General features: G+C 71.1%; 95 protein-coding genes, 2 tRNA genes and 1 pseudogene (2 of these 98 running past the window's edge). 43 read left to right on the top strand and 55 right to left on the bottom strand.

Annotated features, from left to right (window positions below; genetic code table 11):
- Positions 1-464, bottom strand: partial view of a LacI family DNA-binding transcriptional regulator gene (locus B7K23_RS00290; RefSeq protein ID WP_084124095.1) — the 5' end (the start) only. 541 nt of this gene lie to the left of the window's left edge; only the first 464 of its 1,005 coding nucleotides appear in the window; its start codon is at positions 462-464; its stop codon lies beyond the left edge, outside the window.
- Between the two features lie 194 nt (positions 465-658).
- Between B7K23_RS00290 and rhaI the strand changes: the two genes are divergently transcribed.
- The 6 genes from rhaI to B7K23_RS00320 all read left to right on the top strand — a co-directional run bounded on the left by rhaI (position 659) and on the right by B7K23_RS00320 (position 7,609).
- Positions 659-1,825, top strand: a complete 1,167-nt coding sequence (gene rhaI / locus B7K23_RS00295) for an L-rhamnose isomerase (protein WP_084124097.1) — start codon at positions 659-661, stop codon at positions 1,823-1,825.
- A gap of 5 nt (positions 1,826-1,830) precedes the next feature.
- Positions 1,831-2,706 carry an alpha/beta hydrolase gene (locus B7K23_RS00300; RefSeq protein ID WP_084124099.1) on the top strand — a complete coding sequence of 292 codons (876 nt, stop codon included), beginning with the start codon at positions 1,831-1,833 and terminating at the stop codon, positions 2,704-2,706.
- Positions 2,707-2,754: 48 nt separating this feature from the next.
- Positions 2,755-4,794: a bifunctional rhamnulose-1-phosphate aldolase/short-chain dehydrogenase gene (locus tag B7K23_RS00305; protein ID WP_084124101.1), complete on the top strand. Its 2,040-nt coding sequence runs from the start codon at positions 2,755-2,757 to the stop codon at positions 4,792-4,794.
- A complete protein-coding gene (locus B7K23_RS00310) occupies positions 4,791-6,245 on the top strand; it encodes a rhamnulokinase family protein (RefSeq protein ID WP_084124103.1) in 1,455 nt (484 codons plus the stop codon). Before B7K23_RS00305 ends, B7K23_RS00310 begins: the two co-directional genes overlap by 4 nt.
- 19 nt (positions 6,246-6,264) lie before the next feature.
- On the top strand, positions 6,265-7,506 hold the full coding sequence (locus B7K23_RS00315; RefSeq protein WP_084126045.1) for an alpha-hydroxy acid oxidase: 1,242 nt from the start codon (positions 6,265-6,267) through the stop codon (positions 7,504-7,506).
- Positions 7,507-7,536: 30 nt separating this feature from the next.
- Positions 7,537-7,609 (top strand) — tRNA-Arg (locus B7K23_RS00320).
- 198 nt (positions 7,610-7,807) lie between these two features.
- On the opposite strand, the gene B7K23_RS00325 is transcribed toward B7K23_RS00320, so the two are convergent.
- The 11 genes from B7K23_RS00325 to pgmB all read right to left on the bottom strand — a co-directional run bounded on the left by B7K23_RS00325 (position 7,808) and on the right by pgmB (position 25,221).
- Positions 7,808-8,227, bottom strand: coding sequence for a DoxX family protein (locus tag B7K23_RS00325; protein WP_084124105.1), 420 nt, complete (start codon positions 8,225-8,227; stop codon positions 7,808-7,810).
- 199 nt (positions 8,228-8,426) lie between these two features.
- Entirely contained in the window at positions 8,427-12,476 is a 4,050-nt protein-coding gene (locus tag B7K23_RS00330; RefSeq protein ID WP_084124107.1) for a discoidin domain-containing protein, read from the bottom strand.
- A gap of 134 nt (positions 12,477-12,610) precedes the next feature.
- Positions 12,611-14,896 carry a glycoside hydrolase family 3 protein gene (locus tag B7K23_RS00335; protein ID WP_200809747.1) on the bottom strand — a complete coding sequence of 762 codons (2,286 nt, stop codon included), beginning with the start codon at positions 14,894-14,896 and terminating at the stop codon, positions 12,611-12,613.
- A gap of 133 nt (positions 14,897-15,029) precedes the next feature.
- Positions 15,030-16,055: a LacI family DNA-binding transcriptional regulator gene (locus B7K23_RS00340; RefSeq protein WP_084124111.1), complete on the bottom strand. Its 1,026-nt coding sequence runs from the start codon at positions 16,053-16,055 to the stop codon at positions 15,030-15,032.
- A 28-nt stretch (positions 16,056-16,083) separates the two neighbouring features.
- Positions 16,084-17,124 (bottom strand): LacI family DNA-binding transcriptional regulator, encoded by a 1,041-nt coding sequence (locus B7K23_RS00345; RefSeq protein ID WP_084124113.1) that lies wholly within the window; start codon positions 17,122-17,124, stop codon positions 16,084-16,086.
- A gap of 50 nt (positions 17,125-17,174) precedes the next feature.
- Positions 17,175-18,227 carry a family 43 glycosylhydrolase gene (locus B7K23_RS00350; protein ID WP_084124115.1) on the bottom strand — a complete coding sequence of 351 codons (1,053 nt, stop codon included), beginning with the start codon at positions 18,225-18,227 and terminating at the stop codon, positions 17,175-17,177.
- Complete coding sequence (locus tag B7K23_RS00355) at positions 18,224-20,815, bottom strand: family 78 glycoside hydrolase catalytic domain (RefSeq protein ID WP_084124117.1); 2,592 nt, start codon at positions 20,813-20,815, stop codon at positions 18,224-18,226. Before B7K23_RS00355 ends, B7K23_RS00350 begins: the two co-directional genes overlap by 4 nt.
- The gene (locus B7K23_RS00360; protein ID WP_234996346.1) at positions 20,812-21,693 is read right to left on the bottom strand and encodes a carbohydrate ABC transporter permease; all 882 of its coding nucleotides are present in this window, start codon (positions 21,691-21,693) and stop codon (positions 20,812-20,814) included. The genes B7K23_RS00355 and B7K23_RS00360 overlap by 4 nt, the downstream gene beginning before the upstream one ends.
- Positions 21,690-22,571: a carbohydrate ABC transporter permease gene (locus B7K23_RS00365; RefSeq protein ID WP_084124119.1), complete on the bottom strand. Its 882-nt coding sequence runs from the start codon at positions 22,569-22,571 to the stop codon at positions 21,690-21,692. The genes B7K23_RS00360 and B7K23_RS00365 overlap by 4 nt, the downstream gene beginning before the upstream one ends.
- Positions 22,572-22,665: 94 nt before the next feature.
- Positions 22,666-24,012, bottom strand: coding sequence for an ABC transporter substrate-binding protein (locus tag B7K23_RS00370; RefSeq protein WP_084126047.1), 1,347 nt, complete (start codon positions 24,010-24,012; stop codon positions 22,666-22,668).
- Between the two features lie 537 nt (positions 24,013-24,549).
- Complete coding sequence (gene pgmB, locus B7K23_RS00375; RefSeq protein ID WP_084124121.1) at positions 24,550-25,221, bottom strand: beta-phosphoglucomutase; 672 nt, start codon at positions 25,219-25,221, stop codon at positions 24,550-24,552.
- 211 nt (positions 25,222-25,432) lie between these two features.
- On the opposite strand from pgmB, the gene B7K23_RS00380 reads away from it, so the two are divergent.
- Positions 25,433-26,260: a class II aldolase/adducin family protein gene (locus B7K23_RS00380; protein ID WP_084124123.1), complete on the top strand. Its 828-nt coding sequence runs from the start codon at positions 25,433-25,435 to the stop codon at positions 26,258-26,260.
- 154 nt (positions 26,261-26,414) lie between these two features.
- Positions 26,415-27,389, top strand: coding sequence for a patatin-like phospholipase family protein (locus tag B7K23_RS00385; protein WP_159451246.1), 975 nt, complete (start codon positions 26,415-26,417; stop codon positions 27,387-27,389).
- 19 nt (positions 27,390-27,408) lie between these two features.
- Here B7K23_RS00385 and B7K23_RS00390 read toward each other — a convergent pair whose 3' ends face one another.
- The 3 genes from B7K23_RS00390 to B7K23_RS00400 form a co-directional block, all read right to left on the bottom strand.
- Entirely contained in the window at positions 27,409-28,263 is an 855-nt protein-coding gene (locus B7K23_RS00390) for a M15 family metallopeptidase (RefSeq protein WP_084124127.1), read from the bottom strand.
- A 168-nt stretch (positions 28,264-28,431) separates the two neighbouring features.
- Complete coding sequence (locus tag B7K23_RS00395) at positions 28,432-29,466, bottom strand: hemolysin family protein (protein WP_084124129.1); 1,035 nt, start codon at positions 29,464-29,466, stop codon at positions 28,432-28,434.
- Positions 29,463-30,773 (bottom strand): hemolysin family protein, encoded by a 1,311-nt coding sequence (locus B7K23_RS00400; RefSeq protein ID WP_084124131.1) that lies wholly within the window; start codon positions 30,771-30,773, stop codon positions 29,463-29,465. The genes B7K23_RS00395 and B7K23_RS00400 overlap by 4 nt, the downstream gene beginning before the upstream one ends.
- Positions 30,774-30,885: 112 nt before the next feature.
- Here B7K23_RS00400 and B7K23_RS00405 point away from each other — a divergent pair, with 112 nt between their 5' ends.
- From B7K23_RS00405 to B7K23_RS00420, 4 genes are all read left to right on the top strand, one after another.
- Positions 30,886-31,809 carry an ATP-binding cassette domain-containing protein gene (locus B7K23_RS00405; RefSeq protein ID WP_084124132.1) on the top strand — a complete coding sequence of 308 codons (924 nt, stop codon included), beginning with the start codon at positions 30,886-30,888 and terminating at the stop codon, positions 31,807-31,809.
- A complete protein-coding gene (locus B7K23_RS00410) occupies positions 31,806-32,609 on the top strand; it encodes an ABC transporter permease (RefSeq protein WP_084124133.1) in 804 nt (267 codons plus the stop codon). Before B7K23_RS00405 ends, B7K23_RS00410 begins: the two co-directional genes overlap by 4 nt.
- A 217-nt stretch (positions 32,610-32,826) precedes the next feature.
- Complete coding sequence (locus B7K23_RS00415; protein ID WP_375730879.1) at positions 32,827-36,567, top strand: multifunctional oxoglutarate decarboxylase/oxoglutarate dehydrogenase thiamine pyrophosphate-binding subunit/dihydrolipoyllysine-residue succinyltransferase subunit; 3,741 nt, start codon at positions 32,827-32,829, stop codon at positions 36,565-36,567.
- A complete protein-coding gene (locus B7K23_RS00420; protein ID WP_084124137.1) occupies positions 36,564-37,166 on the top strand; it encodes a GDSL-type esterase/lipase family protein in 603 nt (200 codons plus the stop codon). Before B7K23_RS00415 ends, B7K23_RS00420 begins: the two co-directional genes overlap by 4 nt.
- Positions 37,167-37,358: 192 nt before the next feature.
- On the opposite strand, the gene B7K23_RS00425 is transcribed toward B7K23_RS00420, so the two are convergent.
- On the bottom strand, positions 37,359-38,447 hold the full coding sequence (locus tag B7K23_RS00425; protein ID WP_084124140.1) for a type IV pilus twitching motility protein PilT: 1,089 nt from the start codon (positions 38,445-38,447) through the stop codon (positions 37,359-37,361).
- 229 nt (positions 38,448-38,676) lie between these two features.
- Between B7K23_RS00425 and B7K23_RS16100 the strand changes: the two genes are divergently transcribed.
- Positions 38,677-38,751: a 50S ribosomal protein bL37 gene (locus B7K23_RS16100; RefSeq protein ID WP_375730880.1), complete on the top strand. Its 75-nt coding sequence runs from the start codon at positions 38,677-38,679 to the stop codon at positions 38,749-38,751.
- A 116-nt stretch (positions 38,752-38,867) separates the two neighbouring features.
- Here B7K23_RS16100 and rsrA read toward each other — a convergent pair whose 3' ends face one another.
- Together rsrA and B7K23_RS00435 are read right to left on the bottom strand one after the other, a co-directional pair.
- Positions 38,868-39,119 (bottom strand): mycothiol system anti-sigma-R factor, encoded by a 252-nt coding sequence (gene rsrA / locus B7K23_RS00430; RefSeq protein WP_084124142.1) that lies wholly within the window; start codon positions 39,117-39,119, stop codon positions 38,868-38,870.
- Positions 39,109-39,813 (bottom strand): sigma-70 family RNA polymerase sigma factor, encoded by a 705-nt coding sequence (locus B7K23_RS00435; RefSeq protein ID WP_084124144.1) that lies wholly within the window; start codon positions 39,811-39,813, stop codon positions 39,109-39,111. Before B7K23_RS00435 ends, rsrA begins: the two co-directional genes overlap by 11 nt.
- 111 nt (positions 39,814-39,924) lie before the next feature.
- On the opposite strand from B7K23_RS00435, the gene B7K23_RS00440 reads away from it, so the two are divergent.
- The 4 genes from B7K23_RS00440 (at position 39,925) to B7K23_RS00455 (ending at position 43,732) form a co-directional block, all read left to right on the top strand.
- Entirely contained in the window at positions 39,925-40,458 is a 534-nt protein-coding gene (locus B7K23_RS00440; protein WP_084124146.1) for a DoxX family membrane protein, read from the top strand.
- The gene (gene aroA / locus B7K23_RS00445; protein WP_084124148.1) at positions 40,455-41,795 is read left to right on the top strand and encodes a 3-phosphoshikimate 1-carboxyvinyltransferase; all 1,341 of its coding nucleotides are present in this window, start codon (positions 40,455-40,457) and stop codon (positions 41,793-41,795) included. Before B7K23_RS00440 ends, aroA begins: the two co-directional genes overlap by 4 nt.
- 6 nt (positions 41,796-41,801) lie before the next feature.
- Positions 41,802-42,839 (top strand): ribosome small subunit-dependent GTPase A, encoded by a 1,038-nt coding sequence (rsgA, locus tag B7K23_RS00450; protein ID WP_084124150.1) that lies wholly within the window; start codon positions 41,802-41,804, stop codon positions 42,837-42,839.
- A 101-nt stretch (positions 42,840-42,940) separates the two neighbouring features.
- Positions 42,941-43,732, top strand: coding sequence for an inositol monophosphatase family protein (locus tag B7K23_RS00455; RefSeq protein WP_084124152.1), 792 nt, complete (start codon positions 42,941-42,943; stop codon positions 43,730-43,732).
- A gap of 68 nt (positions 43,733-43,800) precedes the next feature.
- Here the strand turns inward: B7K23_RS00455 and B7K23_RS00460 are convergent, their stop codons facing one another.
- The 3 genes from B7K23_RS00460 to B7K23_RS00470 are packed head-to-tail and all read right to left on the bottom strand — an operon-like array spanning position 43,801 to position 46,137.
- Positions 43,801-44,241: a DUF6912 family protein gene (locus B7K23_RS00460; RefSeq protein WP_084124154.1), complete on the bottom strand. Its 441-nt coding sequence runs from the start codon at positions 44,239-44,241 to the stop codon at positions 43,801-43,803.
- Positions 44,242-44,245: 4 nt separating this feature from the next.
- Positions 44,246-45,517: a hypothetical protein gene (locus B7K23_RS00465; protein ID WP_084124155.1), complete on the bottom strand. Its 1,272-nt coding sequence runs from the start codon at positions 45,515-45,517 to the stop codon at positions 44,246-44,248.
- Positions 45,517-46,137: a hypothetical protein gene (locus B7K23_RS00470; RefSeq protein WP_143338014.1), complete on the bottom strand. Its 621-nt coding sequence runs from the start codon at positions 46,135-46,137 to the stop codon at positions 45,517-45,519. The genes B7K23_RS00465 and B7K23_RS00470 overlap by 1 nt, the downstream gene beginning before the upstream one ends.
- 110 nt (positions 46,138-46,247) lie before the next feature.
- On the opposite strand from B7K23_RS00470, the gene B7K23_RS00475 reads away from it, so the two are divergent.
- Positions 46,248-46,457, top strand: a complete 210-nt coding sequence (locus tag B7K23_RS00475) for a helix-turn-helix domain-containing protein (protein WP_084124160.1) — start codon at positions 46,248-46,250, stop codon at positions 46,455-46,457.
- 53 nt (positions 46,458-46,510) lie between these two features.
- On the opposite strand, the gene B7K23_RS00480 is transcribed toward B7K23_RS00475, so the two are convergent.
- Entirely contained in the window at positions 46,511-47,029 is a 519-nt protein-coding gene (locus B7K23_RS00480; protein WP_143338015.1) for a hypothetical protein, read from the bottom strand.
- Positions 47,030-47,324: 295 nt separating this feature from the next.
- Between B7K23_RS00480 and B7K23_RS00485 the strand changes: the two genes are divergently transcribed.
- Together B7K23_RS00485 and B7K23_RS00490 are read left to right on the top strand one after the other, a co-directional pair.
- Positions 47,325-48,041: a LysM peptidoglycan-binding domain-containing protein gene (locus B7K23_RS00485; RefSeq protein ID WP_143338016.1), complete on the top strand. Its 717-nt coding sequence runs from the start codon at positions 47,325-47,327 to the stop codon at positions 48,039-48,041.
- A complete protein-coding gene (locus tag B7K23_RS00490; protein ID WP_084124167.1) occupies positions 48,038-48,475 on the top strand; it encodes an Rv3235 family protein in 438 nt (145 codons plus the stop codon). The genes B7K23_RS00485 and B7K23_RS00490 overlap by 4 nt, the downstream gene beginning before the upstream one ends.
- A gap of 137 nt (positions 48,476-48,612) precedes the next feature.
- On the opposite strand, the gene secA is transcribed toward B7K23_RS00490, so the two are convergent.
- The 6 genes from secA to mtrA all read right to left on the bottom strand — a co-directional run bounded on the left by secA (position 48,613) and on the right by mtrA (position 57,481).
- Positions 48,613-51,489 carry a preprotein translocase subunit SecA gene (gene secA, locus B7K23_RS00495; RefSeq protein WP_084124169.1) on the bottom strand — a complete coding sequence of 959 codons (2,877 nt, stop codon included), beginning with the start codon at positions 51,487-51,489 and terminating at the stop codon, positions 48,613-48,615.
- Between the two features lie 199 nt (positions 51,490-51,688).
- The gene (gene hpf, locus B7K23_RS00500; RefSeq protein ID WP_084124171.1) at positions 51,689-52,354 is read right to left on the bottom strand and encodes a ribosome hibernation-promoting factor, HPF/YfiA family; all 666 of its coding nucleotides are present in this window, start codon (positions 52,352-52,354) and stop codon (positions 51,689-51,691) included.
- Positions 52,355-52,486: 132 nt separating this feature from the next.
- Positions 52,487-53,200: a ComF family protein gene (locus B7K23_RS00505; protein ID WP_143338017.1), complete on the bottom strand. Its 714-nt coding sequence runs from the start codon at positions 53,198-53,200 to the stop codon at positions 52,487-52,489.
- Positions 53,201-53,418: 218 nt separating this feature from the next.
- The gene (locus tag B7K23_RS00510) at positions 53,419-55,143 is read right to left on the bottom strand and encodes an LpqB family beta-propeller domain-containing protein (protein ID WP_084124175.1); all 1,725 of its coding nucleotides are present in this window, start codon (positions 55,141-55,143) and stop codon (positions 53,419-53,421) included.
- Positions 55,140-56,798, bottom strand: a complete 1,659-nt coding sequence (gene mtrB, locus B7K23_RS00515) for an MtrAB system histidine kinase MtrB (protein ID WP_143338018.1) — start codon at positions 56,796-56,798, stop codon at positions 55,140-55,142. Before mtrB ends, B7K23_RS00510 begins: the two co-directional genes overlap by 4 nt.
- Complete coding sequence (mtrA, locus tag B7K23_RS00520; protein WP_084126048.1) at positions 56,798-57,481, bottom strand: MtrAB system response regulator MtrA; 684 nt, start codon at positions 57,479-57,481, stop codon at positions 56,798-56,800. Before mtrA ends, mtrB begins: the two co-directional genes overlap by 1 nt.
- A gap of 128 nt (positions 57,482-57,609) precedes the next feature.
- Between mtrA and B7K23_RS00525 the strand changes: the two genes are divergently transcribed.
- From B7K23_RS00525 to B7K23_RS00545, 5 genes are read left to right on the top strand one after another with little or no spacing between them, the layout of a single operon-like run.
- A complete protein-coding gene (locus B7K23_RS00525) occupies positions 57,610-58,839 on the top strand; it encodes a glycerophosphoryl diester phosphodiesterase membrane domain-containing protein (RefSeq protein WP_159451248.1) in 1,230 nt (409 codons plus the stop codon).
- Complete coding sequence (locus B7K23_RS00530; RefSeq protein WP_084124181.1) at positions 58,836-59,492, top strand: DUF4129 domain-containing protein; 657 nt, start codon at positions 58,836-58,838, stop codon at positions 59,490-59,492. The genes B7K23_RS00525 and B7K23_RS00530 overlap by 4 nt, the downstream gene beginning before the upstream one ends.
- Positions 59,489-60,691 (top strand): DUF4350 domain-containing protein, encoded by a 1,203-nt coding sequence (locus tag B7K23_RS00535; RefSeq protein ID WP_084124183.1) that lies wholly within the window; start codon positions 59,489-59,491, stop codon positions 60,689-60,691. Before B7K23_RS00530 ends, B7K23_RS00535 begins: the two co-directional genes overlap by 4 nt.
- A complete protein-coding gene (locus B7K23_RS00540) occupies positions 60,688-61,674 on the top strand; it encodes a MoxR family ATPase (protein ID WP_307174915.1) in 987 nt (328 codons plus the stop codon). Before B7K23_RS00535 ends, B7K23_RS00540 begins: the two co-directional genes overlap by 4 nt.
- Positions 61,674-62,966: a DUF58 domain-containing protein gene (locus tag B7K23_RS00545; RefSeq protein ID WP_084124187.1), complete on the top strand. Its 1,293-nt coding sequence runs from the start codon at positions 61,674-61,676 to the stop codon at positions 62,964-62,966. Before B7K23_RS00540 ends, B7K23_RS00545 begins: the two co-directional genes overlap by 1 nt.
- On the opposite strand, the gene B7K23_RS00550 is transcribed toward B7K23_RS00545, so the two are convergent.
- Positions 62,967-63,962: a stage II sporulation protein M gene (locus B7K23_RS00550; RefSeq protein WP_084124189.1), complete on the bottom strand. Its 996-nt coding sequence runs from the start codon at positions 63,960-63,962 to the stop codon at positions 62,967-62,969.
- Between the two features lie 55 nt (positions 63,963-64,017).
- On the opposite strand from B7K23_RS00550, the gene B7K23_RS00555 reads away from it, so the two are divergent.
- Positions 64,018-64,839, top strand: a complete 822-nt coding sequence (locus tag B7K23_RS00555) for an RDD family protein (protein ID WP_084124191.1) — start codon at positions 64,018-64,020, stop codon at positions 64,837-64,839.
- A gap of 5 nt (positions 64,840-64,844) precedes the next feature.
- Here the strand turns inward: B7K23_RS00555 and B7K23_RS00560 are convergent, their stop codons facing one another.
- Positions 64,845-65,027: a hypothetical protein gene (locus B7K23_RS00560; RefSeq protein ID WP_084124193.1), complete on the bottom strand. Its 183-nt coding sequence runs from the start codon at positions 65,025-65,027 to the stop codon at positions 64,845-64,847.
- A gap of 91 nt (positions 65,028-65,118) precedes the next feature.
- Positions 65,119-67,125 (bottom strand): ATP-binding protein, encoded by a 2,007-nt coding sequence (locus tag B7K23_RS00565; protein WP_084124195.1) that lies wholly within the window; start codon positions 67,123-67,125, stop codon positions 65,119-65,121.
- Between the two features lie 99 nt (positions 67,126-67,224).
- Between B7K23_RS00565 and B7K23_RS00570 the strand changes: the two genes are divergently transcribed.
- Complete coding sequence (locus tag B7K23_RS00570) at positions 67,225-67,590, top strand: response regulator transcription factor (RefSeq protein ID WP_084124198.1); 366 nt, start codon at positions 67,225-67,227, stop codon at positions 67,588-67,590.
- An 82-nt stretch (positions 67,591-67,672) separates the two neighbouring features.
- Here B7K23_RS00570 and B7K23_RS00575 read toward each other — a convergent pair whose 3' ends face one another.
- From B7K23_RS00575 to B7K23_RS00585, 3 genes are read right to left on the bottom strand one after another with little or no spacing between them, the layout of a single operon-like run.
- Positions 67,673-68,596, bottom strand: coding sequence for a cation diffusion facilitator family transporter (locus tag B7K23_RS00575; protein ID WP_084124200.1), 924 nt, complete (start codon positions 68,594-68,596; stop codon positions 67,673-67,675).
- Positions 68,596-70,008 (bottom strand): phosphomannomutase/phosphoglucomutase, encoded by a 1,413-nt coding sequence (locus B7K23_RS00580; RefSeq protein WP_084124202.1) that lies wholly within the window; start codon positions 70,006-70,008, stop codon positions 68,596-68,598. Before B7K23_RS00580 ends, B7K23_RS00575 begins: the two co-directional genes overlap by 1 nt.
- Before the next feature lie 48 nt (positions 70,009-70,056).
- Positions 70,057-70,413 carry a DUF3499 domain-containing protein gene (locus tag B7K23_RS00585; protein WP_084124204.1) on the bottom strand — a complete coding sequence of 119 codons (357 nt, stop codon included), beginning with the start codon at positions 70,411-70,413 and terminating at the stop codon, positions 70,057-70,059.
- Positions 70,414-70,524: 111 nt separating this feature from the next.
- Between B7K23_RS00585 and B7K23_RS00590 the strand changes: the two genes are divergently transcribed.
- A complete protein-coding gene (locus B7K23_RS00590) occupies positions 70,525-70,923 on the top strand; it encodes a metallopeptidase family protein (RefSeq protein ID WP_084124206.1) in 399 nt (132 codons plus the stop codon).
- A gap of 5 nt (positions 70,924-70,928) precedes the next feature.
- Here B7K23_RS00590 and B7K23_RS00595 read toward each other — a convergent pair whose 3' ends face one another.
- The 3 genes and pseudogenes from B7K23_RS00595 to B7K23_RS00605 form a co-directional block, all read right to left on the bottom strand.
- Positions 70,929-72,263, bottom strand: coding sequence for a DUF5719 family protein (locus B7K23_RS00595; protein ID WP_084124208.1), 1,335 nt, complete (start codon positions 72,261-72,263; stop codon positions 70,929-70,931).
- 2,492 nt (positions 72,264-74,755) lie between these two features.
- A pseudogene (locus B7K23_RS16105) lies at positions 74,756-75,391 on the bottom strand (glycosyltransferase family 2 protein); the annotation flags it as partial.
- A 24-nt stretch (positions 75,392-75,415) separates the two neighbouring features.
- Complete coding sequence (locus B7K23_RS00605) at positions 75,416-75,736, bottom strand: WhiB family transcriptional regulator (RefSeq protein WP_084124211.1); 321 nt, start codon at positions 75,734-75,736, stop codon at positions 75,416-75,418.
- Between the two features lie 172 nt (positions 75,737-75,908).
- On the opposite strand from B7K23_RS00605, the gene B7K23_RS00610 reads away from it, so the two are divergent.
- Together B7K23_RS00610 and B7K23_RS00615 are read left to right on the top strand one after the other, a co-directional pair.
- Positions 75,909-77,141 carry an LCP family protein gene (locus B7K23_RS00610; RefSeq protein ID WP_143338020.1) on the top strand — a complete coding sequence of 411 codons (1,233 nt, stop codon included), beginning with the start codon at positions 75,909-75,911 and terminating at the stop codon, positions 77,139-77,141.
- Between the two features lie 101 nt (positions 77,142-77,242).
- A complete protein-coding gene (locus B7K23_RS00615; protein WP_159451249.1) occupies positions 77,243-78,541 on the top strand; it encodes an LCP family protein in 1,299 nt (432 codons plus the stop codon).
- A gap of 45 nt (positions 78,542-78,586) precedes the next feature.
- Here the strand turns inward: B7K23_RS00615 and purE are convergent, their stop codons facing one another.
- Complete coding sequence (purE, locus tag B7K23_RS00620; RefSeq protein ID WP_084124217.1) at positions 78,587-79,093, bottom strand: 5-(carboxyamino)imidazole ribonucleotide mutase; 507 nt, start codon at positions 79,091-79,093, stop codon at positions 78,587-78,589.
- Positions 79,090-80,235, bottom strand: coding sequence for a 5-(carboxyamino)imidazole ribonucleotide synthase (locus B7K23_RS00625; protein ID WP_084124219.1), 1,146 nt, complete (start codon positions 80,233-80,235; stop codon positions 79,090-79,092). The genes purE and B7K23_RS00625 overlap by 4 nt, the downstream gene beginning before the upstream one ends.
- 32 nt (positions 80,236-80,267) lie before the next feature.
- Between B7K23_RS00625 and B7K23_RS00630 the strand changes: the two genes are divergently transcribed.
- Positions 80,268-80,816, top strand: a complete 549-nt coding sequence (locus B7K23_RS00630; protein WP_084124221.1) for a GtrA family protein — start codon at positions 80,268-80,270, stop codon at positions 80,814-80,816.
- 95 nt (positions 80,817-80,911) lie between these two features.
- Here the strand turns inward: B7K23_RS00630 and B7K23_RS00635 are convergent, their stop codons facing one another.
- A complete protein-coding gene (locus B7K23_RS00635; RefSeq protein WP_084124224.1) occupies positions 80,912-82,234 on the bottom strand; it encodes a HAMP domain-containing sensor histidine kinase in 1,323 nt (440 codons plus the stop codon).
- A 9-nt stretch (positions 82,235-82,243) separates the two neighbouring features.
- Complete coding sequence (locus B7K23_RS00640; RefSeq protein ID WP_084124226.1) at positions 82,244-82,921, bottom strand: response regulator transcription factor; 678 nt, start codon at positions 82,919-82,921, stop codon at positions 82,244-82,246.
- A gap of 103 nt (positions 82,922-83,024) precedes the next feature.
- Here B7K23_RS00640 and B7K23_RS00645 point away from each other — a divergent pair, with 103 nt between their 5' ends.
- Complete coding sequence (locus B7K23_RS00645) at positions 83,025-85,160, top strand: hypothetical protein (RefSeq protein WP_084124228.1); 2,136 nt, start codon at positions 83,025-83,027, stop codon at positions 85,158-85,160.
- A 4-nt stretch (positions 85,161-85,164) separates the two neighbouring features.
- On the opposite strand, the gene B7K23_RS00650 is transcribed toward B7K23_RS00645, so the two are convergent.
- Complete coding sequence (locus B7K23_RS00650; RefSeq protein ID WP_084124230.1) at positions 85,165-85,608, bottom strand: hypothetical protein; 444 nt, start codon at positions 85,606-85,608, stop codon at positions 85,165-85,167.
- A 177-nt stretch (positions 85,609-85,785) separates the two neighbouring features.
- Between B7K23_RS00650 and B7K23_RS00655 the strand changes: the two genes are divergently transcribed.
- Positions 85,786-86,040 carry a WhiB family transcriptional regulator gene (locus tag B7K23_RS00655; RefSeq protein WP_084124233.1) on the top strand — a complete coding sequence of 85 codons (255 nt, stop codon included), beginning with the start codon at positions 85,786-85,788 and terminating at the stop codon, positions 86,038-86,040.
- Between the two features lie 92 nt (positions 86,041-86,132).
- Here the strand turns inward: B7K23_RS00655 and B7K23_RS00660 are convergent, their stop codons facing one another.
- Complete coding sequence (locus B7K23_RS00660) at positions 86,133-87,608, bottom strand: sensor histidine kinase (RefSeq protein WP_084124235.1); 1,476 nt, start codon at positions 87,606-87,608, stop codon at positions 86,133-86,135.
- A 136-nt stretch (positions 87,609-87,744) separates the two neighbouring features.
- Here B7K23_RS00660 and B7K23_RS00665 point away from each other — a divergent pair, with 136 nt between their 5' ends.
- Genes B7K23_RS00665 through B7K23_RS00675 form a run of 3 tightly spaced genes read left to right on the top strand, consistent with a single transcriptional unit; the run spans position 87,745 to position 89,011 of the window.
- Complete coding sequence (locus B7K23_RS00665; RefSeq protein ID WP_084124237.1) at positions 87,745-88,242, top strand: DUF2505 domain-containing protein; 498 nt, start codon at positions 87,745-87,747, stop codon at positions 88,240-88,242.
- A 2-nt stretch (positions 88,243-88,244) separates the two neighbouring features.
- Positions 88,245-88,649 (top strand): CrcB family protein, encoded by a 405-nt coding sequence (locus B7K23_RS15600; RefSeq protein WP_159451250.1) that lies wholly within the window; start codon positions 88,245-88,247, stop codon positions 88,647-88,649.
- Positions 88,646-89,011, top strand: a complete 366-nt coding sequence (locus B7K23_RS00675; protein ID WP_084124241.1) for a CrcB family protein — start codon at positions 88,646-88,648, stop codon at positions 89,009-89,011. The genes B7K23_RS15600 and B7K23_RS00675 overlap by 4 nt, the downstream gene beginning before the upstream one ends.
- Before the next feature lie 216 nt (positions 89,012-89,227).
- Here B7K23_RS00675 and B7K23_RS00680 read toward each other — a convergent pair whose 3' ends face one another.
- The 6 genes from B7K23_RS00680 to B7K23_RS00705 form a co-directional block, all read right to left on the bottom strand.
- On the bottom strand, positions 89,228-90,583 hold the full coding sequence (locus B7K23_RS00680) for an APC family permease (protein ID WP_143338021.1): 1,356 nt from the start codon (positions 90,581-90,583) through the stop codon (positions 89,228-89,230).
- 147 nt (positions 90,584-90,730) lie between these two features.
- Positions 90,731-92,251: an amino acid permease gene (locus B7K23_RS00685; protein ID WP_084124245.1), complete on the bottom strand. Its 1,521-nt coding sequence runs from the start codon at positions 92,249-92,251 to the stop codon at positions 90,731-90,733.
- Between the two features lie 111 nt (positions 92,252-92,362).
- The gene (locus B7K23_RS00690) at positions 92,363-93,286 is read right to left on the bottom strand and encodes a fructose bisphosphate aldolase (protein ID WP_084124247.1); all 924 of its coding nucleotides are present in this window, start codon (positions 93,284-93,286) and stop codon (positions 92,363-92,365) included.
- 175 nt (positions 93,287-93,461) lie between these two features.
- Positions 93,462-93,538, bottom strand: a tRNA-Met gene (locus B7K23_RS00695).
- 132 nt (positions 93,539-93,670) lie between these two features.
- The gene (locus B7K23_RS00700) at positions 93,671-96,661 is read right to left on the bottom strand and encodes a UPF0182 family protein (protein ID WP_084124249.1); all 2,991 of its coding nucleotides are present in this window, start codon (positions 96,659-96,661) and stop codon (positions 93,671-93,673) included.
- Positions 96,662-96,723: 62 nt separating this feature from the next.
- Positions 96,724-97,851, bottom strand: a complete 1,128-nt coding sequence (locus B7K23_RS00705; RefSeq protein WP_234996348.1) for a PDZ domain-containing protein — start codon at positions 97,849-97,851, stop codon at positions 96,724-96,726.
- Positions 97,852-97,960: 109 nt separating this feature from the next.
- Here B7K23_RS00705 and B7K23_RS00710 point away from each other — a divergent pair, with 109 nt between their 5' ends.
- From B7K23_RS00710 to B7K23_RS00715, 3 genes are all read left to right on the top strand, one after another.
- Positions 97,961-99,349: a zinc-dependent metalloprotease gene (locus B7K23_RS00710; RefSeq protein WP_234996349.1), complete on the top strand. Its 1,389-nt coding sequence runs from the start codon at positions 97,961-97,963 to the stop codon at positions 99,347-99,349.
- 177 nt (positions 99,350-99,526) lie between these two features.
- Entirely contained in the window at positions 99,527-99,685 is a 159-nt protein-coding gene (locus B7K23_RS15795; protein ID WP_143338022.1) for a DUF5679 domain-containing protein, read from the top strand.
- Between the two features lie 133 nt (positions 99,686-99,818).
- Complete coding sequence (locus tag B7K23_RS00715; RefSeq protein WP_143338023.1) at positions 99,819-100,697, top strand: hypothetical protein; 879 nt, start codon at positions 99,819-99,821, stop codon at positions 100,695-100,697.
- 41 nt (positions 100,698-100,738) lie between these two features.
- On the opposite strand, the gene B7K23_RS00720 is transcribed toward B7K23_RS00715, so the two are convergent.
- A complete protein-coding gene (locus B7K23_RS00720) occupies positions 100,739-102,721 on the bottom strand; it encodes an ATP-dependent helicase (protein WP_143338024.1) in 1,983 nt (660 codons plus the stop codon).
- A gap of 166 nt (positions 102,722-102,887) precedes the next feature.
- Entirely contained in the window at positions 102,888-103,811 is a 924-nt protein-coding gene (nudC, locus tag B7K23_RS00725) for an NAD(+) diphosphatase (protein ID WP_234996350.1), read from the bottom strand.
- A gap of 115 nt (positions 103,812-103,926) precedes the next feature.
- On the opposite strand from nudC, the gene B7K23_RS00730 reads away from it, so the two are divergent.
- Positions 103,927-104,883 (top strand): phosphotransferase, encoded by a 957-nt coding sequence (locus tag B7K23_RS00730; protein ID WP_084124258.1) that lies wholly within the window; start codon positions 103,927-103,929, stop codon positions 104,881-104,883.
- Here B7K23_RS00730 and B7K23_RS00735 read toward each other — a convergent pair.
- Genes B7K23_RS00735 through B7K23_RS00745 form a run of 3 tightly spaced genes read right to left on the bottom strand, consistent with a single transcriptional unit; the run spans position 104,880 to position 112,316 of the window.
- A complete protein-coding gene (locus B7K23_RS00735; protein WP_143338025.1) occupies positions 104,880-108,134 on the bottom strand; it encodes an ATP-dependent DNA helicase in 3,255 nt (1,084 codons plus the stop codon). The two genes, B7K23_RS00730 and B7K23_RS00735, sit on opposite strands and share 4 nt — an antisense overlap.
- A complete protein-coding gene (locus tag B7K23_RS16055; RefSeq protein ID WP_084124260.1) occupies positions 108,131-111,331 on the bottom strand; it encodes an ATP-dependent DNA helicase in 3,201 nt (1,066 codons plus the stop codon). Before B7K23_RS16055 ends, B7K23_RS00735 begins: the two co-directional genes overlap by 4 nt.
- A gap of 46 nt (positions 111,332-111,377) precedes the next feature.
- On the bottom strand, positions 111,378-112,316 hold the full coding sequence (locus B7K23_RS00745) for a DUF3152 domain-containing protein (protein WP_084124262.1): 939 nt from the start codon (positions 112,314-112,316) through the stop codon (positions 111,378-111,380).
- A gap of 50 nt (positions 112,317-112,366) precedes the next feature.
- On the opposite strand from B7K23_RS00745, the gene B7K23_RS00750 reads away from it, so the two are divergent.
- The gene (locus B7K23_RS00750; RefSeq protein WP_062200939.1) at positions 112,367-112,585 is read left to right on the top strand and encodes a DUF3107 domain-containing protein; all 219 of its coding nucleotides are present in this window, start codon (positions 112,367-112,369) and stop codon (positions 112,583-112,585) included.
- 37 nt (positions 112,586-112,622) lie between these two features.
- Here B7K23_RS00750 and B7K23_RS00755 read toward each other — a convergent pair whose 3' ends face one another.
- Positions 112,623-113,132, bottom strand: coding sequence for a gluconokinase (locus tag B7K23_RS00755; protein ID WP_234996351.1), 510 nt, complete (start codon positions 113,130-113,132; stop codon positions 112,623-112,625).
- Positions 113,133-113,304: 172 nt separating this feature from the next.
- On the opposite strand from B7K23_RS00755, the gene B7K23_RS00760 reads away from it, so the two are divergent.
- Positions 113,305-114,924, top strand: coding sequence for a DEAD/DEAH box helicase (locus tag B7K23_RS00760; RefSeq protein ID WP_234996352.1), 1,620 nt, complete (start codon positions 113,305-113,307; stop codon positions 114,922-114,924).
- 154 nt (positions 114,925-115,078) lie between these two features.
- A protein-coding gene (locus tag B7K23_RS00765; RefSeq protein WP_084124266.1) for a helix-turn-helix domain-containing protein crosses the window boundary here: on the top strand, positions 115,079-115,343 show its 5' portion. Its footprint extends 359 nt past the window's final position; the window shows 265 of its 624 coding nt (coding positions 1-265); its start codon is at positions 115,079-115,081; its stop codon lies off the right edge, out of view.

Genomic DNA, 115,343 nt, shown 5'->3' on the forward strand with positions numbered 1-115,343 from the left:
GCGAACGACGTGTCCTCGGTGCCCCTGTCCACGAGGACGACGGGGATCCCGCGGCGACGGACGTCGCGCAGCCGGCCCAGGTCCTCGGCGAGCGGGGACACGAGCAGGCCGCGCACGCGACCACGCTCGAACAGCTCGATATGGGACTGCTCGCGCTCGGCGTTCTCATCGGAGTTGGCGAGCAGCACGCTCAGCCCCTTGCGAGCGGCCTCACGCTCGGCCCCTCGGGCGACATCGGTGAAGAACGGGTTGGTCACGTCGAGCGCGACGAAGCCGATGCTCCGGCTCTGACCCTCGCGAAGAGCCTGCGCCGCGGCGTTCGGCACGTAGCCGAGCTCGTCGATCGCGGCATGCACCTTCTCGACGGTCTCCGCCTTGACCATGTCGGGGCGGTTGAGGACGTTCGAGACCGTGCCGACGGACACGCCCGCGCGCGCCGCGACCTCCTTGACGCTCACCGCCATGGCCGACCTCCTTCTCCCCATCGTCGCCCGCCGGGTCTTGACCTGCAGGCTAGCGCAGGTCCGATCGGCACGATCGGCCCTGCGCTTGACTCCGGCCTCCATCCTGGCCTAGTGTTTGAAACGATTCAACTACCGGTCGGCGTGGATCGGGCCCCAGGGTCCGCGAAGCGCCGCGATCTCGAAGGAGAGACAAGATGGCCTTCGCGCCCGACATCGCCTCCCGCCTCGAGGAGCAGGCCATCGAGCTGCCCTCGTGGGCGTTTGGAAACTCCGGCACTCGCTTCAAGGTGTTCGGCACCCCCGGCACCCCCCGCGACCCGTTCGAGAAGATCTCCGACGCCGCCCAGGTGAACAAGTACACGGCCCTGTCGCCGTCCGTCGCGCTCCACATCCCGTGGGACAAGGTCGACGACTACTCGGTGCTGCGCAAGCACGCCGAGGACAACGGCGTCGCGCTCGGGACGATCAACTCGAATACGTTCCAGGACGACGACTACAAGCTCGGCTCGCTCGCGCACCGGGACGACCGCATCCGCCGCAAGGCGATCGACCACCACCTCGAGTGCATCGACATCATGGACCAGACCGGGTCGCGCGACCTCAAGATCTGGCTCGCCGACGGCACCAACTACGCGGGTCAGGACGACATGCGCGGGCGTCAGGACCGCATGCACGAGTCGCTTCAGGAGATCTACGCGCGGATCAGCGAGAACCAGCGCCTGGTCCTCGAGTACAAGATCTTCGAGCCGGCGTTCTATCACATGGACGTTCCGGACTGGGGCACGAGCTACGCCCAGGTCGCGGCGCTCGGCGAGCGCGCGACGGTGTGCCTCGACACCGGACACCACGCCCCCAGCACCAACATCGAGTTCATCGTGATGCAGCTGCTGCGCCTCGGGAAGCTCGGCTCGTTCGACTTCAACTCGCGCAACTATGCGGACGACGACCTCATCGTGGGCGCGGCGGACCCGTTCCAGCTGTTCCGCATCATCAACGAGGTGATCGTGGGCGGCGGCTACGGAAACGACGGCGACACCGCGTTCATGCTCGACCAGTGCCACAACATCGAGGACAAGATCCCCGGCCAGATCCGCTCGGTGCTGAACGTCCAGGAGATGACGGCCCGCGCGCTGCTCATCGACCGCGAGGCGCTCACCGCCGCGCAGATCGAGGGCGATGTCCTGAAGGCCAACGGCATCATGATGGACGCCTTCTACACGGACGTCCGCGCGGACCTCGCCGAGTGGCGCGAGTCGCGCGGCCTGCCCGCCGACCCGATGAAGGCCTTCGCCGAGTCGGGCTACCTCGCGAAGATCGCCGAGGAGCGCGTGGGCGGCGTCCAGGCCGGCTGGGGCGCCTGAGCATCATGCCCCTCAGCGTGACCCGCTACGGGGTCAACGTGCTCAGCGTGGAGGCACCCGGACAGGACGCGCCTGTGAGGGCGCGCCTGTACCGGGCCTCCGCGTCGTGCGAGCGCGCCCTCGTCTGGGTCCACGGTGGTGCCTTCGCCTTCGGCGACCTCGACATGCCCGAGGCCGATGCGACCGCCACATGGCTCGCCGCCCACCACTGGGCGGTGCTGTCCGTCGACTACCGGCTCGCCCCGGAGCCCGACTTCGAGACCGGCCGCATCGGCACGGGCGGCCACCCCTTCCCGGCCGCGCACGACGACGTGATCGCCGCGTTCGACTGGATGGTCGACCACGCGGAGGACCTCGGCGCGGCGCCCGACGCGGTGCTGCTCGGCGGCGCGAGCGCGGGCGGCAATCTTGCGGCGGGCGCAGCGGTGGAGCTTCGCGAGCGCGCACGCGGAGGCGACGACCGCATCGTCCCGGCCGGGCTCTTCCTGGCCTATCCGGTGCTGCACGCGACCATGCCCGAGCCGACCCCGGAGACCGCGGCCGCGATCGCGACCGCGCCGCAGGACGCGCGCTTCCCCGCGGACGTGATCCGCACCATGAACCTCAACTACGTCGCCGGCGACGAGTCGCTGCTCACGGACCCCCGCGCGTTCGCCGGGGAGGGAGACCCTGCCGGGCTGCCGGCCACGCTCGTGATCGATTCCGAGGCGGACGACCTGCGCCCGTCCGGCGAGCGCTTCGCCGCACAGCTGGCCCAGGCGGGTGTCGACGTACGCCACCACGTCGAGCCAGGCACCCTGCACGGCCATCTCAACCGGCCCGAACTTCCCGCGTTCGCGCGCACGCTCGAACGCCTCCTGGAGTGGTCGGCAACCCGCTGACGCCTCCACGCACGACCCCGACCTCAACTCCCCAGAGAGGAAACGCACATGACAGTCCCCACCGTCGCAGACGCGCTCATCGATCGATCGAACCGCCTCGGCTCCGACCCCAAGAACACGAACTTCGCGGGCGGCAACACGTCCGCCAAGGGCACCGCGACCGACCCGGCCACCGGCGAGGACGTCGAGCTCATGTGGGTGAAGGGCTCGGGAGGCGACCTCGGCACGCTCGGCACGAACGGCCTCGCGATCCTCCGGCTCGACCGCCTTCGTGGACTCGTCGACACCTATCCGGGCGTCGAGCGCGAGGACGAGATGGTCGCCGCTTTCGACTACTGCCTCTACGGTCGCGGTGGCGCCGCCCCCTCGATCGACACCGCGATGCACGGCCTGGTCGACGCGACCCACATCGACCACCTCCACCCCGACGCGGGCATCGCGATCGCGACCGCCGTCGACGGCGAGGAGCTCACCCGGAAGATCTTCGGCGACTCCGTCGTGTGGGTGCCGTGGCGCCGCCCGGGCTTCCAGCTCGGGCTCGATATCGCGGCGATCAAGGAGGCCAACCCGCAGGCGATCGGCTGCATCCTTGGCGGCCACGGCATCTCCGCCTGGGGCGACACCTCCGAGGAGTGCGAGTCCCGCTCGCTGCAGATCATCGACACCGCCGCGGCGTACATCGCGGAGCACGGCAAGCCGGAGCCCTTCGGCCCCGCGCTGGACGGCTACGGTGCGCTGCCCGAGGCCGAGCGGCGCGCCAAGGCCGCCGCGCTCGCGCCCGTGATCCGCGGGCTCGCCTCGATGGATGCGCCGCAGATCGGCCACTTCACCGACGCCGACGTGGTGCTCGACTTCCTGGCCCACGCGGAGCACCCGCGTCTCTCCGAGCTCGGAACCTCGTGCCCGGACCACTTCCTGCGCACCAAGGTCAAGCCGATGGTGCTCGACCTTCCGGCCGATGCGTCGATCGAGGACAGCATCGTCCGCCTCAAGGAGCTGCACGACGAGTACCGGGCCGACTACCAGGCCTACTACGACGCGCACGCGACCGAGGACTCCCCCGCGATCCGCGGAGCCGACCCGGCCATCGTGCTCGTGCCGGGCGTCGGCATGTTCTCCTTCGGCCGCAACAAGCAGACCGCCCGGGTTGCCGGCGAGTTCTACATCAACGCTCTCCACGTGATGCGCGGCGCCGAGGCGCTGTCCACCTACGCGCCGATCTCCGACGCCGAGAAGTTCAACATCGAGTACTGGGCGCTCGAGGAGGCCAAGCTCCAGCGGATGCCCAAGCCGAAGAGCCACGCGACGCGCGTCGCGCTCGTCACGGGCGCCGCCTCGGGCATCGGGAAGGCGATCGCCACCCGCCTCGCGGCCGACGGCGCGTGCGTCGTCATCGCGGACCTCGACCTCGAGAAGGCGCAGGCCGCCGCGGCCGAGCTCGGCGGACCCGACGTGGCCGTGGGCGTCGCGGCGAACGTGGCCGACCCTGAGGCCGTGACCGCTGCCATGAACGAGGCGGTGCTCGCGTTCGGAGGCGTCGACCTCGTCGTGAACAACGCCGGGCTGTCCCTGTCGAAGTCTCTGCTCGAGACGACCGACAAGGACTGGGACCTGCAGCACAACGTCATGGCGAAGGGCTCGTTCCTGGTCTCCCAGGCCGCCGCCCGCGTGATGATCGCCCAGGAGATGGGTGGCGACATCGTCTACATCGCGTCCAAGAACTCCGTGTTCGCGGGCCCGAACAACATCGCCTACTCCGCGACCAAGGCGGATCAGGCGCACCAGGTGAGGCTGCTCGCCGTCGAGCTCGGAGAGTTCGGCATCAAGGTGAACGGCATCAATCCCGACGGCGTGGTCCGCGGCTCCGGCATCTTCGCCGGCGGCTGGGGAGCCAACCGCGCCAAGACCTACGGAATCGAGGAGGACGAGTTGGGCAAGTTCTACGCTCAGCGCACCATTCTGAAGCGCGAGGTGCTTCCCGAGCACGTCGCCAACGCGGCCGCGATGATCACCGGCCCTGACATGACGCACACCACCGGCCTGCACATCCCCGTGGATGCAGGTGTGGCTGCGGCCTTCCTCCGATGAGCGCGGTCTCGGTCGCCGCCGTCGACCTCGGCGCGACCTCGGGTCGCGTCATGGTCGGCCGCGTGGGACCCGACACGCTTGAGCTCGAGCAGGCGGGCCGCTTCCCGAACGGCCCGCTCGCCACCCCGGACGGGCTCCATTGGAACGTCCAGCAGCTCTATGCGCACGTCGTCGAGGGCCTGCGGTCCGCGGCGGCGACCGAGACCATCGCCTCGATCGGCATCGACTCCTGGGCCGTGGACTACGCGCTGATGCGCGGCGACCGCGTGCTCGGCGAGCCGTTCCACTACCGCGACGAGCGCACCGCGCACGGCGTGGAGCTCGTGCACGCCGACGAGCCGTTCAGCCTGCTCTACGCCCGCAACGGCCTCCAGTTCCTGCCGTTCAACACGCTCTACCAGCTCGCGGTCGAGCGCGAGGCGGGCATGCTCGACGTCGCGGACCGCATGCTCCTGGTCCCCGACCTGATCGCCTGGTACCTCACGGGCGCGACCGTCGCGGAGTCCACCAACGCGTCGACGACCGGACTGCTCGACGTGATCACCAAGGACTGGGACGGGGAGCTCATGGACAGGCTCCGCCTGCCGCGCGCGATCTTCCCTCGCCTCGTCCAGCCCGGGGAGACGATCGCCACCGTGCTTCCCCACGTCGTCGCCGCGACGGGGCTGGCAGAGACGACGCCCGTGGTCGCCGTCGGATCCCACGACACGGCCTCGGCTGTGGTGGCCACCCCGATGACCGAGCCCGGAGGCGCGTACATCTCGTGCGGCACGTGGGGGCTCGTGGGCGTCGAGACCGAGACCCCGGTGCTCAGCACCGCGGCCCGCGAGGCGAACTTCACGAACGAGGGCGGCGTCGACGGCCGCACCCGCTTCCTGCACAACGTCATGGGACTGTGGCTCCTCAACGAGACGGTGGCCGCATGGAGCCGCGAGGATGGCGCCCAGGTCGACCTGGTCGCGCTTCTCGGCGCGGCCGCCGAGGTCACCGGCGAGATCCCCGTGTTCGACGCGAACGACCCGCGCTTCTCCCCTCCCGGTGACATGTCGCCCCGGATCGCGGCCTACTGCGAGGAGCACGGGATGCGCGCGCCGCAGACCCGGGCCGAGATCGCACGGTCGATCGTCGAGAGCCTCGCGACGGCCTTCGCGGAGGCCGTCCGCACCGCCTCGTCGCTCAGCGGCCAGGAGGTGCGCCGGATCCACATGGTCGGCGGCGGGAGCCAGGGCGAGCTGCTGTGCCAGCGCACGGCGGACCTGTCGGGCATGCCCGTCGTCGCCGGCCCGATCGAGGCCACGGCGATCGGCAACGTGCTCGTGCAGGCACGGGCGCTCGGTGCCGTCGGTGGCACGCTTGAGTCCATGAGAGACCTGGTGGCGCGCGCATTCTCGCCGCGCACCTACACCCCCCGCGCTCACGCCATGAGCGCCCCCGCATCCACACGAATCTGAAGGGATCGATGAGATGAAGATGTCCCGCCGCGTACCCCGGCCGGCGGACCTCGCGCCGCTGATGAGGTTCCGACGCTTCGAGCCCGACGCGCGCAAGCGCCGGCTGAGCAAGGCCCACAAGATCGCAGACCTTCGCGACATCGCGAAGCGACGCACCCCGAAGGGGGCGTTCGACTACACCGACGGCGCGGCCGAGCTCGAGCTGTCGCTGGCTCGCGCGAGGCAGGCCTTCGAGGACGTCGAGTTCCACCCGGCGATCCTGCGCGACGTGTCGCAGCTCGACACCTCCGTGGAGATCCTGGGCGGCAACTCGGCCCTGCCGTTCGGTATCGCGCCGACCGGCTTCACCCGGATGATGCATGCCGAGGGCGAGCGCGCGGGGGCCTCCGCCGCGGGGGCGGCGGGCATCCCGTTCTCGCTGTCGACGCTCGGCACCACCTCCCCCGAGGGCGTCGCCGAGGCGAACCCGCGCGGCCGCAACTGGTTCCAGCTGTACATGCAGAAGAACCGCGACGCCTCGATGGGGCTCGTCGAGCGGGCCGAGGCCGCGGGCTTCGACACGCTGCTGATCACGGTCGATGTGCCCGCGGCCGGCGCCCGCCTGCGGGACAGCTACAACGGCTTCTCGATCCCGCCGCAGCTCACGCCCGGCACCGTGCTCAACGCGATCCCGCGGCCCGAGTGGTGGTGGAACTTCCTCACGACCGAGCCGCTGCAGTTCGCCTCTCTCAGCGAGTGGGACGGCACGATCGGCGAGCTCCTGGACTCACTGTTCGACCCGACCATGACGTTCGACGATCTCGAGTGGATCCGCGACCAGTGGAAGGGCAAGGTCGTCGTCAAGGGCATCCAGACGCTCGACGACGCGAAGCGCGTGGTCGACCACGGCGTGGACGGCATCGTCCTGTCGAACCATGGTGGGCGTCAGCTCGACCGCGCCCCCATCCCCTTCCACCTGCTGCCGTCGGTGGCGGCGGAGCTCAAGGGGAAGACGGAGATCGTGCTCGACACGGGCATCATGTCCGGGGCCGACGTCGTGGCGGCGATCGCGGCGGGTGCGGACTTCACTCTCGTGGGCCGCGCGTACCTGTACGGACTCATGGCCGGCGGCCGCGAGGGCGTGGACAGGGCCATCGAGATCCTGCGCACCGAGATCGTGCGGACCATGAAGCTGCTGGGCGTCGCGAGCGTCGCCGAGCTGAACCCCGATCACGTGACGCAGCTGCAGCGTCTCACGCGGATCGCGCCGCCCGTGGACTGATATCCTCTCTTAGCCGCGCGTGCGCGGCGGGCCCCCGTAGCTCAGCGGATAGAGCGCCGGTTTCCGGTACCGAAGGTCGCAGGTTCGATTCCTGTCGGGGGCACTTCGCGATATCTCGCGATGGCTCGCGCCACTGAGGACCCTGCTGAGAGGCGGGGTCCTTGGCGTATCCGGGCTCGGCACGCTTCGACGGTGAAGGACCAGGCCCAGGGACGATGCGGGGTCGGGTCCCCACGGGACCAGGCCCCCACGACGAAGGGCGGCTCTCCCGCAGGAGAGCCGCCCCGAGTCGCCGCTGCGATCAGCCGATCGCGAAGAGCGGACCGGTGATCGTGAGACCCATGTCCGCGCCGGTCGACGCGAAGAGCAGGAACAGCGCGAGCGCGCCGCCGATGAGGCCGATGTTCTTGTTGAACGAGACCTGCTCGGTCTGCTTCGCCTGCGCGTCGGACTCCTTCCAGTGCGCGTGCATGAAGAGGCTGATCGGGATCAGCGTCGCGGCGACGAGGAGCGAGCCCAGGTCGCCGAACACGCCGAGCAGCACCATGAGCGCGCCGATGCCCATCGCGACGCCCGAGAGGATGACGCCGGCCTTGCCGCCCGGGGCACCCTTGTAGGCCGCGTACTGAGCCATCGCGTCGGACTGCGTGAGGTGGCCGACGGCGGACAGCAGGAAGATGAGCGCGAACAGGATGCGCGCGACGAGGAAGACGATGTCCATGAGAGGGTTCCTTCAGTTAGTTGTAAGTACAACCACACTGTAGGGCCATTTACTTGCGTTTGCAACTAAGTTGCGCGGACGACCCCCCGAACGCCACACGAGGGGACCTCCTCGACGAAGTGAGGGCACCGCTCCCCCGCGGGATCGCGGGGGCCCGGAGCGCGGCTCCGGGACCCCCGCGAGCGCAGCTGAGCGTCGACTAGGGCAGCACGAGCTTGCCGTTGCCACAGTGGATCCGCGCCGTCTGCAGCCGCACCTCGACGGCGTCGTGACCGTCGTCGGGCGTCAGGACGACGGAGATCTCGCTCACCGGCCTGTTCTGCAGACCGGAGTCGAGCAGGAGCACCCGCGGCTCGCCAGCCACGATCGCCGCGGTCTCCGCCTCGGGATACAGGCGGTCCGAGGAGACGGAGACCGCATACTCGGGAGCACCCTCGGTCGCTGAGAGCGCGACCTCGATCGCCGCCGTGCCCTCGTCCGAGCACATCGTCGTCACGGCGACGGTCACGCCGTCGAACTCCCGCGTCTCCCGGTACCAGTCGACGCCCGACTCGTTCACGACGTCGCCCACGATCGCCGCCACCACCGTGCCGGACTCGCCCGTGTTGCCGGCCGAGTCGACCGCGCGGAAGTCGACATCGAGCATCCCGACCTCGTCGAGGGCCACCTCCTCTCCCTCGTACGCGGTCCAGGCGCCGCCCTCGACCCGGTACTCGATCTCACCGACACCGGAGCCGACATCGGTCGCGGCAAGCGAGAGCAGCACCGGCGAGGACGGCGTGCCCAGACCCGAGATCGGGTTGAGCACGGCGGTCGCGACGGGATCCTCGGCGTCGACGAGCAGCGCGACGCTCCCCGACGCCGGTGCGTAGACCCCGCCGTAGTGCACCACGCGGTAGTCGACCGTGTGCGCGCCGTGGTCGGAGATGACGAGCGGGGCGTCGTAGTCCGCCCACTCGCCGCCGTCGACCGAGGCCTGGAGAGTTCCCTCCCCGGAGACGAGCTCAAGCGTCACTGTGGCAGGGCCCGCGTACCAGCCGTCATCGGAGGGCTCCGACGCCGCCGTCACGGCCGCCTCGACCACGGGCTCCTCCGCGATGAACGAGTCGATCTTCGCCTGGAAGTTGATCCCGGTCCCGACCGTGTCGCCGACGCCGTTGACGATCGCGTTCTGTCCGCCGAGCGAGCCGAGCGTGACCGTCGTGGCGTGGCGCACCTCGGTTCCTGGCGACACCTCCATGGCGTTCTCGATCTCGACCCACTCGTCGTTGTGGATGAACACGTCGTAGATGCCGACGCCCGTCACGTAGTGGCCGGAAGCCTCGGACGTCACCTTGTACGAGGCATAGCCGTTGACGGTCCCGTCCTCGCTCAGATAGTCCGCCTGGGTCGGCGGGTCGTACGGGATCTCGCTCTGGTAGAAGTACGTGGCCCCGTCGTCACCGTTCCAGAGCGTCTGATACTCCTGGTAGTGCTCCACGAAGAGGCCATAGACGGTGACCCTGTCGCCGTTCACCACGAGGCCGTTGGCGGCCGTATTGATGTCCCACCCGGTCGCATCCTTCTCCTGACCATGATCCGCGCGCCACAGCCAGAAGTGGTCGCCGATCACGTCGGAGCTGTTGATCTCCACCGAGACGTCGGCGCTGCCCGAGACAGCCCCGCCCACCCGGACGAAGACGTCGGCCAGCAGGATCGGGTCATCGGCATGCGTGGCGGATGCACCCTCCTCGCCCACCTGAAGCAGGTGATCCGAGCCGTCCTCGGTCGCATCGAAGAGGAGGCCCGCGATCGTCACGCCGTCGACATCTGCGACGTGCATCGCGTCGACCCCTCCGGTCGGACGGATCGTCGCCATGCCGAGCCCGAGCACGACCGTGTCGGCGCGGTCCACCTGGAGGGTCTCGTCGACCTCGTAGATTCCGGGCGTCAGCAGGAGGTTCTTGCCCGAGGCAAGCGCCGCGTTGAGCGAGTCCGCATCGTCCGCGTCCGCCTGGGCGACGTAGAAGTCATCGATCGAGATCGACTCACCCTCGCCCATGTCGTCCTCGTACCAGGACACCCCGGTCGAGTCCTCGCGCACGCCCGGCACGAAGACCGCATAGTCGCCCGAGTCGTCGAGGTAGAGGAAGGGCTTCTCGCGGATGACGTCCGTCGTGTCCTCGACCGTGTACGGCGTTCCCGTGGTCCAGTCCTCGGGCTCGTCCGGCTCGCCCTCGTTCCCGACGAAGACGATGTTCCACACGCCGTCCGACCACCCGCCCTCGAACTCGTTGTTGCGCAGGAGGTACTGCTGCTGCGGGCCCGACTGCGTCGCGCCGGTCACGACGCTGTCCGCGAGGAAGCCGCCGCTCGCCGCCTTGTACTCGTGGAGCAGAAGAGTGCCGTTGACCCACAGGCGACGCGTAGGCGCGGCCTGCGACACGCCCCAGATCACCTGGTTCGCCTCGCTTCCGGTGTCGATGCCGATGTTCTCGACCGACCGCCAGAAGTTGGTCAGGGAGTTCCACTGGTTCGGGCCGACGTAGATGCTCGGCACGGTCGTCTCCATCGGCGTCTCACCGAGCCCGTACACGCTCGTGTAGTAGCCGACCTCGATGTCCGCGGTGTCGTACTCGCCAGGCTTGAAGGCGAACGCGACGCGCTCCTCGCTGAGCTCCGACTCGAACGGCACGAGCTCGTCCGCGGCCTCGGCGATCACGGCGTCGACCTCCTCGGTCGCGTCGGTCTCGCTGAAGATGTGCATCGTGTCGCCGAAGAGCTCGGACTCGAGCGAGACGGGTTCGGAGGGCTCGAGGCTCTCGTTGGTGTCGCTCACGGCGACCACCTCGTAGTAGAACGAGTAGCGGTCCGCGTCGTCCACGGCGTCGACGTACTCGGTCGCGGCGACCGTCCCGATCAGGGAGTAGTCGCTGTACAGGCCCGTGGAACGGTAGACCTCGTAGGCGGACGCCCCCTCGATGGCCGTCCAGTCCAGCGCGAGCGTCCCGGACGCGTGCTCGAGGGACTCCACCTCGACGACCCCGAGAGGCGCCTGGTCGACCACCTTGAGGTCGACCTCCTCTGACCAGCCCGTCCAGGCACCGCTCACCGCGTAGGTGGTCCAGCCGAGCTGCTCCGCAGCCGGGATGGTCAGCAGCGCGTTGCCGAGGCTGTCCGCGACTCCGTGCACGAGGGTCGCGCCGTCCTCCGACAGCGCCGCGACGGGCTCACCGGCAGCGAGGCCGGACACCGCGAGCGTGGTGCCGTCGCCGATCAGCGCCCAGCGCGGCGACAGCGACGCCGCGGGCTCCGCGTAGGACAGGTCGCCGAGGATGAGGTTCAGCTCGGCGACCGTCCACCAGTTGTCGGCGGTGCTCGTCTGCTCGATCCGCACGTAGCGCGCGGTGATCGGCTCGCACGAGATGAGGTCGTCGCAGAACGAGAGCCTGACGGAGCCGTCCACGACCGTGCCGTAGCTGTCGAAGTGCTCCTCCCAGGTCACCCCGTCGGTCGAGGTGCTGAAGAGGATCCCGTGCGCATAGTCCTCGGTGGCCGAGCCCGTCGCCATGTCGATGGCGTCGAAGGTCACCTGGGCCCCCGCGTCGATCTCGAGCCACTCGTCGCCCACCTGCGCCTTGCCCGTGGACCAGCCGGTGCCGAGGTCGTCATCGACCAGGTTCGCGAGGGGGAGCCACTCGTACGTGTCCGATGCGGCGATCGTCCAGGAGGAGCGGTCGAGCGCCGCCTCGGAGGAGGTGGAGACGAGGTTGAGCTCGTCGATCACCCACCAGTTGTCCGCCGTACCCGTCTGCTCGATGCGGACGTATCGCGCCCAGCACGGGTCGGCGCTGTCGCACACCTCGGCGCGCACCGACCCGTCCGCGACCACGCCGTCGCCCGCCACGGGATCACTCCAGGTCACCCCGTCGAGCGAGTAGGCGATCTCATACGCTCGCGCGTAGTCGCTCACCGCCGCTCCGGTCGCCATGTCGACCGCGTGGAACGGTATCGCCGCCCCCGCGTCGATCTGGATCCACTCCCCTCCTGACTGGGCCTGACCGGTCGACCAGCCCGAGCCGAGCGCGCCGTCGATCATGTTGGCGATCGGCAGCCATTCGAAGGTCTCGGAGGCCGTGACCGTCCAGCCGGACCTGTCGACGAACGTCTCGTGGGTGGCGGTGTCGGCGACCGCGACCGCTGGCACGGACGCGAGCAGGGTGCCCGCGAGGGCGCCTGTGAGCAATGAGGCGACGCTGCCTCGTGTCATGATCTTCTCCCTGTGTCGGCGGGCCGCCGATGGCGACGGCCCGTCAGCTCTGCTTCACACCCGCGCGACGCAGTCCCGCCGCGGGGTGCGCCGAGGGGCCCCGGGACGCTCCCGGGACCCCTCGGTCTCCTTCCCTACTTCTGGCTGAAGGTGTCCTCCAGCACCGTGTCGATCGAGCCGCCGACGGTGACGGTGTAGGTGCCGCTGGGCGTCACCCACTCGTCGTCGTCCGCGCCCCAGTACTGCAGGAGGTGCAGGTCCTCCTGGTCCTCGGCGGTGAACGTCACGGTGACGTTCTCGTGCTCGCCGGGCTCGAGGTCCACCGAGGCCCAGCCGGCGAGCCGCTTCGACGGCTCGTCGGCGGACGCCGGGAGCTCGAGGTAGACCTGGGCGACCTCGGTCGCCGCGACGTCACCGGTGTTGGTCACCCGGAACTTCACGCGGATCTCGTGGGTGCCCTTGTGGCTGGTCGGGGTCACCTGCAGGTGGCTGTACTCGAACTCCGAGTACGTGAGGCCGTAGCCGAACTCGAACAGCGGCTCGACGTCCTGCGCCTCGTACCAGCGGTAGCCGATCTCCATGCCCTCGGAGTAGTCGACCTGGCGGATGTTGGAGGAGTCCATGATCCCCGGGAACTGCGCCTCCGAGGCGCCGGTGGGGGTCTCCTCGAGCGAGGCCGGGAAGGTCATCGGAAGGTGACCCGACGGGGAGACCTCACCGGTGAGGAGCTGCACGAGAGCGGGGCCGAACTGCTCGCCCGGGTACCACATCTCGAGCACGCCGGACACGTCGTCGAGCCACGGCATCTCGACCGCCGAGCCTGTGTTGAGCACCACGACCGTCTGATCGTTGGCGGCCGCCACCGTCGCGACCAGCTCGTCACCGCCGCCCTGGAGCGACAGATCGGCGAGGTCGCTGAACTCCCCGGTGCGCTGGTAGCCGAACACGATAGCGACGTCGACGTCCGCGGCATCAGCCGCGGCCGACTCGAGGTCGCTGCCGTCGTTGACCACGAGGGTCCCGCCGGCCTCGGCGATCGCCTCGGCGAAGGCCTCGTCGGGTGCGACGAGGTCCTCGCACGTCATCGTGCCGCCGCCACCGAACGCCCACTTCATCGAGCACACGGAAGACGCGCTGATCCCATCGGTCGCCGTCGCCGACGCCGTGGCGCCGAACAGCCCGACCGTGAGGTCGTCGCCGAGCGAGATCGGCAGCGTGCCGTCGTTCTGGAGCAGCACAGAGCCCTCGAGCGCGGTCTGGAGAGCGATCTCCTTGTGCTCGTCGGTGGAGGCGTCCTCGACGGCCTCATCCTGGAGCGGGTTGTCGAACAGGCCTCCGCCGATGTACGCCTCGACGACGCGATGAGCGGCATCCAGGATGCGCTCCTGGGTGATCTCACCGGCCGCGAGCGCCGCGTCGAGGTTGTCGGGAGCGAAGTAGTTCGGCGCGTTGAGCTCCTGGTCCAGACCGTTCATGAGCGCATCCGCCGTCGAGTGCACGGCGCCGAAGTCGGACACCACGTAGCCCTCGAACCCGATCTGGTCCTTGAGTAGCGTGTTGAGCACGTCGGCGTTCTCGCACGCGTAGGTCCCGTTGATCTGGTTGTACGAGCACATCACGGACGACGTGCCGCCGCGCGTGATCGCGATCTCGTTGACGAGGCTGTACGACTCGACCAGGGTGCGCTCGTCCACGTTGGACGACGAGCTCGACCGGTTCGTCTCCTGCTCGTTGGCGATGAAGTGCTTGAGGTCGGACAGCACGGCCTTGTCGGGGTCGTTCGAGTCCTCGATGCCGACGATCGTCGACGCAGCCATCAGGCCGGCGAGCACCGCATCCTCGCCGAAGTACTCGGGGGTACGGCCGGACAGCACCGTGCGACCGCTCGCGACGCCCGGTCCGAGGATGACGTTCTTGCCCATGTCGTAGGCCTCATCGGCCTGGGCGGCGCCCTTGAGCTCGGCGAGCTCGAGGCTCCACGAGGAGGCGACCGCGATCGGAGCCGCGAAGGCCGTGACGCCCTCGGTGAAGCGCACACCGTCGGGGCCATCGGTGTAGACGACCGTCGGGGTGCACGCGACCTGCGCCTCGTACTCGGCGGTCACCTCGCCCGTCCGCCGGTTGGTCCACTGGGTCTGCTCGGGGTTGTTGGCGGCCTGCTCGTTGAGCCAGCGGTAGATCTGGCTCTGCGTGCTGGCCTCGAGGAGGGCGTCCGCCCTCTCCGACGCGGTCAGCGACGTGTCCATCCACGCGACGGTCGAGCAGTCGACGACGCCGTCGTCCGCCACCTCGCCGCTCGCCTGAGTCCCGGGGAGCATCATCGCCGCCGCTCCCAGCAATGCCGCCGAGGCGATGAGGCGCCGGCGTGGCCCGAATCGGGCGCGCAGTACTGCTTCCATGAGGTATCCCTTCCTCGCCATTGAGTGTCCATACCGTGGACTTGAACCGGTTCAAGTTCAGTCCACGTGAAACGTATCAAGGGCAGGAACGACCTGCAACATTTGAAGTTTTAGGAGCGATTTCGGCGATTTGCCGGATCTCCGGGCCCCTGCGTCAGGCCGTCGTGCCCCGGATCACCAAGGTGGGGGCGATGTCGACGGCCCGATGCTCGTGCGCGGGGTCGTCGATCTCCTCGAAGAGCAGCCCCGCCCCGACTGCACCGATGGCCCGGCCTCCCTGCCGCACCGTCGTGAGCGGCCTGGGGGTGTCGCGCGCCGCCTGGTTGTCGTCGTAGCCGACCACCGCCACGTCCTCGGGAACCGCGACACCGGCCTCGACCAGCGACTGCACGAGGCCCGCGGCGAGCAGGTCGGACACCGCGAACACCGCGTCGATCTCACCCGAGCGCACCGCCTCGGCGAGCTCGCCCCCGGCAGCCCAGCCCGAGGCACGTCTGAGGTTCGGCACCTCGACCGTGCGAGCGATCGTCAGTCCGTGGGACGCGAGCTCAACCTCGAACCCGCGCACGCGCTCATCGACCGGAGGTAGCATGCGGAGCCCGTACACCAGGGCGAGGCGCGTGCGCCCCGTCTCGAGGAGATGACGCGCGACGAGCCCTCCGCCCCTGACGTTGTCCGCGTGCACCGAGCAGAAGTGCGCGGGATCGGCGCGATGGTTGAGAAGCACGAGCGGACGCTTGCGCGCCGCCTCATGCCTCACGCCCTCGTACTGCTGCTCCGAGTTGAGGCTGAGGAGCGTGCCGAGCGCACGGGCACTCTCGAACATCCCGACGTAGCGGAGCTCGCGGCTCAGGGACTGGCGCGAGTCGGCGGCCAGCACGAAGGCCTCCCGCTCATCCGCGACGGACTCGATCCCGGCGAGGATGTCGGTGAAGAAGGAGTTGCTCAGGTCGCTCAGCACCGCACCGACGATGGGCGCGGTGCCCGTGGCGAGTGAGCGTGCGGTCGCATGCGGGACGAAGCCGAGCTCGGAGATGGCCGCCTCGACCCGCCCCCGCGTGGCGACCGCGACCCGATCGGGGTGGTTCAGGACATGCGAGACGGTCCCCTTCGACACCCCCGCGAGCGCGGCGACATCGTCGATCCGCACCCTGCCGTCGTCGCCCCTCGCGTGACTCACAGGCCCAGCGTACGGCGATCTCCCCTGCTCAGGGGCTCGCGACGGTGCTGCGACGCACTACGAGCGTCGGCGCGAGGTGCACCATCCGGTGCTCGTGATAGGGATCGTGGAGCTCCTCGAACACCAGGTTCGCGCCCGCCGCGCCCATGCCCTCGCCCGGCTGCCTGATCGTGGTGAGCGGAAGGGGGCTGTCCCACGCCGCGCGGTTGTCGTCATAGCCGACGATGGCGACGTCCTCCGGGATCCGCACCCCCGCTCCCGAGAGCGCCTGGGCGACGCCGGCTGCGACGAGGTCCGCGATCGCGAAGATCCCGTCGATCTCTCCGCGCTCGATCCGGCTCAGCAGCGCCCGCCCCGCGCTCCACCCGTACGCGCGGTTGAGCTCGCCGACGTCCTCGCGAACCACCGTCTGCGCGAGGAGCTCGCCCGCCTCATCCTCGAAGCCACGACACCTGTCCGCGACCGGCTGGAGGGACTCGGGCCCGCCCACGAGCGCGAGGCGTCGCCTGCCCGTCTCCACGAGATGCCGCGCCGCGAGCCGACCGCCCTCGTAGTTGTCGGTGTGCACGGCGCAGTGCGTGCCGTCGTCGCCGCGGTAGTTGAGGAAGACCAGCGGCCTGCCCGCGCGGTACCCGTCCGCGAGCGCGCGGTAGTGGCTCGCGTCGTTGATCGTCACGAGCGTGCCCATCGTCTGGGTCGCGGCGAACGCCGCGAGGTATCGCCGCTCGCGCTCCAGATCGGAGTCGGTGTTCGCCATGAGCACGAACGTCCCGTGCTCCGAGGCGATGCGCTCGACTCCTCGCGAGATGTCGACGAACAGGGAGTTGGAGAGGTCGGACAGGATGAGGCCGAGCGCACGCGTCGAGCCGGAGGCGAGCGACCGCGCTGGCCCGTGGGGGCTGAAGTCGAGCTGGGCGATCGCCTGCTCCACCTTGTCCCGCGTGCGCGGCGACACCCTCTCCGGGTGATTGAGGACGTTGGACACGGTGCCCTGTGACACGCCCGCGAGCGCGGCGACGTCCATGATCGAGGCGCGCTTGGCTCCGTTGCCGGCGTCCGACTCCGTCATGCGCTGAATCCTAGGCGGCGGGACCCCATTGTCGCGGCGCCTCTCCGGGTTCATGCCATGTCCTCGATCCGCCATTCGTCGTACCAGTCGATCAGCACTCGGCCGTCGTCCGCGAAGCGGATCGGCAGCCAGACGTAGCGGGCTCGCGAGGGGTCGGGCACGGTGAGCTCACGCATCCCGGTGTCCTCGGCACCGGCCTCGATCTGCGCGAAGTACTCGTCGAACAGGTCGTACGCCTCGGAACCGTGAGCGTCGTAGTCGGGCAGCCAGCGGTCCCCGAGCGCGATGTGGAAGTCCTTGCCCGGGACGTTGAAGACCGAGCTCACCTGCGTGCGGTACGAGGTGCGCGACGCATCGTCCGGATGAGGGTCCCCGACGACGGACCACGGCCCGTGGATCGTGTCCGCCACGGCGACCTCGGAGGCGTTCGGGTAGTAGCCCGTCGTCCCTGAGGTCACGAGGTACTGCCGTCCTCCGTGGCGGAAGAACGACGGCGCCTCGCGCGTGAACGGCGGCCGCCCGTGGTGGAAGTGCGTCGAGTAGTAGCCCGTCACATCCGTGTAGTCGTCGGTGAGGTCGGCCACGATGAGCTCCGAGTGCACGCGCTCGAAGATGTAGTAGCCCTTGCCGTCGTGCGGATCGACCACCAGATCGAAGTCGCCGGCGTACATGCCGAGGGGCCGGAAGTCGGCCTTCGCCATCGTGTAGGGCCCGAGGATCGAGTCGGCGACCAGCGTGGACGAGAGCTGCACCGAGCCCGACATGACCTTGATCCAGCACACGTACTTCTTCGTGTGAGGGTTGTAGAGGATGTGGGGACGGTCCATCCCGCGCCCGGGATGCAGCGGCGAGGTCGAATCGTCCTCGACGGGCGGGATGATGACGCCCTCGTCCTTCCAGTTGTACAGATCCGTCGACGAGTAGCAGCGCACTCCCCAGTGCCAGATGCCCGAGCCCGGGGTCGTGAACTCCTTGTTCTCTCCGTACCAGTAGTAGGTGCCGTCGACCTCCATCACCGAGCCGCCGTGCGCCTGGATGGGCTTGCCGTCGGTGTCCAGCCACTCCTGGCCGGGATGGAAGCTGTCGTAGATCGGCGCGGTCATCGCGCATCCTCCTGGGTCTCCGCGAGGGCGGCTCCGCCCTCGATGGTCGCGGTGTAGTGGTGGGTTCCCGCGTGTGCGCTGTGCGTCGCACCGTCCGGAAGGACGACGGAGGCCGTCACCCCGTCCGGGACGACGACGTCGAGCACGAAGGCGTCGCCGTCGAGCGTCCATGCGACCCCGATCAGCCCGAAGGGGCTGAGGTGTCGCGCGGACGCCGAGGTGAGCCCGCCGCCAGGACGGGGTCGGATCTCCACCTCGCGATAGCCGGGCGCGACCGGGGCGAGCCCCGCGACGACACGGTGCAGGAAGTCGACCACCCCGCCCAGCGCGTAGTGGTTGAACGACGTCATGTCTCCCGGGTTGATGCTGCCGTCAGGCAGCATCGAGTCCCAGCGCTCCCAGATCGTCGTCGCCCCCATGGACACGGGATAGAGCCACGACGGGCACTCCTGCTGGAGCAGCAGACCGTACGCGTCGTCGAGATGCCCCGAGGACGCGAGCGCGTCGCAGATGATCGGCGTGCCGACGAAGCCCGTCTGCACGTGATGGCCGCCCGCGCGGACCGCCTCGCTCAGCAGGTCGCCGAGCCGCTCACGCACCGCGGCGTCCTCGACCAGGCCGAACTCGAGACCGAGCGCGAGCGCGGTCGGGGCGTCGGCGATGCCCGCGAGGTCCGAGAACCACCGAGCGCGGATGGCCGTGACCACGCGGTCGGCGAGCGCGCGGTAGCGAGCCTCGTCCTCCGCCTCGTCGAGCAGCGCCGCCACGTCGGCCACGATGCGCGCCGACTTCACGACGTAGGAGCTCGCGACCAGGTACTTGTCGGTGCGCGCGAGGCCCGGGTCCTCCGGCGGCGCGGCAGGGTCGAGCCAGTCGCCGAGCTCCATCGACCCCTCGACCACGTCGTCGGGGCCGACGCGCAGCTCGAGGTGGTCGACCCAGGCCTTCATGCTCGCGTACTGGGCCGCGAGGACGCCGAGGTCGCCGCGGCGCTCGTACATCGTCCACGGCACGATCGCGGCAGCATCGCCCCACGCGGCCGAGGCGCTGCGCGGGAATCCGCACTCGACCCACGGCACGAAGTTCGGCACCCAGCCGTCCGGCTCCTGCTCGGCCGCGACGTCCTTGAGCCATGAGGTGAGGACGCCGTCGGCGCCGTAGAGGAACTCCGCGGCCGGCGCGAACACCTGGATGTCGCCGGTCCACCCCATCCTCTCGTCTCGCTGCGGGCAGTCCGTCGGGAGATCCACGAAGTTGTCGCGCATGCTCCACACGGTGTTCTCGTGCAGGCGGTTGAGCATCGGATCGCTGCACTCGAACCAGCCACGACGCTCCATGTCGGTGTGGATCGCGACCGCCTCGACGTCGCCGTCGGACAGCTCGCCGGGCCAGCCCTCGAGCTCCGCGTAGCGGAACCCGTGGATGGTGAAGCGCGGCATCCACGTGACCGGACCGTCACCCGCGGAGGTGTACGAGTCGACCGAGATCGCGAGCCTGAGCGGCCTCGTCCCGAGCTCGTCGTTCTCGAGCACCTCGGCATGATGCAGCCGCACGGTATGGCCGACGGGCGCGTCCACCGCGATGCGCAGGAGACCCGAGATGTTCTGGCCGAAGTCGAGGCGGATGCGCCCGTTCGGGCGGCGCTCGACGGTCACGGGCGCGAGAGCCTCGATGGGCCGCACGGGCTCGCCGATCGCCGCCTCGAGGCGCGCGGTCACGGACGATGCGGCACGCGCCTCGGGCCGGGACCACGAGGAGTCGTCGAAGCCGGCGACGTCCCACCCGAACGGGACCAGACGCGCGTCGTAGGTCTCCCCCTCGTACAGCCCCACGCGCACGGCGGGGCCGGGGAGGGAGCGCCATGCGTCGCCCAGCGGGACGATGCGGGTCGCGCCGGACGCGTCCGCCACCTCAAGCTGGAGCAGTGTCCCCACGTGCTCGCCGTAGACGTCCCACAGTCCACCGTCGAAGCCGATGCGGCCGCGGAACCAGCCGTCGGCGAGCTCGACCGCGAGGGCGTTCGGGCCCTCGCGCAGCAGCGCGGTGACGTCGTGGACGCGGTAGCGCAGGCGATGCGTGTAGCTCGTCCAGCCCGGGGCGAGGTGCTCGTCCGAGACGGGGTCGCCGTTGAGCGCAGCGGTGAAGACGCCTTGGGCCGTGGCGTAGAGCCGCGCCCGCACGGGGACCTCGGGCAGGTCGAACTCGGCGCGCAGCAGATGCGAGGGGCGCAGCTCGTGCGGAGCGGCCGCCGACGGGACGACGAGCGGCTCGGTCCAGTCCGTGGCGTCCAGCAGTCCAGCCTCGACGACGAGGGGCGCGCTCCAGTCGGACCACTCCCCGTGCGAGGACACGCGGATCGAGACGTCGACCGCCTCGCGCGAGCCGAGCGGGGCGAAGGGCCAGTCGACGAGGACGCCCGTCGCGCTCGCGAGGTCCGCGACCTGCTCTCCCGCGGCGCCCACGGCCCGGGCCTGGGCGACCTCGGGAGCAGCCGCATCGTCCAGGTGCCACGAGAGCCGGGGCGTGGAGGTGCCGAGCCCGAGGGCGTCCGCGCGAAGCTCCGCGCGGACATGAGTGACGGCGGTCATCCCTTCACCGCTCCCTGCGTCATGCCCGCCATGACCTTCTTGTTGAGGAAGATGTAGAGGGCGAGGGTGCCGAACACCGTGACGGAGATGCCCGCGAAGAGCGGGCCGTAGTCGACGGCGCCGTACTGGCCGGTGAAGTTCAGCAGTCCGACCTGGATGGTCCTGAGGTCGGCCTTGGTGACGAACGTCAGCGCGATGAGCAGGTCGTTCCACAGGAAGAAGAACTGCACGAGCGCGACCGTGAAGATCGCGTTCCTCACGAGCGGCACGGTGACGCTCCAGAAGATCCGGTAGACGTTCGCGCCGTCGAGCGTCGCCGCCTCGAAGACCTCCTGCGGCAGCTGCCGCATGAAGGTCGCGAGCATGAACACCGTCAGCGGCATGCCGATCGCCGTGTACGTGATGATCAGCGGCCAGATCGAGTTCGTGATGCCTGCCTGGTAGTACACGTTGAACAGCGGCAGCAGGATCATCTGCGTGGGGATCATGATGCCCGCGAGGAACATCACGAGGATCACGCTCCTGCCCTTCCAGATGAGGATCTGGAGGGCGTATGCCGCCGCAGTCCCGAACACGAGGATCAGTCCGAGCGAGGGGAAGACCGCGAGCACCGAGTTCTTGATGTACGTGGCGAGTCCGCCCTCGACGAAGGCCGAGATGTAGTTGTCCAGGTTGACCTGCTGCGGCAGCGCCCAGAAGGGCTCCGAGAGGAATTCGGGCTGCGTCTTGAACGAGCCCATGAGGATCCAGAACATCGGGTAGACGACCGTCAGCAGGAGCAGGCCGACCCCGATCCAGCCAGGGAGCCTGCGCACGCGCATCCTGAGGGGCTTCTTGCTGCGACGCGCGGGCGCGTCGCCGAGGGTGGCGGAGCTCACTTCGTCACGTCCTTTCGCATCGAGCGGAACACGAACACCGTCGCGAGGAGGCACAGGATCGTCAGCACGAAGGCGATCGTGCTGCCATATCCGTACTGGCCGTAAGCGAACGAGGTGCGGAACATGTACAGCGTCAGTGGTGTGGTCGCGGAGCCAGGGCCTCCGTTGGTGAGCGCAACGATCGAGTCGAACACCTTCAAGGTGCCGTTGATCGAGAAGATCACCGCGGACAGCAGCACGGGCAGCGACAGCGGGAACACGATGCTGCGAACGAGCCTCCAGCTCGACGCGCCGTCGATCTTCGCGGACTCCATGACGTCGGTCGGGATCTCGACGAGCCCCGCGTACAGCAGCACGGCGTAGAAGCCCATCGAGCGCCAGACGTCCATGAGGATGACGACCCAGAACGCGTACGACGGCGTGCCGAGGAAGTCCGTGAGGTCGCCGCCCATCCACATGAAGATCGTGTTCACGGGGCCGACGGTGGGCGCGGCCTCGAACATGCGGGAGAACATCAGCGCGACGGCCACGGTCGGGAGGATCACCGGGAAGAAGATGGTCGCGCGCACGAGCGACGACTTGTTCTGCAGGAAGAAGATGTACAGAAGCGCGAGCCCGTAGCCCGCGGCGACCTGGAGGGTCGTCATCACGACTGCGTACTTGAGGGTGAACCACAGCGCGTCGTGGGCGGTCGAGTCGCCGAAGAACTCGATCCAGTTGTCGAGGCCGACGAACTCGAAGCCCGAGACCGCGTTGCCCGACTGGAAGGTGTACGTCACCGACCACAGGATCGGGACGATCATGACGATGGTGTAGACCAGCAGCGCGGGCGTGAGCATGAGCGCCGTCGCACGCCGGTTACGGAATACGGATTCCACGGTGGTGTCCTAGTTTGCTGGTGGTGCCGGCTCCGGGGCCCGCGGCGACGCGAACCCCGGAACCGACGTGGAGAGAGAGGGGAAGAGGAGTTCCCTACTCCTGGTTGGCGTCCTGGACGAGCTGCATGAACTCCTCGGCGGACACGGCACCGGTGATCAGGCCACCACCGTTGGTCTGGGACACCGTGGTGCCCTCAGAGGTGAACGCCGCCTCGAACCACAGCACCGAGCCCGTCGCGTTGGCGATCTCGTCCTGGACCAGCGTGGTGAGGTCGGACTGGTCGGCCGGGGTCTCGGTGATGGTGAAGCCGGTGACCTGGCCGGACTCGGCGAGCGCCACGTTGCCGTAGTTCTCGGCGATGCACTTGACCCACTCGCCGATGTCGTCCGAGTAGTTCACGGTGCTGAACATGACCGGGATGCCCGCGTTCGCAGGAACCTCATCGATGCTGCCCGCGCCGCCCGAGACCTCGGGGAACGCGAAGTAGCCGATGTTGTCCGCACCGATCTGGTTCTGCTCCTCGTCGTTGAAGTTGCCGAGCGCCCAGCTGCCCATGTAGAACATCGCGCCGCCACCCGTGAGGAACTGGTTCATCGCGGTGTTGTAGTCGACGGAGCCGGCGGCGGCACCGAAGTAGCCCGCGTCGCCGAGCTCGGCGACTGCCTCGGCGCCCGCGACGTACTCCGCGTCGGTGAGGCTCGCCTCGCCGTCGGCGACCTTCTGGAGCGCGTCGGCACCGAGGTCGCGAAGGATGTAGTTGCCGACGAGGCGGGTGACGGGCCAGCCGTCCGAGCCCGCGGCGATGAAGGGCTGGATGCCCGCGGCGTCAAGCGCGGCGGCCACGTCGACGAGCTCGTCCCACGTGGTCGGCACGTCGACGCCGGCCTCCGCGAAGAGCTCCTCGTTGTACCAGAAGCCCTCGATGTTGTACTCGCTCGGCAGAGCGTAGAGGTCGTCGGTGCCGTAGAGCTGCTCGAGCGTCGCCTCGGCTGCGGGAAGGACCGCGTCCTCGACGCCGAGCTCCTCGAAGGCCTCGGTGAGGTTGAGCACGAGGCCCGCGTCGATGAACTCCTTCATGAGCGACGGGGTGCCCGCCGCCATGGAGAAGTTGGTGAGCGCGTCGCTGCCCGCGTAGACCTGCAGCTGCTGGTCCCACGTGGTGCCGTCGATGGCGTCGGTCACGAGCGGGGTGCCGTCCGCGGCAGCCGAGCATGCGCCGGCCTGCAGGGACTCGAGCGTCGCCGCGATGGTCGTGTTCTGGGTCTGGCCCAGGTAGGTGAACTCGTCGCTGGTGGTGGCGGTCTCCTCGGTGGCTCCCGAGTCCGAGGCCGAGCCCGAGGCCTCCGTATCTCCGCCGGAGCTGCAGGCCGCAAGGGTCAGGGCCCCCACGCCGGTGAGTGCGATCGCCGCGAGCGTGGTGCGACGGGGCGCAAAGGTCATGTTCACGATTCCTCCTTGAATCAGCCATGAGAGACGCTTCCACTTTGAAGCGCTTCATTTCGGAGGCTAGGACTCTGCCGCCGGGCTGTCAACAGTTTCGTCCGGCCGGCCCGGAACGCCGAACGACAGCCCACCGCCCACGCTCGGGCGATACATTCAAGGAACCTGAAGCAAGTCCTAATTCACCTTCTACCAGGTATTTCAATTGCATATCGCCCGAACTCTCGGAGCAGGCAAGCCTCGCATCGCACGCGCTCCGGCCAATTGTTCACGCTCACAACTCGCGCTTGCCGCTCTCGCAGAATCGCAGCCGGCACCCCGCTGTTATTGAATCGATATCATTGAAATTTCAAATCGCCTACGTCCACCGGTGATCCACGATGACAGGCGAGGACTCGCCTCCCATCGGAGAGCCGAAGCGCGACGCTCCGCCCAGGGACACCATGCGGGTAGCGCGCGGAACCACGGGTCCGAGCGCATCGCACCGCTCCCGGGTGACGCCACCAACGCGTGGATGCGGGCAGCCGCAGGCGCGGCTCAGCCCTCGCGGCCGACGAAGACGATGCCCTTGTCTGCGAGCTCGCCCGCGGCGTGCAGCCCCGGGATCACGACGTCGGCCTCGGTGAGCACCGCGGGGTCGCCGATTCCGACCGCCACCATGTCGCCCGCATGCGCCGCATCGATGCCCGCGATCGCATCCTCGAAGACCACACAGTCCTTGGGCTCGACGCCGAGCGCCTCGGCGCCCGCGAGGAACACGCGGGGATTCGGCTTGGCCTCAGTCACCACGGAGCCGTCGATGACCGCGTCGAAGAGGTCCACGATCTCGAGGCACTCGAGGATCATCGGCGCGTTCCGGCTCGCCGACCCGAGCGCCGTGAGCACGCCTCGGCCCCGCAGCCCCTCGAGGTACTCGCGCGCGCCGGGAAGCATGTCGTCGGGAGTGATCGAGCTGATCGCCTCGACGTACCTGGCGTTCTTCTCCGCAGCGAGGCGCACGGCCTCCTCCTCGGACACCGTGACGCCGCCGATGCGCAGCACGACCCGCAGCGCATCCATGCGGCCGACGCCCTTGAGGAGCTCCTCGTCCTCGTCGGCGAGCGTGAAGCCGAGCTCCGCCGCGGTCTGCCTCCACGCGGCGAAGTGGTGCACCGCGGTGTCGACGATCACGCCGTCCAGGTCGAAGAGCGCTGCGCGATAGGTGGTCATGTCGAGTCCTCCCAGGGTGATCGTCCTTCACGTCCGCTTACGATTCTGGGGGATGAGCACGCAAGAGTCACGACGTGGCGCGCGATCGACCCTCGACGACCGCCACGACCGGGACCTTGGGCGCGCCTCAGGCCCCTGAGGTATGATTGAATCGTTTCAAGAGCTTCACCAAAGAACGCGACACCGACGTCGCCCCCCAGGAAGGAACACCATGGCCACCGACCACCCGAAGCCCACCCTCGACGAGCTCATCGAACAGATCGGTGAGTCCGGAGCCCGCATCTGCGAGATCGATGCATCCGAGGCCGGCGCCGGCAACATCTCCGTCTACATGGGTTGGGACGTCGAGGTTCGGCGCCACTTCCCCAACGCCGAGGAGATCGCGCTCCCGGTTCCCGCCCCTGCGCTCGCGGGAGGCACGCTGCTCGTCACCGGGTCCGGCCGCCGCCTTCGTCAGATCCACGAGGAGCCGCTCGCCGCGATCGGCGCGGTGAAGGTCCACGAGGGCGGACTCACCGGCACCCTGTACACCGCGAATGTCCGCAAGTTCGCGAAGCTGACGTCCGAGTTCAACTCGCACCTCGCGGTGCACCAGGACCAGGTCGCGACGCGCGGCGTCGACTTCCAGGCCGTCGTGCACGCCCAGCCGCCGCACCTCACCTATCTCAGCCACGTCCCCGCCTACCAGACCACCGAGGCGATGAACCGCGCGATCCTGCGCTGGGAGCCGGAGACCATCGTGTCCCTGTCGCAGGGCATCGCGGTCCTCCCGTTCTGCATCCCCGGCTCCGAGGAGATGAGCAAAGAGAACGTCGCTGGCCTGCGCGACTTCGAGATCACCCTGTGGTCGAAGCACGGCACCATGTCGCGCTCGGACATCTCGGTCTATCGAGCGGTGGACCGCGTGGAGTACGCCGAGACCGGCGCCAAGTACGAGTTCATGGACCTCCAGGTCGGCGGCAAGGCCGAGGGCCTCAGCGCTGCGGAGATCCGCGGCGTGGCCGAGACCTTCTCGATCGACTCTCCCTGGCTGTCCTAGGAACGCGCCTCACCCTCCTCACGAGGGCCCCGGGATCACTCCCGGGGCCCTCGTCGTTTCCCGGTCGGCCCGATCGCCCCACCCTCGGGCCGACCATCCACAGATGAGCCTCCCGCCCTCGCGGCGGCGATGCCCTTCTCCTTACGATGGCGGCATGGAGGAGCGCGTCGATCTTCGCTACGCGCCGCGACTGGGCCTCGCCCTCGGCGGCGGCGGCGCGCTCGGAGCCGCGCACGTCGGGGTCCTCCAGGTGCTGCACGAGCGAGGCATCCGACCCGAGCTCGTCGTCGGCACCTCCGCGGGCAGCGTCGTCGGTGCCGCCTACGCGGCCGGGATGGACCCCTACGACCTCGAGCGGCTCGTGCTGAACGCCGAGTGGGGCCATTTCGGCACCTTCTCGTTCATGCCCGGCCTGGGCATCCTCGACACCGAGGGGCTCCGCCGCACGATCGACGGGGTCGCGGGAGGCGACCGCCTCATCGAGGACCTGCCGATCCGCTACGCCGCAGTGGCGACCGACGTCGCGACGGGAAGGGCCGTCCTCCTGTCAGAGGGATCCCTCACGGACGCGATGTGCGCGTCGATCGCTGTGCCCGGGCTGTTCAGGCCCAAGCGGCTAGGAGGGCACCTGCTCGTCGACGGAGGCGTGGTGCAGAACCTTCCTCTGCAGGCCGCCTTCGAGATCGGCGCGAGCGACGTCATCGGGGTGCGCCTCTCCGCCGAGTGGGATGCGCTGCCGCGCTACCGCACCGGGACCGCGATCCACGAGCTCGAGATCGACTCGCGAGTGACCATGGTCCGCCCGCAGATCGGCCAGCGGACCCAGTGGTCCACGGATGACATCCCCGGGCTCGTGCAGCTGGGGCGCGAGGCGGCCGAGCGCGAGCTCGCTCAGTACGCCGTCGTGAACCCGCATCCGATCGGCGTGGACGCCCAGGCCCTCGCGGCACGGGCCGCGGACAGGATTCGCGGCGGATCGGCGGGATCGCTCGCGGACGTCGTGAAGGAGTCGATCGTCACGCGCGCGGGCGCGATGCGGGACCGCGCGGAGGAGATCGTGGCGGCAGAGGGGGCCGACGCGGTCGCGCGGCTGCGCAGGCGCGACCGCCGCGATGCGATCGCTCCGTAGCTGAACGACGCCGAGCGGGTCAGTCCGTGACGCCGTTGCCGTACGAGCCCGAGCCGTACAGGTCCATCGCGGTGGTCGCAGGCTCGTACTCCCAGTGCCACGGCTCCCACTTCGTCGTCTTCGCCCAGGTCGGGTTGACCCAGCCCCAGGTCTCGGCGTTCGCATCGAGCCAGGCCTTGGACGAACCCTGGAAGGCGCCCTCGCACAGGTCGATCGCGAGTCCGTAGCCGTGGACAGAGGTACCGGGCGTCGCCGCGAGCCACCCGCGCGAGGCCTTGGTGGCGTACTGCTTGGCGAGCGAGCGGTAGCCCTCACCCACGCACAGGTCGGTTCCGAACTCCGCCGTATAGGCCGCGTTCATCTCCGCGAAGGCGATCGCCGCATCCGCCCACAGCAGGGAGCCACCCGCGATCTCGCACAGGTTGGAGTCCGCGAGCTGGCCGTTGGGGGCGGTCGGGTAGGTGCCCGTCGGCTGACAGTCAGGCAGGTACTCGCTGACCGTGTAGGTGTCGGACACCGCGATCGCGTTCGCGACCTCCTTCTCCGACGGCGCGTCGAGGCTCGCCTCGACCAGCTGAGGACCGCGCCCCAGCAGGGCGTGCGCGGTCGAGGGGGCCTCACCGACGACGACGCCGGGAATCTCCTCGACCGTGTCGGCGTACGGGAGCACGGTGCCCACGATCGGGTAGACGAGCATGGCCATGCCGAAGCTCGCGATCACGCCGCCGCGGGTCAGCGTCTTGCGGCGCCTGTGCGTCGAGCGGATCTTCAGCTCCTGCGTCTCGCGCAGACGACGAAGTCGACGGGAGCCGTGGTGACGCTTCGCGCGGAGGGTCGGATCGCCGGCATCCGACGCATGTGCGCGTACGTTCACGGAAGACCTCGGCCCTTCTCGCTCGACTCGTGATGCCTGACCGGGGGCGGTCGGGCACTCGTAGAAGGATAACGGATTGGTCACGGTGAGAAGGCAGGCAGGTGACAAACGTCTCAATTTGATGCGTGTGGGCGGTCCTAGGCATCTGCGAGGTTGATCCGAGATCGGCTATGCCCTGCCGCGGGCGATCGAGTCGCGGACCTCCCCGACGAGCTCCTCGAGGATGTCCTCGAGGAAGAGCAGCCCCACGGTCTGCTCGTCCTCGGCGACCGCAGCGATGTGCGCACCGGTCGAGCGCATCCTCGCGAGCACCGTCTCGACCTCGTCGTCGTGGGCGACGACCGGGAGGTCGCGCACGCGCCAGCCCTGGATAGGGTCCTCGCGCTCCCCCGGCCGCATGAACAGCGTGTCCTTCATATGCAGGTAGCCCACGCATCGTCCGCCGTCCATGACGGGGAGCCTCGAGAATCCGGTGCGCGTCACCGCGCGCTCGAACTCGTCCACCGTGACCCCGAAGGGCACCCCAAGCACGTCGCCGATCGGGACCATCACGTCGGAGGCGACGTTGTCCGAGAACTCGATCGCTCCGGTCAGCAGCCCGGCGGCGTCGGAGATCGTCCCCTCCTCGCTCGATCGCTCCACGATCTGGTGGACCTCGTCGGCCGTGAACGCGGACGTCACCTCGTCGCGCGGCTCGATCCCGATGCCCTTGAGGATCATGTTCGCGAGCCAGTTGAGGGCCTCGATGATCGGGCGCACCACGCGACCCATCCACACGAGCGGGGGGCCGAGCAGCATCGCCGCGCGGTCGGGGCTCGAGACCGCGGCGTTCTTCGGCACCATCTCGCCGACGACGACGTGGAGACCCACGATGACGAGAAGCGCGATCGCGACCGCGACCGGGTGCGCGGCGTCCTCCGGCAGACCGATCGCCTCGAGGACCGGCTCGAGGGCGTGAGCGAGCGCGGGCTCGGCCACGACACCGAGGCTCACCGAGCAGACCGTGACGCCGAGCTGCGCGGTGGCGAGCATGAGCGACACGTTCTCCATCGCCCACAGCACCGTCGCCGCGGAGCGCGATCCTGCCTCGGCGCGCGGCTCGATCGACGACCGGCGCGCGGAGATGACGGCGAACTCGGCGCCGACGAAGAAGGCGTTCGCGGCGAGCAGCGCCACGATCATCGCGACCATCTCGAGGCTCATCGACGCTGCTCCTGGTCCTCGTCCTCAGGGATCTCCTCGAGTCGCACACGGTCGATGCGACGACCGTCCATGCGCTCGACGCGGATCGCGAGGCCCGCCTCGCGGACCTCGTCGCCCACCTGCGCGACCCTTCCGAGCCGCGACATGAGGAATCCCCCGACCGTCTCGTAGGCGTGGGACTCGGGGATCGACAGCCCGGTCGCCTCGTGCACCTCGTCGGGCCGCAGCAGGCCCTCGAGGATCCAGGCCCCACCGACGATGCGATAGGCCTCGGGGCGCCGGTGGTCGTGCTCGTCCGCAACCTCGCCGACGAGCTCCTCGACGACGTCCTCGAGCGTCACGAGGCCGGCGGTGCCCCCGTACTCGTCCACGACGATCGCGCACTGATGGCCCAGTCCGCGCAGCTCGACCAGGAGCGGGGCGAGGGACATGGTCTCGGGCACGCGCGGCGCATCGACCATGATCGCGTTCGCGGCCGTCGCGGAGCGCTCGTGGGCCGGCACGCCGAACGCCGCGCGGAGGTGCACGAGGCCCAGCACGTCGTCGGGGCCGTCGCCGCACACAGGGAAGCGCGAGTGCCCGGTGGCCCTCGCGAGGGACATGACGTCGTCCACCGTCGCGTCGGCGTCGAGCGTCTGCATCCTGGTGCGGTCGGTCATGACGTCGATCGCGGTGAGATCGTCCATCTCGATCGAGTTCTTGAGCAGCAGCGCGGTCGAGGGGTCGAGCGTGCCCACCTCGGCGGAGCGCCGCACGAGGGCCGCGAGCTCCTGACGCGAGCGGGCTCCCGACAGCTCCTCCTTGGGCTCGAGCCCCACTCCGCGAAGGATGCCGTTGGCCGCGCCGTTGAGCGTCGCGATCACGGGGCGCAGCGCGACCGTGAAGCCTGCGTTGAGCGGCGCCGCGACGCGGGCGGTCCTCCACGGGTCCGCGAGCGCCGCGTTCTTGGGGACCAGCTCGCCGATGATCATCGAGAACGCGTTGACGATCACGAGCGAGAGCGTCCCCGCAAGGCCGGCCACCGCACCGCGCAGGAAGGGCACCGACTCGAGCGGGATGCTGAGCAGCTCGAACAGCGCGGGCTGCGCGGTGTAGCCGAGCAGGATCGTGGTGAGCGTGATGCCGACCTGGGCGCCCGAGAGCTGTGTCGAGAGGTGCTTCAGGGAGCGGCGGATGCGCTTGGCGCCGGGGGCGTCATCGTCGACCTGAGAAGGATCGAGGGCGACGAGGGAGAACTCCGCGGCGACGAAGACCGCGGTACCGAGCGTGAGGAGGACGCCGACTCCTACGAGTATCCACTCGGTCACGGGAGGCTGGAACTGTCAGGGTCCATGATGTCGTAAGGATACAGGCGGGGGCCCTGTGGGCATAGCGTTCCAACTGTGCTAGTTTCTCTATAACAATCGGGAGGGACAAGCCATGGAGGGACCACGCATCGTCGTCGACGGGCTGACGAAGCGCTACGACGACGTCGTCGCGACGCAGGACGTCGGCTTCGTCGCGGAGCCGGGCAGGGTCACGGGCTTCCTCGGCCCCAACGGCGCGGGCAAGACGACGACGATGCGCGCGCTCCTGGGTCTGCTCACCCCCACGGCGGGCACCGCGACGTTCGACGGCCGCCGATACGGACAGCTCTCCCGCCCGGCCACGACAGTCGGTGCGCATCTCGAGCCCGCGTTCCACCCCGGCCGCACCGCCCGCGGACACCTTCGGACCCTCGCGCCGCTCAGCGACGTCCCCGACTCGCGCTGCGACGAGGTGCTCGCCATGGTGGGCCTGACGGAAGCCGCCGACCGACGCGTCGGCGCCTTCTCCCTCGGGATGCGCCAGCGGCTCGGCCTCGCGACGGCCCTGCTCGGCGACCCGAGCGCCCTCGTCCTCGACGAGCCCGCGAACGGGCTGGACCCGGCGGGCATCACGTGGATGCGCGCCTTCGTGAGGTCGTTCGCCGAGCGCGGCGGCACCGTGCTGCTGTCCTCTCACCTGCTGTCGGAGGTCGAGCAGACGGTCGACGACGTCGTGATCATCGCGCGCGGCACGATCCGGCACGCCTCGTCGCTCGCGGAGATGAGCGCGCTGGCCTCGCCCGAGGTGTCCCTTCGCTCCCCCGACGCGGGCGCGCTAGCCGCGCTCGTCTCTCGCTGGGAGGGCGCGTCGATCGCCGCCGACGGCACCGCGACGATCCCCGAGACGACCGCGGCCGAGGTGGGGGCCGCCGCGTTCGCTGCCGGCGTCGAGCTCCACCACCTCGCCGAGCACGGCGAGAACCTCGAGCAGGTGTTCCTGCGCCTGACGGAGGAACCCTCCCTCGCGGGCCTCAAGGGCGCGGAGGCGGCCGCATGACCGCCACGTTCCGCTCCGAGCTGCGCAAGGTCACGACGACCCGCCTGTGGTGGGTGCTCCTGATCCTCATGGCGGCCACGGTCGTCTTCTTCGCGGGCGTCTTCGCGTTCGCCTTCGCTTTCGGCGACACGACTGGCGCGGACGGGCAGGAGCTCGTCATCCCGCCGCGCGACATGGCCATCACCGTCTACACGATGGGCGTCTCGCTCGGCTATGCGTTCCCGCTCGCCTTCGGCGCGCTCATGATGACGAGCGAGTTCCGGCACCGGACGCTCGCCACGACGCTCCTGGCCCAGCCGAGCCGCAGCAGGCTCGTGCTGGGCAAGCTGAGCGCGGCGCTGCCCTTCGCAGTCCTCTACGGAGTCGTGTCGGCCCTCGCGTCCGTCGGGGTGGGAGCCGTCGCCTTCAGCATGTCCGACCAGCCCGTGATGCTCGACGACCCCGACGTCCTGCGATCGATCGGGCTGTCGGTCGTCGCGATGGCCGCGTGGATGCTCGTGGGCGTCGGCTTCGGCTCTGCGGTGACGAACCAGGTCGCGGCGATCGTGATCGTGCTCGGGTGGACGCAGCTCGTGGAGCCGATCCTGCGGCTCGCCCTCGGGTTCGTCGAGCCGCTCGCACCCGTCGCGCGATTCCTTCCCGGCGCTGCCGGCGAGGCTCTCGCCGGCAGCAGCTTCTACTCCGCGGCGGGCATGTCGGACCTGCTTCCCGCGTGGGGCGGGCTGCTCGTGCTGCTCGGGTACGGGGCGGTCGCGGCGGGCGTCGGCTGGCTCACATCGCTGAGGCGCGACCTCGCGTGAGGATGCCTCCGCCGAGCGCGTAACGATTTGCCCAAATGCGCGCGAGATGTTTCATCGAGGGGGGATGAGGCACGATGATGAGACATGCAGTACCGCATCGAAGCGACATCGCGAGAAAGTGAGCGGCCCACACGTGTCCCCCGACACCAGCGCGCCTGACACCGACCGCACCTCGATCGTGCACGCCGCGGGCGCCCCGTCCGTCGCCTCCCTGCTCGTGGGAGCCGGCCAGGAGCCCGCAGTGCACGAGTCGGCAACGAAGCCGACGCCCGAGGTCGAGCCGGCCCAGGAGTCCCCCTCCGGCGCCACGTCACCCAGTCCTGTCCCCGCCGAGCACGCCCCCGCGGCGCCCCCGGCTCTCGAACCCGCGCCGCAGGCGGCGATCTCCGCCGACCCGCCCGCCACGCAGGCAGCGGCGCCTCCCGCCCCGGCGGCGCAGGCCGCCACGCCTCCGGCGCCCTCGGAACCTGTGCAGCCCACGGATCCGGAGCAGACCGTCATGGCCTCGCCTCCGACCCAGCCTGTCGCGACCGCCCAGGCTCCCACGGCGCTGTACCTCCAGAGTCCCGACCACGAGAAGCGCGAGTCGGGTGACCACCACCACGGCCTCGAGAGGCTGCGCGGCCCCGCCGCGCGCGTCGTCGCCAACATGGAGTCCTCGCTCGCCGTCCCCACCGCGACGTCCGTGCGCCCCGTGCCCGCGAAGCTGCTCCAGGACAACCGCGTCGTGATCAACAACCACCTTGCGCGCACCCGCGGCGGCAAGGTGAGCTTCACGCACCTGGTCGCGTTCGCGCTCGTGGAGGCCATCGACGCGCTGCCGTCGATGAACTCGTTCTACGCGACCGACGCGAACGGGCGCCCCGCCGTGAGCGGCCCCGAGCACGTGCACCTGGGCATCGCGATCGACCTCGCGAACGACGACGGCTCGCGCCAGCTGCTCGTGCCGAACGTGAAGAACGCCGACCAGATGGACTTCGACCAGTTCTGGACGGCCTACGACTCGGTGGTCAAGCGCGCGCGGCTCGGCACGCTCCAGCCCGAGGACTTCAAGGGCACGACGATCACGCTCACCAACCCCGGCACCCTCGGCACGGTCCACTCCGTGCCGCGCCTCATGCAGGGCCAGGGCGCGATCATCGCGGTCGGCGCGATGGACTACCCGGCCGAGTATCAGGGCGCGAACCCCGAGACCGTGGCCAGGCTCGGCGTCTCCAAGGTCATGACGCTGACGTCGACGTACGACCACCGCGTGATCCAGGGCGCCCAGTCCGGCGAGTTCCTCGCGATCGTGCACCGCAAGCTGCTCGGCCTCGACGGCTTCTACGACCGCGTCTTCGCGGCCCTGCGCGTGCCCTACGAGCCGGTCCGCTGGATCCAGGACTCGATGACCGATGAGGCGGCCGAGGCGGCCAAGCCCGCGAAGATCGCGGACCTCATCCACGCCTACCGCTCGCGCGGCCACCTCATGGCCGACGTCGATCCGCTGTCGAGCCGCCCGCGCAAGCACACGGACCTCGACATCCAGACGCACGGCCTCACGCTGTGGGACCTGGACCGCACGTATCCGACGGGCGGCTTCGCCGGCCAGGACCGCTGGACGATGCGCGACGTGCTCAACCGCCTGCGGGACGCCTACTGCCGCACGATGGGCCTCGAGTACATGCACATCTCGGATCCCACGCAGCGGCGGTGGTTCCAGGAGCGGCTCGAGCACGGCTTCACCCGTCCCGACAGGGCCGAGCACCTGCGCATCCTCCGCCGCCTCAACGCCGCGGAGGCCTTCGAGGCCTTCCTCCAGACCAAGTACGTGGGCCAGAAGCGGTTCTCGCTCGAGGGCGGCGAGTCGCTGATCCCGCTGCTCGACGCCGTCCTGTCGGAGTCGGCGCGCGCCGGCATCGCCGAGGTCTGCATCGGCATGGCCCACCGCGGCCGCCTCAACGTGCTCGCGAACCTCGCCGGCAAGTCGTACTCGCAGATCTTCTCCGAGTTCGACGGCACGGCCCTGCCCGGATCCGTCCAGGGCTCGGGAGACGTGAAGTACCACCTCGGCACCGAGGGCGTGTTCACGGCGGAGACCGGCCACAAGACGCAGGTCTACCTCGCCGGTAACCCCTCCCACCTCGAGGCGGTCAACCCCGTGCTCGAGGGCATCGTGCGCGCGAAGCTCGACGCCCTCGGCGCCGACCCCGCGACGGACGGCTTCCCCGTCCTGCCCGTGCTGATCCACGGCGACGCGGCCTTCGCCGGCCAGGGCATCGTGCAGGAGACCCTCAACATGGCGCAGCTGCGCGGCTACCGCGTCGGCGGCACCGTGCACGTCGTCATCAACAACCAGGTCGGCTTCACGACCGGGCCCCAGGACTCGCGGTCGACGCGCTACGCGACGGACCTCGCGAAGGGGTACCAGATCCCGATCTTCCACGTGAACGGGGACGACCCGGAGGCGTGCGTGCGTGCCGCGACCCTGGCCTTCGAGTACCGCGAGGCATTCCACAGGGACGTCATCGTGGACATGGTCTGCTACCGCCGCCGCGGCCACAACGAGGGCGACGACCCGTCGATGACGCAGCCGCGCATGTACGACCTCATCGAGGCGAAGCGCTCGGTGCGCCACCTCTACACCGAGTCGCTCATCCGCCGCGGGGACATCACGACCGACGAGGCCGACCAGGTCTCGAAGGACTACCTCGCGCAGCTCGAGCGCGTGTTCCTCGAGACCCGCGAGGGCTTCGAGTCCCGCGCCGAGTCCTTCTCCGGGCTCGAGGTGCCGAGCTCGCAGTCGTCCGACGCTGGCGTCATGGTCGGCTGGCAGACGTCCGTCGCGGCGAGCCAGCTCGAGCGCATCGGCCGCGCCCACACGCGACCGCCGGAGGGCTTCACGATCCACCCCAAGCTCGCGAAGCTCATGGAGCGCCGCGAGGCGATGAGCCGCGACGGCGGCATCGACTGGGGCTTCGGCGAGATCCTCGCGTTCGGCACGCTGCTCCAGGAGGGCGTGCCCGTCCGCATCTCGGGACAGGACACGCGCCGCGGCACCTTCGTCCAGCGCCATGCGGTGCTGCACGACAGGTCGACCGGCGCCGAGTGGACGCCGCTGCTGTACCTCAGCGCGGACCAGGCCCGGCTGCACATCTACGACTCGCCGCTGAGCGAGTACGCGTGCGTGGGCTACGAGTACGGATACTCGGTCGAGCGCCCCGACGCGCTCACGCTGTGGGAGGCGCAGTTCGGCGACTTCGTGAACGGCGCTCAGACGATCATGGACGAGTTCGTGTCCTCCGCCGAGCAGAAGTGGGGCCAGTCGTCGTCCGTCGTGCTGCTGCTCCCCCACGGCTTCGAGGGCCAGGGACCCGACCACTCGTCGGCTCGCGTCGAGCGGTTCCTCCAGCTGTGCGGCGAGAACAACATGATCGCCGCGATGCCGTCCACGCCGGCCAGCTACTTCCACCTCCTGCGCCGCCAGGCGTACGACCGCCCGCGTCGTCCGCTCATCGTCTTCACCCCGAAGTCGATGCTCCGCCTCAGGGCCGCCACGAGCTCGGTCGACGACCTCGCCACCGGCACGTTCCGGGAGGTCATCCCCGACACCCTCGACCCCGAGGACGTGACGCGCGTGCTCGTGTGCGCGGGCAAGGTCTACTACGACCTCGAGGCGCACCGCGACCGCTCGGGCGACCGCTCGACCGCGATCGTCAGGCTCGAGCAGCTGTACCCGCTCGCGCACGATGCCATCCGCGAGGCGCTCGCCCCCTACGATGGGGCCGAGGTGGTCTGGGTCCAGGAGGAGCCCGAGAACCAGGGGGCATGGGCCAAGATCTCCCTCAGCCTGCCGCAGATCATCGACACCACGGTGACGGTCGTCTCGCGGTCGGCAGCCGCCTCGCCGGCCTCTGGGCTGGCGTCACGTCACAAGCAGGAGCAGGAGGAGCTCGTGGCTCGAGCATTCGCGCGATGAGGGATGTGTTCTTCGTAGGGGACGAGCTGGTCGCCGGGATCGGCGACCCCAAGGCCCTCGGCTGGACCGGACGCGTCGCGGCGCGCACCCTTCCGCTCGCACCGGACCTCGGCTTCCACCTGCTCGCCGTCCCCGGCGAGACGACGGGTGAGATGACGAGCCGCTGGGACGAGGAGGCGCTGCGCCGGGTCGGCCCGAGCGACGCGGAGGGCGCCTCGCGCCACGTGCTGTTCGCGATCGGCCGCAACGACGTGCTCCAGGGCGTGTCGTCCACCATGACCCGCCTCAACATCGCCAACGCTCTCGACCGCGCGCACGCGCTCGGCTTCTCCACGATGCTCGCCGGACCGCCGCCCGGACCCGAGGAGCTGGGCCCGCGCATCGCGGAGCTCGCCGCGCTGTGCGAGGAGGCGGCCGAGCGCCGCGCCGTGCCGTACATCGACATGTACAGCCCGCTCGCGCGGCACGACCAGTGGCTCACCGACATGGCGACCGGCCGCGACGGGCTGCCGCAGCAGGCCGGCTACGGCCTCATGGCGTGGCTCGTGCTGCACTCGGCCTGGTACGACTGGCTGGGGCTCGAGCACACCGACGCCTGACCCTGGCCGCGCGAGGAGTGGGCGACCGCCGCATCGTCCCGGCAGCAGCATCGTCCCGGTGCAGCTCACCCCGCCATGCACTGGGCACGGATTCCCAGGCGACACGCGAGCGTGTCGCCCTTCCTCGCGGCGTGTCGCCGGGGTGTCGCCCCTGAATCCGTGCGGAGCGCATGCGGAGGGGCGGACAGGCGCTCAGTCGATGACGCCCTCGTTGCGCAGCGTGACCGACAGGTCGTGGGGGCGCGACGCGATCGCGATCGCGTCCTCGTAGGTGACCTCGCCGTCGCGCACCAGCTGGAACAGGTGCTGGTCGAAGGTCTGCATCTTGTAGTACTCGCCCTCGGCGATGAGGTCCAGGATCGGCGGCTGGCTCGCCGGATCGACGATCGCCTCGGCGGTGCGCCCGTTGTTGACCATGACCTCGGCGACCAGCTTGCGGCCCGTGCCGTCCGCCTTGCGCACGAGACGCTGCGAGCAGATGCCGCGCAGCGTCTGCGCGAGGGTCGCGCGGATCTGATCCTGCTCGTGGGGCGTGAAGAAGTCGACGATGCGGTTGACCGTGTCCTGCGCGTCCACGGTGTGCAGGGTCGCGAGCACGAGGTGGCCGGTCTCCGCAGCGGACAGCGCCGCGCGGACCGTCTCGATGTCGCGCATCTCACCGACGAGGATCACGTCGGGATCCTGACGCATCGCGCCGCGCAGCGCGCTCGTGAAGTCGAGCGTGTCCGAGCGCACCTCGCGCTGCGAGATGATCGCCTTCTTGTCGGAGTGGAGGACCTCGATCGGGTCCTCGATCGTGACGATGTTGACCTCGCGCTCCTCGTTGATGAGGTCCACCATCGAGGCGAGGGTCGTCGTCTTTCCGGAACCCGTCGGGCCCGTGACCAGCACGAGGCCTCGAGGCTCGAGCGCGAGGTCGCCCAGCACGTCGGGCAGGCCGAGCTCGGGCATCGGCTGGGCGCCGACCGCGACGCGACGGAAGACCAGGCCGTCGGTGCCGCGCGCGACGTACGCGTTGACGCGGAAGCGGCCGACGCCCGAGAGCGAGAACGCGAAGTCCGCCTCGTGGGTGTCGCGGAACTGGGCGACGAGGTCCTCGGGCAGGACCTGCGCGACCATGTTGCGCGTGTCCTCGGGACGCAGAGCGGGCACCTGGAGCTTGCGCAGGCGCCCATCGACGCGGATGCGTGGCGCAGAGCCGACCTTGCAGTGCAGGTCGGAGCCGCCCGTGGACGCAAGGGCGTGGAGCAGCGGGATCACGGAGACTGGTTGGTCGCTCACGGGTCCTCTTTCGGCAGATTCGGGAAAGATCTTGAGTCACCTGAGCCGCAGGCTAGCGCCTCAGGCGCATGCGCGAGACATCCGTGTGAGACACCCCACTCGCGGACAATCCGGACGCCGGTGTCGGCATGGTCCTGGGGTGTTCCCAGGCCCGATGCGCGCACACCCCCGCCTATGGGACAATCGTGCGTCACCATGTGTCCGCCCGCATCCCGGAAAGGGGGAAGCCATGAGCAAGCGAGGTCGCAAGCGCAAGTCGCGTGCAGGTTCCGGCGCCAACCACGGCAAGCGTCCCAACGCCTGAGCGCCTGAACAGACGAAGAGCCCGCCACCGGTAGCACCGGGGCGGGCTCTCGTGCGTCTGAGGGGACGATGCGGCAGCGTCGCCCGGTCAGGGAACCGGACGATGCCGGGGCCGGGTCAGTCGGCCGTCCTGGCCTCGCGGATCGTGGACAGCACGCGGCTGCGCAGGTCGTCTGGAGCGACCTCGCCGCCGGTGGCGTGCACCATGCCCTTGATCTTCTCGTTGATGCGGTGCTCCGCCTCGCACGGCGGACACGACTTCAGGTGCTCGCCGATGCGGATCAGCTCCTCCTCGGGGAGCTCGTTGTCGATGTACTCGAAGAGGCGGTCGAGGGCCTCCGCGCACTCTGCCTTGTGGTCATGCGTCATCTCGCACCTCCTCCCTCCGGGTCGTACCGGCGACCTTGGTGGTCGCCGCCTTCTTCTCACGCTTGTCTCTCACGCCGCGTTCCGCCGCATAGTCGCGCAGCTTCTCCCGCAGCAGCTTGCGCCCGCGGTGCAGCCTCGACATCACCGTGCCGACGGGCGTGTCCATGATCTCCGCGATCTCCTTGTAGGCGAACCCCTCGACGTCGGAGAGGTACACCGCCATCCGGAAGTCCTCGGAGAGCTCGGCGAGCGCACGCTTGACCTCGTCGTCGCCGATCGAGTCGAGCGCCGCGTCCTCGGCCGAGGCGAGCCCCGACGAGGTGTGCTCCGCCGCGGCGGCGAGCTGCCAGTCCTCGACCTTCTCCGCGTCCGAGCGCTTCGGCTCGCGCTGCTTCTTGCGGTAGGTGTTGATGAAGGCGTTGGTCTGGATGCGGTACAGCCACGCCTTCAGGTTCGTGCCGGGCGTGAACCGTGCCTGCGCGGCGAACGCCTTCGCATAGGTCTCCTGCACCAGGTCCTCCGCGTCGGCGCCGTTGCGCGTCATGCGCAGGGCGGCGGCGTAGAGCTGGTCCATGTAGGACAGGGCCTCGGTCTCGAAATCGAACTCGGTGTCGCTCATCACCGCCGAGCCTACTGGGGCGCGGTCGAGACCCGTGACCTGCACGGGGGCGTCTCTCTCAAGCGTCGCGGTCATGTGTGCGGAAACGCGTCGCCCCCGCCCGACATTCCCCTGCCTGACAAGAGGCCCGCGCCGGACCCGCATCTGCACCTGCACGAGGCGCGTCGTCCCGAGTAGGGTGGACGTATGTTCCGTGCACTCGCCCGACCGCTGCTCGCCACCTGGTTCGTCTACGGGGGGATCGAGTCCGTCCTCGAGCCGGAGCGACGCGCCGCACGCGTCGCCCCCATGGTCGATCCCGCGCTCAAGGAGCTCGGCGTCGACGACAAGGTGACCACCACCGACCTCGTCAAGGCCCACGGTGCGCTGTCGATCGGCGCCGCCGCCCTGATGGCGGTCTCCCGTGCGCCGCGCACCGCCGCGCTGCTGCTGACCGGGCTCTCCGCAGCCACCACCGCCCTCACCCACCCGTTCTGGACGGTCGAGGACGAGGTGGAGAAGGAAGCCGAGAAGGAGCAGTTCCTCAAGAACCTCTCGCTCGTGGGCGGCGTCATGCTCGCCTCCACCGTCGGCCACTCCGCGCGCCACATCGCGCGCAAGAAGAAGGCGAAGGAGAAGGCCAAGGAGAAGGCCGCGGTCGCCAAGGCCAAGGAGGCCGAGGTGAAGGCCGCGAAGCGCGAGGTCAAGCGGAAGAAGATCTCCAGCAAGGCTGCCGCGTGACCGCATCCCTTCCCGTCGGGCTGGGACCCGATGAGGTCTGGGATGCACCGCTCGCCGAATCGCCGCTCGACGCCACCGTCGAGGTCCCCGGCTCCAAGTCGCTGACCAACCGCTACCTGCTGCTCGCGGCGCTCTCCGACGGCCCCGTCCGCATCCGCGGCGGTCTGCGCTCGCGCGACTCCGCCCTGATGATCGCGGCCCTGCGCTCCCTCGGGGTCTGGGTCGACGACGCCGGAGAGGAGTGGGACGTGGCGCCCGGACCGCTCAGCGGCGGGGCGCACATCGACTGTGGCCTCGCGGGCACCGTGATGCGCTTCGTGCCGCCGCTCGTGCTGCTCGCCGGTGCGCAGGGCGACACCCGCCCGGTCACCTTCGACGGGGACGAGGGCGCGCGCGTCCGCCCGATGGGGCCCCTGCTTGACGCGCTGCGCGCGCTCGGCGCGACCGTCGAGGACGACGGACGCGGCACTCTCCCGTTCACGATCACCCCGCCCGCCTCGACTCCGGCCGAGGTCGAGATCGACTCCTCCGCCTCGAGCCAGTTCGTCACGGCTCTCCTGCTCGTCGCGCCGCGGCTCGCGCACGGGCTCACGGTCCGCCACGTCGGCCAGACCCTGCCGAGCATTCCGCACATCGACATGACCTGCGAGTCCCTGCGCGAGGCGGGCGTGCGCGTGGATCAGCCGGACGAGCGCACATGGATCGTGCACCCCGGCGGGATCCACCTGCGCGAGGTCCGCGTGGAGCCCGACCTGTCCAACGCGGGTCCGTTCATGGCCGCGGCGCTCGTCGCGGGCGGCGAGGTACGCATCCCCGGGTGGCCCCAGACGACGACGCAGCCCGGCGCCTACTACCCCGAGCTGCTGCAGCGCATGGGCGGGACGTGCGAGCTCGTCGACGGCGTCATGCACGTCCGTGGCGACGGCACCGTGCGCGGGATCGACGCGGACCTGTCGCCCGCGGGAGAGATCACGCCGACGATCGCGGCGCTGTCCGCGGTGGCGGACGGCGCGTCCCAGCTGACCGGCATCGGACACCTGCGCGGGCACGAGACGGACCGGCTCGCGGCGATCGAGGCCGAGGTGGCGCGGCTGGGCGGCGGCTGCGAGGCCGGCGCGGAGGACCTGAGCCTCGCGGGGCTCCCCGCTCCCGAGGCTTCCGCAGGGGGTCTTCACGGTGCCGTGATGGAGACCTACCTCGACCACCGCATGGCGACCTTCGCGGCGATCATCGGCCTTCGCGTCCCCGGTGTCAGGGTGCGCAACGTCGGGACGACCGCGAAGACGATGCCGGACTTCCCGTCGATGTGGGCGCACATGCTCGGCCGGGAGGCCTGAGCCCGCGTGGCACGACGCGAGTACGACGAGTCCGACGCCCGGGTCCGCCCGAGCCGACGGGGATCGCGGCCGCGCTCGAAGATCCGCCCGAGCCATTCTGACGCGACGCCTGCCGTGGTCACCGCGATCGATCGCGGCCGCTACACGGTCGAGCTGCTCGAGGATGCCGACGCGCCCGCGGGCACGGTGCTCACCGCCGTCAAGGCGCGCGAGCTGGGGCGCCGTGGGCTCGTGATCGGAGACAGGGTCGCGGTGGTCGGCGACACCTCGGGCGCCGAGGGGACCCTCGTGCGGCTCGTGCGCCGCGAGGAGCGCTCGACCGAGCTCCGACGCACCGCCGACGACACCGATCCGACCGAGCGCGTGGTCGTCGCGAACGCGGACTCGCTCGCGATCGTCACCGCGCTTGCCGACCCCGAGCCCAACCCGCGCATGATCGACCGCTGCCTCGTGGCCGCGTTCGACGCGGGCATGGACGCCGTGCTCGTGCTCACCAAGGCCGATCTGGGCTCGGCCGCCGAGCTCCGGGCCGCGTATGAGCCGCTCGGCGTCACCGTGATCGAGACCGATGCCCGCACGGGAGGGTCGCTCGCGGCGGATCCCGGCTTCGCGACCCTGAGCGACCATGTCGCGGGCCGCGACACCGTGCTCGTCGGGTACTCCGGGGTGGGCAAGTCCACCCTGGTCAACTCGCTCGTGCCTGACGCCGACCGCGCCGTGGGGCGGGTCAACGACGTCACGGGCCGCGGGCGCCACACCTCGACCTCCGCGGTGAGGTACGGGCTGCCCGACGGGGGGCACATCGTCGACACCCCCGGCGTGCGGTCCTTCGGCCTCGCCCACGTGGACCCGGACCACTTCGTCGCCGCGTTCCCCGACGTCGCCGAGGCCGCCGCGGAGCACTGCCCTCGCGCCTGCACCCACGAGTCGGCGCAGGCGGGGTGCGAGCTCGACGCGTGGGCGGGTGACGATCCTGCGCGCCGCGCGAGGGTCGACTCGATCCGTCGGCTGCTCGCGTCGCGCGCGGCTGGCGACGTCCGCTGAGCGCACCGCCCCGTCCCTCCCAGCCGCGTCCCGCCACACGCCGCATCGTCCCTCTCCCCCGGACGTCCTGGCACCCGCTGCCCTGCCGGTAGCCTGACGGCATGGACCCGATCGGCGCATACGCGGACGACCTGCGCCTGGCGCTCGAGGTCGCCGCCGAGGTGGATGCCCTCACAGTCGGCAACTTCGCCTCCGACCAGCTCACCGTCGAGCTCAAGCCCGACGACACCCCCGTCACCGCCGTGGACCGCGCAGCGGAGCGGCTCGTGCGCGAGCGCCTCGCGCAGGCCCGCCCGGACGACGCGTTCCTCGGCGAGGAGTACGGCGCGGTGGGCGACAGCACCAGGCAATGGGTGGTCGACCCGATCGACGGCACCAAGAACTACATCCGCGAGGTCCCCGTGTGGGCGACGCTCATCGCGCTGATCGACCGCGGCGTGCCCGTGGTCGGCGTCGTGTCGGCCCCCGCGCTGGGCAGGCGCTGGTATGCGGCCGCCGGCGCAGGCGCCTGGGGCGAGTCACCGACCTCGGGAGCGCACCGACTGTCCGTCAGCTCGGCGACCACCCTCGCGGAGGCCTCCCTGTCGTACTCCTCGCTGTCGGGCTGGGAGGAGCGCGGCCTGCTGCCGTCGTTCCTGGACCTGACCCGCTCCCTGTGGCGCACCCGCGCGTACGGCGACTTCTGGAGCTACATGATGGTCGCCGAGGGCCAGGTCGACGCGGCGTGCGAGCCAGAGCTCGCACTGCACGACATGGCCGCGCTCGTGCCGATCGTCGAGGAGGCGGGCGGCCGCTTCACGTCGCTCGCGGGCGAGCCCGGCCCCTTCGGAGGCGACGCCCTCGCGACCAACGGCATGCTCCACGACGAGGTGCTGCGACGCCTTCAGGCCTGAGGCCCCTCGGACCGCGGTCGCGCGAGCGGCTCACCGAGCGGTGCTCAGACGAGCACTCGGACGCGCGTTCAGGCGAGCGCGATCGACGCGAGCTCGCTGACGTCGTACCAGAGCAGGTCGCGCTCGCCGAGCCTGTCGCTCGCGGACTCGTCTCCCGCGAGCGCACCGGCGATGTCGGACTCGGCCTCCGGCTCGTCGACGAACGCGCACGCGATCGCGTCGCGGGGGATCACGTCGCCGAGCAGCACCGCGGCCGGATGCGCCTCGGGATTCGGCCGCACGTCCGCACGGGGCAGGTCGGCGACGACCACGACCCTCAGCGGGGAGCCCAGCTCGAGCGCCGCCTGCATCGCGGCGACGTGGATGACCTCCTCGGCGACCTCATCGGGATCGAGCTGAGGAGCGAGCTCGAGCATGCTCTCGGTGACGGCGAAGGCGTCGCCCGGGTCCCACTGGCCGGAGGCGATCTCGCTCAGCTGGCTGGCCTTGGCGGGGATGTACACGCGCATGCTCTCAGTCTGTCACCCCGGCCTCGACGGGGCGGGTCTGAGGGAGCGTGTCGGGCGACGCGGACGGCTCGCGCAGCGTCGGGGCGTGCCTGCCGATCTCGGCAGCGAGGCCCGCGAGCGCGCGCGTGACCGCGGAACGGGGCCGCACCTCGCGCAGCGTCCTGCCGGCGAGCGCCGCGGCGTCACATGCACGACCGTCCTCCGGCAGAGGCCACACCTCGTCGACGCCCGCGAACCTGCGCAGCGCGTCCGCGACCGCGCGCTCGGGCCGGCGTCCCGCCACCGACGCGCGGACCCGGTTCACCACGACGATCCTCCGCTCGGCCGAGCCCGGGACAGCCTCCTCGAGCTCCTCGAGCGCACCGACGAGCCGCTGGATGCCCAGCGGCTCGGCGCGTCCCACCACGACGACGACGTCCGCGGCAACAAGCGCCGACAGCGTCGCGGCGTTGCGCTGCGCAGCATGGCCGTCGTAGCCAGGAGGCTCGTCGCGCTCGAGCGAGAAGCCACAGTCGATCACGGTGATCTCGGCGTGCGCGCGAAGCTCCTCCCACACGGGATCGAGCGCGGGCCCGGACAGCTCGGGCCAGCGTTCCGCACGGGTGATTCCGCCGAGCACGCGCAGGCCCGGCGCGACCGGGGCGGCGTAGCGGTCGACCACCTCGACACCCAGCGACCCGCCCACCGAGGCCCGCGCAAGCGCGGCGAGCCCCGGCGCCTCGTCGAGCAGCCCGAAGGCATGCGCGACCGCGCCGCCGTACGTGTCGGCATCCGCACAGATCACTCGCGAGCCGGAGACTGCGAGCCCCGCGGCGACGTTGACCGCCACCGTCGTGCGCCCAGGGGCGCCGCTCGGGCCCCACACCGCGACGACGAACCCTTCGGCGGGCGTCGTCTCCGGCTCCGGGGACGCGACGGGAAGGGGCGCTCCTCGCTCCGAGGCCTCGAGCACCGCCGCGGCCGTCTCGACCGCGTCCGCCCCAGGAGGGACGAGGTGCACGATCCCGAGGGCGCGCAGGTGCTCGGCGGCGTCGACGCTCGACGGCGAACCGACGACCGCGGCACCGCTCCCCGCGAGCTGGGCGAGCACGTCGCGGTCCAGGAAGGGCTGCTCCGACACGACCACGACCATGCCGAGTCCCGCGTGGAGCGCCGACACCGCCTCCGCGAGATCCGCGCACCGGCGCGTGACGACAATGTCCGGATGCCGGTCGAGCATCGCTGCGAGCGCGGCCTCCCGTGGGCCGCGGACCGCGAGGACGACGGTGAGACGCATCAGCTCGCCAGCCCCACCACGGAGAGATCCCCCTCCACCGCGATCGCGTCGAGGAAGGCCTCCATCTGCTCCTCGGGAACCACGACGTAGACCGTCTCGATGCCCGTCCCGGCGAAGGAGCCATCGTCGCGGTCGACCTCGTCGACGACGAGCGACTGCGCGACAAGGCTCGAGGACGGCGTCCCCGCATCGTCGAGCACCGTGAGCCAGACGTCCACGAGGCTTCCCCTCGCGACGCCCTCCGACACGGGTCGCGTCGTCCGCAGCGCCACCGGGCGCGAGGTGAAATCCGATGCCTCCGCAAGCGCTCCGGACGGCAGCAGCTCGCCCTCGCCCACCGCGCGGATGACCACCTGACCCCAGGGCTCGTCCAGCGCTCCGACGTAGGCGTCCGTGTCCACGCGCACATGCGCGACCGCGACATCGCCCTCGGCGAGCACGGCCCCCGGCACCAGATCGTCCACGGCGACGTAGACCGGGACGGTGCGGTCGTTGGCTCGCACGAGCGAGACGACACCCGCGACGGAGGCGGCGATGAGCACGATTCCGACGAGCAGGCGCGGGTCCCGCCAGCCAGGGCGGGTCAGCCTTCCCGCCACCATCCCAGCCTTCGCAGCCATCCCTTCCCCCTTCATGCCCCTGAGAATCCATCGTGCCCGCTCGACAGAGACGACGACAGGGCCTGTGGACAAAGCGTGCCTAACCGCCACAACTGGTTCACAATGGACACATGACCCAGCGGTTCCTCACCCTCGCCGAAGTGCAGGAGGTGCTCAGCATCTCCTCGCCTCAGGCGTACTCGCTGGTGAGGACCGGCGAGCTGCCCGCGATCCAGGTGGGCGGACGCGGCCAGTGGCGGGTCGAGTCCGCCGAGCTCGAGGCGTACATCGCACGCCAGTACGAGGCGACGCGCGCGAGGATCGCCGCGGGCCACGACTGACCACCGGACGGTCCTCGTCTCGGCGAGCGCAGCCGGCTGCGGCATCCCGTGGATCAGCGCGCGGTGGAGGCGACCTCGAGGATCGCCGCGAAGGGCACCGTCACCTCGCCCGCGCCGTCGTCGAGCCGCAGATCCACATGATCGGCCCCGACCGCACCGAGCAGACCCGACAGGTCCGCCCCCACGACGCGCACGATGACGTGCGCCCGGTCGCGCGACAGCGCCCGCAGGGCGGCGCCGAGCGACAGCCGCCGCTCGACCTCCGTGAGCGGCACCGCCCGCCGCGGCAGCCCCGCGACCGCGACGACCGCAGGCATCGGGATGAGGCTCTGCGCCGTCGATGAGGCCAGCAGCATCCACTGCGACGCGACCTCCACGAGGGTGCCCCGCACGCGGTGCCCGCCCCGCAGGGTCACCGCGACCTCGGCGCCGATGCCGCCCATGAATCGCGCAGCGAGATCGATCGCGCCCTGCTCGACGCGAGTGCGCTCGGCGACCTCGAGCGCGAACTGGCGCGACTCCTCCGCAGCCATACGGGCCTCAAGGTCCGCGAACAGCTGAGTCCACCGCATCGCCCCACTGTAGCCATCGCGCCCATGCGCGCCACCGGTGGTCAGTTTCCATTGATTCGTACAAACTGGACATATCCTCCCGCACGCGGTATACCTAGTGACACCAAACAACATCAAATGACATGACGCGGGGGGCGACATGACGAAGGGGGTGCGCCTTCGGGGCGCAACAGGCGCAGTGCGCAGTCGGGCTGGGGGGCCTGCAAGCACTGTGCGAACGAACACGGGCGGCGGGGGCATCACCTCGCACGCCACCGCCGTGGCCGACGGGCCACGCACGTCCGACATCAGACCGATGAACCGAGTGACGGCGGCGTCCACCGTCATCGCCATGCCCGCCGCGGCATGGGCGCTCGGCCGCCTCGCGACCGACCTCGCTGGGGAGATGGGGTCACCCGGAGCGGAGGTCGAGTCGCTGATCGCGCCGGCCATCGTCGCGATCGGAGCAGCCACGTGCGGCTACCTCGCTGCGACGGCAGCGATCATGCTCGCGGCGGCGCTCACCGGGACGATCCCTCGATGGGCCGCCGCGCTCGCGCCGCGGGCCTGGCGGCGCACCGTGGCGACGGCCGCGGGCGTCTCCCTGACCACGGGACTTGCCGCGCCGGCCCTCGCGGTCGACGCGGGACCGGTTGACACGGGGCCAGGTTGGGGCGTGGCGACGCATGCGACCGTCGACGCGGCTCCCGGATGGAGCATCCCACACGCGGCGGGCGCCGAGGCGATGGCGATGTCCACCGACGCGATCCCGGGCTGGCTCGAGAGCCCGAGCGCGAACGGCCCGGCGGAGAAGCCGGAGGACGATTCCACCGCCGAGTCGCCCAGCACCATCACGGTCGCCGCGGGCGACTCGCTGTGGGACCTCACGGCGAACCTCACCGGAGACGACGCCGCTCAGGTCGCCGCGGAGTGGCCGCTGCTCTACGAGGCGAACCGCACGGTGATCGGCGATGACCCAGGAGTGATCGAGCCCGGCCAGGTGCTCGTGGTGCCTGAGGAGCTCGTCCGATGAGCGCCGAGCCGATCGCGGCGGGCACGCTCTCCGCAGCGCCCGGGCCGGGGCGCATCCTGCCCGCGGTCGCACCAGCGAAGCCCTCTCCCTACGCACGCAAGCGGCGGCCCTTGGGAGACCCGTCCCCGCTCGCGTGCACGCTGGCGAAGGCGGCGCTCGAGGCCGTGCACGGTGCCCCGACTCTCGACTCGCTCACGCGTTGGGCCGACCCGAAGGTCGTCACGGCGCTCTCCAAGCAGCAGTCGCTCGCCCGCCGAGCGGGCCGGACGCAGGACGGACCGGCGCAGGTCGTCAGGGCCCGCGTGTGCCGCGTGGCCCTCGGGGCCGCCGAGGTCAGCGTCGTCGCCCGTCACGGCGACCGGGTGCATGCGCTCGCGATCCGACTCGAGGACCGACGCGGCCGCTGGGTCGCCACCGTCATCGACGTCGGCTGACAAGGCCGGCGTCGGCTGAACAGACGAGGGAGGGGTGGACGACCGTGGTCGTCCACCCCTCCCTCGTCAGCGCCGACGTGTCAGAGCGAGCTCCTCACCGCCCTGCGGGGCGGCGCGAGCTCACGCCGGTGACGTGATCACGCCTCGTTCTTGCCGTGGCACATCTTGTACTTCTTGCCCGACCCGCACGGGCACTGCGCGTTCTTCGGGGTACCCGGGAAGGTCGCGCCGTCGGACTCCGCCTTCTTCGCGGCCCCCGAGGTGTCGGCCTTCGCACCCGATGCCTTGGTGACCTTCGCCGAACCATCCTCAGACGGGCCCGAGTAGGTCAGCGCCGACATCGTCATCTGCATCCCACCGTTGTTGCCCGTCGTCGAGCCGGTCGAGGACGCGACGCGACGGCGCGGGCCACCCGCTGCGGGAGCCGCGGCGGGCTTCGCGGCGGCCTCGGGCGCCTTGGAGGCGGTAGCGGCCGCGGAGTCCGGCGTCACGGCGGGGCCGGAGCCCTCGGCCGCCTGGGGCTCGCGACGCTCGACGCGGTACAGCACCTGCGTGGCCTGGCGCTTGATGCCGTCGGTCATCGCCTCGAAGAGCCCGTAGCCCTCTCGCTGGTACTCGGTCAGCGGGTCGCGCTGGCCCATCGCGCGCAGGCCGATTCCCTCCTTGAGGTAGTCCATCTCGTAGAGGTGCTCGCGCCACTTGGCATCGAGGACCTGGAGCAGCACCTGACGCTCGACGGTGCGCATGATCTCCGGTCCGATGCGCTTCTCGACCGCGTCGTACTGCACGCGCGCGTCGGCGACCAGCTCGCGGGTCAGGAAGTCGGGTGAGAGTCCGACGATCCCGCCCGCCTCGTCGACGACCTCGTCGATCGTAAGCGACACGGGGTAGACCGTGCGCAGGTCCTTCCACAGCGCCTCGAGGTCCCACTCGTCGGGCGCACCGATGAGCGTGCCCGCCCGGACGTACTCCGTCACCACGTCTGCGGCGAAGCTCTCGATCTGGTCGCGGAGGTCCTCGCCGTCGAGCACCTTGCGGCGCTCGTCGTAGATCACCGTGCGCTGCGCGTTGAGGACGTCGTCGTACTTGAGGATGTTCTTGCGGATCTCGGCGTTGCGACCCTCGATCTGTGCCTGCGCGGACCGGACGCCTCGCGTGAGCACGCCCGACTCGATCGGCATGTCGTCGGGCAGCGCCGTCGAGTTCATCATCTGCGCCGCGATGCCCGACTGGAACATCCGCATCAGCTCGTCCTCAAGGGAGAGGTAGAACCGGGACTCGCCCGGGTCGCCCTGGCGTCCCGAGCGGCCGCGCAGCTGGTTGTCGATGCGGCGGGACTCGTGCCGCTCGGTGCCGAGCACGTACAGTCCGCCGGCGGCGAGCACCTTGTCGTGCTCGGTCTCCACCGCGGCCTTCTGCTCCTCGAGCACCGCGTCCCACGCCGCCTCGTAGCCCTCCGGGTCCTCGTGGGGGTCGAGACCGCGATCGGCCATCTCCTGCACCGCACGGAACTCGGGGTTGCCTCCGAGCATGATGTCGGTGCCTCGACCGGCCATGTTCGTCGCGACCGTGACGGCGCCCTCGCGGCCCGCCTCGGCGACGACGGAGGCCTCGCGCTCGTGCTGCTTGGCGTTCAGGACGTTGTGGGTGATGCCGCGCTTGCGGAGCTCCTTGCTCAGCTGCTCGGACTTCTCCACGGAGACGGTGCCGACGAGCACGGGCTGACCGTTCGCGTTGCGTTCGAGGATGTCGTCGACGAGCGCGTTGAACTTCGCCTGCTCGGTCTTGTAGAGCAGGTCGGCCTTGTCCTGACGGATCATCGGCTTGTTGGTCGGGATCGGGATCACACCCATGCCGTAGGTGGCGTGGAGCTCCGCCGCCTCGGTCTGGGCGGTACCCGTCATGCCCGACAGCTTCGCGTACTGGCGGAAGTAGTTCTGCAGCGTGATCGTGGCGTAGGTCTGGTTCTCCGCCTTGATCGGGACGCCCTCCTTGGCCTCGATCGCCTGGTGGAGGCCCTCGGAGTAGCGGCGGCCCTTGAGCAGGCGGCCGGTGTGCTCGTCGACGATGTCGACCTCTCCCGCCTGGACCACGTACTCGCGGTCGCGGTGGAACAGCTCCTTCGCCTTGACCGCGTTGTTGAGGAAGCCGATCAGCGGCGTGTTCGCGGGGTCGTACAGGTTCTCGATCCCGAGCGAGGCCTCGACCTTCTCGATGCCGGGCTCGAGCATGCCGACGACGCGCTTCTTCTCCTCGACCTCGTAGTCCTCGTCGACCTTGAGCTCGCGGGCGATGCGCGCGAACTCGACGTACCAGCGGGCGTTGTCGCCCGACGCGGGGCCCGAGATGATGAGCGGCGTGCGCGCCTCGTCGATAAGGATCGAGTCGACCTCGTCGACGATCGCGTAGTGGAAGGCGCGGTGCACGAGCTGCTTCGAGTCGAGCGCCATGTTGTCGCGCAGGTAGTCGAAGCCGAACTCGTTGTTGGTGCCGTAGGTGATGTCCGCGGAGTACTGCTCGCGGCGCTGCTCGGGCGTCTGACCCGACAGGATGCAGCCGGTCTCCATCCCGAGGAAGCGGAAGACGCGCCCCATCAGGTCGGACTGATAGCTCGCGAGGTAGTCGTTCACCGTGACGACGTGGACGCCCTCGCCGTCGAGGGCGTTCAGATATGCGGGGAGCGTCGCGACGAGGGTCTTTCCCTCACCGGTCTTCATCTCTGCGATGTTGCCGCCGTGCAGCGCGGCGCCACCCATGATCTGGACGTCGAAGTGGCGCAGGCCCAGCGTGCGGCGTGCGGCCTCACGGACGGCCGCGAAGGCCTCCGGCATCAGGGACTCGAGGCTCTCGCCCTCGGCGCGACGGGACTTGAAGTCGTCGGTGAGCGCCTTGAGCTCGTCGTCCGTCATCTCGAGGTAGTGCTCCTCGAGGGCGTTGGTGAGGCTCACCACCCGCTCGAGCCTCCGGATCTGCCGGCCCTCGCCGAAGCGGATGACTCGTTCGAAGATGCCCACCGGTGAACTCCCTGTTGTCGTTGCGGTACCCCGAGCAAGCGTAGTCGCTCCCGCTTGCGGGAAGGCACGCGTCTCGCTAGGGGCGGAACGCGGACCGCCGCACGCGCGGCGTCTCGCGCACCGCTCGCAGCACCCTCAGGAGTGGATCCCTCCGGCACGACCCCGGGGCCGCGGCTCCCGCCGCGGCCCCGGGTCTGTGTCAGGCGCTCTCTCGCTCAGGGATCTCCGCGTGTCCCTGCTCGCTGAGGTGGATGACCCCGTACGTCCAGCCCCGGCGTCGGTAGACGGCACTCGGAAGCCCGGACTCGGCGTCGAGGAAGAGGTAGAAGTCGTGGCCGACGAGCTCCATCTGATCGATCGCCTCGGCGACCGTCATCGGGACTGCGGCGTGAGTCTTGGACCGGATCAGGATCGGCGTGCCGTCGATCGGCACCTCGCGAGTCGCGTCGTCCGGGGCGCCCTCCCACGGCTCGACGCTCGAGGCGGCGTGCGGCGCGGACCCGTCGCCCACGGGGGCGAGAGCGGGCTCGGCGGCGACGGAGTGCAGGCTCGGCGTCGCCTGGTGGCGGTGGGCCTTGCGCTCATGGAGCCGTCGCAGCTGCTCGAGCAGGCGCGCGGACGCGGCGTCGAAGGCGGCGTGGCGGTCCATCGCGGAGGCCTCGGCCCTCACGACTCCCCTGCCGCGCACCGTGATCTCGACGCGTTCCTTGTCGTCCGCACGCTTGGGATTGCGTTCGTGGACCACGTGGACATCCACTCGCGTCGCGCGCGGCGCAAGGGCCTCGACCTTCTCCATCTTCTCGATGATCCGCTCGCGCAGATCGTCGGCGACCTTGGTGTGGCGTCCTGTGATGGCGATGTCCATGACGGTGTCCTCCTCTGTGGGATGAGAGTGGCCCCGGCCAGCGGGCGGGGGCAGTGCGACTGCGGCGCCTTCAGCGCCTGTGGCATCACCTCCCTCATCCAAGGGATCCGACGTTCATCGTCAGGGTAGATCTCACCTTAGCCCCGGATCGGCGTCCCCCGCCACACGCCCGACCGCGGCGAGTCCGACGGCTCCGACGACCGGCGATCCGCGGCCCTCGAGCGCGGCCGCGCAGGCCGCGAGGGTGGCCCCCGTGGTAACCACATCGTCGACCAGGAGCACGGGCCTGCCCGGGTCCGGAGCCACCGTCACGCGGACCGCGCGACGCATGCCGCGCCACCTGTCGATCGCGGATCCGCCGCGTTGCTCTCCCGCCCCGATCGCGAGCGCCGAGACGACCTCGCACTGCATTCCTCCCGCGATGAGGCCCTCCGCGACCGCCCGCGCGAGCGCCAGGGGAAGATTCACACCGCGGCGCCGGGTGCTCGCCGCCCGCGCGGGAGCGGGGACGACGCGCACCTTGCGACCGAGCTCCACGAGGTGCGGCGCGATCTGAGCCCCCGCGCGGTACGCGACGTCCGCGAAGAAGCCGTCGAGGTCGCGCCGTCCACCGTCCTTCCAGGCGGCCACCATGCCGTGCGCGGGTCCGACGAGCGGGGCGGCGACCCACACGGGAAGGGCGGCACGACCGTGCACGTCGAGGCGTGCGGCATCGGGCTCCGCGCGCCAGACCGGCTCCCACCACAGCGCGGCGCACGAGTCGCAGCAGCGCACGTCCTCACGGCCGCAGCCGGGGCATGCGACGGGGACGACGGCCCTCGCGACCGCCCTCAGCACGCGTGCCACGCCCTCGCCCTCCACACCCCCATCACCTCACGGAGAGGCTCCTCCGAGCCGCGCGGGCGCCGGCGGTGGGGAGAGCGTGGTGCCGGGTCGAGCCTGGGGACGATGCGGTCACGTCGGGGGCGGGCTCTCGTTCGAGCCGAGGGACGATGCGGCTGCCGGCTGGCCGGGCTCCCGTTCGGGTCTGGAGACGACGCCGTGGCCGTGGGGGCAGTGCGGCGTCAGCCCGCGTAGGCGAGCTCGTCGACGTCGGGCACGACCAGGGTCCACCCCGTGCCCGATCGAGCCTGAGCGCCGGACCCCGGATCGATCAGGGTGATCGAGGTGGTTCCGCTGCGCGCCGTGAGCGAGGATGCGTCCGCGGGAGCCGTCATCGCCTCGGTGAAGCCCCCGACCGTCGACACCCACATCGGGGTCGAGCCGCCGTCGACGCTCACGCCGAGCGCGGCGACCGTCGTCGAGTCGATCCACGCGACCTCCGTCGCGGCGCTCGACGAGACCCCGATTTGGAGAGGCTCGGTCAGCGCGACAGGGGTCCCGGACTCGTCACGCACGAGACCGGTCACCTCGAGCACCGGCTGCCCCGCGACCGTCGACGCGACGAGCAGCCGCGCGCCGTCACGGGAGACGGCGATCGCCTCGATGCGGCGCGCCTTCAGCCACTCGGCATCGAGGACGACCTCGCCGCCCGAGCCGTCCTCCGCCGGGAACGCGATGACGGAGCCGCCGTTCGCCTCGGCGGTCCAGAGCCATCCCTCGGCGTCGTACGAGGGATCCACGAGGCCCTGGGCCTCGACGATCGTCTCCGTGGCGAGCCGGCCCGCGGGCTCGGCGTCTCCCTCGGGCACCGCGACCAGTGACTCGATGCCGCCCGCGAGGGCGTCCGTCACCACCAGGCGGGACCTGCCCACGAGGAACGCCGCCTGCTCTCCCGAGTAGGACAGCGCGAGCCCATGGGCCCTGTCGGGAAGGGCGCCCGCATCGTCCGGCGTGACCTTGAGGTCGGTGCCGTCCCACAGTCCGAGCCGCGAGCCGACGATGGCCGCCGCGACGTCGGAAGGGACCTCGGACGCCTCGAGCGCGTAGCCCTCGGCTGCGACCGGCACGCCGCCGACGGTCACCTCGACGGACGTCACGTCGGGCAGCGCCGACAGCGTGCGCTGCATCTGCACCACGGCGAGCCCGTCCTGCGCTTCGGCCGTGGCCGAGTCGGACGCGAGCAGCACGGCGGCGACTCCGTCGGTGACGACCACCGAGGCCACCTCGAGCGAGGCGCTCGCGGAGAAGCCCGACAGCACCGCGTCCGACAGCCATGCCGAGGGCCCCAGCACGAGCTCCGAGGCGGCACGCGTCGCGACGTTCTGCCGGGGGAACCAGCGGCTCTCGATCACCTCGGTCGTGCCGTCGACCGTCGCGAATACGAGGCCGACGCGACGGAACAGGCTCTCGAAGTTCGCCTCCGCGAGGACGGCCCCGTCCTGGAGCCCGTCGATGCGCCACTCGCCGTCGTCCTGGACCAGCGTGAAGTCGAGCGTGGTCACCGCTCCCTCGGCGGCCTCGACGAGCCGTCCGTCGCCGTCGATCGTCGCTGCCACCGGCACGGTGTACGCGGCCGTCGTGCCGTCCGCGTTCCACTCGGGCGTGAGCGCGCCCGAGCCGAACACCGTGATGCTCGCGGAGGGGTCCCAGTCGCGGCTGGCGTCCGCGGTGAGGTACTCGCGGGCGACGGAGAAATCGGAGTTGAAGCCCTGCGGCAGGGCGCGCAGGAAGCCGTTGACGATCGCCTCCTGCGACGCCCCGGCGGTCGGCCCCTCGGCGAGCGGAAGGATGGTGTCCTCCTCCGGGGCGTTCGTCACGCCCTCCTGCACCGGGCCCGAGTCGGGGATGGACGCACAGCCCGCCAGCACGGCGATCGCGGCGATCGCCGCCGCCAGCCTTGTCCTCATCGCTCGCCTCCTGCGACCTCTGATCCGATGGTGTGAGCCGTGCGTCGCGGGGCCTGCCGGCCGCTCGGCGACAGCGCCACGAACTCCTCCTCGCGCATCGCGAGCGGCAGGATGGGCTGCTTGCCGAGGCCGCGCGAGGTGCGCGGCAGGCTCAGCCGGAACGACGCGCCTTCGCCTGGGGACCCCCAGGCCTCGAGCCGACCCTCGTGAAGCAGCGCGTCCTCGCGCGCGATCGACAGTCCCAGCCCCGTCCCGCCCATCGTGCGCGCACGGGCGGGGTCCGCACGCCAGAAGCGGTCGAAGACCCGGTCGACCTCGTGCGGCGTGAGCCCGAGGCCGTAGTCGCGCACCACGACGGCGACGCCGCGCGCGGTGGACGCCACCGCGACGTCGACGGGTCCACCCTGGGCGTGCTCGACGGCGTTGGAGAGCAGGTTCCTCACGATGCGGCTCACGCGGGGCCGATCGACGGACGCACGATGCTTTCCTTCCCCCGCCCAGAGCCGCACCTCGACCCCCAGGTCCGCGGCGGGCGGCGCGATCGCCTCGACCTCCTCGGCGACGATGTCCGTCAGATCCGTCTCCTCGAACTCGAGCTGCGCGGCGCCCGCGTCGATGCGGGACATCTCGAGGAGGTCCGACAGCAGCAGCTCGAAGCGGTCGATCTGCGTGTTGAGGAGCTCCGCGGATCGTGCGACCTGGGGAGGGAAGCCGTCCTTCGCGTCGTACAGGAGGTCGGCGGCGATCCGGATCGTCGTGAGCGGCGTGCGCAGCTCGTGCGACACGTCGGACACGAAGCGTCGCTGCACGCGCGACAGGTCCTCCATGCGAGTGATCTGCCGCTGGAGGGACTCCGCCATCTCGTTGAAGGTCTTCGCGAGCGTCGCCATCTCGTCAGCGCCCCGCACGGTCATCCGCTCGGACAGCAGTCCATCCGCGAGCCGCGACGCGACGCGGGCGGCCTGGCGCACGGGACGCAGCGCCTGGAGCGTGACGAACCAGGCCTGGAGCAGCACCAGGCCGATGAGCACCGCGCCACCGACTGCGAGCGACTGCTGGACGAGCGCGAGCGTCTCCTGCTCAGCCTCGAGCGAGTACACGAAGTACAGCTCGTACTCCCCTGCGTCCCGCAGCTCGATCGGCGCGCCGACCACGACTCCCGGGCGACCATCGGGAAGGACCACGTGCTGCCACGGCTGCGTGACGCCCTCGGCCACGGCCTCCCGCATCTCGTCGGAGACGACGGACAGCAGGGCCGCGTCGGACGCTCCCGTGGTGAGGATCAGGTCCGTCTCATTGTCCTCGGCCTGCAGCAGGACGAGGCCGCGCGAGTCACCGCTCACCGCGCTGAGCGACTCGTACACCGTGCTCACGAGCGTCTGCAGGTCTCCCGGCGTGGCCGCCGACGAGGACTCGATGTACTCCTGCGCGCTCGCGGCGTCCTGCGCGGACTCCGCGAGAATCCGGTCCACGCGAGTCTCCACGAGCCCGTCACGGATCTGCGAGACCACCACCGCGCCGAGCACCACGACTGTGAGGACGCCGACCACGAGCACCGTGGAGACCACGCGCAGCTGCATCGACCTGCGCCAGCGACGCGCACCCCTGCGCACCGGCACCGCGAGCCGCAGCGCTGTCATGCGCGGCGAGCGCATCACGACGCCTGACCACCGGCCTTGTAGCCCACGCCGCGGACGGTCAGCACGATCTCGGGGTTCTCCGGGTCCTTCTCGATCTTCGCGCGGAGCCGCTGGATGTGGACGTTCACGAGCCGGGTGTCGGCCGCGTGACGGTAGCCCCACACGTCCTCGAGGAGCACCTCGCGCGTGAACACCTGGCCCGGGGCGCGCGCGAGCGTGACGAGCACGTCGAACTCGAGCGGCGTCAGTGGGATCACCTCGCCGCCGCGCGTGACGCGGTGGCCGGTCACGTCGACCTCCAGGTCGCCGATCCGCAGGCTCGTGGGAGCTCCGGTCTCGTTGCGGCGCAGGCGGGCGCGCACCCGCGCGATCAGCTCGCGCGGCTTGAAAGGCTTGGGGATGTAGTCGTCCGCGCCGGACTCGAGCCCGAGCACGACGTCGACCGTCTCGGACTTGGCCGTCAGCATGACGATGGGGACTCCGGACTCGGCCCGGATCTCCCGGCAGATGTCGATGCCGCTGCGTCCGGGGAGCATGAGGTCGAGCAGGATCACGTCGGGCTGCTCCGCGCGGAACACGTCGACCGCCTGGTCGCCGTGATCGCAGAACAGCGGTTCGAACCCGTCGCCGCGCAGCACGATTCCGATCATCTCCGCGACTGCCGGGTCGTCGTCGACCACCAGGATGCGTGCCGTCATGCGGACCATCTTGCCACGGCGTCGCCCCTGGACCGTGGCAGCGCGGCGGTGCGCGAGGGGGACCTTGTGAGGATCTGCCATCCGCGGGGACCCGCATGGCAGGATGGGCGGGTCGAGGGAGGAACCACGTGAGCGACAGCAGGGACGGATCCGCCGGGGCCCAGGCACCGCGCGAGGGCGAGGACCGGCCGGTGTTCGTGCCGCCGTCGGGATTCGGCGCGGCTCCCCCGCCCACAGAGGAGGGCTCGACGCCCGCGGGCCCGTCCCAGGTGTTCCCGCCCGCCCCGACACCACCGGGTGCGGCCGGCTCGAGCCCCGCTCCCGTCGGCCCGGGCGCCGGCGCGTCGATGCCCACCGCTCCCGCGCAGCAGCACGCCGGTGCGTACGCCGCGCCCCTCGACGCGGCCGCGATGCTGCGCCCCGGGATCATCCCCCTGCGGCCCCTGACGTTCGGCGAGCTGCTCGACGGCCCCCTCAAGGCGATCCGCCACAACCCCAAGGTCATGGTCGGCGTCAACGCGCTCGTCTCGCTCGCGTCGATGATCCTCATGTACGGCCTCGGCTTCGGCTACTACGGCTCGCTGCTGGCGATCTCCGACGCGGACGCCGCCTATCTGTCGGACGGCACCTTCGGTGCGAGCAACCTGGACATCGCCCTGCTGATGCTGGGCTCGTTCCTCGGCGCTCTCGTGCTCCTGATCTCGACGGGCGTGACGTCGCTGTCGTTCTCCCGCTCGGTGCTCGGCGAGCGGATCTCTCCCGGCGAGGCGCTGCAGCGCGGCGTGAAGGCGCTGCCGGCCCTCCTCGCGCAATCGCTCCTCCTCACCCTCGGCTACTCGCTGATCGTGGCAGTCGTCGGCATCGTGATCGCCGGCGGCTTCGTCGTCGACACCGGGCTCGGCATCCTGGTGCTCGTCCTCGGGGTGCTCGGCGCGCTCGTCCTCATCGCATGGGTGACCATCAAGCTCGCCCTCGCCGTCCCCGCGGTCGTGCTCGAGCGCCGCGGGCCGATCTCCGCGATGAAGCGCTCGTGGGAGCTGACCAAGGGCCGCTTCTGGATGATCCTCGCGGTCCTGCTGGTCGCGACGCTCATCACCTCGATCATCCAGCAGGTGATCACCATCCCCGCCGCCGTGATCCTGCCGCTCGCGATGTACACCTCGTCGAGCGCGGCCGTCATCCTGTACGTCGTGGTCATGGCCCTCATGTCGTTCCTCGGTGTGCTCATCTCGGTCGCGTACCTCGGCGGCGTGACCGCGGGCCTGTACACGGATCAGCGGATGCGCCAGGAGGCCTTCGATCTGGTGCTCTCGAAGAGCGTGCAGGAGCGGGCCGCGGCCGCAGGCTGGGGCGCATGACGCTCCCCATCCACGCGTGGAACACCGTCGTCGGCGCCGTGCCGGTCGAGCCAGAGGCCGAGGAGGCGCGCCGCTGGGCCGAGGAGGAGCTCGCGAGGGCCGAGTACCGCGAGAGCGCCTCGCTCGTGGACTGGCTCGCGCAGGCGCTGTCGGACCTGATCGCCCGCATCTTCGGCGGCGCGGACGGCGGCTCGCTCGCCCCCGTGGGCTACCTGCTCGCGGTCCTCGCGCTCGCGGCGGTGCTGCTCGTCGCGTGGCTGATCGCGCGACCGCTCCTCGTCTCGCGCCGCAGGGAGTCCGCGGTCGTGCTCGAGGCTGACGGTCGCACCGCGGCCGAGCTCGATGCCGCCGCCCGGGCCGCCGCCGACGCCTCGCGCTGGCACGACGCGTGCCTCGACGCGTTCCGTGCGCTCGTGCGCGGCGCAGAGGAGCGCACCGTGATCGACCCCCGCGACGGCCGCACCGCGCACGAGGCCGCCGTCGACATCGCCGGCGCACTGTCGGGCACGGGCGTCGTCCTCACGGACGCGGCCCGCCGCTTCGACGCGCTGTGCTACTCCGACGCGGTCGCGACGCGCGCCGACTACGACGCGATGCGGACCGCCGCCGACGCGGTCGCCCCGGCGCGCATGCCGGGGCAGGTGCCCGCGTGAGCCGGACCATCGCCGCGCCCTCGGGGTGGACCCTCGGCGACGGATCCACCGCCGCGGCCGTCGCGAGCGAGCGATGGGCGCGGATCCGCTGGGCGACGATCGTGGTGTCGATCGTCGTGATCGGTGTGATCGTCACGACGCTCGCGCAGCCCTCGACGAACTCCACGCCGCTGTCGATCGACAACACCGGCGACGACGGGGCGCGCGCGGTGGCGCAGATCCTGCGCGACCAGGGCGTCGATGTCGAGGAGGTGGCGACGCTCGCCGAGGCTTATCGTCGCCTCGACGGCTCGGGCACGCTCGCGATCGCGTCGTTCACCTATCTCGACGAGGACCAGATCGCGTCCATCGGGGAGCACCCCGGGGACGTCGTCTGGATCGAGCCCGCGACCTACGCGCTGTCCGGCATCGAGCCGGGACTGTCGGCGACTGTCCCCGCCACCGCTGACGGCGCGGTCCCGGCCGACTGCGCGGCGCCCGCCGCGGTGCGCGCGGGCAGCCTCACGGGCGTGCGTGCCGCGTACGCTCTGGCCGCGGGCACGTCCGCGAACGCATGCTTCACCGTGGACGACGCTGCGGCCTACGTGGAGATCGACCGGGACGGCGCGAGGCCCGTCCACGTGATCGCCGACGGCTCTCTGTTCACCAACGCGGCGCTCGTCACGGACGGCGCAGCTGCCCTCACGCTCGGCGTGCTGGGCCACGACACCCGGCTCATCTGGTACGTCGGCACCGACGACGAGACGCTGCTCGCGGCCGACCAGGTGGAGACCTCCGAGCTCACCCCCGCCGCGCCCGCCTCGCTCATCGCCGGGGGCGTCGCGCTGCTCCTGGTCGCGCTCGTCGCCGCGCTCCAGCAGGGGCGCCGCATGGGGCCGCTCGTGACCGAACCCCTCCCCGTCGTGGTGCGGGCCTCCGAGGCCACGCGCGGACGCGGCCGCCTGTACCGGCGGGGCCGTGCGCGCGGGCATGCCGCCGCCGCGCTGCGCGCAGGCGCCGCCTCGAGGCTCGCCGCGCGACTCTCGCTGTCCCGTTCCGCGCCCCGCGCGGCCGTCGTCGCGGCGATCGCGCAGCACACGCGTCGCGACGACGCCGAGATCGACTCCCTGCTGTACGGCCCCCCTCCGGCCGACGATGCCGCGCTCACGCGGCTCGTGGCCGCCCTCGACGCTCTGGAAAGTGAGGTATCCGCATCGTGACCACCACCCCTGATGCCGCTCCCGCCCCCCGTCCCTCCGACCTCGTCGGCACGCTCGCCAAGGTGCGCGGCGAGGTCGGCAAGGCGGTCGTCGGGCAGGACGCCGCGATCACCGGTCTGATCATCGCGCTGCTGTGCCGAGGCCATGTTCTGCTCGAGGGCGTCCCTGGCGTCGCGAAGACGCTGCTCGTGCGCTCGCTCGCGGCCTCGCTCGCGCTCGACACCAAGCGCGTGCAGTTCACGCCCGACCTGATGCCCGGCGACATCACGGGCTCGCTCGTGTACGACGCGCAGTCCTCGCGCTTCTCCTTCCGCGAGGGCCCCGTGTTCACGAACCTCATGCTGGGGGACGAGATCAACCGCACCCCGCCGAAGACGCAGTCCGCGCTGCTCGAGGCGATGGAGGAGCGCCAGGTCACGGTCGACGGGGAGCCCCACACGCTGCCCGACCCGTTCCTCGTCATCGCGACCCAGAACCCCGTGGAGTACGAGGGCACCTACCCGCTGCCCGAGGCCCAACTGGACCGCTTCCTGCTCAAGCTCGTCCTCCCGCTGCCCCCGCGCGAGGTCGAGGCAGAGGTGCTCACCCGGCACGCGGCGGGCTTCAACCCGCGTGACCTCGCCGCCGCCGGCATCGTCCCGGTGGCCGGTCTCGATGACCTCGAGGCGGCCCGCGCCGAGGTCGCGAAGGTCGAGGTCTCCCCCGAGGTCATCGGCTACCTCGTGGACGTGTGCCGCGCGACCAGGGACGCCGCCTCGACCTCGCTCGGGGTGTCGCCGCGCGGCGCGACGGCGCTGCTCGCGACGTCGCGCGCGTGGGCCTGGATGCAGGGCAGGGACTTCGTCACCCCGGACGACGTCAAGGCGCTCGCCCACCCGACGCTCGTGCACCGCCTGCAGCTGACCGCCGAGGCGGAGCTCGAGGGCGTCACGGCCGCGAGCGTCCTCGAGTCCGTGCTCGCGTCGGTCCCCGTCCCGCGCTGATGTTCCTCACGTGGCGGGCGGTCGCGCTGACCGCCCTCGGGGTCCCCGTCGCTGTCGCGACCTCCTCAGCCTTGCCCGCGGTGATGTGGCTCGCGGTCGTCGCCCTCGCGGTCGCGGTCGACGTCATCGCGGCACCCTCGCCCCGCACGATCGCGACGCGGCGCGAGACGCCCGCCTCGGTGCGCCTCACCGAGCCGACGTCCACGACGCTGCTCGTGCGCAACCTCGGCACGCGGCGCGTGCGCGGCTGGGCCCGCGACGCCTGGCAGCCCTCCGCGGGCGCGGATCCCGCCCGCCATCGACTCGACCTCGCGCCGGGGGACGGCGTGCGGCTGCGCACCCCGATGCTCCCCACGCGGCGCGGAGATCGCAGCGCGGGCCCCGTGACGCTGCGGCTGCTCGGACCCCTCACCCTCGCGGGCCGCCAGCTCACCCTCCAGCTCCCCGCGACGCTCCGCGTGCTCCCCGAGTTCGCGTCGCGCAAGCACCTGCCGTCGCGGCTCGCCCGGCTGCGCGAGCTCGATGGCCGATCCGCCGTCCAGCAGCGAGGGCCCGGATCCGAGTTCGACTCGCTGCGCGAGTACGTCATTGGCGACGACGTGCGCGCGATCGACTGGCGGGCCACCGCCCGGCGCAACGAGGTCGTCGTCCGCACGTGGCGCCCCGAGCGCGACCGTCAGGTGCTGATCCTCGTCGACACCGCACGCTCGGCCGCCGCCCGCATCGGCGACACGCCCCGTCTCGACGCGACGATCGAGGCGACCCTGCTGCTGTCCGCCCTCGCCTCCAAGGCGGGGGACCGCGTCCACGTCGTCGCCTACGACCGCACGACGCGCGCGCGGATCTCGGGGGTGTCGGGCGCGGGCCTGATGTCGACGCTCGCGGATCGCCTAGCCCCCCTCGAGCCGCGCCTGCTCGAGCCCGACTGGACCGGGGCGGCGGGCGTCGTCCGCGAGATGCTCGGCCAGCGCGCGCTCGTCGTCCTCCTCACCGATGTGGGCCCCGGCTCGGTGGACTCGGGGCTGCTGCGCGCGCTCGCCCCGCTCGCGCGGGATCACCAGGTGCTGATCGGCGCGGTCGACGATCCCGAGATCGGTGAGCTCGTGCAGGCGCGCGGCGACGTGTCCGAGATCTACACCGCCGCGGCGGCCACCCGCTTCGAGCTCGAGCGCGAGGCGGTCGCCGAGCGCCTGCGTCGACGCGGGGTCGAGGTCGTCTCCGCGGACCCCGAGGGCATCGCCCCCGCGATCGCCGACGCCTACCTGTCGCTCAAGGCCGCCGGTCGGCTCTGATCACGCAGCGACCGGGGCGGCGTCCTCCCTGAGGTCCGCCGAGACGTCGCCCGTCTCCCCCATGGCGACCGCACGCCTGCCGAGCGTGAGCACCATCGTCCAGAAGCCCGCGAGCACCGCGACGCCGATCGCGATCTTGAGGCCCCACGGCAGCGCGGACCCGGTCACGTAGCCCTCGACGAGGCCCGACACGAGAAGCACGAGCACGAGGCCCAGGACCACCCCGAACATCGCGCGTCCCTCCTCCGCGAGCGCACGCATGCGCGTGCGCGGCCCCGGCACCAGCATCGTCCAGAAGATCCTGAGGCCCGCCGCACCCGCGACCCACACGGCCGTGAGCTCGAGGAGACCGTGCGGCGTGATGAGCTGGAAGAACTCGCCGAGGTAGCCGAACTCGTGCATGATGGCGCCCGCGGTGCCGACGCCGACCGCATTCTGGAACTGCACGTACACCGTGAAGACGCCGGTGAAGCCTCCCGCGACGGACATCGCGGCGACCCACGCGTTGTTCGTCCACACCTGCGCGAAGAACGAGGTCGACGGGTGCTCCGAGTAGTACGACGCGAACGCCTCCTCGGCGTACTGCTGGCGCTCGTCGTAGGTGCCGAGGTTCGTCATGAGGTCCGGATGCGTCGCGTAGTGCACGCCCGTCGCGACGGACACGATCAGGAAGGTCGCCATCACCGCCACGGTCCACCAGCGGATCCGGTACAGCGCGGCGGGCATCGAAAGGACCATGAAGCGCGCCGCCTCGCGATGCAGCGGCGGCCGCGCCCCCGACAGCGTCGCGCGCGCCGAGGCGAGCAGCACGGACAGCCGGGACACGAGCGCCGGGTCGGGGGCGGAGGAGCGCACCCGCGCGAGGTCGGAGGCGGTGGTCTGGTACAGCCGCGCGAGCTCGTCGGCCTCGGCGCCGGACAGCCGCGAGCGCTTGGACAGCGCCTTGAGCCGCTGCCATCGCTCCTCGTGGAGTGCCTGGAACGCATCGAGATCCATGCGGCTACGATGCCACAGACGGCACCTCGGACCACGCGCACTCACAGGGAGACCCATGGACGACGACACCACGCTCATCGGCGAGGGCGTCATCCTGGAGACGGCGCCGGCGAGCATCGGCCTGCGCACCGCCGGCGCACTCATCGACGCGGTCGCGATCGGCACGGTGTACGTCGGGAGCTTCCTGCTGTTGGCAGAGATCCTGCCTGACTCGCTCGACCTCGCGGCGATGAGCGCGGCGGTGCTCGTGCACGCGCTCGCGGTGTTCATCGGCCTCCCCATCGCGGTCGAGACGGCCACGCGCGGCCGCTCGCTCGGCAAGCTCGCGACGGGCGTGCGCATCGTGCGCGACGACGGCGGTCCGATCGCCTTCCGCCAGGCCTTCGTGCGCGGACTGCTCGGCTTCTTCGACCTGTGGATGACCGCGGGCGGCGTCGCCCTCATCTCTGCGCTCGTGACGAAGCGCGCCAAGCGCGTCGGCGACATTCTCGCGGGCACCTACGCGCTCAAGGAGCGGGCCGCCAAGTCGCCGCATGCGCCGCTCGTGATGCCCGCAGCCCTCGCGGCGTGGTCGGTCACCGCCGACGTCCGTCGCATGCCCGACGGTCTCGCGCTCACGGCGCGCCAGTTCCTCTCCCGTGCCGCGAAGCTCAACCCCGCGTCGCGCGCGCAGCACGGCGCGGAGCTGGGCGCGCGCGTCGCGTCCTACGTCTCACCCCCGCCGCCCGAGGGCACGCATCCCGAGCAGCTCATCGCGGCCGCGCTCGTCATCCGGCGCGACCGTGAGTACGCGCGCGGCGTCGAGCACAGGCGCCTCGACGCCGAGATCTCGGACGCGGTGCACCGGCTGCCCCACGGTGTCCCCGAGGTGCGGTAGCCGTCCTACGCCCCGAGCGCCTGGAAGCCCTCGTAGACCATGAACGCGGGCCAGAAGATCCCCTGGAAGATCGCTCCCACGTGCTCCCAGAACCCGTCCGCGACCGTCCAGTAGTAGACGATGCCTCCGAAGATCCCGATGCCGTAGATCGCGCCTCCCGACGCTGCCGCGCCGCTGTTGTCGGCCATGGCGTCTCACCTTCCCCTCTGCCGCCAGGTTAGGCCGATACCGGGGGTTCCGCGGGGCGAGCCGGTCCGCTCCTCTCGGCCCGCGCACGAACTAGCCCTCGCCGGCCTCCTGGACGCGGGGGAGCGTCACCCTCGCGACCGTTCCGGAGCGCCCGTCGGAGCCGAGCGCGACCGCGCCCCCGGCCCGCGAGACGAGCTGCCGGACCAGCGCCAGTCCGAGCCCGACGCCTGGCACGCCCTCGGCGGTGCCCTTGGCTCGATAGAAGCGCTCGAAGACCTTGTCGAGGTCCTCCGGGGCGATGCCGGGACCGTTGTCCACGATCTCGATCGTGACCTGCGCGGCGTCGAACCTCGCCGCGACGGCGACCTCGCCGCCGGGTGGCGTGAACTTGACCGCGTTGCCGATCAGGTTGGTGAGGATGCGCACCAGATCGCTCGGCGGGATGAGCACCTCGACACCGAAGGGCATGTGCTCACGCAGCGCGACCATCCGGTCCTGGGCGTTGGGCCCCATGTCCTCGAGCACACCGGCCACAGCATCCCTGACGTCGCAGGGCTGCGCGCTCTCGCGGCTGCCCGCGCCGAGCGCGAGCAGGTCCTCCACGAGCCGCCCGAGCCTGTCGGCGTTGCGGGTGATCACCGACAGGTGCGCGTGCGCCTCGTCGTCGAGCGAGGGCTCGTCCTCGAGCAGCTCGGCGAACCCGATGATGCTCGTGATCGGGGTCCGGAGCTCATGGCTCACGGCTGACACGAACTCGTCCTTCTGCCGCGCCACCTCGCGCAGCTGCAAGGCGGCGTTGCGCTCGTCGGCGAGCGCGTGCGCAAGCGCCTGGGCGGCGTGTACGCGCTCCGAGACATCGAGCACCTGGACCGTGAGCAGCACCCGCCCTCCGTCGCGAGGGACGCGCGTGACGAGGATCTCCACGCGCCTGCCATCGCCCAGCTCGACCTCGGTGACGCTCTCGCCCTCCAGATCGTCCTTCGCGCGGGCGATCGCCGCGCGGAGGACCTGCACGCCTCGCGTGTCCTCGGGAAGCACCTCCGGCTCCTGACCACGCGGCGCCGCCGCGACGCCTGGTCCGAGGAGGTTCACCGCACGCCAGTTCGCGTTGCGCACCCGCGGATCTCCCCCGCGGTCCTCCTCGAGGATCAGCATGCCGACCTGGGAGTCCACGAGGCCGCCGCGCAGGAGCTGCTCGCGCACCAGCAGGTCCTCGGCGACCGACAGCGTCTCGCGCCGCGCCGCCGCGAAGTACAGCACCGTCCCGGCATACACGACGAGGAAGCTCTGCACGGCCCACGAGGTCTGCACGGCGCTCCAGCCCGCTCCGGCGAACGGTCCGCCGCCCAGGATCGTGAGCGTCGTCGCCGCGGTCGCCGTCAGCACGAGCTGCGCCGCCACGCCGCGCAGAGGGAACACGTACGCGCCCCACAGCAGCACGGGCATGGGCAGGAACGACAGGGGAAGGCTCATCCCGGGGAAGAACACGATGCCGACGACCAGCGCGAGCGTGAGGGGCTGAAGCCACCGCGCGAACCCGCCTCTGGCACGTGCGTGATCGTTCCACGTGAGCGCGAGCGGCACGATCGCGAGCACCGCCGAGCCGTGGCTCGAGAACACCGCCCCCGCGGTCGCGAGCGCGGCATCCGTGCCCAGCAGATGGACCACGAGGCCCACCGCGACCGCGACCGCAGCCGCGCCCGCGAGCGTGGCGATGACGAGCCGGGTGACCTCCCGCGTCGAGATCAGCCGCGGCGGCCTGTCCGACGGGCACAGCAGCATCGCGACCACGAGCGCCTCGATCGCGTTCGCGAGTCCGAACGCGAAGGACAGGTCCAGCGGGCGCCCCGCGACGAAGTTGGAGGCCGCGGAGACCAGCGCGACCCCGACAGCGGCGACGGGCATCCAGCGGCGGCGCACCGCGAGGACCGCGAGCACCGAGGTGCCCGCCGCGGGCCACCACGGGGAGGTGTCGCCGCCACGCCCCGCGAGCTCCACGGTGCCCCAGGCCAGCACGAAGGTCGCGGCGAGCGCGATCGCGGAGGCCGCGGCGCGCGTCGCCGGTCGCGACCGCTCGTCGAACGAGGGCAACGGCATGGCTCCACCTCCCGGCCTGCTACGAGGCCTTGCGTACAGTGGAGCATGGCACCGGGAGCACGCCCGGGACAACTCTCCGTCTCACCCCGAGGAGATCAGATGGCCTCGATCCTCATCGTCGACGACGACCCGGACATCGCCCTGCTCGTGAGCCACAAGCTCCGCGCGGCGGGCCACGACATCGCGGTCGAGGTCGACGGCGTCGCGGGCCTCGAGGCGATCAGGCGCTCTCACCCCGACCTGGTCGTGCTCGACTGGATGATGCCCCGCATGAACGGGCTCGACGTGTGCGTCGAGGTGAGGAACGACGCGTCGATCTCGGCCACGCGGATCCTCCTGCTCACCGCGAAGGCGCAGGAGGCCGACCTCGAGCGCGCGTACTCCTCAGGGGCCGACGAGTACGTGCAGAAGCCCTTCTCGCCGCGCGAGCTCGCGGCGCAGGTCGAGGCGCTGCTCGCGCGCTGAGCGCTCCTCACGGCGCTGCACCGCCAGAGGCCCGCACCTCGGCGGGAGGAGCGGCTCGGCCGCTCACCCGGCGGCGAGCGCCTCAGGCGGGCGGCTCGACGTGGCGGACGTCGGGCTCCACGAAGATGAGCCGTGCCGCGGGCACCTTCTCGCGGATCCGCCGCTCGGCGTCATCGGTCTGCGCCGCGATCTCCTCGATGCTGCGCCCAGGGTCGACGCCCACCTTGACCGTGACGAGCACGTCGTCCGGGCCGAGGTGCATCGTGCGCAGGTGGATGATGTCGGTGTAGCCGGCCTCCCCGAGCCCCGCGCGGATCCTGTCGACATCCTCGGGCGTCGCTGACTCGCCCAGCAGCATCTCGCGGGTCTCGCGCGCAAGCACGAGCGCGATGCACACGAGCAGGAGGCCGATCATCGCGGTGCCGGCGGCGTCCCACAGCCCATTGCCGGTGATGAGCGTCATGGAGACGCCGAACAGCGCGAAGACCAGGCCCACGAGCGCACCGAAGTCCTCGAGCAGGATCACGGGCAGCTCGGGGGAACGCGAGCGCTGGATGAACTTCGCCCAGCCCACGTTGCCGCGGATCTTGTTGGACTCCTTCATCGCGGTCCGGAAGCTCATCCCCTCGAGCGCGATCGCGATGAGCAGGACGACGATCGGCACCCACTTCCAGGACTCGATCGGCTCGGGGTGCTGGAACTTGTGCCACGCCTCGTAGAGCGCGAACAGGCCACCGAGGGTGAACAGCACGACGGCCACGAGGAAGGCGAAGTAGTAGCGGTAGCGCGAGTAGCCGAACGGATGCTCGGGCGTCGCCTCCTTGCGGGCCTTGCGTCCGCCGATGAGGAGCAGGAGCTGATTTCCGGAGTCGGCGACCGAGTGGATCGCCTCGGCGAGCATCGATGACGCTCCCGTGAGGCCCCACGCGGCGAACTTGGTGACGCCGATGCCGAGGTTGGCGCTGAGTGCGGCGACGATCGCCTTCGTGCCCCCTTCGGCGGACACTAGGCCTGCCTGATGACTGCGAGCGCCTCGTCGCGCACCTGCTCCATGGTCGCGGCGTCCGCGGCCTCGACGTTGAGCCGCAGCAGGGGCTCGGTGCCCGACGGACGGACGTTGAACCACCAGCGGGGCTCGGAGTCCCAGTGCTCGACCGTGAGGCCGTCCATCTCGTCGAGCGTCACCCCGTCGCGCCCGTCGAAGGCGGCGCGGATGCGCGCGACCGCGGCCTTCACGTCGGGGACCGTCGAGTTGATCTCGCCCGACGCGGTGTAGGGGTCGAAGTCGGCGAGCATCGCGCTCAGCGGGCCGTCCTGCGAGCCGAGCGCCGCCATGACGTGCAGGGCCGCGAGCATGCCCGAGTCGGCGTAGAAGAAGTCCCGGAAGTAGAAGTGGGCGCTGTGCTCGCCGCCGAACACCGCGTCGTTCTCCGCCATGAGCGCCTTGATGAAGCTGTGGCCCACGCGCGAGCGCACCGTGGTGATGCCGTCGGCGCCGAGCAGCTCGGGCACGGCCCGCGACGAGATCACGTTGTGGATCACCGTGGCGGTCTCTCCGGAGGCCCGCACGCGGGCCGCCTCGCGCAGCCCGACGAGCGCGGTGATAGCCGAGGCGCGCACCACGGCGCCCTTCTCGTCGACCACGAAGCAGCGGTCCGCGTCGCCGTCGAACGCGAGCCCGAGGTCGGCGCCGTGCTTCACCACCGCCGCCTGCAGGTCGCGCAGGTTCTCCTCCTCGAGCGGGTTGGGCTCGTGGTTGGGGAACGTGCCGTCAAGCTCGAAGTACAGCGGCTCGATCTCGAGCGGCAGCGCGGGCAGGCCTGCCTCGGAGCCGAGCACCGACGGCACGGTGTACCCGGCCATCGCGTTGCCCGCGTCGACCACGACCTTGAGGGGGCGGATCGACTCGAGCGGCACGAGCGAGCGCAGGAACTCTCCGTACTCGCGGATCATGTCGCGCTCGGACACCGTCCCGCGAGCCTCGGCGACCGGCACGCCCTCGTCGACATAGGTCGTAGCGAGCTCGCGTACGAGCCCCAGGCCCGTGTTCTCGCCCACGGCGCGGGCGCGCGAGCGGCACATCTTCATCCCGTTGTAGGCGGCCGGGTTGTGGCTCGCCGTGACCATGACGCCGGGCATGTTCAGCGCGCCGGTCGCGTGGTAGAGGCCGTCGGTGCTGCACAGGCCGATGCGGACCACGTTCACGCCGCGGTCCGTGAGCCCCGCGACGACGGCGTCGACCAGGCCGGGCCCCGAGTCGCGCATGTCGTGGCCGATGGCCACCGTCCCCTCCCCCTCAGGAAGCACGATGGTGTCTGCGAATGCGGCGCCGATCGCGTGCGCGATCTCCTCCGTCAGCTGCTCCCCCACGATGCCTCGAACGTCGTATGACTTGATGAGTCCACTCAGATCGGTCATGGCGCCCAGGCTAGCGGTCAACGATGACGGCGGCATTGCGGGCGTGGGTCAAATATCTGACGAGACAACTCTCAGGTGGCCGCGACGGGGCTCGGACGACGGCGGTGCCACCGGGATCGCAGGTGCCGGGCGCGGCGGTGCCCCTGCCTCGCGCACAGCGCGCGCGAGCGCGTCGAGGTCGTCGGGAGACGGGCCCGGATCCACGTAGTCCTGCTGGATGTGCACGACGTCCCAGCCGCGCGGCGCCGTGAACCGGCTCGCATGATCCGCGCACAGGTCGTAGCTGTGAGGCTCGGCCGAGGCGGAGAGCTGTCCCACGACCACGGTCGAGTCGGCGTAGACGTACGTCAGCGTCGCCGCGGCGGACCGCGTGCAGCCCGTCTTGGAGCACTGTCGGGAGGCCATCACGGAAGGGACGGTACCTCCGTCCGGGTCACGCCTGGGCGAGGCACGCCGAAGGCGACCGGCCCGGGCGCCGCCGACCCTCGACGGCTCGCCGGGCGTAGGGTCTCTCGCATGGCACGCCGCGACCGTCACGGAAGGGGGCTTCGCGCCCCTGTGATCCCCGCCTCCCTGCCGGGCCATCGCAGCCGGGGCGAGCGCTTCGACGCGCTCGTCGTCGAGGCCGCGGAGAGGCTCGAGCCGCGCTGGGGCAGCCGATGGGGCCGGGTCGAGTTCGGCGTGGAGGACGTACCGCCGTCCGACCCTAGCCCGTGGGAGGAGGGCGTCCCGCTCGGCAGGCTCTTCCCCGAGGACATGGGACAGCCGGCGCGCGTCGTGGTCTACCGAAGGCCATGCGAGGAGCGGGCCGAGGGCACGGAGCTGCCCTTGCTCGTGCGCGACGTGGTCGCCGAGCAGCTCGCGCATCTCCTGGGCTGCGCCCCGGAGGACGTCGACCCCGACTTCGGAGGCTGACCGCCTCAGGGGACGTACGGAGCGTCGACGACCGACAGCTCAGTGTCGAGGATCGTCGCGGGAAGCACGCGCATCGAGGCGATGAAGCCCTCCTCGCCGACGATCTGCACCCCCCACGCCGCCCTGCCCTGCAGGGTGAGCCTCGTGCCGGCCTCGACGCTCGCGACCCTGAGGCGCGTGAGCGCGCCGGCGGAGGTCTGCACCTCGGTCACCTGCTCCCCCGCATCGTCCAGCACCGTGAGCGTCGTGGCGCTCGGCGTGTACGCGACCAGCACGCCCTCCTCGCCCGGCCAGTAGACGCCCTGGTCCTGCGTGGAACCGGTGGCCGCCGGCTGCTGCTCCGCTGCCACCCAGGTCCGGTCGTACGCGACCGAGCCCTCCTCGCCGATCTCGGACGCGCGCGACACCGTGATCTCAGCGGCGGCCGCGACGGGCGAGTCCGACTCGATCGCCACCGACCCTCCCGCCGTGTCTGGGACCGTCACCTCGGTGACCACCCCCGGCTCGAGCTCGACCTCGGCGACACCGGACCATGCGACCTCGCCGTCCGCGTTCGCGAGCGACAGCGACACCGTCCCACCCTCGGGAGCCACGAGCCGCAGCACCGCAGAGGAGTCGAGTCCACGCGCACCGACCAGCGGCACGACGAGCGAGGTGCCGAGCTCGGTGACGGACGCGATCCAGTCGGTGCCCGCGGGCTGCAGGCCGTCGAGCGCCGAGTCCTGGATCGCGGCGACGATGCCGGCCCCAGTCGCATCGACGCGCACCGCGGTGGCCTCGATGCCGTCCTGGATCGCCTCGAGCAGCACGTCCTCGACACCGCCCGCCCCGACCGCGACGACGTGCTGCGCGTCGATTCGCCCCGAGCCGCTGTACAGGGTGACCGTCGCCTCGACGTTCGACTGCGTGGGGTTGACGAGCACGAGCCGCGCCGACGAGCCGAGCGCCGTGGACCCGCCGACGAGCCATTGCGTCGTCGCCGGGGTGGCGCACGCGAGCGCGGCGTATCCCGCGATGTCGCCGTCGGACACGCGCTCGATCGAGGCCCCGAACAGCCCCTCCACCACCTCGGCGTCGTCGTCCTCGGCGTCGCCGCCGAAGATCTCTCGCGAGCGCTCGGTGGGGTCGGAGGAGAAGTCGTCCCCCTCGATCGAGCCCACGGGCACTGCCAGCTCCCCCGCGCACGCGGCGGGCTGCATCGCGGGCGTCACGGTGATCGAGGTCGCCTCCGCGGCGACGGGCGACGCTGATCCCACGGCGGTGCCGGCGAAGGCCGCCCCGAGCAGGAGCCCGGCGGCGGCGAGCCCCGTCAGGGCGGCGACGAGTCGGCTGCGAGTCATGAGGACTCCCTTCCGCGAGAGCGGTGCAGCGGGACGGAGGACAGCAGCACCCAGCCGCACACGATCGCCGCGGCCCACAGCCACGTGGCGTGCTCGGGGTCCTCATAGCTGATCCGCAGCGTTCCGGATCCGTCGATCGCCCAGGCGTTCCGACCCGACGCGTCATCCACCCTCGCGAGCGCGACGCCGTCGAGCGTGGCGTGCCAGCCCGCATCCTCCGACTCGGCGAGGACGACCGTCCCGTCCTGAGCGTCGACCTCGAGCGCGCCGGACGCATCGGACATGGGCACGGTGACCGTCGCGTCGCCCTGCTCGAGCCACGCGCGCGACGCCTGCGTGCCGTCCGCGCGGACGACGCGGTAGGGGGTGCCGTAGTCGCTCGCGCCGATCGCGACGATGTCATCCACCTGCGTGAGCGCGGAGACGAGCCCGTCGTCGCCGGGGGCGACCACGACGATGCCGATGCCCCACTGCGCGAGGGTCACGGCAGCACCGTCCGCACCGCCCGCGAGCAGCGCGACGGCCTGCGCCAGGTCGGCGGGGGAGGCCACGCCGTCGGCTGACGGGCCGCTGAGGGGCACGCCGTGCGCGTCACGCTCGGCCGCGCCGAGCACGCGCACGGTGCCGTCCGTGGCGAGCACGGTGTACCGGATCGTCCCGTCGTCATCCGAGTCGAGCACGAGCGCGCGCTGACGGGAGGCGGACTCCTGGTCCAGTGCCGTGGCGAGCGGCAGCACCCTCGTCACCGAAGACGTCGCGGCGGTGGCCGACGGCTCGGAGACCGTGAGGGCCGCCACGTGACCCGCGAGCACGAGCGCGACCGCGCCGAGCGCGACCGCGTAGCCGGTGCGGCGCCACGCGAGCCTCCTCGACCGCTGCCCCGTCTGCCAGGCACCGGACGATGCGGCAGCCGCGGCGATGATCAGGCCGAGCGCCATGAGGGACGAGCCTGCTCCGGGCCAGCCTGCGGTGATCTCCCCACCGACGCCGTCGATCGAGCCGACCGGCGTCCGCTGAGACACGATCGCGGCTCCGAGGCCCAGGGCCGCGACGACGGTCAGCGCACGCACCGCCCACGCGGTCCGCAGGGAGACCAGCGCGAGCGCGGCGGCCCCGAGCACGCACACGCCCACGACGACAGCGAGGTAGGCGCTCACCGCGCCGAGGTCTCCGTCCGCCGCGTCGCCCAGCCCCGCGGCCGACAGGTCACCCGAGACACCGCCCAGCAGAAGGGTCCATGGCGACAGGACCGTCGACTCTCCTGCCGGGCCCACGTCGCGCGCGAGGATGCGCGCCGCATCGCCCCACGTCCCGCGGCTCACGGCCGCGACGATCGCGGGTCCCGACACGACGAGCGCCGGGATCGCGACGCTCCAGGTGCGGAGACGGGCTCCGCGCGCGAACGCGCCGGCGACGATCACCACGAGCAGGAGCGGCGCCAGCAGGACGGGGGCGGCCGCGACCGCGACCGCGGCCGAGAAGGCGGCTCCCGCGGAGGCGCTGGGCGAGGCCTGGGCGATCCGCGGGTACTCGCCGTCGCCCACCGGCTCGCCGCGATGCCAGCCCGCGCCGCGCACGATCCCGAACAGCACCCAGGGCAGAGCCAGGTGCGCGATCACGGCGCCGACCCGACCGTCGGAGACCGCCACGAGGAACAGCGGCCACATCGCGTAGGCGAGCGCGGCGGCGCCCCTGGCCCATGCCGAGCGCACGACTGCGCCGGCTGCCGCCCAGCCGCCGAGGGCGGCGATGAGCGGCGCGAGTCCCAGCAGCAGCGCGAAGCCGACGCGCAGACCGCCGGGGATCGCGGCGAGCGGAAGCATGAGGGACGCGTACGCAGAGTCGAGCGCGGGGCCCCCGAAGCCCGACTGGTCCCACGCGGTCACGACCCGCGTCCAGACGTCGGAGAACGACAGGTCGGTCACACCGAGGACGGCGCCGCTCAGCATCTCTCCTCGCGCGAGCCCCACGAACCAGTCGGCGTGCAGGGCGAGCGAGACCACGAGGGCGAGCAGGGCGGTGACCGCGAGGCCGCGCCGCCGCCGCCCCGCCGCGACGGCGAGCTCGGCCCGCTCGACGTCGCTCGGCGCGTGGCTCTCGCGCCATGCGTCGTAGGCGCCGAGCTCCGCGACGCGGACATGATGCAGGACCTCTCGAGGCGTCGCGAGCAGGGGGCGCTCGATGCTGGTCGGCACCGCGGATGCCTTCCGGACCACACGTCGGCTGCGTGGTAGCGATCCGAGCCTTCCGAGCAGCCGCCAGGGAACCCCGAGCTCGGAGAACGCCGTGCGACCGTCGTTCTGGGCGATACGGAGCACGAGCCTCGCCGGCACCGCGAGGAAGGACCAGAGCACAAGCAGCGGCACGACCGCGGCGGGCGCGTACGCGAGCGAGTGGTACCACTCGCCGGTCCGCCTGGCCGCGTAGCTGGACGCGCGGCCTCGGGCCGACCCGGTCCGCTCGCCGTTGAGGCCGTCCTGCGCATGGCGGATGCGTGCCGCAGGGACGACGACGACGTCGTATCCCGATCTCCAGGCGCGCCGGCACAGGTCGAGGCTCTCTCCGAAGCCACGGTACGCATCGTCCGTGCCGCCCGACTCGACCCACCAGTCGCGGCGCACGAGCGCGCCCGCGAGGCTGACCGCCAGCACGTCGTCGCGGGAGTCGTGCTGGCCCTGGTTGACGTCGTCCTCCTCGACCAGGGAGACGCGCCGCGCGCCCACCCGTGAGGTGGTCGCCGCAAGGCCGACCAGTCGGCTGGGCTCGTCCCACCGGACCTGGGCGGCGCCGATGATGACGGCCCTGCGACGCTTGCGAGCAGTCGCGGTGAGCACGGAGAGCGCGCCCGGCAGCGGCGCCGTGTCGTCATGGAGCAGCCACAGATAGTCGCGGTCGAGATCGGGGTGCCTGGCAAGCGCCGAGTCGACGGCCTCACGGTAGGTCGCCCCGGGCGCGGAGACGATATCGCCGCGCAGCCCTGGCGGAAGCTCGGGGGCGTCGCCACCGACGACCACGACGTCGAGGGTGTCGTACTCGTGCTCGGCCAGCGTTCCGAGCACCGCGGTCAGATGCGCGGATCGGCCGTCGGAGACGACGATCGCGCGCACGACAGGACGCGCCGTGCTCACGACCCGTCCCTCGCGGAAAGCCGACTAGACAGCGCGCCGCTTGAGCTTGCGACGCTCGCGCTCAGAGAGCCCACCCCAGATCCCAAAACGCTCATCGTTCTCAAGAGCGTAGTTCAGGCATTCCTGACGGACCTCGCACGACGCGCACACCTTCTTCGCCTCGCGTGTCGATCCACCCTTCTCGGGGAAGAATGCCTCAGGATCTGTCTGAGCGCACAGAGAGCGCTCCTGCCATGCCAGCGGTCCGTCGTCCTCCACCGCGTCGAAGATGTCGACCACGGGTGCGAGCGTCGGTGCTGGCGCGCCGGCGTCCGAGGGGACTGTGCCGTCGTAGATGCTCCACATAGGCTTCCCTCCGATTCGCCGCGGGGGAGCCACCCCCGCCTACAGGGAATTACACCCGTGTCATCCGCGTCCGTCAAGTCGAGAGTGACATCCTGCACTGGGTGCAGGGACGATGGAAACGGAGCGATCCCTCGCGCAGACGCGAGTCACTCGATGACTAGGATCGGACGTCGTGACGAGTTCGAGCGGGAGAAGTGGCCCCGCACGCCGCCACGGCGCACGTCAGCCGGGCCACGCGGTGCTGCGGATCGGCACGATGCTCGTCGCCGCGGTGATGGGCTTCGTGCTCGTCGGCTACCAGGTGTTCGCCCACCTCGTCGAGGGTGAGTTCGACACGCACGACGTCACCGAGCTGATCAACGAGGTCGAGGCGACCGCGTCCGCATCTGCCGGTCCGGTCGACACCGACGCGGGCGACGACCTCAACATCCTGCTGATGGGCTCGGACACGCGCTCGGGGGACAACGCGGACGGCAACGGCGATGTCGGGGGCATGCGCAACGACACCACCGTGCTGCTGCACATCTCCGCGGACCGCACCCGAGTAGAGGCCATCTCGATCCCCCGCGACCTCCAGGTGCAGGTGTCCGACTGCACGCTCTTCGACGGGACCACCGTGTACGGGTGGTACGGCGACTTCAACAACGCGTTCGCCAACGGGGGCACGCAGGGAAGCGCAGCCGAGGCCGCGGCCTGCACCATCAACACCGTGCAGGACCTCACCGGGGTCGCGATCGACCACTGGGCCGTGGTCGACTTCGAGGGCTTCAAGGACATGGTCGACGCGATCGGCGGCATCCCCATGTGCATCACGCAGGACATCTCCTCCAAGAAGGCCCACCTCTACCTCGACGCGGGCGCGCAGGTCCTCGACGGAAAGCAGGCGCTCGCGTACGCGAGGCTGCGCACCGCCGAGGAGGGCGGGGTCTCCGGCTCCGACCTGCAGCGGATCACGCGCCAGCAGGAGCTGCTGCGCCAGACGATCCGCACGCTGCTGGGCAAGAACATCCTCACCGACACGGACGAGATCACGCAGTTCGTCCGCGCCATGGCGAGCGCGATGACGATGGATGAGGAGCTCGGCGATCTCGAGTATCTGGAAGGGCTCGCGTGGAGCCTGCGCGGGCTCAGCATCGACGATGTCGTCTTCGCGACGGTGCCGTGGGAGTACACCGAGGACTACCTCAACGTGGTCGCCACCGAGGACGCGGAGACCATGTGGGAGCAGCTTCGCAACGATGAGCCGCTCACCGTGGATGCGGAGGGCGACGCCTCGTCCGAGTGGGACACGGGGCACGGCGACGCCACGGCGACGCCCGAGGCGACGGCCAGCACCAGCGAGGATGCCGACGCGACGGACGACGAGTCCGTCGTCGACGACCTGCTCGCGGAGTGCGGCGCGTAGCGCGCTTCTGAGGCACCCAGGCGCCCCGCCACCGGACGCGTGAGGCATCTGCCACACTCTGCGCATTCTCTGCGCTGGCACCGCATAGAATGACGGCACTCATGACGAAGACGAGCTTCAGCCGCGCGCGCCTGCGCCCGCGCCACGCCACCCGCCGACACCACGGAATCGTGATGTCCTCGGTCGCGTCGGTCACGCTCGCGGTCGTCGGCTTCTACGGCTCGTTCGGCTTCGCGAGCGCAGCCATGATCCAGTGGAACGCCAACACCAAGGACATCAGCGCGATCGCGGGCGGCGGCGACGACGAGGGCGACGGCGCCGAGTACATCTCCTCCCCCGTCTCCTCCGGCGACTCCGACGACCCTGTCGACGAGAACGCTGGCGAGGACCTCAACATCCTCGTCATCGGGTCGGACGTCCGCTCTGGCGAGAACGAGAACATCGGCGGCTACGTCGACGGTGCCCGCGGCGACACGACGATCATCGTGCACATCTCCGCGGACCGCAGTCGCGTCGAGCTCGTCTCGATCCCGCGCGACACGCGCGTCGCGATCTCCACGTGCGAGTCGTTCGACGGTCAGACGCAGACGGGCTGGACCGCCAAGTTCAACACCGCGTTCTCGATCGGCTACGGCTTCAACAACGACCCCTCCGAGGCGGCCGCGTGCGTGATGCGCACGATCAACGACCTCACCGGCATCGAGTTCGACGGGCAGTACGTCGTCGCCGACTTCAGCGGCTTCCGCGACATGGTCGACGCGCTCGGCGGCGTGCCGATGTGCATCCCCTACGACGTCTACTCGAAGAAGGCGAACCTCGACCTCGACGCGGGTGCGCAGGTGCTCAACGGCAAGGAGGCCCTGGCCTGGGCCCGCGCCCGCACCGGCTACAACCTGGGTGACGGCACCGACCTCATGCGTATCGAGCGGCAGCAGCAGCTGATCGAGGCGATCATCGAGAAGGCGCTCAGCGTCAACGCGTTCACCGACGTCAGCGTCCTCACGAAGTTCGTCAAGGCCGCGACCGAGTCGTTCACGATGTCCGAGGACTTCGGCTCCGTGACGTACGACTTCGGCCTGCTGTACTCGTTGCGCAACATCGACCTCGACAACGTCGTGATGACGACGACGCCGTGGGCGTACGCGGGCGACGGCTCTGGCGACGTGGTCCTCACGTCGGACGCCGAGGCGGTCTGGGCCGCGATCCGGGACGACTCCGGGCTCCAGGATGCGCTCGACGAGATCGACGACGCCAACACGACAGAGGACGAGACCGACTCCTCCGAGCGCGCCGACCTCTCCGAGGACGAGTCGACGATGTACCTGCCGGTGCCCCCCGAGAAGTCCTACAACATCAGCCGGGACACCGAAGAGGAGATCCTCGCGGCCTGCGAGGTCTGACACTCGCTGACCCCGGGGCTCCGGCCTCCGCCGGGAGCGGGACGTCTACGCCCTGCGGAGCGCCTCGCCCTTGGCGTGAGCGGTCTCCCGCAGCGAGTCCTGGAAGCCCTCCATCTCGACCGTGAGACGACGGCCGAGCTCATCGGTGCCCGAGGCGAGCATGCGCACGGCCAGCAGTCCGGCGTTGCGCGCGCCCGCGATCGACACGGTCGCGACGGGCACGCCCGCGGGCATCTGGACGATGCTGAGCAGCGAGTCCATGCCGTCGAGGTGCTTCAGCGGGACGGGCACGCCCACGACGGGCAGGGTCGTCACCGAGGCGAGCATGCCCGGCAGATGGGCGGCTCCGCCAGCGCCAGCGATGATGACCCGCAGGCCGCGTTCCGCCGCCGAGCGGCCGTACGCGATCATCTCCTCGGGCATGCGGTGCGCGGAGACCACGTCCTTCTCGAACGGGATCGAGAACTCGGCGAGGGCCTCCCCCGCCGCCTGCATCACGGGCCAGTCGGAGTCCGACCCCATCACGATCCCGACGATCGGCTGCTCGCTCATGCCGCACCTCCGTCCCTCACGATAGCGGCGGCGGCGACAGCACGGCGGTAGACGTCGTCCGCGTCCTCGCCTGTGACGTTCACGTGCCCCACCTTGCGACCAGGCCGGACCTCCTTGCCGTACAGGTGGATCTTCGCCCCCGCATCGTCCACGTCCGCGAGAGCGGTCGGGAGGTCCTCGCGTGCGCCCCCGAGCACGTTCGCCATCACGGTGACGGGCGCGAGCGCCTCGGTCGACCCGAGCGGCAGGTCGAGCACCGCGCGCAGGTGCTGCTCGAACTGGCTCGTCACCGCGCCGTCCTGGGTCCAGTGGCCGGAGTTGTGCGGGCGCATCGCGAGCTCGTTGATCAGCACATGCTCGCCCGTGTCGAACATCTCAACCGCGAGCACCCCGACGACGCCCAGCTCGGTCGCGACGCGAGCGGCGACGGCGCGGGCCTCGTCCGACTCGTCGTCGGTGAGGCCGGGCGCCGGGGCGATCACCTCGGAGCAGACTCCGTCGCGCTGGATCGACTCGACGACGGGCCACGTCACGACCGCGCCGGACGGCCGCCGCGCGGCAAGCGCCGCGAGCTCGCGGGTGTACGGCACCTTGGCCTCGATGAGGACCCGGGGACCTCCGTCGGCCGCCGCCGCGAGCCAGTCGGAGGCCTCGGCGGCGTCGCGGACGATGCGGACGCCCTTGCCGTCGTAGCCGCCGCGCGCGGTCTTGAGGACCGCCTCTCCCCCGTGGGAGGACAGGAACGATGCGACCTCGGCCTCCGTGGTCACCGGCGCCCAGTCGGGGTTCGGCAGCCCGAGCGCGTCCATGCGCACGCGCATCTCGATCTTGTCCTGCGCGAAGGTGAGCGCACCGAGGCCCGGAAGCGCGGGGACTCCGACGGCCTCCGCCGCCGCGAACACCTCGGCGGGGATGTGCTCGTGCTCCCACGTGAGCACAGAGGGCCGGGGCTCGGAGAGCAGCGCCGCGACGGCCTCGGGGTCGGACGGCACTCCGACGACGGTCTCATGGGCGGGCAGCGCGGAGGCGGCGGCTGGCGACTCGACGAGCACGCGCAGGATCACGCCGAGCTCGGTCGCGGCGGGCGCCATCATGCGCGCCAGCTGGCCGCCGCCGACGACGGCGACGATAGGCGGGGTCATGGGTCAAAACTACCCGCGTAAAATGCTGTGGCATGACGATCGTGGCCTGGGTGCGTTCGCGAGCGGGCGAGCTCGCGCGCTTCGCCACGGTCGGGGTCGTGGGCGTGTTCGTCAACCTCGGCACGTTCAACCTGCTCCGCCTCGGCCCATTCGCGCCCGACGCGGAGATCGGCGGGGACGACGACCGCGTCGTCACCGCGAAGCTGATCGCGACGCTCGTCTCGATCGCCTTCGCGTGGGTCGCGCACCGCGGGTGGACCTTCCGCGGCATGAGCGTCCACAAGCCCGGCCACGAGGCGCTGATGTTCCTCGTGGTGAACGGCGCCGCGCTCCTGATCGAGTCCGGCACGGTCGGGGTGTCCCACCACGTGCTCGGGCTCACGTCACCGCTCGCGGACAACATCGCCGCGATGATCGGCATCGGGTTGGGCACGATCGCGCGCTATGGGGCGTACCGGCTGTTCCTGTTCAAGGACCCCGAGGACAGGGACGATGTGTCCGGCACCGTCGTCGCATCAGGGACGGGCGTCGCGAAGCCGGGCGACGCATCGTCCCTGGTCGCCGACGAGCCCCGCCCCTAGCCCGGCCCTGGCCCGTCCGCGCCCTGGAATCGCACCAGGCCCGGAAACCGCCTGGTTCCCAGGCCTGGTGCGATTCCAGGAGACATCCGTCTCCCCTAGCCCCTGCCCCACACCCAGCGGGTGCGCTGCTTGAGCGCGCGCCCGTGCGGGACCACCTTCTCGAGGTCGACCATCTGCGGCACGCCCTGGAGGAACACCGAGAACACCGCGGGGCGGCGCTGCGACAGCTCGAGGCGGCCGCCGTCGGCCGTGACGAGGTCGCGCGCGAGCGCGAGGCCCAGGCCATGGCCCCTGCCGGAGGTCACCTCGCGCTCGAAGATCCGCGGCGCGAGGTCGTCTGGCACCCCGTCGCCCTCGTCCCTGACCTCGAGCACGATCGCGTGACTCGAGCCGGACTCGCGCGCGGAGACGGTCGTCGTGCCTCCTCCGTGGTGCAGCGAGTTCTCGATGAGCGTGGCGAGCACCTGCGCGAGGCCGCCCGGCGTCGCGAAGACGGAGCTGTCCGTGTCCTCGATCGTGAGCCTGCGACCCGCCTTCGCGAACGTCGCGGCCCACTCCTCGCGCTGCTGGCTGAAGACCTCGTCGAGCGACAGCAGCTCGGTGCCCGCGCCGAGCGCGCGCTTCGAACGCCCCAGCAGGTCGTCGACCACGCCGACGAGCCGCTCGACCTGCTCGAGCGAGGCCTCGGCCTCCTCGCGCACCTCGTCGCGATCCGTCATGAGCGAGATCTCCTCGAGCCGCATCGTGAGGGCCGTGAGAGGGGTGCGCAGCTGGTGGGAGGCGTCGGAGGCGAACTGGCGCTCCGCGGCCAGCCGCGCGGCCATGCGATCGGCCGAGCGCGAGAGCTCCTCGGCGACGAGGTCGATCTCCTCGACCCCCGTGCGCTCGAGGCGCGGTCGCGTCTGGCCAGAGCCGACCTGCTCGGCGGAGGCCGCGAGGTACACGAGCGGCCGGCTGAGGCGCTCGGCCTGCCATGAGGCCATCGCGATGCCCGCGACGATCGCGACGAATGCGACGGCGAAGACGAGCCCCACCAGCTGAGCCGCGTCAAGGAAGACGTCCCACCACGCGACGTACATCTTCACGAACACGCCCGAGCTCGCGACATACGAGCCGACGAGCGCAGGATCCGGCTGCTCCCCCGCCGACAGCTCGGTGCCGTCAGGCAGCGTGACGACCATGTACTTGGGGGCGCCGCGCGCCTCGGACACGAAGGCCTCGAGCGTGCGCTCGTCGATCGTGTCGTTGAGGTCGTAACGCACCTCGATCGCGCGCGAGGCGGTCGAGGCGCGCAGGCCGAGGTCCTGCTCCGCGGAGCTGAAGATCAGCTGGGCCGCGGCGACGCCGAGGGGGATGCCGAGAAGGACCACCGCGACCAGGAGCGCGGAGACGGTGGCCTGGAGCAGCTTGCGCCGCACGGCGCGGGCCTAGTCGCCGCTCTCGAAGCGGAAGCCCATCCCCCGCACCGTGGTGATGTAGCGGGGATTCGCGGCGTCGTCGCCCAGCTTGCGGCGCAGCCAGGACACGTGCATGTCGAGGGTCTTCGACGGCGCGCCCGACTCCGCCTCCCACACCTCACGCATGAGGGCGTCGCGGGAGACGACCGAGCCGGCGTTGGTCACGAGCGCCTGGAGGAGCTCGAACTCCTTCGAGCTGAGCTGGAGCTCGCTCTCGCCGAGGAAGGCGCGGTGGCCCGCGACATCCACGCGCACGTCGCGCGCAGAGATCTCTCCCACGGTGTCGGCACCCGCGCGGCGGCGCAGCAGCGCGCGGACGCGGGCGAGGAGCTCTGCCAGACGGAAGGGCTTGGTGACGTAGTCGTCGGCGCCAGCGTCCAGGCCGACCACGAGATCGACCTCGTCCGCGCGCGCAGTGAGCATCAGGATGGGCACCTGGAGGCCCTTGTCACGGATGCGACGTGCGACGTCGACGCCATCGATATCGGGCAGGCCAAGATCGAGGATCACCAGGTCGGCATCCTCCGCGGCCCCAACACCTTCGGTACCGGTGCCACACCACTCGACGTCGTAGCCTTCTCTGGTCAAAGCCCGGGTCAAGGGTTCCGAAATGGTGGGGTCATCTTCGACCAAGACAATGCGGGTCATGAGGACACGATACCGCCGGGGCCTCTCAATGCAAGGTTCTCCGCAGCCCAAGTTCCTCACGGGCTCGTCGAGGCACGGCATGTCGCCAGTAGGCTCGGGAACCATGACCAACTCGTCGCGAGCCGACATCCGGGCCTCGGCGACGTCCTCCCCGCTCCAGCGCCGCCTCGACGCCGCGCTCAGGTCAGCGCCGTCCGCGTTCGTGCTGCTCGTCACGGCGATCGCGGTCTCGGCGGGGCTGCTCGTCTCGGTCGGCCACCATCGGTGGTGGACCGTGCTGCCGCTCGCCGCGGTGCTGACCGCGCTCCTGTGGCGCCATCTCGTCGTCGCCGATCCGCACCCGCGCGCCCGTCTCGCCGGGATGCTCCTGGTCGGAGGGCTCGCCGCCTGGGTGGTCGTCAACCTGTTCTTCGCTGCGGAGTACATCCTCGTCGTGCGCGATCCCGGGTTCCTCACGCTCAGCGGACTGTGGCTCGTCGACCACGCCAGCACGGACATCCCCGCGTCTGGGGCGGTCGAGGCGGCGGCCCTGCAGAGCAACCTCATCCCGGACGCCTCGCAGGCATGGAACCTGCTCGGCGACGCGGTGCAGCCCCAGGGCGCCAAGATGCTGCCCGCGACGATCGCCGTCGGCGGGTGGATCGCGGGCACCGCCGGCGTGTACGGCGCCAACATCGTCATCGGGGCCGCGGGCATGGCGGCCGTCTACCTCGTCGCCCGCCGCCTCCTGTCGCCGCTCGCCGCACTGGCTCCCGCGGCACTGCTCGGCCTGACGGTCGCGCACATCGGACTGTCCAGGGCCGCGTACACCGAGCCGCTCACCCTCGTGCTGGTCTTCGCCGGGATCCTGTGGTCGTGGCGCGGCGTGAACGAACGCGCGTGGGCTCCCCTGCTCGCCGGCGCGTTCGTGTCGGGCGCGACCGTCTTCGCCCGCATCGACGGCGCGGTGTTCGCGCTCGGCGCCCTCGTCGGCACCGTGCTCGCGCTGTCCGGCGCGGCCGCGCCCCGCCGCTGGCGGCGCGGCGCGGCGCTCGCCTATGTGACGCTGCAGGCCGTCGTCCTGGCGGGCGGCTACCTGTCGCTCTACCGCTGGAGCCGCGCCTACCTCGAGCGACTGGGCGACGAGACGACGCTGTTGATCGGCGCGTACGCGGTGCTCGCGGCGCTGGCCTTCCTGTGGGCGATGAGCTGGGTCGAGGGCAGCCGCATGGACCGCCTGCTGCATGCCCTCACCGCGGGGCTCGGCCACCGCGGGTCGCTCGCAGGCGGGCTCGTGGTGGTCGGACTGTTCACCGTGCTCGCCTCGCGGCCTCTGTGGATGACCTCGAGGCGAGGCACCGACACGAGCGCCGAGCAGTTCACCAACAGCGTCATCGAGGGCTTCCAGGCCTCCGCGGGGCTCGAGAGCGATCCGACCAGGACCTACGCCGAGAGCTCGGTCACGTGGCTGAGCTACTACCTCACGTGGCCGCTCGTGCTGCTCGCCTTCGTGGGATTCGGCGTGCTGACCTACCGCGCACTGCGTGGCCGCTACGACTGGTGGGTGCCGCTCATCGCGATCCTGCCGTCCACGCTGTTCTACCTGTGGAAGCCCGCGATCATCGCCGACCAGATCTGGTCGATCCGACGCTTCGAGCCGGCCGCGCTGCCCGGATTCGCCATCGCCGCGACCGTCGGCGGCCTGTGGCTCGCCGCACGTCTCACCCGCGAGCACAGTCGACAGCTGGGCAAGCGCGTCGTGGCCGCGGCGCTCGTCGTGCTGCCGATCACCGCCTGGGTGTCGGTGTCGCCGGGCAGCTCCGTCCCCGTCGGGGCCGCGGTGAACGTCTTCACCACGGAGATGGACGGCGCCGACGCGATGATCGACGCGATGTGCGAGGAGATCGACGGGCGCCCTGTCGTGCTCGCCGGCACCTCCGAGGTCTTCGGCACGATCCGCGTGGTCTGCGACGTGCCCGTGGTCCTCGCGCTCGTCGAGCCCACGCAGGAGACCCTCGCGGAGATGGTTGAGATCTTCGACGAGGCGCCCGTGGTCGTCACCCGCAACGAGGACTACCTCGAGTGGACCGAGGAGCCGACGAGGGTCGCGATCTCCGTCGTCACCCACTCCGGCTACTCGCTGCAGCGCATCCCCGTCACGTACATCACGCGCAACTACAAGTGGCTCATCGGCGTCGTCAACGAGGACGGCACTGTCACATCGGTCGGTTCCTCGGCCGAGGAGGTCTCCGCGGGCTGACCGCTCAGCCCTGCGCGTCGGCCTCGCCTTCGGCGCTGTCCGTGTCGTCGGTGCTGTCCGTGTTCTCGGCCCCCGCAGCCGCGTCGCGGGCGGAGGCGCGCATCGCCGCGGCGGCGACGACCGCCGAGGCGACGAGCAGCGCGATCGCTATCGCGGGCACCGCGCCCAGCATCACCACGGCGGCGGCCGCCTGCAGCACCTGCCAGGTCAGCGCGGCGCCTCGCGACCACCGCGCGCCGCGCGCGAAGCCGCGCGTGACGAGGGCGATGCCGCCCGCCATCGCGAGCGCGAAGGCGCCGATCCCGAGGGTCGCGGCCAGCTCGACGTGCTCTCCCCCGATCGCGTACGCGGCATAGACGGCGGCCACACCGACGAGGACAAGCGCCTCGAGGGCGAGCAGCACCGTGGCCAGAACGTCGAGCGGATCGCGACGGCGGAGAGAGCTCACGGCGCCCACCCTAGGACCGCGAGGCGGGTCTGCGGAAATTCTCAGAAAGCTCCCCCTTGTCATCTGTTCGTAACAATGGGAAAATGTTCGGCAGTGATGTAGCGACGATGCGACGGATCACCGCCAACCCCCATGGCTGGATGGTCCGTCGCTCTCTTTTACCCAGAGGAGTACATGATGGATTGGCGTAACGACGCTGCGTGCCTCGAGGTCGAGGACCCCGAGCTTTTCTTCCCCGTCGGCAACACCGGCCCGGCGATCTCTCAGATCGAGAAGGCCAAGGCCGTCTGCGGCACGTGCAACGTCCGCGAGACCTGCCTGCAGTGGGCCATGGAGCACAACCAGGACTCCGGTGTCTGGGGCGGGCTGTCCGAGGACGAGCGCCGCTCGCTCAAGCGCCGCGCCGCTCGCGCGCGCCGCGCCGCGAAGTAACCCAGCGACAACGAAGCCGCGTCGCCCCTCGGGGCGGCGCGGCTTCTGCCGTTCCCGGCGCCGAGGCGCCGAGCTGAGCGGCGAGGCCGCGGTCAGTAGCGACCCTCGCCCGGCCCCTCGCCGATCCGCACGTCGAGCCTGACCGCCGAGCCGGGTCCGTCCTCGCGGGCGACCCACTCGATCGAGCCGTCGAGCTCGTTCTCCACGAGAGTGCGCACGATCGACGAGCCGAGGCCCGTCGGACTGCCCGCCAGCCCCACGCCGTCGTCGAGGATCGCGATGCGGAGCCGTTCGCGGGCCGCCTCGCGGTCGGCATGCACGGTGATGACGCCGCGCTCCCTGCCGACGAAGCCATGCTCCACCGCATTGGTGATGAGCTCGGTCATCACGAGCGCGAGCGAGGAGGCCCACTGCGCGGGGATCATGCCGAAGTCGCCCTCGCGCACGATGCTCACCTGAACGCCGGGCGACGCCACCTCGGCGGCCATGCGCATCGCGCGGCGACCCAGGTCATCGAAGTTCACCAGCTCGTCGAGCGTGCCGGACAGCGTCTCGTGGACGAGCGCGATGGTCGACACGCGCCGCATCGCCTCGGCGAGCGCCTCCTTGGCCTCGGGGGCATCGACGCGACGTGACTGGAGACGCAGGAGCGCCGCCACGGTCTGCAGGTTGTTCTTCACGCGGTGGTGGATCTCGCGGATCGTCGCATCCTTCGTGATGAGCTCGCGCTCGCGCCGCCTCAGCTCGGACACGTCGCGGCACAGCAGCACGGCGCCGTGCCTCACCCCGTTCTCCGTCACCGGGATCGCGCGCAGCGACAGCGCCGCCCCGTTCGCCTCGATGTCGGTGCGCCAGGCGGCGCGACCCATGACGACCATCGCAAGGGTCTCGTCCATCTGACCCTTGTCGAGAAGCATCGTGCTCGCCTCGCGCGGGAGCGACTTGTTGATGAGCGGGCCGGTCAGTCCGAGGCGGTGGAAGCACGACAGCGCGTTGGGGCTCGCGTACGTGACATGCCCGGCGGCGTCGAGGCGCAGCACGCCGTCGCCGACGCGCGGCGCGCCGCGTCGCGGACCGGTGACCGAGGTCGGCACGGGGAACTCGCCGCGCGTGACCATGTGCAGGATGTCGTCGGCGGCACCCTTGTAGTTGAGCTCGAGCCGGGACGACGAGCGCGACACCGCCTGCGAGACCTCCCTGGTCAGCACTGCGATCGGGCGGCCGTCCAGGACGACGGGAAGCGCGTCCTCGCGGACCGCGTACGACTCGTCCCAGCGCGGCTCGCGCGACGCGACCAGCTCGCCCGAGTCGAAGGCGGTGCGAAGATGCGCGACGCGTCCCTCGGCGGCGAAGGAACCCACCACATCGTCCTGGTGGACCGTGGGACCGGTGGAGGGGCGGCACTGCGCGATCGCCACGAAGCCGTCGTCCACGGGACGCCACATGACGAGGTCGGCGAAGGACAGGTCGGCGATGATCTGCCAGTCCTCCGCGAGCAGGGACAGGCACTCGGCCTCGGCGTCGGTGAGGGCGCCGAAGCGCTCCGCGGTCTCTCTCAGGCTTGCCACCGTCCAAGCCTACGGCCCGCTGACACCGGGCGCCGCCGCCCGTCCCACGCCGGCGCCGTCGCGCGGCCCCTGATACCAGGGAGTCGCTGCTCTCGCGGGGTAGGCTGAGAGGCCGTAGGGACACCGGGAGACACGCATGGACTTCACGCACCGCCACCGCTTCGACGCGCCGCTCGACGCCGTCGTCGCCATGCTGGCGGACGAGGGGTTCTCGCGCTTGCGCGGTGAGGCCTCGGGCGCGCGGCTGGTCGACCTGCTGGTCGACGGCACCGCCGACACCGCCTTCACCGTCTCGCTGCGACGCGAGGCGCCGACGTCCTCGATCCCCTCAGAGATGCGCGGCTTCGTGGGCTCGAGACTCGTCGTGACCTACACCGAGGCGTGGGAGCCACCCGAGGAGCACGAGCGCATCGGCACCTTCGCAGTCGAGATCATGGGAGCGCCCGGCCATGTGGCGGGGGCGCTGGGCCTGCGACCCGACGGCGACGGCACCGAGCTGCTCGCCACGGGCAAGGTCGCGGTCCCGATGCCGATAGTGGGGCCGATGATCGAGCGCGCGTTGGTGGGCTCCGTCACGAAGACGATGGACGGCGAGCTCGAGGTCGCCGACACCTGGCTCGCCGAGCGCCGTTGACCGTGGGGCGCACGCTCACGCTCGTGTGGGCCGGAGGCTTCGTCGGGGGCGTGCTGCGGCTCCTGGTCGGACAGGCGCTTCCTCACGCGACCGGGACGATGCCGTGGGACCTCGTGCTCGTGAACGTGGTCGGCTCGCTCGTGCTGGGCTTCGTGGTCTCGCGCGCGCAGCGCGAAGGCGGGTGGGCGATCTTCCCCGCGATCGGGCCAGGGCTGCTCGGCGGCTTCACGACGTTCTCCTCGGTCGCGGTGCTCACGTGGGGCGTGGACGCCGCTCACCCCGCGAACTGGCTCCTGCTCGGCGTGCTGATGCTGCTCGCCGTCGCCTCGGCCGCGCTCGGATGGTGGCTCGGAGGACTCGAGGCCGGCCGCGAGGAGGCCGTGCACGTCGGGGGTGACGAGCGATGATGTCTCCCCTGCTGCTGCTCGCCGCCGGGGCCGGATGCGGAGTGGGAGCCGTCCTGCGCTTCCTCGTGGGGCGCATCGATCACCCGCAGTCCTTCCCGTGGCCCACGATCGCCGTGAATGCGGCGGGCGCGACACTGCTGGCGTGGCTCACCGCCGCCGCGACCGCGGGCGGCATCACCGAGGCCGAGCTCGTGGTGCTCGGTGGAGGGCTCGCCGGCGGGCTCACGACGTTCTCGAGCATGGCCGTCGACGCCGTCGTGCTGTTCCAGGACGGACGGCGTCGCGACGCGGCGCTGTACCTCGCCGCGACGTTCGCGGTAGGGGTCTGCGGGGCCTGGATCGGCTGGACGCTCGGGGCCTGAGCCCTCGACGCCGGCCGCGGCGCCCGGGTGCCTGCCATGGCGCGGGGCCGGTGGGCGCGCGGGGCCGGCGGACACGTCATTCCTGCGGCCTTCACGGGTGAGGTTCGGCGCGAGGCCGGCGAACCGCACCCCCGGGGACCGGGGTGCGGTTCGGCCTCAGCGGGCCGTGGCGCCGAAGGCGCCGAGTTGGCGTTGATACGTCAACTGCTGATCATCCTAGCGGGACTTCGGTCCTAGCGCACCCCGTCGGGCGAGAAAGGCGACGGATGGCCAGCCCAGCACCGTGACCGCGAGCGCCCACGGCACCCATCCCGGGCCCTCGCCGACGGCCGAGGGTGCGGCGACGAGCGCGAGCGCGACGCACCCGACCAGACCGAGAGCCGACACCGCGACCGGGACACGGAGCGTCGCGCGGCGACCTCCCCGCGACTGGGCGATCGCCGCCGCATTGGCAACCGCGTAGTACGTGAGGATCGTCGCCACGGAGACCAGCAGCAGGCTCGTCCCCTGCGTCCACACGAGCGCGATCGCGGCGAGGGCGCTCACGAGCTCGGCGAGCCACGGCGCCCCGCTCCCGCCCTGTCGCGCGAGCCCGCGCGGCAGATCGCCCTCGCGCGCCATGGCCATGGCGGTGCGGCCCGCGCCTGCGAGGACCGCGAGCATGGCCCCGAAAACGCTCAGGGCGGCGGTCGCGGTGACGAGCCCGAGCGGGAAGCCGACCGCGTCCGCGAGCCGCTCGAGGGGTGCGTCCTGCAGCGCCTCGCCCGCATCCGCGCTCTGGGGAAGCACCGCCACCAGGCCGTCGTAGCCGACGTGGACCGCGAGCGCGATCCCGACCGCGAGGTAGAGCGCGAGCACGACCGCGAGCGCGATGACGATCGCGCGCGGGATCGTGCGCTCGGGCTCGCGCACCTCCTCCCCGAGCGTGGCGATCCTCGCGTACCCCGCGAAGGCGAAGAAGGCGGCCGCGGCCGCGACGGGTACCTGCGCGAGGCTCCCCTCGCCTCCGTGCAGCGCGATGTCGAGGACGCTCGGCTCGTAGGTCTCGCCGCTCATCGGCGCGTACGCGAACCAGCCGTATATCACCGGCGTGCCGACAGCGAAGGCGACGAGCGCCGCGAGCGAGGCCGAGACCACGATCGCGATCGCGGTCGCGCCCCCCGCGGTCTTCGTGATCCCGCGCGCATTCAGCGCCCATACCAACGCGATGGCCGCTGTCGCGATCCCCTGTGCATGCCCGGGGAGCACATACGTGCCGAGCACGACCGCGCCGACCGCGACCGAGGCGGTCTTGCCCACGAGGAACGCCGCCCCCGCCACGTGGCCGGCCCAGTGGGACAGCTCCGCTCGGCCGTACGCGTATGAGCCTCCAGCGACCGGATGCGCGGCGGCGAGCTGCGCGGTCGACAGCGCGTTCGCGATCGCGATCGCGGCGGCGAGGCCGAGGGCGAGGAGGTACCAGCGCCCGGCGGCGAGGACATCGACCCACATGTCGGAGAAGACTCCCGCACCGAGCATCGAGCCCACGCCGATGCCGGTCGCACCCAGCAGCCCCACCCGTCGTGCCGTCACGCGGGCAGGCTACAGGCGCCGGGTCGCCCGGGCCAGAGGAGGGCCCGGAGGCACGGGGACGGGACGATGCGCAGGCGGGGACGATGCTGGGGCGGCAACGATGCCGAGGCGGTCAGGCCGACAGGTCGGGTCGGCGGGAAGGCAGTGTCAGCGCTTGGCGCGCACGCGCGCCGCAACCGGCTCGTCGACAGCCTCAGACTCGGTCGACGCCAACGGGGCCACGGCATCGTCCTGGAGCGGCGACTCCTGAACGGCTGCATCGTCCTGGCTGTCCGCGTCCTCGACCTCCCCCGCCTCGGACTCGGCGACCGCGTGCGAGGCTCCGCTCGGCTTGCCCGCGCGCACCCACGCCCAGTAGAGGATCCCCGAGGCGATCGCGGTGGCCGCGAGCGAGCCGAGAGCGGCGACGCGCGTGAGGTTCATGATGAGCGTGAAGCCCACGGCGATCGCCGCGACCACGTTGAGCACGACCCAGCGGCGCTGGCCGTCACGGTGGGCGAGGATCGCCATGGAGATCAGGCCCATGAGGAAGCTCACGAACACGGCGACGGCGTAGAACAGGACGAGTCGCTGGTCGCGCGCGCCCGCGGCGGCGACGACGACGGCGGACAGCGCAAGGAACAGCGCGACGCCCATATAGGGCGTGTGGTGCGCGTTCGTCCTGCCGAGGATCGCCGGCAGGACTCCGTGTCCGGCGCTGCCGTCCTCGCGGCGCGCGAGCGCCTTCATGAGACCGGGACCTGCCTGGAACGACGAGCTCGCGGCCGACAGCAGCAGCAGCGCGGTGGCCCCTTGGAACAGCGCGAAGACCGCGGGAGTGGCCGCCGCACGTGCGAGGTCGGCGACGAGGGTCGAGTCCTCGCTCGGCAGGCCGATCTCGAGGTAGACGACGGACGCGGTGAGCAGCAGCGTGAGCGTGCCGACGATGCCGAGCGTGAGCCACAGGGCGGTGCGGCCGAACTGGCGACGTCCCGCATCGTCCAGCTGGGCGAGCTGCGCGATGGCCGACGACGGCGCCTCGACGCCCGTCGCGAGCGCCATCGCGACGGGGAAGGCGAGGATCACCGACAGAGGAGCCGAGTGCAGGAGGGTGGTCTCGGCGGCCTCGGCCGAGACTGTGTCAGCCACGGTCGGGGCCCCCATCGCGACCGACACGAGGACGGCGACGGCGGCGACCAGGAAGATCACGGTGAGCAGCGCGAAGACCGCGCGCCCCATGTGCCCGAACCACATCAGGCCCGCGACGAGCACGAGCAGCCCGAGGGCGAGCCCCAGCCGGTACGGGGCGAGCGAGGGGATGTAGGAGATGATCGCCGACGCGCCCGCGGAGACCGAGATCGCGATCGTGAGGACGAAGTCGACGATCAGCGCGCCCATCGGCACGAACGACCAGCCGTCTCCGAAGGCCGCTCCCGTCGCCGCGGCCGCGCCGCCGCCCTCGGGGAAGCGACCGACGAGCTGGTGATAGCTCGTGACGACGAGCGCGACGACGAGGACGACAAGGCCCATCGCACCGAGCAGCAACGGCAGATGGCCGTTCAGCGCGTGGAGTGCGGCCTCGATCGCGTAGGCCACGGAGGACACGGGATCCGCCATGACGGAGAAGGCGAAGGCGAGCAGCAGCGCCGTGCGGCCGGCGAACCAGCCGCCGCGAGTCGAAACGGTCATGCGCACCTCTCAGGACGCGCGGCACCGGCGTCTCGTTGAATCGTCACACACACGACTCGCGAGACTACGCCGCTCCCACCGCGCGCGCGAGGACCTGGGTCCCGTGCCTTCTCAGGCGGCACCTCGCAGTTCGGTCATCCCGGACGTTCCGGCCATCGACGCCGCGTAGATCGACACGATGGACTCGCCCAGGAGCTTGTCGAACTCCGCGTCCGGCTGGTCCACCGTCAGGCCCTCGAGCAGCGCCCTGCTGAAGCTCGCGATGAGGCCCGGGTTGCGAGCGAGGCGCTCGTTGGCCTCGGCGCGCGTGTAGCCGCCGGACAGCGCGACCACACGGGCGACGTTCGGGTGGGCGATGAGATCGCTCCACAGCCCGTCGACCGTTGGGATCGTGAGCTTGAGCGCGACCTTCCTGTCGCCCAGTGCGTCGAGGTGGGAGAGCAGCTGCTCGTGAAGGAGCGCCTCCGCAGCCTCCTTGTCGGGCGCGTGGATGTCGTTCTCGGGCTCGACGATCGGCAGGAGCCCCGCGGCCACGACGCGCTCGGCGAGCGCGAACTGCTGGTCGACGACGCGCGCGATCCCCGCCGGGTTCGCCTCCCTGATGACCGAGCGTTCCTTCGTGCCGAAGACGCCCTTGTCGAGGGCCGCGGCCAGGGTGTCCTCGAGGCCGGGGATCGGCTTCATGAGGCGCACGCCGTCGGACTCCTCCTCGAGGCCCTTGTCGATCTTGAGGATCGGGAGGATGCCCTTGACGTGCCACACGTAGTCCGCGACGCCCATCCCGTGGATCTCGCGGTCGACCGTGCCCTGGAACAGGATCGTCGCGAGGATGTGGGTGCGGGTGAACGACGGGCTCGTGATCACGCGGGTGCGGGCCTCGTGGATGAGGTCGAACATGTCGTCGTCCGTCTCGTAGGCGGACTCGGGGATCCCGTACCGCTTCAGCGCGCCGGGGGTGCTGCCGCCGCTCTGGTCCAGCGCGGCGATGAATCCTGCGCCCGTCTCGAAGCGGGCGAGGCGGTCTGCGTACGACATGAGGTCCTCACTCTCCGTCGTCCTCGCGTCGCGGCATCCACGCCGACGCCCCGACTGGGGGCGGCTCTCTCGTTCTTCCAGATTACGCCGGGTGACGGTCGCGGGCACCTGCTCCTCGGGGCTCATCCGCCCGGGAACGACGAAGGCCCGGACCATCTGGTCCGGGCCTTCCGAGTGGTAGCGGGGACAGGATTTGAACCTGCGACCTCCGGGTTATGAGCCCGGCGAGCTACCGAACTGCTCCACCCCGCGTCGTTGCTGCGGGTTACTACTCTACCAGCGTTTCGCGGCACCGATGACCACGGGACCGCCGACCGCCTCCGACGAAGAGCGGGGCCGGAGGAGACTCGCTCCCCCGACCCCGCGTCGTCCCTTGCAGAAGGGCTACTCCGTGGCGGCGTCCAGCGCGTCCGATGCGTCGACCGCGTCCTGGAGCGCCTCATTGAGCGCATCCTGCGCCTCGCCGTACGCGGCGAAGTCACCCTCCGCGAGCGCGGCGTTGCCGTCCTCGATCGCCTGGGTCGCACGGGCGAGGGCCTCGTCGAGCGCCGCCTGCGCGTCCGTCGCTGCCGGAGTCGTCTCATCCGGAGTCGCCGTCTCGGTGGGCTCGCTCGTCGCATCGTCCGTAGCGCCGTCGTCCGTCGCGGCGTCGTCCGTGGACGTGCCTGCCTCCTCGTCGACGGCGTCGCCGTCGACTCCCGCATCCGGATCGGTCGCGCCCTCGGACGCGCCCTCGCCGAACACCTGGTCGAGCGCCTCGGCAAGCGTGTCGGCGAACCCGACCTCGTCTCCGAAGGCCACGAACACCTTGCGCAGCAGGGGCACCTGCGTGCCGCTGCTCGCCTGGACGTAGACAGGCTGGACGTACAGCAGTCCGCCGCCCACCGGAAGCGTCAGCAGGTTGCCGTTCTCCACGGTCGACTCGCCCTGGCGGAGCAGGTTCAGCACCGACTGCGCCTCGGAGTCAGCGTTGAAGTTGTTCTGCACCTGGCCCGGGCCTGGGATTGTCGTGTCGCGTGGCAGCTCCATCAGTCGCAGCGTGCCGTAGTCCTCGTCGACCTCGCCCTCGGTGTCCCCCGTCTCCGAGTTCACCGCGAGGTAGCCCGTCAGGATGTTCCTGGGACTGTCACCCGCGGGGATGAAGTTGGTGGTCAGCGAGAAGGTCGGGTCGTCCTGACCGGGCATCTGCAGGGTCAGGTAGTACGGATCCTGACGCTGCGTCGAGTCGTTGGGGTCCTCCGGCACCTGCCAGAAGTCACCCTGCGAGAAGAAGGTCGCCGCGTCGGTCACGTGGTACTCGGAGAGCTGGTAGCGCTGGATCTCGAAGAGGTCCTCCGGGTAGCGCAGGTGGCTCATGAGGTCCGACGAGATCTCCGAGACCGAGTGGATCTCCGAGCCGAAGACCTCCTCCCAGGCCTTGAGGATCGGGTCCTCCTCGTCCCACGCGTAGAGCGTCACGGTGCCGTCGTAAGCGTCGACCGTCGCCTTGACCGAGTTGCGCACGTAGTTGAGCGTGGTCTGGATCAGAGCATCGTCGTCGCCCGCGAACAGTCCCGTCGTATTGATGAGCGACGCGTACGGGTACTCCGACGTGGTCGTGTAGCCGTCGACAACCCACACCACACGGCCGTCCACGACCGCGGGGTAGGCCGTCGAGTCGAGCTCGAGGTACGGGGCGACCTTCGAGACGCGCTCGAGCGGATCGCGGTAGTACAGCACCTGCGACTCCGACGTCACGCGGTCGGAGAACAGGATCTGCTCCTCGCCGAACGAGATCGCGTAGGCGAGCTTCTCGAACAGGTTCCCGATCGACGGCCCACCATCGCCCTCGTAGGTGGTGTTCTGCTGGCCGTTGTCGGCGTCATCGTCCGGGTAGTCGAGCTCCCAACCTCCCTCGCCCTCCGGGGCGCCGACGATCGAGTACGCGGGCAGGTTCTGGCCGAAGTAGATGCGCGGCTCGTAGTCGCCGAGCTCGCCGGACGACGGGATGCCCCCCTCGAAGAACGACGGCTGGCCGTCGGAGGTCACCGCGTTGCCGTAGGCCGCGACGACGCCGTAGCCGTGCGTGTACACGGTGGTCTCATTGACCCAGTTGCGGCTGGAATCGTCCAGGCCGTCGAGGTTGAGCTCGCGCACCGAGATCACGGTGTCCTGGCTCTCGCCGTCGATGTCGTAGCGGTCGACCACGAGCTCGTCGCTGAACGTGTAGTACTGCTTGTTCTGCTGGAGCTGCTGGAACGCCGGCGCGACGATGTTGGGGTCGAGCAGGCGGATCTGCGCCGTGGTGTCGGCGTCGCCGCGCAGCGCGTCCGAGTCGGCCTCGGTGGTCGCGTCGTACTGAGTGATCTCGACGTCGTCGATGCCGTACGACGTGAGCGTCGCGTCGATGTTGCGCTGGATGTAGTCGGTCTCGAGCTCCTGCTCGTTCGGCTCGACCTGGAAGCGCTGCACGATCGCGGGGTAGATGCCGCCGATCGCGACCGCGGCGATGACCATCAGGCCGACGCCGATGATCGGGATGCGCCAGTCGGCTCGCCAGATGACCACGAGGAACATCAGGCCCACGATCACCGCGATGCCCGCGAGGATCGTGCGCGACGGCAGCACCGCGTTCACGTCCGTGTAGGACGCGCCATAGATGAGGTCGCCCTGCGCCGTGAGCAGGCTGTAGCGGTCGAGCCAGTAGTTCGCCGCGACGCCGAGCATCACGATGAGCCCGATCACGGCGAGCTGGATGCGCGCGCCCTTCGAGGCGATGAACTGGCGTCCGCCACCCGAGATCGACCCGTAGAGCAGGTGGACGAAGGCGGCGACGATCGCGCACAGGATCGCGATGGTGAGCACGTAGGACACGAGCGCGTTGAGCGTCGGCAGCGTGAAGACGTAGAAGCCCGCGTCGAGCCCGAACTGCGGATCGGCGGTCCCGAACGACTGCCGGTGGAGGAAGAGCTGGAAGGTCTCCCACTGGGAGGACATCGCCCCGCCGGCGATGAGGCCGACGAACAGCGGGAGCGAGATGGTCACCGCACGCTCAAGCGGCTCGATCTGCTCGCGATAGCGGTCAAGGCTCGATCGCGCGTCGCTGCGCGCCGGGCGCGCACGCTTCGCGAGGAAGAGCGACAGCCACACCGCTCCCGCGGCGAGGCCACCGAAGACCACGAAGAGCACGCCCCTGGTCAGCCACTGCACCCAGACGACCTCGGAGAAGTCGAGCTGGTTGAACCAGGCGACCTCGGTCCAGATGTTCGCCGCGATCACCGCCGCGACCACGATGACGCCGACCACGATCGCGGTGATGGCGAGCGGGCTGCGCCTCTGTGGCACGCGGATGGGGCGTGGTGGGCTGGGCTGGTTGCCGTCTGCGGCGAACGTCACTGTCGGTCCTCACGAGCTCATCGGTCGGGACCGCACGCACGCGGCCCCGAAGGTGCTTCCGACTAGCCTGCCACAGCCTCGCACGTCGGCAGGTCGTCCGTCTCCCCTGCACCGATCGCGACGATGGCGTCGTAGGCGTCGTCGATGTCCTCCACCGCGACAACGGACAGTCCGTCCGGAACGTTGCCGACGACATCCCCGCAGTTGTCGACGGGGGCCAGGAACCAGTCGGCGCCGTCCCGCTCGGCGCCCAGCATCTTGAGGTCGATGCCGCCGATCGCGCCCACGGTGCCCGTCGAGGAGATGGTGCCGGTGCCGGCGACCAGCGCGCCGTTGAGCTCGTCGTCCTCGGTGAGGAGATCCATGATGCCGAGCGTGAACATGAGGCCCGCGCTCGGGCCTCCGACCGTGTCGATCGCGACCTCGACGTCGATCGGGAGGTCGAACTCGGGGTCCACGAGGATGCCCATCATGGGGTTGCCCTCGCCATCATCGACGAGGGCGAACTCGAGGTCCATCTCCTCGCCGTCGCGCTCGACCGTGACCGTGAGCACGTCGCCGACCTCGCGGCCCGCGATCGCCTCCGACAGATCCGTGAAGCCGTCGAGCTCCGCGCCGTCGACCGCGAGCAGGACGTCGCCGTCCTCAAGGGTGCCGAAGGCATCGGAGTCGGACAGGACCTGGACAACGTTGAGGGTCGCCGCGACCTCGGTGCCGAGCGCCTCGAGCGCGGCGACCGTCGCGGCCTCCTGCGAGGTCACCCATTGGAGCTCGGACTCGGCCTCGGCCTCGTCGGCCTCCTCCTCGGTGGTCCCGAACACGAGCTCGCGGGGAGTCGTGTACTGGTCCGAGGACAGGTATCCGCGCAGCACCGAGCCCATCGTCATCATGGTCGAGCCACCGTCCTGGACCGAGACGGTGGTGAGACGCAGCTCACCGGACGGTTCGTAGGTCGGCGCGCCCGAGATCGAGACGAGCTTGCCGTCCTCGGTGTCGGCGAGCGTGTCGTACGTGGGCCCGGGTCCGCCGATCGCGTACGGCGACGGCAGCACGACCATCACCGCGACGAGGGCGCTCGTCACGAGACCCGCGATGCCCATGACCCTCTCGCGACGGGTCACGACCGGCTCGTCGGCGTCGTACAGGGCCCCGAAGGTCTCCACGGGGTCGGGCGTCGTCTGCTCGGTCACCGGCCCATCATTGCTCATAGCGAACGTGAGACCCAATCGCCGCCGCCGAACGTTACCTTGAGTGAAGGCGACGCAACCGCGGACGCCGCCCGAGTGGCGAGGAGACGCCGTGACCGACGACGAGACCCCGTGGATGCGCCTCCTGCGCGAGCTCTTCGGAGACGACGCCGATGAGGCGGTCGCCGAGCTGCAGCGCATGGGGATGGACCCTCAGGCACTCGCGCAGGCCTCCGGCATGAGCGCCTCCCCCGCGATGATGGACCACGTCCTCAAGCAGATCAGGGGCCTGCTGTCGCAAGGCGACGGACAGGACGTGAACTGGCAGCTCGCGCACGACGTCGCGCGCGGCGTCGCGGCACAGGGCGGCGACCCGACCGTATCCGCCGCGGTCGCGTCCGAGCACCGTGCGGTGGTGTCCGAGGCCGAGCTGTGGCTCGACGCGGCGACCGACCTCGACCCGTCGCGCCTTGAGCCGCGCGTGTGGAGCCGAGCCGAGTGGGTCGAGGCCACGCTCCCGACCTGGCGCTCCCTCGCGGGCCCCGTCGCCGTGAGCGTCTCGAAGGCCCTCGGCGGGGTGCTGGGCCGCGAGCTCGCCTCCTCGGACGACCCGGACGACCCGACGCACGCGCTGCTCGGCGAGCAGGGCCGCGCGATGCTCTCCTCCGTGAGCCCGACGGTGTGCGGCATGCATGTCGGCCAGGCCGCCGGCGAGATGGCCCGCGAGGCCTTCGGCGGCACCGACCTCGGCATCCCCCTGCTCTCCGAGGCCCGCGTGGCGATCGTCCCCCACGCGGTCGAGGAGTTCGCGCGGGGCCTCGAGGGCGTCGACGAGCGCGAGGTCAAGGCGTTCCTCGCGCTGCGCGAGGCCGCGCACGTGCGCCTGTTCCAGGCCGCCCCGTGGCTCCAGGCGAAGCTGCACGCGCTGATCGAGCGCTACTCCCAGGGCATCGCGATCGACGCCGACGCGCTCGACGACGCGGTCCGCGAGGCGGGCTACGGCGACCCCGCGAAGCTCCAGAAGGCCCTCACGCGCGGGATCTTCGCCCCGGAGCCCTCCGAGGAGCAGACCGCGACCCTCGAGTCGATCGAGACCCTGCTGGCGCTCGTCGAGGGCTGGGTCCAGGACGTGACGATGCGCGCCGCCGCCCCTCACCTCGCGTCGCTCAGCCAGCTGGGCGAGATGATGCGCCGCCGCCGTGCCGCCGGCGGCCCCGCCGAGGACACCTTCGCGACGCTGCTCGGTCTCGAGCTGCGTCCCCGACGTATGCGCGACGCCGCGTCGATGTGGGCCGCGCTCGCCTCCAAGGCGGGCCCGTCCGCGCGCGACGAGGTCTGGTCGCACCCCGACCTGCTGCCGACCGTCGCCGACCTCGAGGACTGGTCGGGCTGGGTCGAGCGTCGCGTCTCCGGCGAGACCGAGGACGACATGGACCGCGAGCTCGAGAAGCTCCTCGGCGGCGGCGGGAGTGAGGCATCCGACTCCGACCCCGACGAGTAGCGGTCGCGCACGGCCACGCACGTGCCTTAGGCTCTAGCGGTCCGCTCGACTCGCCGCGACACGGCGTGTTGAGATGACGACCTTTCGCGGCACCACGCGTCTACGCTGGGGTGCGAAGGGTCCACGAGACCGATCGACGCGCGGCGACCAGCCGCGCCTTACGAAGAGGAGGGACTCATGGCCGACGAGAAGTGGCAGGGCGAGTTCTACTGCGTCAAGTGCAAGACCAAGCGCGAGGCCGAGGGCAACGTCGTCGTCTCGAACGACCGCCGTATGGCGAAGGGCGTCTGCCCCGAGTGCGGCACCAAGCTGAACCGCATCCTCGGCAAGGCGTAAGCGCCCCACCGAACCTGAAAGAAGCGGGTCGCCCCTCACGGGGCGGCCCGCTTCTTCGCGTCCGGGCCGCGGTCTCGCGAACGGCACTGTGGAGAACCGCCCCGCGCGCCACGCGCGATGCGAGCATCGTGAGATGAGACTCGCACCCTGCGCACCGGTGCTCGCCCGCCCGGACGGACGCACCCAGGTGGGCACGGCCGCGCCGCTACTGCTCGAGGAGCTGAGCGCGGAGGCACGGCCCCTCGTGATCGCCGCGGAGAGCGCCTCGCTCGGCGCCGACGGGTGCGCGCTGCTCGGCGAAGCCGGTGTGCGACTGACGGACGCGGGCCTGCTGATCGAGGAGGCCGCTCCACCCGAGGGGATCGTCGCGATCCATGGCGCGGGCCGGATCGGTCTCGAGCTCGGCGCCGCCCTCGCCGCCACGGGCGTGGCCGTCGCGTTTGCCGATCGCCGACCCGTCCACGACGAGCCCGACCTGTTCCCGCGCCGCGCGCTCGTCTCCACGTGCGCGGGAGGCGCCGCATGGGCGGTGCGGGAGCGCTTCCCTCACGCAGCCGTCGTCGATCCGTCGGATCCCACGCTCGCGGTGCAGATCTCACTCGGTGGCACGCCCCGGCACACCACCACCCGCTGGGAGCACGACGGGCTCCCCCACCTGCTGATCAGCGTGGACGAGGCGGGGGCGACCGTCGGGCCCCTCGTGGTGCCGGGCGAGACCGCGTGCGGACGATGCCTCGCGCTCGAGCGCACGGAGGCCGACCCCGCCTGGCCGATCCTGCTCGAGCAGCTCGCGGGACGACGCCCGCGCCCGGTGCCCGAGGTCGTCCCCGACATCGTCGCCGCAGCGGCGCGCCTGATCGTGAGGGCGCTGCGCGGCGGCGGTCCGTCGAACGAGGCCTGGCGCCTCGACATCGGCCAGGCTCCTCACCTCGCGGAGGTCGTGCCTCGCCCCGACTGCGGCTGCGGAGCCGCAGGCACGGGCACGGGCACGGGCACGGGCACGGCAAAGTAGCCGCGGCCGACGCGTGGCTCACATGCACCGCGCCACAACAACTAGTGTTCCGCGACGATCTCCAGGATGTCGAGCCCGTACTTCTCGAGCTTCGAGGCCCCGACCCCGTTGACCTTCGCCAGATCGCCTCGCGTGCCGGGCCGATCGCGCGCGATCTGCACGAGCGACGCGTCGACGAGCACGGTGAACGCGGGCTTGCCCGTCTCCTGCGCGATCGCGTAGCGCCACTGCTTGAGCGCCTCGAAGAGACGGAGCTGGTCCACATCGAGCTCGGCGAGCTCGGCCTTGTTCGAGCGTCGCGGCGCGCGCGCGGGCGCCGCGTCGGGCCACCAGCGCTCGAGGAAGCGCGTGCGTTTGCGCGTCGCCTTGCCACCCTCGCGGCGGGCGCGGGCGAACGACAGCGACAGGTGCTCGCGCGCCCGCGTGATCGCGACGTACAGCAGGCGGCGCTCCTCCTCGATCGCCTCGTCCGTCTCGGCCATGGAGATCGGCATGAGCCCCTCCGAGCAGCCGACGAGGAAGACCGCGTCCCACTCGAGGCCCTTCGCGGCGTGGACGGTCGTGAGCGTCACGCCCTCGACCGCGGGCGCGTGCTGCGCCTGAGCTCTTTCGACCAGGTGCTCGACGAGCTCACGCATCGTCATCTGACCCCCGGCGTCGGAGTCCAGGTCGTCGGCGAGCTGCACCAGCGCCTGCAGGTTGTCCCATCGCTCGCGCACCGCGCCCCGCTCGGCGGGAGGCTGCTCTGCCCAGCCCACGTCCGACAGCGTCGAGCGCACCTGCTCGCCCAGGGGCGCATCGTCCGGTGCGACCGCGGCGCCGCGCAGCAGGACCATCGCTCGCTTGACCTCGTCGCGATCGAAGAACCGCTGCCCGCCGCGCACCAGGTAGCCGATGCCACGCTCGGCGAGCGCCTCCTCAAGCAGCTCCGACTGGCTGTTGATGCGGTACAGGATCGCGATCTCGCTCGCGGGCACTCCCGAGGCGATGAGCGACTGGGCGGCGTCCGCGACCCCCGCGGCCTCCGCCGCATCGTCCGGGTACGCCTTGAATCCGACCGCGGGACCCGAGGGCCGCTGAGCGACGAGCTCGACCCCCATGCCGGCCGCGCCGCGGCGCGCCATCAGTCCGTTCGCGAGGTTCACCACCTGGGGCGTGGAGCGGTAGTCGCGGACCAGCTTCACCGTCTGCGCCGCCGGGTACCTGCGGGAGAACTCGAGCAGGTGGCGCGGCGTCGCCCCTGCGAACGAGTAGATGGTCTGCGCGGGGTCGCCGACCACACACAGGTCCTCACGACCGCCGAGCCACTGGTCGAGCAGGAACTGCTGGAGCGGCGAGACGTCCTGGTACTCGTCGACCACGAAGTGGCGGTACTGGCGCCTGATCGTGTCCCCCACCTCGGGGTGGCGGCCGATGATGTCGGCGAGCAGCAGCAGGATGTCCTCGAAGTCGAGCACCACCGCGTCGGTCTTCGCCTCCTCGTAGGCACGCATCGCGTCGACCACCTGGAGCCGGTCGAGGCCCGCGGGAGCGGGGCGCCCCTGGTCCGCGGCGACCCGCACGTAGTCGTCGGCCGCGACGAGCGACACCTTGGCCCACTCGATCTCGCTCGCGAGGTCGCGCACCGCGAGCCGGTCGAGGCTCAGCCCAACCTGACGCGCGGCGCGGCCGATGAGCGGCGCCTTGTGCTCGACGAGCTGAGGGATCTGGCCCCCGACCGCCTGCGGCCAGAAGTAGCTCAGCTGGCGGAGGGCCGCCGCGTGGAAGGTGCGCGCCTGGACACCGCCAGCGCCGAGCGCACGCAGGCGCTGTCGCATCTCTCCCGCGGCGCGCGCCGTGAACGTCACGGCCAGCACGGACTGCGGGTTGTACGCCGAGACGCGCACGCCGTAGGCGATGCGGTGGGTGATCGCGCGGGTCTTGCCCGTGCCGGCGCCCGCGAGGACGCACACGGGCCCATGGAGGGCGGTGGCGACCTCGCGCTGCTCGGGGTCGAGCGCTTCGAGGATCTGGTCGGCTGACATCACAGGCATTGTGTCAGCAGGGACCGACATCTCCTGCCGGTCGCCCTGGGCTGGGGACGACGCGGGAGCGGGCCCGCCACGGGGACGATGCGGCTCGCTGAGCACGCCGGGCAGGGACGATGCGGGCCGCACCGAGGCGGCGGGCGAACGGCGGAGCCGGACCGGGTCAGACGTCGATGTGCTCGTCCGCGACGCGGTCCTGGATCGGGCCTCCGAACCAGGCCTCGATGAGCCTTCGCGCGATCGAGCCGTGCGGCGCGAGGACGATCTCGCCGTCGGCCACGAGCGCGACGATCTCCTCGCGAGAGACGAACCTGCCCTCGGTGATCTCGACGCCGTCCACGGTGAGGCTCGTCGCGTCGGTGCGCGCAGTGAAGCCCACCATCACCGACGCGGGGAAGGGCCAGGGCTGCGAGCCCGCGTAGCTCACCTCGGTGAGCCGCACCTGCGCCTCCTCCCACACCTCGCGATGCACGGCCTGCTCGAACGTCTCCCCCGGCTCCACGTAGCCCGCGAGGATCGAGAAGCGGTGGGGGCCCCAGTGCGCGGCGTGGGCCAGCAGCAGGCGATCCTCCGGGTCGGCGATCGCGACGATCACCGCGGGATCCACGCGGGGATAGTGCTCGCGGTCGTCGACCGGGCAGCGTCGCACCCAGCCGCCCTTGATCGGCTCCGTGGCCGCGCCGCACCGCGCACAGTGGCCGTGCGCGGCGTGCCACTGCTCGAGCGCGACGGCGGTTGCCCCGAGCTCGCGGTCGCGGACGCCCTCGGCGCCTCGCTCGGAGAACGGCTTGAGGAGATCCCTGAGCCCCACCAGCCGCTCGCCGCCGATGCCGTCGTAACCGTCCGCGAACGACGGGTCCGCCGGCACGATCGCGACGAGGTCGCGCTCCGCCTCGCGCCCCAGGTACAGGGTCAACGCGGCATCCGGGTGCGCTCCTGGCGGGAGCTCGACCAGCCGCCCGGCCGAGGTCAGGAGACGGCCTTCCGTCACGACGATCGCGGTCGCGCCGGCGGGGTCGAATCCATCGCGCAGCTCCGCCGCGCGGTCGACGATGAGGGGATCGGGCCTGCTCCAGGGGTCGCTCACGGCTCCACCGTACTCCCGCGCCGGACCGGCTCCGCGAGGCGTCCGGCGGTCGCGCGACGCGGCCCCCACGGCGTGGAGCATGGCGATGATGCCTGGTTCGTCCTAATGTGAGGGCGTGCCTCGTTCACCGCTCGCCCTCGCGGCGCTGGCGTCGGTCGCGGTTCCCGGGCTGGATGTCTACGACGTCCTCCGGTCCCCGCACACCGACGCCGACTTCGATGTCGTCGTCGTCAAGGACGCCACCGGCCGACGCTGGGTCGTGCGCGCGCCCAGGCGCGCCGCCGCCGGCGCGGCGCTCGAGGCGGAGCGCGGACTGCTGCAGGCTCTGGCCAGGGCGAAGGACGCGGAGCTCGTCAATTTCGCGGTCCCCCTGCCGGCCGGAGCGGCGACGCTGTCCGACGGCGAGGGCCGCGCGATCGTCTACAAGGAGGCGCCAGGAGCTCCCCTCGTGCTCGCCGAGGTCGTCGGTGGCCCAGGGCTCGCCGCGTCGATCGGCAGGGCGCTCGCGTCCGTGCACGAGCTGCCGACGCAGCTGGTCGAGGACCTCGGGCTCGCGTCGTACTCGGCCGAGGAGCACAGGACCCGCAGGCTGGCCGAGCTGGACGCCGGAGTCCAGACGGGCCTCGTCCCACCGCGCCTCGCGGACCGCTGGGAGCACCAGCTCGAGGACGTGTCGTGGTGGCGCTTCGAGCCCACCGTGGTGCACGGCGATATGGGCGAGCACCAGCTGCTGGTCCGCGAGGGACAGATCTCCGGCATCGTCGACTGGATGGACGCGCGCGTCGCGGACCCGGCGGACGACCTTGCGTGGCTCGTCGCCTCCGCGCCGGAGGACGTGCTCGACTCCGTGATGGAGGCCTACGGCATGGCGCGGCGCGAGACCCGCGACCCCCACCTTCTCGACCGCGCGCGGCTGTCCTCCGAGACCGCGCTGCTGCGCTGGCTCATGTACGGGGTGCGCACCGAGGACGAGGCGATCGTCGCCGACGGCCAGGGCATGCTCGCCGATCTCGAGGCGCTGCTCTTCGACGAGCCGGATGCCGACGACGAGGATCCCGAGCCCGGCTCCTAGCGCGCGGCCTCGCTCGCCTGGGAGTCCGGAGCGGCGCCACCACGAATGAGGTCCTCGATCTCTCCCCTGTCCAGCAGCCGTGCGGGCCTCGCCGTCACGTCGGCCGCGACGTAGTAGAACGCCGCGTCGATCTCGTCAAGCGGCAGACCCGTGCGCTCTGCCCACGCGAGCCTGTACATCGCGAGCTGCACCTCGCGCGCGGCCCTTTCGTGCTCGTCTCGAGGGGGCCGACCCGACTTCCAGTCGACGACCGTGATCCGATCCAGTCCTCCTCCCGCGGGGAAGACCGCGTCGATCCGGGAGCGCACCGACACGCCCCCGACCGGCAGCTCGACATCCACCTCGACGTCCGAGGGCACGCGGCTCGCCCACTCGGACGCCTCGAAGATCCGCTTGAGCTCCTCGAGATCGACCGCTCCCTGCTCGTCGGGGCCTAGGTCATCCTCGTCGAACAGCGCGGTCTGCCCGTAGCGGGACTCGATCCAGGCGTGCAGGGCCGAGCCGCGCTGCGCGGCGAACGTCGGCTCCTGGGGAATCGGTCGGCGCAGTTGCCGCGCGAAGTCATCCCTGCTGCGGCGCATCGCCACGAGCGCGGACGTGGACAGGTGCGCGGGCAAGGGCATCTCGGCGCCGCCGCCGCGTCGGTTCGCGCCTTCCGCGAGCATCGCCGCGAGCTCGTCCGCGAGGGGAAGCGCGGCCCCGTCGGGCACCACCCCGGGCTCGGCCTCGACGACGCGGCGAGCGAGGGCGCGGCGGTGGCGTTGGGGCGCGGTCTCGGGCCGGGGCCACACGCCCTCCTCCACGAGCGGCGCGGGAGGATCCTGACCGTCCTCGGGCTCGGGGGCCCAGCCGTCGTCGGCGACGATGCCCTCCTCCCGCAGCTCGTCCACGAACAGGGAAGGACGCCTGGCCTTCTTGCCCTCCGTGTACCAGGAGCCGGAGACGAGCACATGGCTGCGGGCGCGCGTGAGCGCGACGTAGAACAGCCGCCGCTCCTCGTCGATGGCGTGTGCCCCCGCGCGCTCGCGGAACTCGTCGATCGAGTCAGCGAGTCCCTTGTGATCCCCTGCGTCGCGCCAGTCCCAGACCGGGAGCGATCGCGCGTCCATCCGCAGCTCCCAGGGGACCTCCGGGTCGCCCGAGAGCCATGCGCCCTTGGAGCGCGTGACCGAGGGGAAGGCGTCCTCGACGGCGCCAGGCACGGCGACGACGTCCCACTCGAGACCCTTGGAGGCGTGCACAGTGAGGATCTGCACGGCTCCCGGCTCGGGCTCCTTGACCGGGGCGTCGAGGCCCCGCTCCTCGCTGCGGGCGGCATCGAGCCACTGCAGGAACGCGCCGAGCGTGGCGTGCTCGGCGCCCTGCGCGAAGCTGCGCGCCGCGTCGAGGAACGCGTCGACGTTGCGGCGGATGCGCCCGTCGGGGCTCGCGACGTCGGCCTCGATGTCGAGGCCCCACACGCGCTCGGTGAACGCGATGAGCTCGGTCAGCGGGAGGTACGTGTGCTGGCGGATCTGATCGATCGCACGCTGGAGCGAGCGCAGCCGGCCGCGTGCCTCCTGGGTCAGGGCGCGCCCGTCGGTGGCGAAGCCAGGCGGCGCCTCCTGCGCGAGCGCGTCGACGATGCTCGCGCCCCCCTCGCGGGTCGCGCGAGGCCCGGCGAGGTGCTCGGCCCAGTCCTGGAGCGCCATGAGGTCGCGCGGCCCGAGGTTCACGCGCTCGGAGGTGAGCAGGCGCATGAGCGAGTCGCCCCTGGACGGGTCGTGGGCGGCCTCGAGCAGCGCGACGAGGTCGGCGACGTCGGGGGTGTCCAGCAGGCCTCCGAGCCCCACGACCTCGTAGTCGACGCCGCGGGCGGCGAGCGCGTCGACAATGCCGGGGATCGTCGCCCTCCGCCGGCACAGCACGGCGGCCTCGACGATGTGCTCGGGCCCATGCCCGAGCTCGTCCCTGCGGGCCAGGATGAAGTCGACGACGTGCTGCGCCTCGTCATCGAGCGTCGCCGCCATGTGCGCCGTCACCCCGGCCGTCGCGCGTGTCGGCTCGGCCATGCCGAGGTGCTCCCCCCTGGAGACGAGCGGCTTGACGTCCACGGTCGTCGCCTCTCGCAGCGGGTCCACCGAGGCGTTCGCGGCATGCAGGACGCTCGCCTCGTTGCGCCAGGAGACGGTGAGGGAGGCGTCCCTCGCGTCCAGCAGGCCCTTGAAATCCTCGAGCGCGGCCGCCGAGGCGCCGCGGAAGCCGTAGATCGCCTGGTTCGGGTCGCCGACGGCCATCATCGGGTGGTCGGTGCCGAACAGCTCGACGAAGAGGCGCAGCTGCGCCGGGGAGGTGTCCTGGAACTCGTCGAGGAGCACCGCGCGGAAGCGCGCACGCTCGGCCGCCCTCACTGGCGGAAGCGCCGCGAGCTCGACGGCGATGGCGACCTGATCGGAGAAGTCGAGAAGCGCCCCCGCGTGCTTGCGCGCGCGATAGTCGTCGACGAGGTCGGCCATCGCTCGCAGGTTGCGGACCGCCTTGATCCTTCCCGAGAGGGTCTTCGTCATCGGTGAGGGCGCCGCGTCGCCTGGCTTCTTGGGAAGCGCCTCGAACGTCCGGCTCATGTCGTCCAGGAAGTCGCGCAGCCGTGCCGTCGAGACGCCGTGCTCACGCAGCTGCGCGGACAGGCGGGGCAGGGCCGAGCGCACGGTTCCCACCGCGCTGTCGGTGTCGAGGTTCGCCGTCCACTCCTCGAGGGTGCGCGAGGCGAGCTGCCACAGCGCCGCATCCGTCAGCACGGTCGAGTCCGGGTCCTCACCGACACGCAGCCCGTGCTCGGCCGCGAGCGCGGCTGCGTAGGCGTTGTACGTCGCAACGGTCGGCGACGGCCGCTCGGGATCGCGGAGCAGGCTCTCCTGGCCGTCCGACCCCGTGAATCTGTCCCAGACGCGGGAGATGCGCTCGTCGGCGCGCTCCGCGATCTCCGCCGCGGCCTTGCGGGTGAACGTGAGGCACAGGATCTCGTCGGGGCTGATCGGGCGCCCGAACAGCTCGTCGGCGTGGTCGAGCAGGTAGACGATCCGCATGGACAGGGTCTCGGTCTTGCCCGACCCGGCTCCCGCGACCACGAGCGTCGGCTCGACGCCCGCGCCGATGATGGCGAGCTGCTCGTCCGTGGGGGTCCTCCCCGGATCGATGATCTGCGCGAGCTCGAGCGCGGAACGATGCTGCGGGATCACGACCCCGGGGGTCGTCGTGTCCGGGGTGGTCATGAGCCGCTGACCTGCCTTCCTGCCGCGTGAGCGGGACACGACCGTCGGACCGGGCAGTGGTCGCACATGGGGTTGGGTCGTGCGGAGAAGGTCGCGCCCGTCATCTCCGCGACCGCGTCGTCGAGCACCTCACGCGCCGCCTGCGGATCGATCGGTGACTGCTTGCGGACGCTCGCGCTCTGCGTGGAGCCGCCGACGAACACGAGCGCGGCGTCCGAGGCCCGATCGACCCCGGGGAACGCACCGCTGCCCGCGACGAGCTGGTACATCATCAGCTGACCGTGATCCTCGGCCTCCGCGGCCGAGACGGTCCGCCCGGTCTTGAGGTCGACGATCCGCGCCTCGTTCCCATGGACCTCGACACGGTCGGCGAGGCCGGAGACGATGGCGCGACCGAACTCGACCTTGAAGCCCTGCTCGAGCAGCACCCGATCGGCTCGAGCGTCCCTGAGGTAGCCCGCGAGGCGCCTCACCATGTCCCGTGCCCGGGAGTAAGTCTCCCGTTCGACCCACGTCTCGCGGCCACCGATCTCGGCCCAGCGCTCGTCGAGCATCGCCATCATCTGGGACTCGCCGCCCTCGGGGAACGCCTCGGCGATCTCGTGGACGAGCAGGCCGATGTTCTGGGCGTCGGTGCTCTCGGTGGTGCCGCCTGCGGACTCGAGCGCCCACTTGAGCGGGCAGGTGCGTATCGAGTCGATCCTCGACGGGGACACCCTGACCAGCGCGTCGGGCTCCCAGAACGGCTCCTCCGTGGACGGACCGGCGACGCCGTGCCAGTGCCGGGGATCCGCGCCGGCGACGCCGCGCGCGGCGAGATCGGCGAGTTGCGCGGCCGCTCCCTCGAGCCTCGCGAGCGCCGCGGCGTCCTCGGCATCCTCGGCAAGCGCCGCGGCCGCCGCGACGCCCTCCGACCTGAGCCAGCCGATGGCCGCCCGGAGGTCCGCGACCCCTCGCGCGCCTGCAGTGCTGCGGCGCTCGACTCCCGCGGCGTCGCCGACGAGCGCGAGGAACCGGGACGGCTGTGACTCGGAGTCCTCGACCGCGGTGAGGACAAGCCGCGTGCGAGCCCGGGTCACCGCCACCAGGAGCGCGCGAGTCTCATCGTCCAGCACCGCCCGACGCGCCGCGTGCAGGTCGCGCGGCCCCCTCGCGAGGCTCAATGCCTCCTCCGACGCGAGCCCGCCAGCGTCGAGCACCTCGGCGAGTGTCTGCGCGCCCAGCACCGAGTCCCGCAGCCGCAGGTTCGGCCACACTCCCTCCTCCAGGCCGGCGATCGCGACGAGGTCCCACTCGCGGCCGGCCGCTGAGGCCGGAGTGCAGAAGGAGACGGCGTCCGGGGAGCGGCCCTGCGCGCCGAGCGAGTCGGCCGCGAAGTCCTGGCTCTCGAGGTATTCGAGGAACGACGCGATCGGCGCGTTCGGGAGTCGCTCCGAGTACGTCTGCGCCGCTCGCAGCACGGCGATCACCGCGTCAAGGTCGGCGTCGTCCCTGGCCGAGCCCGCCAGCGCCGCCTCGCGCCACTTCTCGGCCACGTCGAGCGACGCCCAGGCCGCCCAGATCACGGCGCCCGGGCTCGCCCCGGGCTGCGCCATGCGCTCGGCCGCGGCCGCCGCCGCACGCGAGGCCCGCTCGGCCTGGCGCGCCTCCGGGCCGTCGAGCGAGGCCCACCGCGCCGCGTCCGCCATCGCCTCGACGAGCAGCTCGACGCTCGAGCGGGCCCCGCCACCCGCGCGCTCCTCGCGGACGAGTGCCCTGCGCAGTCGACGCAGCGCCACGGGGTCGAGGCCGATGAGCCGCGAGCCGAGGACGGTCAGCGCCTTCTCCTCGTCCCACTGCTCGCCCAGGGCCACCCTGAGCAGAGTGAGCAGCGGCTGGATCGCAGGCTCGAGATGAAGCGCAGTCCCCTCGCCGAGCGCCTCGCACGGGATATCCGCAGCGAGCAGGTCGGATCGCAGCGAGCGCAGCAGCGACGTCGAGCGCGCGATCACGACCATGCGTCCCCACGGCACCTGTGGCCCGTCGAAGCCATGCCTGGACCGCCGCAGCTCGGCGGCGATCGCACGAGACTGCGCGTAGCGATGCGGCGCGGTGAGGAGAGTCACCGGCGCCTCCTCGGCCTCGCCGGAGGCGGCGGCGCGCACGGCGCCGCGGGCCGAGGCCGCCCCCTTCACCCCGATGCGCTCGGCGACGCGTGCGCTGACCGCCGCCAGCGCGGGTGGCTGACGATGGTCCGCGGTGAGCTCGATTCTCACCTCGGCTGCGCCAGCCACCTCAGCGAGAGTGTCGGGAACAGCCCCTCGGTAGCCCTGGACCGACTCGTCGGCGTTGCCCAGCAGGACGAGCCGCGCGCCGTCGCGGGAGAGGCGCCTCAGGAAGGAGAACGTCGCCGCGGTCGCATCGTGCGCATCGTCCACGATGACGAGGTCCCAGGACGGCCTCGGGGCGTCGGGACCGACGATCTCGTCCCACTCCTCGAGCACCACCGTCGCCCTGGACACGACAGCCGCAGGATCGAAGCGGTCGCCCTGGTCGACCGTCGTCGTGCCGAGCGCCAGGACGTTGTCGTACTCCTCGTAGAGGCGAGCGGCGGCCTGCCACTCCGGCCTCGCGCACCGCTTCCCGAGCAGCGCGAGCTCGTCGGCCAGGACCCCGCGCTCCGCGGCCCTCATGAGCAGGTTCCGCAGCTCCTCACGGAAGCCGGGCAGCAGTGCCGCGTCCGCGGGCACGACCCCCTGCCAGTCGAGCGAGGCCACGCTCGGATCCGCATGCCCCTTGAGGAGGTCGTGGAGCATGACGTCCTGCTCGGCGCCGGAGATCAGCGAGGGTCGGGGCATCCCCAGCGCGGTCGCCTCGTTCGCGAGCACCTCGAATGCCGCTGACGCGGCGGTGCGGACGACCGGCTGACCGAGGGGACCCGCGATCGCGTGGGCCACCCGATCGCGCAGCGTTGCCGCGGCCTGGCGCGTCGCCGCGAGGACAAGGAGTCGGCGCGCGGGAAGACCCGACCGGACCGCCTCGGCGGCGAGCGCGACCGCGAGCGTCGTCTTGCCTGTGCCCGCGCCGCCCGTGACGACCACATCGCCGGTCGCGGCACCCACCGCAGCGAGTGCCTCGGACTGACCCGCGTCCAGCGCGGGCTCGGCAGGGGGTGGCGAGGTGACGAGGGCGGGGGCGATGCTTCCGGTCGCGCTCATGGAGACATCCCACCATGCGCGTCCGACAAGGACGCCGGGAGACTCGCTAGGAGGACGCCGCCGACGCGGAGGCCGCGGGCCCGGCGGACGGCGACGGATCGGCGTCGGGGTACGCCCACGGGTTCACCTTGCACGACTTCTTCATCGACGCCTGGTCCACCATGACGCTGGCCAGACCCTTGCCGCACTTCTCCTGGCTGTGGCCGAGGAGGGTTCCCGCGAAGTGGGTGAGCAGATAGCGGCGCGAGTCCTGACGCGCATCGTCGTACGACTCGACACCCGCGGTCCAGTCGTAGAGCGAGACGACCATGATGCCGGCGGCCGCGCACGAGGACGCGACGCTGTCGACGTCGAGGTCCTCGTCCGCCGACTGCGACGGCTCGACCGAGCCCTCGACCACGGGCCCCGACGCGAGGCCAGAACGCGGGTCGCTGCACAGCGCCGCCGCGGTGCGAGGACTCGCGATCACGATGCGTGCGTCCGGCACGCCGTCCGTGCGCAGGAACTCGATCGTGTTGTCCGTGCCCCACCCGCGATTGTCGTTGAGCGTGTCCATCACGAACTCGGACAGCTTGTACGCGTTGACGTCGAGCCCGTCCTCGACCTCGATGCGGACCCATCGGGTCGCGAGCGCGTCCCCGGAGGCCTCCTCGGTGCCAGCGACGGCCGTGAACGTCTCCTCGGCGCGGTACGGGACGTCGATGTCGACGATCCCGGCCTCCGCATCGTCCGTGTCGAGGTCGCGCGCGATCGCGGGCTGCGCGGACGGCTCGACGGAGAGGCTGGGGATCGGGCTCGGGGTGACCGACGGCGAGTGGCTCGGCTCGGGTTCGGTGAGACCGCGGTAGTAGCCCGGCACTTGCGTCGAGAACCAGCCCGCGCCGACGCCGATCGCGAACGCGAGGACGACGACGAGAAGCACCTTGACCGGCGTGAGCGGGTCGATTCCACTGCGCGCGAACAGGCCCCGGCGCTCGCGTGTCATCCCCCTACGATAGGGCCAGGAAACGTCTTCGCCGTACTCGGAGGTGCCAGGTGGAAATCAGGATCGGTGTGCGCAACGTCGCACGTGAGCTCTCGTTCGAGACCACGATGTCGGCCGACGAGGTCGCCAAGGCCGTGGCCGCGGCATCCGGCGGTTCGATGCTCGATCTGACGGCGGACAAGGGTCGTCGGATCCTCATCCCCGCGGATGCACTGGGCTATGTCGAGATCGGCCAGGAGGAGCGCCACAGGGTCGGCTTCGAGGCCTGATCCAGGCCCTCAGGGGGCGCGCCGCGCCCCTCCCCCTCTACGCGAGCACCTGGCGCGCGTAGTCGACGGCCTGCGCGGGATCCGCGTGGGAGATGTCGATCGTGAGCCCGTCCTCGTCGGACTGGAGCGGCTCGAGCGCCTCGAACTGCGACGCGAGCAGCGCGGCCCCGGCGAAGTGGTCCGTCGTCCTGCTCCGCTCCTCGAGCCGCCGCACGAGGGCAGGCTCGGGCGCCTCAAGGTGCACGAAGAACAGCCCGTCCGCGGCGGCTCGCAGCCTGTCGCGGTACGCGTGGGTCAGCGCGGAGCACGCGATCACCGCATCGCCACGATCACCGAGCCACTCCCCCACCCGATCGAGCCACGGCCACCGGTCGTCGTCGGTGAGCGGCTCGCCGCGGGACATCTTCGCGATCGCCTCAGCCGAGTGGAGGTCGTCTGCATCGCCGAAGTCCGCACCGAGCGAGTCGGCGAGCCTGGCGCCCACGGTGGTCTTGCCGCAACCGGTCACACCCATCACCACGATCCGCACCTCGCCCACTCTAGCCACGGCCTCATTCGTGCCGAAAGGCCCTCGCGGTACACTTGTCCACGACACCAGGCTGACCGGTCGTCATGTGAAGCGCTCGGGCCCCGTAGACGGCGGCCCCGCACTGAAGGAAGTTCGCGATCGGCTGCCACCGATCGCGCCTCCCCGGAGCGCCCCAATGCAGGGAAACCACATGACAGACACGCACGCGTCCGTGCAGACCGCAGACAAGACCTTCGCCGACTTCGACGTCAACCCGCTGATCGTCGAGGCGCTCGCCGAGAAGGGCATCGTCGCCCCGTTCCCCATCCAGGCGATGACGCTGCCCGTCGCGCTCAGCGGCCACGACATCATCGGCCAGGCCAAGACCGGTACCGGCAAGACCCTCGGCTTCGGCATCCCGCTCCTCCACCGCGCGATCGCGCCGGGTGAGGACGGCTGGGACGGCCTCGAGGACGCGCAGGGCAAGCCGCAGGCCGTCGTCATCGCACCGACGCGCGAGCTCGCGGTGCAGGTCGCGGGCGACCTCGAGACCGCATCGAAGAAGCGCAAGATCCGCATCGCGCAGATCTACGGCGGTCGCGCGTATGAGCCGCAGATCGAGACCCTCAACAAGGGCGTCGAGGTCGTCGTCGGCACCCCCGGCCGAGTGATCGACCTGCTCAACCAGGGCCACCTGGACCTGCGCTACGTCAAGACCGTCGTGCTCGACGAGGCCGACGAGATGCTCGACCTGGGCTTCCTGCCCGACGTCGAGAAGATCCTCGCCGCGACCCCCGCGTCGCGCCACACGATGCTGTTCTCGGCGACCATGCCGGGCGCCGTCGTGACCCTCGCGCGCCGCTACATGATCCAGCCGACGCACATCCGCGCCAACGACCCCGAGGACTCGGGCGCCACGGTCAAGGCGATCAAGCAGGTCGTCTACCGGGCCCACGCGCTCGACAAGGTCGAGGTCGTCGCCCGCATCCTGCAGTCCGAGGGCCGCGGCCGCACGGTCGTGTTCGCACGCACCAAGCGCACCGCCGCGAAGGTCTCCGACGAGCTGCGCGATCGCGGCTTCGCGGCCGGCGCCATCCACGGCGACCTGGGCCAGGGCGCCCGCGAGCAGGCGCTGCGCGCGTTCCGCCACGGCAAGGTCGATGTCCTCGTCGCGACCGACGTCGCGGCGCGAGGCATCGACGTGGACGACGTCACGCACGTCATCAACTACCAGTGCCCCGAGGACGAGAAGACCTACCTGCACCGCATCGGCCGCACCGGCCGCGCGGGCAAGACCGGCACCGCCGTCACGTTCGTGGACTGGGACGAGATCCCCCGCTGGTCGCTGATCGACAAGGCGCTCGACCTCGGCTACCCCGAGCCCGTCGAGACCTACTCGTCGTCCCCGCACCTGTTCGAGGACCTCGACATCCCCGCCGGCACCAAGGGCCGCCTGCCCAAGGACAAGCAGGTGCTCGAGGGCCTCGAAGGCGAGGAGCTCGAGGACCTCGGCGAGACCGGTAAGAAGCACGCCAGCGGCGACCGTCGCGAAGGTGGCCGTGGCGGCAGCCGTGGCGGACGCTCCGAGGGCGGACGCGAGGGTGGCGGCCGTAACCGCAACCGTCGTCGTGGCGGCTCGGGCGGCGGCTCGGGCGGCGGCTCGGGTGAGGGCCGTGGCCCCCGCAGCGACGCCCCGCAGCAGTCCGGCGACGCCGCCCCGAAGGCCGAGGGCGACCGCCCGAAGCGCAACCGTCGTCGTCGCCGTCGCGGCGGCTCGGGCGGCGGTTCCGGCGAGGGCCAGGCGCCCCAGACGCAGCCCGCCGCCGAGTAAGGCAGCACTTCAGACATCGAGGCCGGGTCGCTCCGTCAGGGGCGGCCCGGCCTTCGTCGTCCTCCGACCGGGTGGGGCGAGAACAGGGACGATGCTCCACGGACGATGCGGGACAACGGCGCCGTCGGATCGCGACCGGGTACCCTCGTGACCCATGCAGGCCTCGAGCGACGCAGCGGTGACCAGCGACGACCGCGACAACGTGGGTCCCACGGTCGCGGTCATCGGCGAGAACGTGCGCCGAGAGCGCCGGCGCCAGCAGCTCAGCGTGCAGGCGCTGAGCCAGCGCGCGGGGGTGAGCTTCGGCCTGATCAGCGAACTCGAGCGAGGCCTCGGCAACCCCTCGGTGCTGTCACTGCACCGCCTGTGCCACGCGCTCGATGTGCCGCTGCACCAGCTGCTCGCGGAGCCGGGCGGCG

Source organism: Demequina sp. NBRC 110054, from assembly GCF_002090115.1.
GTDB lineage: Bacteria > Actinomycetota > Actinomycetes > Actinomycetales > Demequinaceae > Demequina.

What these genes read in the sequence shown, in the direction of transcription:
- rhaI (WP_084124097.1), top strand. Translation starts at nt 659, where the DNA reads ATGGCCTTCGCGCCCGACATCGCCTCCCGCCTCGAGGAGCAGGCCATC.
- B7K23_RS00300 (WP_084124099.1), top strand. Translation starts at nt 1,831, where the DNA reads ATGCCCCTCAGCGTGACCCGCTACGGGGTCAACGTGCTCAGCGTGGAG.
- B7K23_RS00305 (WP_084124101.1), top strand. Translation starts at nt 2,755, where the DNA reads ATGACAGTCCCCACCGTCGCAGACGCGCTCATCGATCGATCGAACCGC.
- B7K23_RS00310 (WP_084124103.1), top strand. Translation starts at nt 4,791, where the DNA reads ATGAGCGCGGTCTCGGTCGCCGCCGTCGACCTCGGCGCGACCTCGGGT.
- B7K23_RS00315 (WP_084126045.1), top strand. Translation starts at nt 6,265, where the DNA reads ATGTCCCGCCGCGTACCCCGGCCGGCGGACCTCGCGCCGCTGATGAGG.
- B7K23_RS00325 (WP_084124105.1), bottom strand. Translation starts at nt 8,227, where the DNA reads ATGGACATCGTCTTCCTCGTCGCGCGCATCCTGTTCGCGCTCATCTTC.
- B7K23_RS00330 (WP_084124107.1), bottom strand. Translation starts at nt 12,476, where the DNA reads ATGACACGAGGCAGCGTCGCCTCATTGCTCACAGGCGCCCTCGCGGGC.
- B7K23_RS00335 (WP_200809747.1), bottom strand. Translation starts at nt 14,896, where the DNA reads ATGGCGAGGAAGGGATACCTCATGGAAGCAGTACTGCGCGCCCGATTC.
- B7K23_RS00345 (WP_084124113.1), bottom strand. Translation starts at nt 17,124, where the DNA reads ATGACGGAGTCGGACGCCGGCAACGGAGCCAAGCGCGCCTCGATCATG.
- B7K23_RS00350 (WP_084124115.1), bottom strand. Translation starts at nt 18,227, where the DNA reads ATGACCGCGCCGATCTACGACAGCTTCCATCCCGGCCAGGAGTGGCTG.
- B7K23_RS00355 (WP_084124117.1), bottom strand. Translation starts at nt 20,815, where the DNA reads ATGACCGCCGTCACTCATGTCCGCGCGGAGCTTCGCGCGGACGCCCTC.
- B7K23_RS00370 (WP_084126047.1), bottom strand. Translation starts at nt 24,012, where the DNA reads ATGACCTTTGCGCCCCGTCGCACCACGCTCGCGGCGATCGCACTCACC.
- pgmB (WP_084124121.1), bottom strand. Translation starts at nt 25,221, where the DNA reads ATGACCACCTATCGCGCAGCGCTCTTCGACCTGGACGGCGTGATCGTC.
- B7K23_RS00380 (WP_084124123.1), top strand. Translation starts at nt 25,433, where the DNA reads ATGGCCACCGACCACCCGAAGCCCACCCTCGACGAGCTCATCGAACAG.
- B7K23_RS00385 (WP_159451246.1), top strand. Translation starts at nt 26,415, where the DNA reads ATGGAGGAGCGCGTCGATCTTCGCTACGCGCCGCGACTGGGCCTCGCC.
- B7K23_RS00395 (WP_084124129.1), bottom strand. Translation starts at nt 29,466, where the DNA reads ATGAGCCTCGAGATGGTCGCGATGATCGTGGCGCTGCTCGCCGCGAAC.
- B7K23_RS00405 (WP_084124132.1), top strand. Translation starts at nt 30,886, where the DNA reads ATGGAGGGACCACGCATCGTCGTCGACGGGCTGACGAAGCGCTACGAC.
- B7K23_RS00410 (WP_084124133.1), top strand. Translation starts at nt 31,806, where the DNA reads ATGACCGCCACGTTCCGCTCCGAGCTGCGCAAGGTCACGACGACCCGC.
- B7K23_RS00420 (WP_084124137.1), top strand. Translation starts at nt 36,564, where the DNA reads ATGAGGGATGTGTTCTTCGTAGGGGACGAGCTGGTCGCCGGGATCGGC.
- rsrA (WP_084124142.1), bottom strand. Translation starts at nt 39,119, where the DNA reads ATGACGCATGACCACAAGGCAGAGTGCGCGGAGGCCCTCGACCGCCTC.
- B7K23_RS00435 (WP_084124144.1), bottom strand. Translation starts at nt 39,813, where the DNA reads ATGACCGCGACGCTTGAGAGAGACGCCCCCGTGCAGGTCACGGGTCTC.
- B7K23_RS00440 (WP_084124146.1), top strand. Translation starts at nt 39,925, where the DNA reads ATGTTCCGTGCACTCGCCCGACCGCTGCTCGCCACCTGGTTCGTCTAC.
- B7K23_RS00455 (WP_084124152.1), top strand. Translation starts at nt 42,941, where the DNA reads ATGGACCCGATCGGCGCATACGCGGACGACCTGCGCCTGGCGCTCGAG.
- B7K23_RS00460 (WP_084124154.1), bottom strand. Translation starts at nt 44,241, where the DNA reads ATGCGCGTGTACATCCCCGCCAAGGCCAGCCAGCTGAGCGAGATCGCC.
- B7K23_RS00465 (WP_084124155.1), bottom strand. Translation starts at nt 45,517, where the DNA reads ATGCGTCTCACCGTCGTCCTCGCGGTCCGCGGCCCACGGGAGGCCGCG.
- B7K23_RS00470 (WP_143338014.1), bottom strand. Translation starts at nt 46,137, where the DNA reads ATGGCTGCGAAGGCTGGGATGGTGGCGGGAAGGCTGACCCGCCCTGGC.
- B7K23_RS00475 (WP_084124160.1), top strand. Translation starts at nt 46,248, where the DNA reads ATGACCCAGCGGTTCCTCACCCTCGCCGAAGTGCAGGAGGTGCTCAGC.
- B7K23_RS00480 (WP_143338015.1), bottom strand. Translation starts at nt 47,029, where the DNA reads ATGCGGTGGACTCAGCTGTTCGCGGACCTTGAGGCCCGTATGGCTGCG.
- B7K23_RS00485 (WP_143338016.1), top strand. Translation starts at nt 47,325, where the DNA reads ATGAACCGAGTGACGGCGGCGTCCACCGTCATCGCCATGCCCGCCGCG.
- B7K23_RS00490 (WP_084124167.1), top strand. Translation starts at nt 48,038, where the DNA reads ATGAGCGCCGAGCCGATCGCGGCGGGCACGCTCTCCGCAGCGCCCGGG.
- hpf (WP_084124171.1), bottom strand. Translation starts at nt 52,354, where the DNA reads ATGGACATCGCCATCACAGGACGCCACACCAAGGTCGCCGACGATCTG.
- B7K23_RS00510 (WP_084124175.1), bottom strand. Translation starts at nt 55,143, where the DNA reads ATGAGGACAAGGCTGGCGGCGGCGATCGCCGCGATCGCCGTGCTGGCG.
- mtrB (WP_143338018.1), bottom strand. Translation starts at nt 56,798, where the DNA reads ATGCGCTCGCCGCGCATGACAGCGCTGCGGCTCGCGGTGCCGGTGCGC.
- mtrA (WP_084126048.1), bottom strand. Translation starts at nt 57,481, where the DNA reads ATGACGGCACGCATCCTGGTGGTCGACGACGACCCGGCAGTCGCGGAG.
- B7K23_RS00530 (WP_084124181.1), top strand. Translation starts at nt 58,836, where the DNA reads ATGACGCTCCCCATCCACGCGTGGAACACCGTCGTCGGCGCCGTGCCG.
- B7K23_RS00545 (WP_084124187.1), top strand. Translation starts at nt 61,674, where the DNA reads ATGTTCCTCACGTGGCGGGCGGTCGCGCTGACCGCCCTCGGGGTCCCC.
- B7K23_RS00550 (WP_084124189.1), bottom strand. Translation starts at nt 63,962, where the DNA reads ATGGATCTCGATGCGTTCCAGGCACTCCACGAGGAGCGATGGCAGCGG.
- B7K23_RS00555 (WP_084124191.1), top strand. Translation starts at nt 64,018, where the DNA reads ATGGACGACGACACCACGCTCATCGGCGAGGGCGTCATCCTGGAGACG.
- B7K23_RS00560 (WP_084124193.1), bottom strand. Translation starts at nt 65,027, where the DNA reads ATGGCCGACAACAGCGGCGCGGCAGCGTCGGGAGGCGCGATCTACGGC.
- B7K23_RS00565 (WP_084124195.1), bottom strand. Translation starts at nt 67,125, where the DNA reads ATGCCGTTGCCCTCGTTCGACGAGCGGTCGCGACCGGCGACGCGCGCC.
- B7K23_RS00570 (WP_084124198.1), top strand. Translation starts at nt 67,225, where the DNA reads ATGGCCTCGATCCTCATCGTCGACGACGACCCGGACATCGCCCTGCTC.
- B7K23_RS00580 (WP_084124202.1), bottom strand. Translation starts at nt 70,008, where the DNA reads ATGACCGATCTGAGTGGACTCATCAAGTCATACGACGTTCGAGGCATC.
- B7K23_RS00585 (WP_084124204.1), bottom strand. Translation starts at nt 70,413, where the DNA reads ATGGCCTCCCGACAGTGCTCCAAGACGGGCTGCACGCGGTCCGCCGCG.
- B7K23_RS00590 (WP_084124206.1), top strand. Translation starts at nt 70,525, where the DNA reads ATGGCACGCCGCGACCGTCACGGAAGGGGGCTTCGCGCCCCTGTGATC.
- B7K23_RS00595 (WP_084124208.1), bottom strand. Translation starts at nt 72,263, where the DNA reads ATGACTCGCAGCCGACTCGTCGCCGCCCTGACGGGGCTCGCCGCCGCC.
- B7K23_RS00605 (WP_084124211.1), bottom strand. Translation starts at nt 75,736, where the DNA reads ATGTGGAGCATCTACGACGGCACAGTCCCCTCGGACGCCGGCGCGCCA.
- B7K23_RS00615 (WP_159451249.1), top strand. Translation starts at nt 77,243, where the DNA reads ATGACGAAGACGAGCTTCAGCCGCGCGCGCCTGCGCCCGCGCCACGCC.
- purE (WP_084124217.1), bottom strand. Translation starts at nt 79,093, where the DNA reads ATGAGCGAGCAGCCGATCGTCGGGATCGTGATGGGGTCGGACTCCGAC.
- B7K23_RS00625 (WP_084124219.1), bottom strand. Translation starts at nt 80,235, where the DNA reads ATGACCCCGCCTATCGTCGCCGTCGTCGGCGGCGGCCAGCTGGCGCGC.
- B7K23_RS00630 (WP_084124221.1), top strand. Translation starts at nt 80,268, where the DNA reads ATGACGATCGTGGCCTGGGTGCGTTCGCGAGCGGGCGAGCTCGCGCGC.
- B7K23_RS00640 (WP_084124226.1), bottom strand. Translation starts at nt 82,921, where the DNA reads ATGACCCGCATTGTCTTGGTCGAAGATGACCCCACCATTTCGGAACCC.
- B7K23_RS00645 (WP_084124228.1), top strand. Translation starts at nt 83,025, where the DNA reads ATGACCAACTCGTCGCGAGCCGACATCCGGGCCTCGGCGACGTCCTCC.
- B7K23_RS00655 (WP_084124233.1), top strand. Translation starts at nt 85,786, where the DNA reads ATGGATTGGCGTAACGACGCTGCGTGCCTCGAGGTCGAGGACCCCGAG.
- B7K23_RS00665 (WP_084124237.1), top strand. Translation starts at nt 87,745, where the DNA reads ATGGACTTCACGCACCGCCACCGCTTCGACGCGCCGCTCGACGCCGTC.
- B7K23_RS00675 (WP_084124241.1), top strand. Translation starts at nt 88,646, where the DNA reads ATGATGTCTCCCCTGCTGCTGCTCGCCGCCGGGGCCGGATGCGGAGTG.
- B7K23_RS00685 (WP_084124245.1), bottom strand. Translation starts at nt 92,251, where the DNA reads ATGACCGTTTCGACTCGCGGCGGCTGGTTCGCCGGCCGCACGGCGCTG.
- B7K23_RS00690 (WP_084124247.1), bottom strand. Translation starts at nt 93,286, where the DNA reads ATGTCGTACGCAGACCGCCTCGCCCGCTTCGAGACGGGCGCAGGATTC.
- B7K23_RS15795 (WP_143338022.1), top strand. Translation starts at nt 99,527, where the DNA reads ATGGCCGACGAGAAGTGGCAGGGCGAGTTCTACTGCGTCAAGTGCAAG.
- B7K23_RS00715 (WP_143338023.1), top strand. Translation starts at nt 99,819, where the DNA reads ATGAGACTCGCACCCTGCGCACCGGTGCTCGCCCGCCCGGACGGACGC.
- B7K23_RS00720 (WP_143338024.1), bottom strand. Translation starts at nt 102,721, where the DNA reads ATGTCAGCCGACCAGATCCTCGAAGCGCTCGACCCCGAGCAGCGCGAG.
- B7K23_RS00735 (WP_143338025.1), bottom strand. Translation starts at nt 108,134, where the DNA reads ATGACCACCCCGGACACGACGACCCCCGGGGTCGTGATCCCGCAGCAT.
- B7K23_RS16055 (WP_084124260.1), bottom strand. Translation starts at nt 111,331, where the DNA reads ATGAGCGCGACCGGAAGCATCGCCCCCGCCCTCGTCACCTCGCCACCC.
- B7K23_RS00745 (WP_084124262.1), bottom strand. Translation starts at nt 112,316, where the DNA reads ATGACACGCGAGCGCCGGGGCCTGTTCGCGCGCAGTGGAATCGACCCG.
- B7K23_RS00760 (WP_234996352.1), top strand. Translation starts at nt 113,305, where the DNA reads ATGACAGACACGCACGCGTCCGTGCAGACCGCAGACAAGACCTTCGCC.